The following is a 115,343-nucleotide window of genomic DNA, read 5'->3' on the forward strand; positions in this document are numbered from 1 at the left end:
AAAGATATTAACTATATAAAAGATATAATTTCTGAAGATAAAATTTCATTACTAGAAAAGATAGATAATTTGAAATCAGAAATTGATACTTTAAAAGAAGATGATGCTGTAAGTCAATTAAATTTAGATAAACAAGCTTTAGAAACTTCATTTAATTCTATAAAAAATGATTTTTCAAGATTAGGAGAATTAGAAAATCATTTATATGAATTGAAGAATAGCATGAATAATGTTGATTTAGATTTAAAAGATGAAGTTAAAAGTTTAGCTGACAAATTTAATTCTTTTGAAAATAGAATCAAAGAAAATGATGCTAATATAAGAGATATAGCTTCTAATGTTGATAATTTAAATGATAATATCGGAGATTTAAATTCTGATATTAATATAATTAGAAATGCTATAAATGATTCTATAAATAAATCATCTCAATTGGAAAATGCTATATTAAGAGATAAGGAAGCATTAGAAAATAGATTATTTTCTATAAAAGAAAATTTGATGTCAATATCATCTAATAATAAAGTTTCAGATACTTTATTTAATGATGAGATGAAAAAATTAGAAGATCTATTTAATAATTTCAAAAATGACAGTATAGAATTCAGAGATAGATTAGTTAAACGTATAGAGTATTTTGAGGATACTTGGGCAGATAATACAAAAATCAGAAGCTTATATGCTGCTGAAATGAGAAATGAATTAGAAGAAGTTAAAAAAGAAACAGAATTAAAATTCGAGAATTATCTAAATGATTTAGCTGGAAGAATAGAAACTATTGATGAAAATATATCTAGCTGGAAAGATGGAAAAATTAATGAACTTCTTTCAGAGTTAGAATTGGCTAAAAGTAATATAGCAAGTTATTTAGAAACAACAGAAGACAGAAAAGAAGAATTAATATCTGGTGTTTTATCTAAAATAGAAGAAAAAGAGAATGCTATATATGATAAAATAGATTCTAAAATATCTGATATAGAAAATAAATTATCTGTTTTAGATAATAAAGTATCTAATGACACAGCTAATAAATTAGAAGAAGTAAGAGAAATAGTAGATAATGCTATAACTAAATATAATGAAGATATACAAAATATAGAGCATTATAGAATTGAAGAAGGAAATAAACTTTTAGATGATATAAAATCAGGATATGATTATTATTCTAAATTGATAAATTCCGCTTATAAAGATTCTTTAGCTTCTTTGTCAGAATATACCAATAGAATAAAAGCTGAAATAGAAGATGCTAGAAAAGAAACATTGTATAACAATAATGTAGATAAAAATTATATAGATGAGTATTTAAAAGAATATTCTGATAAATTAGAAAGCCAAATTGCAGATAAAATCAATATATTAAATGAAAGCAAGAATCAATTAGATGATATGATGAGAGATTCTTTTGCTACATTAAATAGTAATTTGAATGATGCTATAGTTAAGATAAATGAAAATGCAGATAATAAAGTAAATGCAGTTATAAGAAAATTAGAAGCAGAAACATCAGACAGATTGCTTGATTATAAAGAATATATGAAAGAATTGGAAGATCATTTAGCTTCAATAAATAATAAAATAGATAATGAAATATATAATGTATCTTCTAAATCTGACAGCGAAATATCAGATCTAAAAAATAAATATGATGCTTTGAATATAGACTTTGAAGAAACATTAGATTTGATTAAAAGTTCTATTTTAGATAGAGATGAACTTATAGAACTTCATAATTCTGAAAAAGAACTTTTGGCAAATAGAATAGATGAACTCAAAGAAGAATTTGATAATTTCAAAGAAGAGCTTTTATCTGAAAGAATAGATGAGCTTAAAAATGAGTTTAAGAGTTTCAAAGATGAAGTATTAAATGCTAATAAAGATGATATACCTGCTCTATTTGAGGAAGAAAAACAAAGAATTGAAAATGCATTTGAAGAGTTTACAAATAATCTATTAGATAGAGTAAATATTTCAGAAAGTGATATCAATTATATAAAAGATGTTATTTCTGAAGATAAACTTACTCTATTGGAACAAATAGATAATTTGAAAGCTGATATAGATTCATTAAAAGAAGATGATGTATTCACTCAATTAAGTTTAGAAAAAGAAGCATTAGAACAGTCATTTAATTCTATAAAAAATGATTTTGCTAAGTTGGAAGATTTGGAAAAACATTTATATGAATTAAGAGATAATATGGAAGATGCTGATGTTACTTTAAAAGATGAAGTATCTAACTTATCTTCTAAATTTGAAGATTTAGAAAATGCTATAAAAGAAGATAGAGAAAATATAGAAAAAGAATTTACTTCAAGCTTAAATAATGTTAATGCTGATATAGATAATATTAAAAATGATATAATTAATTCTATAAATAAATCTTCAGAATTAGAAAATACTATATTGAAGAATAAAGAAGAATTAGAAAATAAATTGTCAGCAATAAAAGATAATTTACTTTCAATGACTGGAAGAAGTGAAACTATAGAAACATTATTTAATGAGGAAGTTTCTAAATTAGAAGAATTATTTGATAAAGTTCATAATGGAAATATAGAGTTCAGAGACAGATTAGAGAAACGTATAACTTATTTTGAAGATACTTGGTCAGATAGTACAAAGATAAGAAGTTTGTATGCTTCTGAAATGAGAAATGAGTTAGAAGAGATAAAGAAAGAAACTGAAATCAAATTTGAAAATTATCTAAATGATTTGAATAATAAAATAGATGCTATAAATGATGATATATCTATTTGGAAAGAAAATAATATTAATGATTTATTAGCTCAGTTAGAAAGTGCTAAAGAGGATATATCTGCTTATTTAGATACTACAGAAGATAAGAAGAATAAACTTGTCACTGAAGTTTTATCTAAAATTGAGGAAAGAGAAAATAATATATACAGCAAACTAGATGAAAAAATAGCAGATATAGAAAATAGATTATCAGAAACAAATTCAAAGCTTAATGATGATATAGCAGTAAATTTAGATAATCTTAATAATATGATTAATGATGCTATGGCTAAATATAATGAAGAGATAAAGAATATCGAAAATTATAGAGCTGTAGAATCTGATAAATTATTAGAGGATTCTAAAAAACTCATTGAGGATATAAAAAATGGTTATGAGCATTACTCTAATTTGATAAATGAGGCTTATAATAATTCTGTTAATTCTTTGACAGATTATTCTAATTCAGTTAAAGCTGAAATAGAAAAATCAAGAGAAGAATCAGAAGCTAAACATTTAAATAATGAAAAAAATTATATAGATGAGTATTTGAAAAATTATTCTGATAAATTAGATAGTAAAGTATCAGAAAAAATTGATAGTTTAAATACAGCTAAAGATAGTTTGGATAGATTGATAAAAAAATCATTCCATAAGTTAGAATCAAATGTTCAAGATGCTATAGCCAAATTTGAAAAAGAATCTAATAGTAAAGTGTTAGAAGTTATTAAAAAATTAGAAAATGATGCTAAAACAGTTATATTTGATAAAAATGAATACAGTGTTTATCTAACAGAGCAATTAGGTATTATATATAAAAAAATAGAAGATGAAATATCTAAGATCAATGAAAAAATAGATAGCAATTTATCAAATGTTACAGAAAAGCTAGATTCTAATATAGTTTCATTGAATAATACTATTTATGATGATATTAATACTATAGTTGAAAAATATGAATCTTTAAGTAAAGATTTTGATTCTTCATTAGAAGTATTAAAAGATTCTATATTAGACAGAAATGAATTATTAGAAATGCATTCTTCTGAGAAAGAGCTTTTGGTTTCAAAAGTGGATGAGCTTAAAAAAGAATTTGAAAGCTTCAAAGAAGATATAGTAAATAGTAATAAAGAGGCTATTCCTACTCTATTTGATGAAGAAAAACAAAAAATTGCCAATGCTTTTGAAGAGTTTAGTGAAGCATTATTAGACAGAGTAAATAATTCAGAAAGCGATATCAATTATATTAAAGATATAATATATGAAGATAAGTCTTATATCTTAGATAGAATAGACAATTTGAAGAAAGAGTTATATTCTTTAAGAGACGATGATACTATTAACAGATTGACTTTAGAAAAGAATACTTTAGAAGAATCATTCAATTCTATAAAAGATAATTTCTCTAAGTTAGAGGATCTTGAAAATAATTTATATCAATTAAGAGATGATATGGCAGATGTTGATATAAATTTAAAAGATGAAGTTAAAAATTTAGTTTCAAAAGTAGAAGAACTTGACTCTAAAATAAGAGAAGATGTTTCTAGAGATTTAGAAGATTATTCAAATGATTTAAGTATGCTTAATACTAATGTAAACACATTGAATGATTATATAGAATCTATAAAGTCTAATATGCAGGATTCTTTGAATAGAGCTTCTGAAATAGAAAATAATATATTAAAAGACAAAGAAGAATTAGAAAATAAATTATCTTCTATAAAAGATAATTTACTTTCTGTATCCGGCAAGAATGATAGTATAGAATCATTATTTAATGATGAGATTCAAAAGTTAGAAGGTCTTTTCGATAAAGTAAGAAACGATAATATAGAGTTTAGAGAAAGACTTGAAAAACGCATAGAATATTTTGAAGATTCTTGGTCTGACAGTGCTAGAATAAGAGGTTTATTCTCTTCCGATATAAGAGATGAAATAGAAAATGTTAAATCATACACAGAATTGAAATTTGAAAATTCTATAAATGAATTAAAAGAAAAAATGGATTCTATGAATGATGACATTGCTGTTTGGAAAGATGAGCATATTAATGATATGAATGCTAAGATGGCATCTATAAATGCTGATTTAGAATCATTTAAAGATGAATATTTAAATGAGCTTCAATCAAGAATAGATTCTATGGATAGTGATATATTAAGTTGGAAAGATGGAAGAATCAATGAATTATTAGCTCAGCTAGAAGAAGCTAAAAATAATATTGAAAGCTATATAGATAATTCAGATGTTAAAGCTGAAAAATTATTATCTGATATTTTATCAAAAATAGAAGAAAAAGAATCTCATATCTATAATAAGTTAGATGAAAAGATATCTGATATAGAAAGCAGATTATCTGATACAGATTCAATACTTAATAATGAAATAAGCAGTAATTTGAATAATCTATATAATATGCTTAATGAAGCTAAATCTAGATATGATGAAGAGATAAAAAATATAGAAAATTACAGAACAGGTGAAAACAATAAATTATTAGAAGATTATCAAAAACTTATTGATGAAATAAAATCAGGTTATGATCATTATTCTAATTTAATAAATGAAACTTATAATAATTCTTTGAATTCTTTGAAAGACTATTCTAATTTGGTAAAAGAAGAAATAGAAAAAGCAAGAGAAGAATCAGAATCTAAGCATTTAAGTAATGAGAAAAACTATATAGATAATTATCTAAAAGAATATTCTGATAAATTAAATAATGAAATATCAGAAAAAATGAATATGCTTACCGAAGCCAAAGAACAATTGGACAATATGGTAAAAGAATCTTTTGATAATTTGGAAAATAGCTTTAATGATGCTGTAGTAAGATTTGAAGAAGAAACAAGCAATAAAGTTTTAGAAGCTATTGATAAATTAGAGAAAGAAACAGAGTCTGTACTATTCAAGAAATATATGTCTGCTTTAGATGAGAAGATACATTATGTAAATGAAAAATTATATAATGAAACTTCTAATCTAAAAGAGAAATATGAAGGTTTAAGCTCTGACTTTGATGATGCTATTGATATTATAAAGAATTCTATAATAGACAGAGATGAATTGATATCATTACACAATGATGAAAGAAATGAAATTATTGAAAGATTTGAAAATCTTAAAAACGATTTTGAGTCATTCAAAGAATCATCATTGAAATTTGATAATGAAGATGTTCCTGCTCTATTTGAGAATAAGAAAAAAGAGATAGAGCATATATTTGAAGAGTTTACAAGTGCTGTTGTTGAAAGAGTTGATATAACTGATGATGAAGTTAATAAATTAAAAGATGCTATTGTTTCTGATAAATTAGATCTATTAGAAAAAATGGATAATTTAGAAGTTGAGATAGAATCTATTAAGAAAGATAATACAGTAGAACAGTTGGCTTTAGAAAAGAAAGCTTTGGAAGATTCTTTCAATGCTATAAAAGCTGATTTTGCTAAATTAGAAAATTTAGAAACTAATTTGTATCAATTGAAAGAAAATATGTCTGATGTTGATGTATTATTAAAAGATGAAGTTAAGGCTTTATCAAGCAAATTATCTGATTTTGAAGAAAGAATAAAAGATGATATAGTTAGAGATTTAGATGAATATTCTATAGAATTAAATAATCTTTCTGATAATGTAGGAAAATTAAATTCAAGAATAGATGATGTTAAATCTCAAATAGAAGACAGCATTAATAAATCTTCTGAATTAGAAACTCTTATTTCAAATGAGAAAGAAGAATTGGATAATAAATTATCTTCTATTAAAGATGAATTAGTATCAAGAGATGAAAATAATGATACTATAGAACAGTTATTTACTCAAGAAAAAGAAAAATTGAATGATCTTTTCAATCAAATAAAAGAAGATAATAAAGAGTTTAGATATAGATTAGAGAAACGCGTTGCTTATTTTGAGGATACTTGGGCAGACAGCAGTAGATTAAAAAATATTTTCTCAACTGATATAAGAGAACAGTTAGATAATATTAGAAATGATAATGAGATTAAATTCGAAAATTCTATAAATTATTTGAAGAACAAAGTAGAATCTATAGATAATGATATATCTAATTGGAAAGAAAATACTGTTGATGAATTAGTTAAACAATTAGGCGAAGCTAGAGAAAGCATATCTAATTATTTGAATGATTCAGAAATAAAAGGAAAAGAATTAGTAGATAATCTTTTATCTAGAATAGATGAAAAAGAAAATAGAATGTATCAGACTCTAGAAGATAAAGAAAAGAACATGTATCAAACTTTAGATGATAAAGAAAAGAGTATGTATCAAACTTTAGATGATAGAGCAAGAAACATGTATCAATCTTTAGAAGAAAAAGAAAAATCTATGTATGAAGTCTTGGATAATAAGGTACAAGATATAGAAAGCAGATTATCTATTATTGATTCTAAATTGAATGATGATATAAGCTCTAATGTAGAACATCTTTATAATATGCTAAATGAAGCAGTAGCTAAATATGATGAAGAGATAAAAAATATTGAGCATTATAGATTGGATGAAAATAATAAGATTTTAGATGATATTGATAATGTAGGAAAAGAGATAAGATCTTCTTATGAAAATTATTCTAAACTCATAGATGAAGTTTATAATAATTCTCTTAATTCATTAAAAGATTATTCTAATTCTATTAAAGATGAGATAGAAAAATCTAGAGAAGAAACAGAAGAAAGACACTTATCTAGTGAGAGAGAATATATTGATGAGTATTTGAAAGGATACGCAGAAAAATTAGAATCTCAAGTATCTGATAAGATAAACATATTGAATGATGCTAAAAATGATTTGGATAATATGTTAAAATCTTCTTTTGATGATTTAGAAGCAAGATTTAATGAATCTATGACTAAATTTGAAGAAGCTTCAGATAATAGAGTATTCAAAACTTTACAGGATATAGAGAAAAAAGCAGATGATGTAATTTATGGAAATAATTATATCTATAAGATTGAAGATAAAGTTAAAGACTTCTATGGTAAAATAGATACTAAACTTCTTCATTTTGCTGACAGATATGAAACTTTAGAGAAGAAAATATATGATTTAGAAAGCAATCAAAATTATATATACAGACTCGAAGATAAAATCAGAGATTTGAATGAAAAGCTAGATGATAGAATTACAAATTTTAATGAAAGATATGATAATTTGAGAAAATCTTTCGATGACAAGTTTGCTTATATAGAAAGTGCTGTATTGAATAATGAGCAGGTTCAAAAATTGAGAGATGATTTCATTATTTTCAAAGATGATGTATTGAAAGCTAATAGAAATGATATACCTGAATTGTTCAATAAAGAAAGAGAAAAGTTTGAAGAGTTATTTAATTCATTCACTAATGATATAGTATCTAAATTAGACGATTCTAATGCTAATATAGAAGAGTTCAAAAATACTATATATGAAGAGAAGAATTCTATATTAGAAAATATGGAAGCATTCAGATATGAATTAGATGAGTTAAAGAACAATGATTCTATTGAGGCTTTAGAGTCTGAGAAAGCTAGATTGGAAGATGCATTTAATTCTTTCAGAGAAGAATTTGAAAGACTTTATGATTTAGAAAGTGAAGTTTATAATTTGAAAAGTAATTTAGACGGCATAGATTCTAACTTAAGAAATGATGTTGATAAATTATTTGATGAAGTTTCCGAATTCAAATATGCTTTAGAAGAAAAAATAGATATATTAGAAGATAATACAGTTTCTAGAGATCTATTTGATGATGACAGAGAAAAATTATATTCTTTATATGATGAGCTTGAAGCAGGCAATAAAGACTTTAAAGATTTAATGGATAAGAGAATAAGTTATTTTGAAGATACTTGGTCTGATCCTAATAAGGCTTTAAAACTTTATGAAAATGCTTTAAGACCTGAAGTTGATGATTTGAAATCTGAAATACTTTCTAATGTACAAAATCAGGTAAATGAAATGGAAAGCAGCCTATCTGCTTGGAAAGATGGTAATTTATCTCTTCTTTTAGAGCAGTTGAAAGAAGCTAAAGAAAATATTGATAACTTTATAGAAAGTTCTAAGGATAAGAAAAACGGTATTATTGCCAAAATGATATCTTCTATCAAAGAAGAAATATTAGGCAAAGAAAGTGAAATAAATACTCGTCTTGAAGAAAAACTTTCTTCTGTTAATGAAAGAATTGCTGATTTTGAAAATAAATTAACTTCTGATGTAAGCAAATTCAATGAGATGATATCTGAAGCAGTAGATAAATATCAAGATGAATTGAAGAATATAGAATCTTATAGATTGGAAGAAAATGAATCTATAATGAGAAATTTGGAAGAGATTGGAAGAAATATAATTTCAAATTATGAAAATTATTCTAGAATGTTAGACTCTGTTTATGAGAATAATAAAAACGCTTTAGATGAGTATTCAAACAGCTTGAGAATAGAAATAGAAAAAGCTAGAGTTGATACTAATAAAGGCTATATAGATGAATATTTAAGTGAATATTCTTCTAAAGTAGAAGCTGATATAAAAGAAAGACTAGAAGAGCTTGAGAAAAATAAATATAATTTAGATATTATGGTAAATGATTCATTTAATAATTTGAATCAAAGCATCAATAACGCTGTATCTAAAATGATAGAAGATTCTGATTCTAAATTAAGAGATGTTATAGATAATTTAGAAGTTCAGATAAATGATCTTATAGCTAACAAAGAAGATGAAATAGCTAGCAGAATATCAGCTTATGAAGCAGAACTAAAAAATGATCAGACTTCTTCACTTGAAGATATTAAAAATGAGTTATTAGGTCTTTATAATGAGTTTAAAGAAAATGTTGATTATGATAATTTGAAAGATATATCTGAAAAATTAAATGTTTTAGAAACTTCATTATCAGAAGTTAATACTCAACTAGAAAATAAAGCTAAAGATATTTCTGATAGAATAGATTTAGAGAAAGAAGAATTATATACTTCTGTAAATAAATTATCTTCAGAATTTGAGGATTTCAAATCTAATATAGATGAAAGATTTAAAACTCAAGTAAGTGATTTTGTATCTAATAATGAACATATATTGTCACTATTCGGTGAGTACAGTGAAAAAATTTCTTCTGTTACTAACATATTAGAAGATATAGAAAATGTTAAAGTATCTCTTATTGCTGAAATAAATAAGGTAAAAGAAGAAATAGATAGTAAATATTCAAGTCTCACTAAAGACTTTGATAAGTCTATAGATGAGATAAAAGATGCTGTATTAGATAAAAATAATATACTTCAATATTATATAAACGAAAAAGAATTGTTATGGAAAGAGATTGATGCTTTGAAAGCCACTTTTGCTTCATTGAAAGATGGTGTATTGAATTCTAATGAAGTAGTTGTTCAAGAAGCTCCTTCTGTAATTGATAGTGAAAAAGCTCGTATACAGTCTGTTATAGATGATGTATTTGAAACTTTAAGTGCTAAAATAAGTAATAATGAAGATAGTATTGCTAATTTAGAATCTTCTTTCTCTGAGTATAAGTCACTTATAGCAGATGCTATAGACGGATTTAAAGATGAAATTTCTTCTATAAGAAATAGCAACAACTATGATGATTTAATTGAGGAGAGAAACAGATTAGAAGAATCATTTAATTCTATTAAAGATGATTTCTCAAAAATAGAAGATTTGGAAAAAGAGTTACATCTTGTTAAAGATCAATTAAAAGGTGATAATAGCAGTTTAATCGATGAAGTAATGAGACTTTCTGATGAACTTGAAGAATTGAAATCTAGCTTATCAGATATGAATAATTCTAATAATGTAAACAGTGATAATGATATTGATGCTGTTTATGAGGATTTCAAACAGTTACATGAAAGTTTAGAATCATTTAAAGAAAGTGTTATACCTCAATTATCTAGTTTCAGTAAATTAGAAGATAAGATATCAGAAAACAGGGAAGAAATTTATAAATACATAAATAGTATAATGTATTCTTTACCTGAAGCTTATATAAGCAGAGAAGAAATATCAAATTTAGAAACTCAATTGTATGATATCTTTAATAACTTCAATGACGGTATAGTATCTATAAAGAATGATTTAGTTTCTAATATAGAAAAAGATACTAAAGAGTTTAAAGACAGAATAGAAAAGAGAATAGAATTCTTTGAAGATACATGGTCCAGTGAAGAAAAACTTGTAGAATTGTATGGAAATATAATAGCGGATAATTTTGATGTATTAAAACAAGGCTTAGAAACACAATTCAGCGATTCATTTGCCGAGTTTAAAGATAAAATAGAAAATATGCAAAATGATTTGAATAATTGGAAGTCTTCTAATCTTGATGTTATAACTGATACATTAAATAATGCTAAAGATATAGCCGCTGATAATGCTGATTATTCTGAAATTAAGTCTATGATAGATACTTTAAAAGAAGATATCTATAATAAACAGTTAGAACTTCAAAATGACTTTGATTCTAAATTAGAAGAAGGTATTTCAAATATAGAATTACAAATAAATACATTTGATGATAGAATCAAAGATTTAGAGTATGGTCAAGGTAATTTAGAATCTGATTTATCTTTATACAAAGAAAAATTAGATTCTATATTAGATGATTATGAAGAGAAGGTACAATCTAAAGTTATTAATCTTAAGAATAGCTTAAAAGCAGAAGAGAAAGATACTTTGGATTATATAGAGAACAATATAAGTTCTATAAAAGATGATATTAACAGTTCTAGCAAAGGAGTAGATTTAAAAATAAAAGCTTTAGAGTCTTATATAAGCAAGATAAATAATGATATTAATACTAATACTTTGAAACTTTCTAATGAATTAGCTAAAGATAAAAAAGAACTTCTTGATACTATAGATGAGTTTAGAAAAGAGGTTTATGATAGAATAACTGAAGAAGTATCAAATAAAGATTCAGAGCTTTTAAATGATTTTGAAGAGTTTAAAAATAAGATAATAGATGCTGTTCCTAATATGGATGAACTTGCAGAACTTTTTGTATCTGAAAAAGAAGATATAACAAATGAATTTGAGGAGTTTAAAAACGAACTTCTTAGCACTCAGTCTGATAATAGAAATTTTGCTAAAATGTTTGAAGAAGAAAAGGCAAAATTAATAGATGAGCTTGATCATTTCAAATCAGCAGTAAGAGTTGAGTATATATCTGCGGAAGAAAGATTTGAAGCACTGAAGAAAGATTATATGAATAACTTGAATAATCTTTTGGATGTTGAAAGAGCAGATTTAGAATCTTCATTTGAAGAGATAAGAAAAGAGATTAATAATATAAAAGATAGCTCTGTATCAAAAGAGGAAATAGAGAAACTTATAGATAGTTATAAGAATGAAATAGGCTCCTCTATTGAGAATAAAAAAGTTGAAGTTTCTGAAAATGTTGAAGCAGGAAAAGTTGATACTTCCTATGTAGAGAAATTAATAGAAGAAGAAAGAGCTAGAATAAATGAGACATTAGAATCATTTAGAAAAAATATAGAAGAAAACTACTCTACTGTTGAAGCTGTTGCTGAAGTCCTTTCTAAAGAGCAGGATGAAGTTGAAGCTAAGTTATTAGGTATGAAAGAAGAGATACTTAGTGAGATGCCTACTTTAGAAAATGTAAGTCAGATATTTGTAGATGAGAAAGAGAATCTAAAAGAAGAACTTAGAGATGAATTTGTTTCTTTAAGAGATGAAATATTAGGTTCTGTACCTACTAATAATGATTTAGCTAATATGGCTCAGCAATATGGTGCTAAGATTAGAGATGATTTCCAAATATTAGAGCAGGATTTCTCTGAAAGTATAAAAAGATATAAAGAAAATTTATCTAATGAGATGCTTGGATTTAGAAATGAGTTTAATGATAGAATAGCTAATATTAGAGATCTAGCTGAGGCTTTACAGGCTGAAAGAGATAGATTGATGGCTGAAATAGATGATATTAAACTTAAATATGAGAGCGGAAGCATATATTCTAATGAGGCTATAAATAACATAGAAGGCGACAGAGACAGACTTCTAAATGAATTTATAAACTTCAGAAAATCCATAGTTGAGCTTATCAAAGAACAAGATGAAACTATGACTATGTTTAATCAGGAGAAAATTAATATCATTGATAGTATAGAAGCTTTGAAGAATCAGATTTCATTCGATACTATAAGCAGAGATGATGTAGTTTCTATGATTGAAGAAGAAAGAAGACAAGTTGCTGAAATGTTTGAAAGCATACAAAATGATTCTATAGATACTGATTTAAGATATCTTACAGATTCTTTCAGAGATGATATTATAAAAGTATTTGAAGAATCTAATGATGAATTTAGAAAGCGTGTAGAAGCGAGAATAGTTCATTTTGAAGATGCTTATGCTTCAGCTGATAGAATAAAAGAATTCTATAAAGATGCTATAGTTAAAGAGGTGGATAATTTAAGAGGAGAAGCTGAACAAATACTTGTAGATTTGAATGATAAAGTAGAAAATGCTAAAGAGCAAATAGAGCTATTGGAGAATGATAAAGTACAAGGCATAATCAGTAAAATAGATGAAGCTGAAAATGATATAAATTCTTTAATAAACACTATAAAAGCTAATATTAAAGAACAGGAAAATGAGCTTAGAATGTTAAGCCAGTCTCAAAAACATATATCTCAGGAAGTAGAAACCGTTCGCAGAGAGAGAGAGGCTCTTATGGATATGGTTAAAAACTCTGATATAAATATAAGAAACAAACTTGAGAGTTTAACAAGTGCTGTATCAGAGGCTGCCGAGCTTGCTTCATCTAAGATAGCTGAAAAAGAAGCTGCATTCAGCAGTAAGGTAAAAGAAGCTGAAGAGTATATTAATTCATTGTCTGATAGAATGACAGAAGAAAATAATAATGCTTTGACTAAGGCTAGAGAAGATGTTAATAATTTAGTTGTTTCATTTAATGAATCTGTAATTAAAGAAACTAATGACTTAACACCTCATATAACTAATACAGTTCAGAATTTCATTAATAATGAAATGAGAAAATTTGATAAATTCTCTGATGTTAGAAGTGCTATAGAGGGCATAGAGAATGATATTAATAATAAGATAACTGAAGCATTCAATAATATGAATAAAGAACTTGAGGATAATATTGTTGAATTTAGAAAGAAAATAGATACATATCAGGAAGAGTTTATCAGCGAATTGAAAATGTCTGTAAATGTTGAAGGTGAAAAAGCGGTTGATGAGATAAAATCTTTACATGATGATGAAGTAGCTAAATTAAAAGAGATGTATCTAACTACTGAAAAATTCTATACAGATAGACAAGAGAAAAATCATGAAGATTTCTCAAAATTATTTGAAGAAGCTTATAAAGAATACAATGAAAAAATAGAATCCTTATATGCTCAATTAGATGATACTAAACTTCAAATAAGTACTTCTGTTGAAGATGTTGTTGCTGATTTGAAACAAGCTTTAAGTATAAAAGATGAGTTTTTGACTTCAGTTGAAAACAACAAAGAAAAACTTGAAGCTGTTGAAGAGCAGATGAATAATTTACAAAATGAATTTGCACCTTCAGTAGAAAAATTAAAAGCTATAATAGAGGAGAAAGCATTAGAATTACAAGAGAAAATCGATGAGTATTCTCAAGATATAGAAGTTCAAGGAGATAAATTCAATTCTAGATTAGAGGAATTATCTAATAATGCTAAAGCTACTATAGAAAGTAGAGTGAGTGAAGCTGATTCTATAATAGAAAATATTTCTAACAGAATGGATACTTTATTAGAAGAGAAGAATTCAGAGTTTGATGCATTAAAAGCACATTATGAAGGACTTTCAGAATCATTGACAGCATTGAAAGATACTATATCAGAAGCAGTTAATGAAAGAATAGAAGAAGCTAACAGCATTATAGAAGAGAATGTTCAGACTATAGAAGAAGCTGCTAATGAAAAATATGAAAAATATATAGCAAGACTTAATTCTAATTTAGAACAAACATTATCTCTTTTAATGAATGATGCTAAAGAACATATACAGAAAGCTAAAGATGAAATAATTAAAGCTCATACTGATAATTTAGATGAATATGATCAGAGAATTACTAATATGAAAGATATTGTTTCAGCTTTAGAAGAAGATATCACTAAATATTCTTCTGAGATAGATGCAAGACTTGAAAATATTAATTTAAGCTATGATGAAAAAACAAATGTTATACTTAAAGATTTTGAAAATAGAACAGATGATTTGAAATTGAAATTGAATGATGCAGCTGAGGCTATTGACAAAATGCTTGATGTAAAAACTAATGATATTTCTTTAGAGTATGAAGCTATGAAATCAAAAATAGATGATATAGCTAGGGATATAGAAAAATATATGAATACTGTTAAAGTATTTGATAATGCTAAAGAAATGGCAAACTCTATAAAAGAGGATGTTTCTAAATTGAACACTTTAGTTGAAGATACTAAGGCTACAACAATTGAAATGAATAAGACTATGTCTGAGTTTGATAATTTGAAGAAAATGCATCAGGATATATTAGGTTATGCTGAAAGTCTTAGAAAAGAAAAAGACAGCTTGAAAGATACTCAGGAAAAAGTAAATCTATTAATGGAAATGTCTGGTGAGATCCAGGAGAGATTCGTTAATATAGCAGAAAATAATGCTATGATTGAGCACACTGAGGAAGGAATACAGGTTGTTATAGATATAGCATCTCAAATAGAAAATAAACTTTCATTCATTAAGGATAAGGAAGAATATGCTGATGATATATTACAACAAATAAGAAAAGCTGAGATAGAAACAGAAACTATTTTAGAAAGAGTAGACAGCATAAAAGAAGCTATGGTAGAAATAGAAGATACTAGAAAGAACTTCATGGATAAGATTTATTCTTTAGAAAGAGATATGGCTAAAATAGATAAGAATGATAAGAAAGTTCAGTTATTTATTTCTAAATTAGAAGAAGTTAATGACATAATAGATGCCATACAAGATCAGAGAGAAAATCTTGTTCGTATGAAGAATCAGTATGATGATTATGATAAAAACATAGTGAATAATTTGGGAAGAGCTGAATATTTAGTAAGATATTTAGAAACTTTACTTGATAATGCTGATAAATACATATCTGATAAAGGTGTTAAAACTACTTCTAAAAAAGGAACACCTAAAATAGATAGTAAGAAAGAAGAGTTTATAATTAGAATGTATAAAGAAGGTTGGAAACCAGATGAGATAGTTAAAAATAGTTCATATTCAAGAGATGAAGTTGAAAGAACTATAAAAGCATGGAAAGATAAGCAATCCAGAGGATAATTTTTGATGGTTTGATTGTTCTCCTTCTAAAAATTAGAGTCTATAAGAATAACTTATAGACTCTATTTTTATATTATAATTATCATATAAAGTTTTTAATATTTATTATTGTTATAACTATAACAAACTTTGAGTATATAAATATATAATTCTATGTAAAAATTAAGAAATAATGATATTTATATACCCCACCACTGAGAAGCATCAGATTGATATGCCCATTTATAAGAGTTTGCTGATTGAATCCAAATTTTAGCTAATTGATTTACATTTTTAAAGATATAAAGTCCATTAACAGAATATACACTTTCACTATCAAATGAATTATCTGTATTATTTGTAACTACTACTACAGCATTAAAATTAGTTTGATATCCAAAATATTGAACTTTCCATCCGCCTGATGCAATAACTTTTCCAGTATTTGGATCCATAGTTCCAACAGTTGCTGTATCAGCTGTTAATGTTGTTCCAGTTCCAGTTCCTTCAGGTCTTGGCATTACAGGCATTGATAATGTAATTTTAGTCTCTATATATTTAGTATCAACTAAATTATTCGTACCATATGCAGTAACAGCTACATAATATAATGTACCATTGTTAAATGCATAATTTGGAATTTCTATTACAAAATTTGTTCTTGTATGATTAGAACCTGCTACTGTTGGATATGCTCCTAAAGAATTTTTTATAGCATCATCTGGCTGAGTAAAAGTTGAAGAATTACCGGCATATATATTAAATCCTGCAAAATCTGAAGCTATTACTCCTGACCAGAAGCTTATACTTACTTTGCCATTACCAGGTATAGCACAAATACCATATGGGGAATTATATTCGTCAACTATTGTAATAAGTTCTTCATTGCAAGAAATAAATAAAAAAATTGCTATTATATTGAGTATAAATATTTTTTTCATAATTAGTAGCTTAGTATATTGGCGCTAGTTTGTCTGCAATAATCAACTGTAATACTGCTAGCACCATTTACACTCCTTACATATATTTTACCATAATAGGCATTATTTCCATCAGTTATTTTTATTAAATAAAGTCTGTTAGCTTTTACTTGCAAATCAATGTTTCCATATCCATTTTCAGGAGGAACAACAATATCATTTAAAGATGTGCCGGATACTACCATCATACTTGTATTGCCAACATTTTGAAAATATAGAACTCCCCCACTGTCTATTAATCTTGCTAAATCTCTACCATCCATATTTATATTATTATTTGGAGTTATAGTTTGATTTAATGCTTCAGGTCTAGGTGTACCCATTTTTACGAAATTATCATAGTAATAATAACTTTCCAATTGAGGAGTTATTTGATAAGCTGATACCCATACATATATTGGTATTCCATTATTCAAATCAGAATCTTTTAAAGTATATACATCAGTACTATTAGTAGAGAAATACGCTCCTGTTTCAATAGTAAATGAATATTTTTTTATAACTTGAGATTTTGTATCTGATATAGTAGGCAATGCTTTTTGCTGATTATATAATCTATATTTTCTAGGATTTGTACTATCTCCAAAATATATATTATATCCGCTAAATGATGGTTCATTATTCTGGGCTTCAAATTCAACCGTTAATTTATTGTTTCCAGGTATAATTTTTGTTATATACGGCTGATTTAATTCTAGAGTTACACCTGTAACATCTGGAAGTCCACATGAAATTATTGCTAATGATGATATTACAATATATGAAAACAATTTAAACATACGCATTTATATATTATAAACAAAAATATTAATTATAGCAATAGTTATTTATTGGTACTTCCAAATCCACCCTCACCTCTTTGAGTATCTGAAAGAGAATCTACCTCTTCAAAACTTGCCTTTTCAACTTTAGCAAAAACCATTTGTGCTATTCTATCTCCTTTATTTATAGTAAATGGAGTATCAGTTAAAGAAGCTAATATTATTTTTAATTCTCCTCTATAATCACTATCTATTGTTGCTGGAGAGTTTAAACAAAATATACCATTTTTTAGTGCTAAAGAACTCCTACTCCTTACTTGTGCTTCATAACCTTCAGGTATTTCAATAAAAAGACCGGTTGGAATTAGTACTATATCATTTTTATTTAAAGTAATAGGTTTATCTATATTAGCATGTAAATCAAGTCCTGAAGAACCAGGAGTTTGATATTTAGGTAAAGGATTATTTGATTTATTAATAATTTTTATTTTAAGCATTATTTTCTCCAAATATTTTATTGTTTATCTAAAAAGGAAAGCGAGTATCATTATAATAATTAGTGCTGTAGTACCCTGTACAAAAGTGGCTAAAGTTCTAGCTTTATATGCATCATTTATTTTTAAACCAGATAATTCTACAACTATCCAAAAATAACTATCATTAGCATGAGAAGCTATCATAGATCCAGCTCCTATTGACATCAATACTAATACTTGAGATATAGGCGTATTAAATCCTAATGTGCCAAGTAAAGGAGCAAAAAGAGTTGCTACAGTAACTACAGCTATTGTAGATGATCCTAACATTATTTTTAGTGCTGATGCCATAATAAATGGAAGTATTAATCCCATATTTAATGATCCGAATATATGACCTAATTCAGGTATAATTTTAGCTAATTCAGTAGATTTCAAAACTTCTGCAAAAGCGCCACTGGCCCCAACTATAGCTAATATGCTTCCAGAAGATCTTATACCATCACCTATCCACATAGATATTTCTTCTTTATTAAATTTATGAGTTAATAGAAGTGAGAATAAAAAACCAATGAACAATGCCATAGATGGTTCACCTAAGAATATGAATATATTTTTTACTATTCCGCCGCCTAATCTGAAAGAATCAAATCTTACTATACTTCCTATAGCCATTAATATTATAGGGACTACTATAGGTGCTAAAGCTTTCCAAGTAGGAGGAAGTCCTCCTATATCACTTATCAAAGTTTCATAAGTAGGAGATTTATCCGGATAATTAGGTTTTTTTATATATTTTGAAATAAATATTCCATATATTGCCCCTACTAAAGAAGTTGGTATAGCAACTATTAATCCTATAATTATAACAGTTAATAAATGTGCTTCAAGTCCAAATAGGTTTACAACTGCTGCAGGTCCTGGAGTTGGAGGAATTAAAGCATGAGAAGCATAAAGTCCTGTAGATAATGCAACTGATAAAGCAACAGGAGATGCACCGCTTTTTTTAGCCACAGCTTTTCTTAAAGGTGTTAATATCAAATATCCTGAATCACAAAATACAGGTATTGATACTATAAAACCTAGTATATTCATAGCCAATGCAGGATGAGATTTACCTACTACTCTTAAAACTATTTCTCCTAATTTTAGAGCAGCACCAGACATTTCTAATATATTACCTATTACACTACCCAAAACTATTATTATACCTACACTTGCTAAAGCATTGCCGAAGCCTTTTCCTATTAAAGCTGATATTTCTGTTATATAATTGGTATCATTATTAGATGGGACATGAAGTGTAAAAGCTAAGAATATTGCTACTAATAGCATAGCTATGAATGGATGAACCTTAAATTTAATCGTTAAAATCATAACGACAATAATAGATATTGCCAACATAGCTATTACAAAATAACTAATCATTAAATATCCTTATGTTTGTTATTTTTTTTATTATGTAAGAAAATATGTAAAATATTAGTCATCATCTTCTGGAACTTCAGCATGAATATAGCCTTCTTCAAAGAAATATACTAATTCTTTTTCTGCTTGTTTAGCTATTTCTTCCATTCCATCTTCATATTCTATTTCTAAGATTAGATTTGCACCTTGAAATGCTCCAAGTCCCATAATATTAAATACACTTTTAGCGTCTGCTCTTACACCATTATAAAGTAAAAATATTCCTATGTTAGAATATTCATTTTTACTTGATATTTGTGAAAGTACTCCTGCGGGTCTTAAATGCATTCCATTTTTGCTTTTGATTGTAACTACATTTGTTAATGTCATTAATATTCCTATTGAATTTATTTTTACTTATTTTTAGTATAATATATTTTTATTTCTTTTTCAATAGATTTCTTTTATAATAAACATATTTTGAAATAAATAACTTTATATATTTGATATAATAAATAATTAATGATAGTATATAAGTTTTATATTTGGTATTATTTATTGCATAATTCTAAACATTTTTCAAGCCATTTACAAGTATTTTCTTCTCTCATAATGGCCCCCATTAATACTAAATAATCACTGAAACTATTGGTATTTTTCTGAGGTATGCCGTCAAATTTTTTTTGATTATTTTTTAAATGTTCTAGTCTTTCTTTATGCTGATTTAGATGATTAGTTATAAGATTTATTCTCATTTCTTCTGATAAACAATCTGAGAAAAATAATTGCAATCTAAATTCATCTTTAAATGTAGGAGGAATATTTATTTCTGATTCAATCCATTTCATAAAATCTTTTTTTCCAAGTTCAGTAATAGAATATAATTTTTTTTCTAAAACAGTTCCTGATATTTCTATTTTATATTCTACCATACCTTGTTCATTGAGTGATTTTAATTCCGGATATATTTGACTATGTTTTGCACTCCAAAATTCACATAGTGTTTCTTCAAATTCTTTTGTTATGTCATATCCTGTCATATTTTTTTGATTTAAAAGTCCTAAAATGGCATATTTTAACACTCCCATAAAAATCGCTCCAATTATTTGTTCTATATGTTTATATTTTAGTATTATACCATTATTAATATATAAAATCTATAGTATAAAACATATAAAAACTAATATGTATATATTGACACGTTTATATCTATATGCTATTATTTGTATACATGAAAAATCTTTAACATTTAAATAAAGGATTAAAATATAACATTTTATAGATATTTACATATAATAAATCGTGGGAGTATATTATGAATTATACAAAAAAGAGATGGTTTATACTTTTTGTAGTATGTTTAGCCAATTTATGTTTAGGTTCAATTTATACTTGGAGTGTATTTGCTGCACCTATGGCTGAATATTTATCAGGAATATTTGGAAAGACATTAACTTCAGCAGATTTAGCTATAGTCTATACAATAGCTAATAGTGTTGGCCCTATAACAATGATAAGTGGAGGATGGGTTAATGATAAATTCGGGCCTAAAAAAGTTTTATTTGTAGGCGGTATGATGTGGGGATTTGGAATGCTTCTTTCTGGTTTTGCCACAAGTGTAGGATTTTTAATTGTGTCTTATGCTTTAATAGGAGGGCTTGGATTAGGCATGGCTTATGGTACGGCAATAAGCAGCTGCATAAAATTTTTCCCAGATAAAAGCGGATTAGTAGGAGGTATTATAACTGCTGTATATGGTTTTGGTTCTGTAGCACTTCCTCCTATAGTTACAATGATTGTTAATAAATTTGATGCCCCTACAGCATTTAAAATTGTTGGTGTAGTTTTTTGTATTATACTTGCATTTTGTTCTTTTACTATAGAAAAATGTCCTCCAAATTTTGTGCCAGATGGTTGGACTCCTCCAGAAAAGAAGAATTCAATTTCTGTAACTATTAATAAAGATTGGAAAGGAATGCTTAAAACTCCAGCATTTTATGTTATGATACTTCTTTTTACTTGCGGAGCTTTTACCGGAATGATGATTACTTCTCAAGCTTCAGCAGTTGCAAGAAATTTAGTAGGAATGAGTGCCATTGCTGCTAGTACTGCAGTATCTGTATTGGCATTATTTAATGTATTTGGAAGAATTGTAGCAGGTTATTCTTCAGATAAGATAGGAAGAATATTAACTTTAGCTTTTTCATGTGTTCTTGGTGCAATAGGATTAATATGTCTTTATAAATCAGGAGAAGGAACTGATGTTATATTTTATATCGGCATATCTATAGTAGGACTTTGTTTTGGTTCTTTTATGGGAGTTTTTCCGGGATTTACAGCTTCAAAATTTGGAACATTAAATAACAGTGTTAATTATGGAATAATGTTTATTGGTGTTGCTATAGCTGGATATTTCGGTCCTACTGTTATGGGAAGTATGTATCGTCAATATGGAAGTTATCAAAATGCATTTTTAGTGGCATGTGCTTTGAATATTTTTGGAATAGTATTAACAATAATATATTCAATTTTAGACAAAAGAGAAAAGAGAGCTAATTCTTAACAAGAAATATAGCTATTTTTAAACTAAATCAATGAGTATTTGCAGTATTGTTATTTTAGTATTTTTGAAATTATAATTGGGGCTTTGCCCCAACCCCCACTTCTTTTGGTGGCCCAAGGAAGCAAAAAGACTGTAATTCTATAGATTAAAGTTAGAACTTATACAACATGTACATATAATTATTAAAAATTTAAAATAGTAGATATAATCTTGTTAAATAGTTTTGAAAAATATTAAATAAAAATAAATATAAGGAGTATAAAATATGAAACATAAACATCCTAATCTATGTAAGCCTATAACAATAGCAGGTGTTACATTTCAAAATAGAATGTTTTCAGCTCCAATGGGCGGAACTGATATAACTAATGATGGATGTATAGGTCCAAAATCTACTGCATTCTATGAATTAAGGGCAAGAGGCGGTGCAGGTGCTGTTACAGTAAGTGAATGTATGGTACATCCTGAAACAGACGGTTCTCATGCTTATCATTTGGATACAAAAATATTAAACTCTCTTGCTGCTGCTACTTATACGGCAGATGCTATAAGAAGACATGGTTCAATAGCTAGTTTGGAATTATCACATTCTGGTATGTATGCAGGCACATATATGACAGATAAAACTAAAAAGCAAAGTATGGCTCAATGGGGACCTTCTGATACAGTACGCCCTGATGGTGTAGAAGTAAAATCATTAACGAAAGAAATGATAAAAGATATTGTTGATGCTTATGGTAATGTTGCTGCACTTGCTAAAAGAGCTGGTTTTGAAATGCTTTTAATACATGGAGGTCATGGCTGGCTTATTAATCAATTTTTCTCTCCTTATTTTAATAAAAGAAAAGATGAATATGGCGGAAGTTTAGAGAATAGATGCCGTTTAGCAATAGAAGTATTAACATCTGTTCGTAAATCTGTTGGTGAAAGATTTCCAATAGAGTTTAGATTCAGCGGTTCTGAATTATTTGATGGAGGTTATGATTTAGATGAAGGAATAGAGATTGCAAAACATATATCTCCTTATGTGGATTTACTTCATGTTTCTGCTGGAACTTATCAAAGAGGTTTCGGAGATACTCACCCTTCTATGTTTAAAGAGCATGGATGTAATGTATATTTGGCAGAGGCTATAAAAAAACATGTTTCTGTACCAGTATCAACCATAGGAGCTTTAAATAGTCCAGAACAAATGGAAGAGATTATTGCATCTGGGAAAGCTGATATTGTTTATATGGCACGTGCTTTGCTTGCTGATCATCAATTGCCTAGAAAGGTAATGGAAAATAGAGATGAAGAAATAGTGCATTGTTTGAGATGCTTTACTTGTATGGCTGAACGTGCTGCTACTGCTACTAGAAGATGTACTGTTAATCCTTTAATAGGAAGAGAGCTTGACGGAATTGAAGTTATGCCAACAAGAGAAAGTAAAAAAGTGTTAGTTGCAGGTGCTGGTCCCGGAGGTTTATATGCTGCTTATACTGCTGCTAGAAGAGGACATAAAGTTATATTATGTGAGAAAGAATCAGAAGTTGGAGGTATATTAAAAAGTGAGCAGGCAATACCTTTCAAAAAAGAAATGTATGATTTATCTAATACTTATGCATTGCTTGCTAGAAAAGCTGGCGTTGAAATACGTACAAATACAGAAGTAACAAAAGAATTAGTAGAAAAAGAAAATCCTTATGCATTAATAATTGCTGTTGGTTCAACTCCTTTAGTTCCTCCTATAAAAGGTTTAGATGGTGATAATGTTGTTATAGTAAATAACTACTATAAAGAAAAAGATAAAGTAACTGATAATGTAGTGGTATTTGGTGGCGGTTTAGCTGGATGTGAATGTGCTATACATTTAGGAATGGAAGGAAAAAAAGTACATCTTGTAGAAATGAGAGATGAGCTTGCACCTGATGCTAATGTAAGACATAGACCTTTACTTTTAAAAGAAGTTGATAAATATGTTACTGTTCATACTGGATATAAAGGAATAGAAGTAAGAAAAGACGGAATATTGTGTGTTGATAAAGATAATAAAGAAGTATTAGTTGAAGGAACTACAGTTATATGTGCTTTAGGACAAAGATCTTGTACTGATACTGTTGAAAAATTAAGAGATACTGCTCCGTTTGTAAGAGTAATTGGAGATGCTGCAAAAGTTGCTACAATAACAAATGCTGTATATTGGGGATATCATGCTGCTTTAGATATATAATAGTTAAACATATAGATTCATAATTTTCCATAGGCTTTATAGTATAGTGATATATTATAAAGCCTTTTTAAATTTAGAGTTTTATTTACATTGCCCGCCCTTTTATATTTACTATTCTATTATATATTTTTAATTTAATTATTTTTATTGCTGAATTAGAAAAAGCAATCCCACCCTAGTTTTTATTAAATTTATAATCCACTTAACGCACGGTTAACTTATTATTATATTTTATGAAATTTGAATTATAAAATAGCTTTATTTTTTAGCTCTATTCTGCGTGCGGTGAATAAATTTTTAAGTTTCATTTTCTAGTAAAAATTATAAGTTTAAAAATCGCTTGGGTGGGAATGCTTTTTCTTTTATAGCTTTTAAAGAATAATAAAATTTGATATTCAAATTTAAGCAGTAAATATTAGAGGGCGGGCATGTAATAAAATTTATTTATTAATATTTAATATCGATAAACTCTTTTTTTATATAGAATTTATGTTATAATATTTTAACTTTTTTATAAGGATTTTTTATGGCTAATAATTCTATAGAAATAAGAGGTGCTAAAGAGCATAACCTTAAAAACGTATCACTTTCAATACCTCATAAAACCCTAACCACTTTGACAGGAGTATCAGGAAGCGGAAAAAGCTCTCTTGCTTTCGATACTATTTTTAAAGAGGGACAGAGAAGATATTTAGAATCGTTGTCAGCTTATGCCAGACAGTTTTTAGGCGTTATGGCTAAGGCTGATGTTGAACATATAGAAGGATTATCCCCTACTATTTCTATAGACCAAAAAAGCGTAAATAAAAATCCTCGTTCTACTGTAGGCACTGTTACAGAAATCTATGACTTTTTTAGATTACTATTTGCAAGACTTGGAGTTCCTTACTGTTCTAAATGTGGACATAAAATTTCTAAACAAAGCGAAGACCAAATTGCACAAAGTGTTTTAAGAGAGTTTGCAGAAAAAAGAATTTTAGTACTTGCCCCTATTGTAAGAGATAGAAAGGGAGAGTATAGAAAAGAAATTGAAGAAGTTAAACTTGCAGGATACCCTAGAATAAGAATTGATAATATAGTTTATAAATTCGATGAAGATGAAATTCCAGAATTAAAGAGATATGAGAAACATACTTTAGAAATAGTTATTGATAGAATTAAGGTTGAAGATAAATATTTGTCAAGAATCACCGATGATATTGAAAGAGCTATAAGAATAACAAAAGGCTTAGTAGCATTCTATGAAGAACATGAAAAAAGCGAGGAAGTATTAGAAACAGAAACTCCAGAAAATGCTGAAGAAGATACAAAAACAAAAAAGAAAAAAATCAAAATGAGTAAGCAGTTTGAAATAGATAAATATTATAAATTGTACACAACTGAAAGATCTTGTGCAAATTGCGGACACTCTATTGCAGATATTGAGCCTAATTTATTTTCATTTAATAACCCTATGGGAGCATGTACAGTTTGCGGAGGACTTGGAGTTGAGCATGTATTCACAGAAAAACATATTGTAAAAGATGAAAATTTAAATATTTATGAAGGGGCTTTATCATGTTTTGTAGATGATCATATCGGTTTTGATATGGAATATGGTACTGATGAACTTGAAGTGATTGCTAAGACTTATAAAATAGATTTGAAAAAGCCTTGGAAAGATTTAACTAAAACAGAAAAGAAATATTTACTTTATGGTACTGATAAAGAGGTAAAATGGAGAAAAAGATTCTGGTATCATAGCAAACTTGTTGAAGAAAGAGTTCCTGGAATTTTAGACAGATTAAAATACGATTATGAAACTTATAAGAATAGTTATTATGCTAATTTTATGGACGAAGTTGAATGTCCTAAATGTAAGGGTAAAAGAATTAATGATGATGCTTTGTCTGTAAAATTTAATGGAAAAACTATAGCTGATTTTTCTTCAATGACTATAGAAGATTTATATGATTATTTCACTAAATTAAAATTAAAACCAAATGAAGAAGTGATCGGTGCCCCTATAGTAAAAGAAATTATTTATAGATTAACATTTTTGGTGAAAGTTGGATTAACTTATTTAACAATAGAGCGTTCCTCACCTACTCTTTCAGGAGGAGAATCTCAAAGGATAAGATTAGCGTCTCAAATAGGAAGCGGACTTGAAGGTGTATTATATGTACTTGATGAACCTTCAATAGGTTTGCATCAATCAGATAATAAAAAATTAATTGAATCATTAAAAACATTAAGAGATAAAAATAATACTGTCATAGTTGTAGAGCATGATAAAGAAACTATGGAGGAATCAGATTATTTAATCGATATAGGCCCTAATGCCGGTGTTAATGGCGGTGAGGTTGTAGGTATTGGTGATTATGAAGAGTTTATAAAATCTGATAGATCATATACTGCTAAATATTTACGCGGCGATGATGACATAGAAATTCCAAAACAAAGACGTGAAGGAAACGGAAAGTTTTTAAAAGTAATAGGGGCTAATCAATTTAATCTTAAGAATATAGATGTTGAATTTCCATTAGGTGTATTTATTGTAGTTACAGGACTTTCTGGAAGCGGTAAATCTACTCTAGTTGAAAATATTTTAATGCGTGCCTTACATAATCATTTTTATGGTAAGACTTTAACTCCGGGAAGCCATGAAAGAATAGAAGGACTTGAAAATATTGATAAGGTTATAGAAGTTGATCAATCACCTATAGGAAGAACGCCAAGAAGCAACCCAGCAACTTACACAAAAGTTTTATCACCTATAAGAGATTTATTTGCAGCTACTAAACTTGCCAAAATGAGAGGATATGATAAAGGAAGATTTTCATTTAATGTAAAAACAGGAAGATGTCCTACTTGTGAAGGAGCTGGGGTTATAGAACTTGAGATGCAATTTCTTTCTAATGTATTAGTGCCTTGTGAAGAATGCGGAGGAAAGAGATTTAATGCAGAAACTCTTGACGTTAAATATAAAGACAAAACTATTTACGATGTTCTTGAAATGAGTGTATCTGAAGCAATAGAATTTTTTGATGGTATAACTTCTATTACAAGGATATTAAAAATAATGGAAGATATAGGACTTGGATATATAAAATTAGGCCAGCCTTCAACTACTCTTTCAGGAGGAGAAGCTCAAAGAATAAAACTTGCAAGTGAACTTCATAAAATATCCACTGGAAACACTCTCTATATATTAGATGAACCGACTACAGGACTTCATTTTGAGGATATAAAGAAATTATTAAAAGCATTAGACGGACTTGTTGAGAAAGGAAATACTGTTTTAGTTGTAGAGCATAATTTGGACGTTATTAAATGTGCCGATCATATTATAGATATGGGGCCTTTAAGCGGTGATAAAGGAGGCAGAGTTGTTGCTGAGGGTAAGCCTGAAGATATAATAAAAGTAAAAGAATCTCTCACAGCAAAAGAACTCAAAGAAATATTAAAGCCTTCAAAAAAGAAAAAAGAATCTATTAAAACAGAAGAAACAAAAAAAGAAGAAAATACTTCATTAATAATAAAATGTGCCAATAAGCATAATCTTAAAAATATAAGCTTGACACTTCCTAAAAACAAAATAAATGTTATTACAGGAGTATCAGGAAGCGGAAAAACTTCTCTTGCATTCGATACCATATTTAAAGAAGGTCAAAGAAGATTCGTTGAATCGCTTTCTACTTATGCAAGAAGATTTTTAGGAAGATTTGAAGATGCTAATGTTGAAAAAATAGAAGGATTAGCTCCTGCAATTGCAATAGATCAGAAAAATGTAAGCAGGAATCCTCGTTCTACTGTGGCAACGGTTACAGAAATTTATGACTATTTTAGATTAATTTTTGCAAGACTTTCTAAGCCTCATTGTCCGCATTGTAATGATAAAAATACTTTAAAAGCTGAAACTCCTTCTATACTTGCAACTGAAATTGTTGATACTATGGATTTGCATAAACTTGTTATAATATCACCTTTGTATCATAGCTCATTCAATCATAGATTTACTTTTGATGATAATGATGCAAAAGATATTAAAAAGATTATAGAAAAAACCAGAGAAGCTGGATATGTAAGAATGCAAATCAACAATAATGATTATGTTATAGATGATATTACAGAAGATGATATTAAAGAATTATCTAAAGAAGAAATATATTCTGTAGGTATAGTAATTGATAGGATTGTTGTTGGAAAGGATAAAAGAGCTAGGATTGCAGATGCTATTGACAGAGCAATGGATTTATCAAACGGAGTAGCACATATAAAAGCTTCTCATGGAATAATAGTAAAAGAAAGTTTCCATACAAAATTCCCTGCCTGCTTGCTTCATGGAATTTTATTTGATTTTGAAGTTACACCAAGACATTTTTCATTTAATTCGCATTGGGGATATTGTGAGGAATGTAAAGGACTTGGAAGCAAACCTACATTCAGTATAGATTTAGCAATAAAGGACAGCACAAAACCTTTATTTGATGGGGCATTAGATACAGCCATTCATAATATGTTTTCTACTCCGGGAAAGCATTATACAGATTCTTTATTTAGATTTTTGAGAAGAAGCGGAATAACAAAGAAAGATTTATATGAAACTCCTTTCAATGAATTAGATAAAAAAGTTATAGACACAGTATTTTTTGGAGGCGATTATTGTATAGGTAATGTAATAACTGCATGGCACTCTAATAATGATGTTACAAGCGAAGATTATTCAGAATGGAAGGATCAATCCCTTGGAAAATTCTTTATTGATGAGGAATGCAGTTCTTGTCATGGAGAAAGATTAAATGAAATAATAAGATCTTATACTATACAAAATAAAAACATAAGCCAAGTATGTGCAATGACAGTTGAAGAAAATATTCATTTCTTTGATGAACTTCCAAATCTTTTAAGCGAGAGAGAAAATACTATATCGAAGGAAGCTATAAAAGAAATTAGAACAAGATTAAGTTTCTTAGATAAAGTAGGACTTGGATATTTATTCTTAAGCAGAAAATATGCAACACTTTCAGGCGGTGAGGCACAAAGAATAAGACTTGCTAGTCAATTAGGTTCTAAACTTACAGGAGTACTTTATGTATTAGATGAGCCTACTGTGGGACTTCACCCAAGAGATACAAATCATTTGCTTGATACATTAAAAGAATTGAGAGATTTAAAAAATACTCTTGTAATAGTAGAGCATGACAGAGATACTATGAAGGCTGCTGATAATATTGTAGATATGGGGCCTTATGCTGGTGCTTTTGGAGGTGAAGTAGTTTTCCAAGGTAAATACGATGATATATTAAAAGATGATAATTCACTTACAGGAAATTATTTAAGCGAGAGAAAAAAAGTATTTGAAAAAACTGCTGTAAGAAATGAAGAAACTGAATGCATAAAATTAAAAAATGTTTCAACAAATAATTTAAAAAATATTGATGTTGATATACCATTAAAAAAGATAGTAGTTGTTACAGGAGTATCTGGAAGCGGTAAGTCATCATTGATAATAGATACTCTCTACCCTGCCCTAAAAAAACGCAGACTAAATCAATATTCAAAATTTGAAAGCGTTGAAATACCTAGCATTGTTTCAGACACTATATTAGTTGATCAAATTTCAATAGTTGGTTCTATTAGAAGTACATTAGTAAGCTATAGTAAAGTGTTCGATAAAATAAGAAATATATTTGCAAAAACTCCTACAGCAAAAGCAAAAGCATTCGCACCGGGCAGATTCTCATATAACGGCAAAGAAGGAAGATGTAATATCTGTGAAGGTAAAGGTATAAGAAAAATTGCAATGCACTTCTTATCCGATATGGAAATTGTTTGCGAGGCTTGCGGAGGTAAAAGATATAACGATGAAACTTTATCCGTAAGATTCAAATCTTTAAACATAGCCGAAGTATTAGAGCTTACAGTTGATGAGGCAATAGAGTTTTTCGACTTCGACAAATCAATCGTAAAAACACTTTCTATAATGAGCGAGGTTGGACTTGGTTATATAAAACTTTCTCAAAGGCTTGATACTTTTTCAGGCGGTGAATTACAGCGTTTGAAACTTGCGACTGAGTTAGCTAAAAAACAAGGCGATGAGCATATAGTATACATATTAGATGAACCTACTACAGGGCTTCATTTTGATGATGTTAATAAACTTCTTATAGCTTTAAACAAATTAGTAGAGAAAGGACATAGCGTTATAATAATAGAGCATAATCCTGATGTTATAAAAGCTGCTGACTATATAATTGATTTAGGATTAGAAGGCGGTACTAATGGAGGAGAAATCATCGCGAAAGGTACTGTTGAAGAAATTTTGGAGATGAAAAAAGGATACACTTGGAAGTATATTTAATTATTATATATTTTCATTTTATAATAATAGGCGGTCATTACTTCTAATAATCACCGCCTAAAAACTAAAAACTAACGATAAATTGCTTTTATAATAAATTTTCCATATCTTCTCTTTTATCAAATCCTGAATAATTTTTCCTTGCATATTTCTTATATTCTTTCATATATTCTTCATCATAAAATTTGTCTGGGTCGCCTCGATATATATACCATTTATTATTTTCTTCATCTAAATAACCGCATGATACACTTGCTATTGAAGATTTTCCTTCTACAAAATTGTATAATTTATCTGTTATGGACACAAATTTTAATACAAACCTTTTGAAAAGTGTATTTCTATCTCTGTCTTTTTTCATAGAAATCCATTTAAATAATTCTGTAATATTTATAAGTATGAATGGTAAAGGTTTTAATAAAAATTTCATATAATACTCATATTATTGCTATATTAGCATTCTGTTTATTTTGTTAAATGATAAATACTCATAATTTCATCTGGATTTTTAGTTTTTTTCATCTGTATCCATTCTATTAATCTAAGAATCCATATAAAAGGTATTAATATTGGAATTGATAAATATCTTAATATAGGTTTGATTTTTTCCATATTATGCTTCATTTTATTTAATTATTATAATATAATTTTAGAACTAATTTTGTTTTTATCAAGTCATTTTTTATTGTTATAATGTTTTGAATTATAATTATTGTTTGTATAAATATTATTGAAGCATATTGAATTAATTTAAATAGTAAATTATATTATTTATATAAAAATAATAAAAGGTATGAAATATGTCAAATGATACCAGATTAAAACCATCATTAAATTTATCTTCTGATGAAATTAGTTTAATTAATAAAATAGCACAAGAGCAAGCTAGAACTAAAAATAGTCTAATTACCTACATAGTTAAAGAATATTTAAAAGAATATCAAGAAAAACAAGCTAAAGAGAAAGGAGAACTATAAATAATGAAAACTACCAAAGACTATAAAAATGTATCATTGAATTTAACAAAAAAAGAGATTGAGTTCATTGATTCCAAGAGAAAAATACCATATAATATTTCATTTGCTAGTTTTTGTCTTGCTTTGATTCGTGAAGTATTAGAAGCTAGATATAAAGATGAATATAAAAAATATATAGAAGATGATATTAAGTAAAAATAAGGTATGTAAAAATGAAAGAATTAACTAGTCAAATAAAGAATGGTCGTGAATATGGCATTGCTGTATATTTAAATTTATTTGATGATGAAAAAAAATATTTTCAGAACTTATGATAAAAGAAAATAGAAACAAATCCAATTTAGCAAGTTATATAATAAAAAAATATTTAAAAGAATACCAAAATGCTAATGATTTAGAAAACTCAGATAAGCAGTAAAAGGTATTTTGTTATTTATATATTATTAGATTATATGTAATAATCAAAGGATTACATAAATGGAAGAATCAAATAAAAAGAAATATGTATATAAAAGATTAAGTTCAACAATAAATTTAAATGATGATGAGTTTAATTTACTTGATGAGATTGTAGAAAAATCTGGAATGAATAAAAATCAAATTGTTACTTATGCTTTACGTGAATATTTCAAAAAATATACTGATGAAAATAAACAAGATGATGTAAATACTTTTAATAATAATGAAAATAATAATATAATAGTAGATAATCAAAATAATAATAATATTTCAATAGGTGATTTAAATAATTCTATTAATATATTAAATCAATCAATTAATAATCTAGCTGATTTAATAAAGAAAGATAATACTAATAATGACTAATGATATTTTTTGATTTCTTTGTAAGTATAATATTTTTTTAATTGTCTAATATTTTTATATAATTTAAGTTTTATAAAATTTCAATTACTAATTTAAACTTAAAAGAGGATAGTTAAATTAATAACTACCCTCTTATACACTTTATAAATAGATATTTTTATTATTCAAAGATTGTTTTGTATTTGTCTTTTAAATAAGGTGTTATTTCTTTTATAGGTATTAATACTCTAGTTTCACCTATTGCATAAGGTCCTATTTCATAAATGCCCCAAGTAAATACTAAACCTTTTGATGTCAAATAGAAATTATTATTTTCTAATGTAAGTTCATCTAAACCTATATAAGAATTAGCATCTCTGCCTTCAAGATTTACTAATTTATCTTTTACTAATTTTAATAATTCTGGATTTTTTAAGTCTGTTATTAAATCTTCTATTTTTAATTTACTTCCATCTTCTAATGAGTATACACTGTTTACTGTAGCATAATTTCCATGTGCTCCGCCAGTATATTCATAAACTAATTTATTTATAGATACAACTTTTTTACTTAAATAATCTATACCAAATTGAGAAGAATAATTTTCTATATGTGATATATAATCTGATTTTACCCACTCATCATAGATAGGAGTCATTTTATTGCTTACTATAGTTTGAGCTGTTAATAATTTACCCAAATCATTGAAAGTGCTTGCATCAGTTATTCCAAAATCTTTATTAATGTCTAAATTAATTTTATCAATACTTGCAGATTTGCTGTCATTATTTAAAGCAAATATTGCAGTTTTGAATTGAAAGAATCTTTGACCATTAGTTGATGATTCAGGAGAAACATTTGAATAAGCATATTCAATTATTCTAGCACCAGTTATAGATGTTTTTCCAGTTTTGAAAGTCATTTCTTTACCATCTATTGTAGCTACGAATGGATATGCTATGCTAGGGAAATTTCCTTCTAATGTTTTATTGTCATAAGAAGTTGCTGATATATTGCCTTCATCAAGCTCGCCTGCTCTTGTAACATTGAATGTGTTTAAATTTTGATTAATGTCTCTGTAATATACTACTCCGAAATTTCCGCTTTCATTCTGTGCTATTTCAGAGTTGATATATTCTCCAGTATCAGCTACTAAATATACAACTTCATAATTGTTAGCTTTTTCATTTTCGCTAAGCTGTAATGGTTTTACTTCTGCAGTATTATTTTCGGTTGCTGTTTCCTGTTTAGCATTGTTTGAATTACCGCATGAAACAAAAACAAATAAAGTACATAATGCTGTTAAAAAAATTGCTTTCATTTTTACCCTCTTTTTTATATATTACTCCCGAAAATATACTATAGATATAACAACGTATATTTTTTTATGTAAAATATTTTGTTTTAATAAATGAAATTTTTACAATAATAAAAAATTAATTATAAAAATTTAAAATATGATACCTCATTAACTATATTTTCTGTTTTTTCAAGTATATTATTACTTTCATTTGCACCTTGTTCAGCTATATTTGAATTTGTATAATTAATATTATTAAGTTCAGTAACAGCAGTATTTATTTTTGACATACTTTCTTCTTCGTCTTTTATAGATTGTAATATTGATACCAATATATCAGACATTTCATTTGCAAAACTTTCTATTTCTTCTAACGCCTTAGAAGATTCTCTTACTGTAGTTTCCCCTACCTCTATTTTTTTTGTAGTTTCGCTTACTATACTGCTTATATCTTTTGCTGCAGTGCTTACATTTGTAGATAAATTTCTTACTTCTGAAGCAACAACTGCAAATCCTTTACCTTGATCACCAGCACGTGCTGCCTCAACTGAAGCATTAAGAGCTAATATATTTGTTTGAAAAGCTATGGATTCTATTATAGAAGTTATATTTGCTATTTTTTTACTATATTCATATACTTCTATAACATTTTTGGATGTATCTTTTATAGCATTAACACCTCTTATTGTTGATTCCAACATATTATCACTTGTTTTTTTAGCATTGTCTGTATTAACTACAGTATCTTTTATAGATGAAAATACAATTTCTATTGAGTTTGTTAATTCTTCTAATGAGGAGGATTGTACAGAAACTCTTTGTGATAAATTTTTATTTCCATTATTTATTATTTCCATAGAACTATTAATGCCATTAATTTCATTTTTCAAGTTATGAATAATGCTACCTAATTTGTTTTGCATCATTCTCATTGCCCTAACTAGAGTTCCAGTTTCATTCTTTTTTTCTAATTCTTTTTTATTAAAGGAAGCATTAAAATTTCCATCAGACATAGACTCTACAATTTTTATTGTATTGTTTAAAGTGTTCGATATAGGTTTTGCTATTATTGTAAGCAGTATTGACTCCATTAATATTAACATTATAAATCCTACTATCATAACGATAATAAGTCTAATAACATTCCATTCTAAAATATCTATATTAGCTTCCACTATTAAATACCATGGAGTATTTTTTATATTTGTACTCATATATAATTTCTTATCTTTAATAAATGCAAATGAATCAGTTCCTAATATATCATTTTTATGGACTGAGAATATTGCATTATTAAAAATATTTTCTTTTAAAATAGCATTTTTATTTTTATGATAGAAATAAACTCCATCTCCGTTTATTAAACTTATATTATAATTGTATATCATTGCATTAGATAAAGTATCATTAGCAATTTGATTAAATATTATATCTACACCTAATATTCCACGTACTGTATTATCATCATTATAAATTGCTTTGCTGAATGCTATTGCTAATGATTCTGTAACAACATCAATATATGGATTTGATATAAATATATTAGTAGTTTCTAATGCTTTTATAAACCATTCTCTAGTGGTTTGATCATAATCTGATGGTAAAGGGGCACTATTGAACATTACTCCTCCATCTTTGTATGGAACAGTTGTAGCAAAATATATATTTGCTATATCATTATCTCGTCTAACTATATTTGACATTATAGTAGGAAAATTATTTGTATAATATTCTGCTTCCAAATATGATGAAAATATTTCTATTTGTTTCTTTATTGCATACATATTATTATCTAATACATTGGATAATAATTTAGCATTATCTTTAGACATAGTAATAAACTCATTTTTATATTTTGGTATATATAAAGACAAAACAGTTATAAATATAACCATTATACATATTGTATAAGGTATTATAAAGCTTAAAATAAGTTTATTCTTTTTGTATAAATTAATCATAAAAAATCCTTTTAGTAGTTATATTATTAATATTAAATAAAGAAACTGATGATAATAACTGAAAATAATGATAATAATATGTATTAATATTCATATTTTTAGTATACTATAATAACTTTATTTTTCAATGATAATAATAAAATTTTTTTTATTATTAATAATAATATTTTTGATATCCAATGGCTGTAAAAAACTTGTTATATTTATATTTTTATATTAGAATAAGTAAAATTCTGTTTTATAAAATAATTGGAGCTTGAATAATGAATAATATTAAAGAAAAATTAAAAGAACTTATAAAAGAACAGTATTTAATAATAGACGGTGCAACAGGTACAGAACTTCAAAAGAAAGAAATTAAAAAAGAATCTTGGATTATAAATGGAAATAATATAGAAGGTTGTAATGAAATACTGAATATAACTGCTCCAAATATAATGAAAGAAATACATATAGATTATTTGAATGCCAATGCCAATATAACGAAGACTAATAGTTTCGGAGCTATACCTTGGGTTTTAAGTGAATATGATATTGCAGATAAAGCCTATGATCTAGCAAAAACTGCTGCATTAATAGCTAATGAGGCAAGAGAAGAATATTTAAAAAATCCTAATTCTAAAGGAGATTTAAATAGAGATATATTTATTGCCGGCAGTTTAGGCCCCGGTGTAAAACTTCCTAGTTTGGGACAAATTAGTTTTGATGAAATGTATAATGGATATACAGAAGCTGCAAAAGGATTAATAGATGGAGGAGTTGATATAATACTTCTTGAAACTGCCCAAGATGTTTTGCAATTAAAAGCTGCAATACTAGCAGTTAACGATACAGCTAAAAAACTTAATAAAGAAATTCCAATAATGGTATCTGTAACTATAGAAAAAGAAGGTACTATGCTTTTAGGTACAGATATAGAAACAGCATATACTATACTTTCAAATTTAGATATTTTTTCTATAGGCATGAATTGCGGTACTGGGCCTGATATGGCAATGCGTCATATAAAAAAGCTTTCAGAAATATCATCTCTTCCAATATCAATACATAGTAATGCAGGACTTCCGGAAAACAGAGGAGGAAAAGCATATTATAGTATGACGCCGGAAGAGTTTGCTGATATTAATAGCAAGTTTTTTGAGTTAGACGGACTTGCATTTATAGGAGGATGCTGCGGTACTACCCCACTTCATATAAATGCATTGGCTGATAAAGTAAAAGGAATAAAGCCTAAAAAGCCGGCATTGGAAAAACAAAGACCATATATAGCTAGTTTATTTAATGTAGTAAGCATAAAACAAAATCCAGCTCCTTTAATGATAGGTGAAAGAAGCAATGCTACAGGAAGTAAAATATTTAGAGAACTTATGATTGCAGGCGATATGGACGGTATGCTTGATGTTGGTATAAAACAGGTAAAAGCTGGAAGCCATGCAATAGATGTTAATGCTGCTTGGGCTGGACGTGATGAAGTGGAAGATATTACAAAAATTATTTCTGCTTATGTTAAACAAATTTCTTTGCCTTTAGTTATTGATGCAATAAAACCTAATGTTATAGAGGCTGCTTTAAAAGTATATGGCGGAAAACCAATAATAAATTCTGCAAATATGGAGCAAGGCGAAGAAAAATTTGACTCCATATGTTCATTAGCTAAAAGATATGGTGCCTCTATTATGCTTCTTACTATAGATGAAAAATCAATGGCATTAACTTGTGAAGATAAATTGAGAATGGCTGAAAGAATGTATGATCGTGCAGTTAATGTTCATAAGATATTACCTCATGATATAATATTCGACCCTCTTACATTTACACTTGCTAGCGGTGATGAAAATAGTTTTATGGCAGGAGTTGAAACTTTAAATGCTATAAAAGAATTATCAAATAAATATCCTGAAAGTTCTATAAGTTTGGGAGTATCAAATATATCTTTTGGACTTAAAGAAGAAGCTAGAAAGATAATGAATTCAGTATTTTTATATGAAGCTATTAATCATGGACTTACTACTGCAATTGTTAATGTAGCTCAAATACTTCCGCTTTCAAAAATAGATGAAAAAGAAATAGAATTAGCAAAAGAACTTATATATAATAAAAATAATACTAAAGAACCTTTAATAAATTATATAAATCACTTCTCTGATAAAAAAGAAAAGAAAGAACTTAATAAAGAAGAAAATATTAAAAAGCCTATAAGGGAAGCTATAAGAGATGCTATGCTTGACGGTGAATGGAAAGATATGCAAAACTTACTTAATGAGGTGAAAGAAAATAGCGAAGAATTTGGCGGAGAAAAGAAATTTGCCCAGGCTATAATTGATGAAATACTTCTTCCTACTATGGCTGATATCGGGGTAAAATTTGGTGAAGGAACTATACAGCTTCCTTTTGTACTTGGTTCTGCTGAAGTAATGAAAAAGAGTGTTGATTTCTTATCCGAATTTTTAGAGAAAAAGAAACAGGAAAAAACTGCTAAAATAATACTTGGTACTGTGGCAGGAGATGTGCATGATGTTGGTAAGAATTTAGTTGAAATCATCATAAAAAATAATGGATTTGAAACTGTTAATATTGGTACTAAAGTTCCTATAGAAAAATTTTTAGAAGCATATCATGAACATAATGCAGACTGCATAGGAATGTCTGGTCTTTTGGTAAAATCTACCGAAGTGATGAAAGATAATCTTGCCTATATAAGAGAAAAAGGATTGAAAATACCTATTCTTCTTGGAGGAGCTGCACTTACAAAAGAGTTTGTAGAAAATGACTGTAAAAAAGTTTATGGAGATACTGGTAAAATATTTTATTGTAAAGATGGCTTTGATGATATATTAGCAATAAAAGAGATAATAGCTGATAGAGATAAAGAAAATAATAATTAAAAAGGATACTAACAGCAATGCCGGAAATAAATCATAAAAATCATGAACATTATATAAATAAACCTCCATTCTATGGAAGAAAAGTTTTTGAGTTTAATAAAGAAATAGAAAAAGAAGCTTTTGATATGATTAACAAAGTTAGACTTTTCAGAGCAGGTTTTGGATATTCTACAAAGAATCAAGATATGGAAAAATATAATGAGATGATTAAAACTAAGGTAGAACCTAAATACGAAGAAATGAAGAGCAATATTATAGAAAATAATTTAATTGAACCTGTAATGATTTACGGATTTTATAAAACTATTACAGAGAATGATAAATTATATATATATGATGTTAATTTTGAAACTAATGAACTAAAAGATGAAAAAATAGAAATACCTTTAGAGCGTATGGAAAATGAGCCTTACAATTCAATAGTAGATTTTTTTGATAAAGAAGAAGATACTATAGGTTTTACTCTAGTAAGCCTTGGAACGAAATTTGCTGGATTTTTAAAAGGTTTATATGATAATGATGATTATAAGGATTATTACTTTTATAATGCTATAGGAACTAATATCATAGAAAATTATGTGGATATACTTCAAAACCATATGGATAATTTACTTAATCTAAAAAACAATGGTAAAAGAAAACATGTAGGATGCAGATATTCTTTTGGTTATAAGGCGCTTTCAAATATGTACGGAAATAGAATCATTTTTGATAAATTAAAGCCGGAAGAATTCAATGTTACTCTTACCGAAAGCTATATGATGGATCCAGAGCTTAGTACTTGTGCAATAATATCATTTTGCGAAGATTCTTATTATTTTGCAAATTAAGTTATTTTATATTTTTTAATAAGCTAACAACAAAATCATAATTATTCATACTCATTATATGCATCTTTCTATGTTTTTTGAGCATACTATGAAATAAATCAGATGATAATTCTACTGCAACTTTTTTTTCTTCTTCAGGAGATTTATCACTAGCTTTTTTTAATTTATTAAGCCAAGTTTCTGGTATATAAGCACCAGGAAGTTTATAATATATAAAGTATGCAGTTTTATATGTAAGTATTGGAAAAAATCCAGGAACTAACATAGGTTTTTCTTTTAATGGAAGTTCGTCTATCCATTTTAACAATATTTCTAATCTTTCTGATTCATATATAGGCTGGGTGAATATTGCTTTAACACCTGAATTAGCTTTCTTAGCAAGTCGTACTTTTAATGTATCATTATTTTTTGCATAACTGTTAATAACGCAGAATGGATATATTGGTTTTAATGGTTCTTTAAAAATAAATTCCCCTAAACTTTTTCCTTTATTTAGATCTTTTATTATACTTATTAATAATTCTGAATTTCCTTCAAATACTGCTTTTGCTTGTTTTTGATTACCATTAGCTATAGCATCTCCAGTAACTGCAAGCACCATTCTTATATCAAAATAATTTGCCCCTATTAAATCATTTTGTAAAGCTATAGAATTTTTATCTCTCATAGTTTGAGTTGCTATGAAAGGTTTATTATTATTTAGTCTTTGCTGTAATTGCAATGCTGCAAGTATTGATGATATTTTTAAATTAGCAAATGGAGAATCAGTTAGAACAAAAGCATCTATATAATCTGAAATTTTAGAATCATCAATTTTATCTTTTATATAACCTAAATCAAATTTGGCTTGCGGAGATATTTCCAATGTAAATGTATATTCATCTTTATTTTCTAGTTTACCTATGAAATTTTCTACATTATTACTCATACTATAATCCTCTATATTATGTTAATATCCTACTAAAAAAATAAAAAAAGTCAAATAAAAAAAATCATATTGAAGTTATATAAAAAAGTTATATACTATGCATAATTAGATTTTTTAGGATATAATATGAACGTAAGTGATGATGCTACATTAAAAGAAACCGAAAGACAAAATAGAAAATTTAAAGAATTAACAGAATCAAGAGTTGAATTTTTAGTTATAAAGTTGGGCATACCTACAATAATTAGTATGCTTACAACATCTTTTTATAATATGGCTGATACATTTTTTGTAAGCAAGATAAATACTCAATCAACTGCTGCTGTTGGAATAGTATTTTCTATGATGGCAATAATACAGGCTGTAGGATTCTTTTTTGGGCATGGATCTGGTAATTATATATCTATAAAATTAGGAGCAAAGGAAACAGAAGAAGCTTCAAAAATGGCTGCTACTGGTTTTTTATCTGCTATGATTGCCGGATTTATAATATTAATATTAGGAATAATTTTTATTAAGCCATTAGCTTATATATTAGGCTCAACAGAAACTATACTTCCATACTCTATAAGCTATATGAAATATATTTTGATAGGTGCCCCTTATATGACAGCTTCATTAGTCTTGAATAATCAATTAAGACTTCAGGGTAATGCCTTATTTGCTATGATAGGTTTAATAACAGGGGCTATTTTGAATATAATACTTGATCCTATATTAATATTTCATTTTTCTATGGGTGTAAAAGGTGCTGCCATAGCAACTATAATAAGTCAATTTTGCGGTTTTTGTGTGCTTTTGGTCGGTACTAATGTTTGGGGATCTTTGCCTATAAAATTAAAAGATTTTTCACCTAGTTTACAAAAATACAAAGCTATCATTGTAGGAGGACTTCCTAGTCTTTGCAGACAGAGTATATCTAGTTTTGCAACAGCATTCTTGAATATAGCTGCTGGTCAATTTGGTGATGCTGCTATAGCTGCTATGTCTATAGTAAACAGAGTATCTATATTTGCTAATTCAGCAATTATAGGATTTGGTCAGGGATTTCAGCCTGTATGCGGATTCAATTATGGAGCAAAAAAGTATGATAGAGTTATAAATGCATTTTTTTTCTGCATCAAAATATCTACACTAGTGCTTTTCATTTTTGCTGTTATAATATTTATAAATTCATCTCAAATAGTTCATTTATTTAATGATAAAGATATTTCTCTGTTCGATATAGCTAAGAATGCTCTACACTATCAGGCATTAAGTTTACCATTATGGGGAGTTATAACATTATCTAGTATGATGCTTCAAACTACTAGAAAAACTATAAGAGCTTCTGTTTTAGCCTTAGCAAAACAAGGAATATTTTTCATACCAATTATATATATATTTCCTAGAGTATTTGGAATAACAGGTATAGAAATAGCACAGCCTTTTTCTGATTTTCTTACTTTTTTATTATCTATACCTCTTGCTTACAGTATAATAAAAGAAATGAAATTAGAATCATTAAAATTAAAAGATACAAACACAAATTAACATAAAATTAATGCTTGCAGTTTTCTATTATCAGTATATAATGTAGACTATGGAAATCAAAGATTCTACAAGAAGCGCTTTAGTTAGAAAAGGTAATGAACTTTTTAATCAAAAAGATATTGAAGGTGCTTACAGATGTTATCTCACAGCTTCCTATTATGGAGGCATAGAAAAAGTTGCAGATTATTATAATTTTGAAAAGAAAAATATAATAAAAGCTATGCAGCTTTATAAATTCATTATGAAGGAAGACTCTAATCTTGGAGGAAATGTAAGAGCTAAACAAAAACTAGATAAATTAGCAGAATCTGTAGTTAAAGTACTTAGAAAATGGCTTAAAGAAGATGAAACTTTCAATAAAGATGATAAAAATGATAAATTAGAATTAGATAGTAAAAATGCATTTCTTCCTAATAATTATAAAAAAAATAGTTTAGAAGATATTTTAAAAGCAAAAGGAAAAATAGATTCTAAGGACAATGATTTAAAAGTTAATGATAAAATTGTAAATTCCGATTTCTATTCTAAAAATACCAATATAAAAAAACCTGTATTTGAACAAATATATACAAATAAACAAAATAAAAAATAAACATTATAATTAGGAGTTACCTATGGAAAAAAATGTAGTTGAAATAGAGAATGCTCTTGCTTCATTATCGTCTAAGTTTTCAAAGAATGATACATTGGTGATAATATTAGCTGCTGGTCATGGTAAAAGAATTAGAAGTTCTACGTCTAAAATGCTTCATACTATATGGGGAGTTCCTAGTATAGAAAGGGTTAGACTTGCTGTAAAAAATGGTATGCCTAAAAGCAATATTACTATAGTTGTAGGAATAAAAGCACTAGATGTTGCTAATGCAGTTGGAAAGCAGGCTAACACTAACTTTGCTTATCAGGAAGAACAAAGAGGTACAGGACATGCTGTAAAAGTTGGACTTGATAAGAGTGATTTAAAGAATATAAAGTATTGTTATGTAATATATGCTGATATGGGACTTATTGATTCTGAAACTATGAAAGAGTTTCATGAGGAATTTTTAAAATCTAAAACTGATATGATAGTTATGACTGCTATGTATGATGGCCCTAAAGGAAGTAACTATTATGGAAGAATATTAAGAAGCAGAGGGCTTACTTGCGACGGCAAAAAAAGCAAATATAGACAAGGTTCTCAAGGTAATGTTATAGGAGTTATTGAGTATAAAGATATACTTGCTATGCAGGACGATAAGAAACTATTTAAAGTTTATAAAGATGAAAAATTCTCCTATGAAAAAGATGAGTTATTAGATAATTTCAATGAGTATGTTGCTGGAATATATGGTTTCAAAATGAAGCCTTTAGAAGAACTTATACAAAAATTAGAGTCTAATAATGCACAAAATGAACTGTATTTAACTGATTTAATAGAAATTTTTATTAATAATAATTTATCAATATCTACTTATATGCCTAAAGACAGCAGAGTTGTTTTGGGATTTAATGATAAAACAGTTCTTAAAGAGATGGAATCTATAGCTAGATCTAATGTTTATAATAAACTTAAGAATATAATCACTATATATGATGGAGAAGATTTCTTCATTGATGATTCTGTTGTTGAGCAGATATTAGAAATAGATAAAGATGAAAAACCTTTGGATATATATATAGGAAAAGGTGCTTATATAGGTAAAGGTGTTAAAGTTAATTATGGAGTTACAATATCACATGGTGCTAAGATAGAAGGTAATGTATATCTTGGCGATCATACATATATAGGAGATAATGTATTACTTTCTTGTTTAGAGAATCAGAAACTTATATTAGATGATAATGTTAAAATATATTCAGAAAACCAGATTAAAGGTAATGTATATATAGGAAAAAACACTACTTTAGAAAGAGGTGTTAATGTTACAGGAAGTGATAATCATCCTGTAAATATTGGATCTAATGTTCTTATCAAAGGGGTAAGCTATTTATACGGTTCTATCGTTGATGATAATGCCTATATAGAACATTGTATATTCTATTATTCTCATATAAAAGCATTGCTTGATGATAAAGGTAATGTTATAAAATGCAGATTTATAAGACCTAAAGAAGAAGGACTTGAAGCTGTAAGTAAGATAGAAGATGCTAAGAAATCTAAAAAGAAATAGTGTATTAATATTTGTTATAATAATATTATTATTTGCAAGCTTAAATGCACAATATCAAAAAGAAATAAAAAAAGATGCTCCCCCGCTTACAGAGCATTATGTGAGAATGAGTAGTTTTGAATCTCTTTCTACTTGGTCTATAGCCTCTTTAAGGGAAGAGCCATATATTAGCGAGTTGTTTGTAGACGGATATAATAATGTGCATTTTGCTTATTATGATAATCTTCTTAATACTGCGGTATATGTTAGCGGAAAAGATGGAAATTTTACTAGAACTATATTAGATAATAATAGAGATCTTGGTAATTTCGTAAGTATAGCATTAAATAATAGGAATGTACATGTATCCTATAATAAAGCAAATAAAATATTATATGTTAATAATAATTCCGGTACTTTTAATAATTATACTATGGATATAAGGCAAAATAGAAAGATTGTTGATTTGAAATTAGTAATGTCAGCATTCAATTATCCTACATTATTTTTTGTAGACAATAGAGGCATATTATCTGTATCAAGATTTTATAGAGATAATTTCTTTTCAGACTTTATTTATACAAATAAAATAGTAGACAGTGTTTATCCTGTCGCTGAAAAAGATGGCTATGCTCTATATATGCATGAATATCAAACAGGCAATATATTATATGGTTCTAGAAAAACTAATACTGCATTTACATTTTTTGATGACAGAGCAATAGTAACTAATTCTAGTATATATTCAGTTTCTTATGAGGAGCATAATAGATTTAATATAGTATATCTTACAGAAGATAATCCTCAAACTATTAATTATACCAGATTTTATGACGGAGTATTTACTAATGGTACAATAGTTGCTGAAGATGAAAATATCATTTCATTAGATTCAGCATTGGACTATGCAGCACAAATAATGGTTTTATACACTAAAGAAAATGGAAATAAGTACCTGTTTATGGATAATAGAGTTATAGATTTATCTGTTTTGGGAACAAGTATAGGAAATGTAAGATTAAAATCAGCACAATATCCTTATTTTTATATACTCTATTATAATAATGTATTTGATGAACTTAGAATTACAAAGCTTAATATAAGTGATATTGAAAAATTAAAATAAACCGATAATTGATTTAACATTTTTATATTATAAATGTTAATAAAATTAAGTATATAATAGGATTTTTTATGAGTGATGAGCAACCAAAAGTATCGTTTATAGAGAAAAACCCAAGAACATGTCCTGTATGTAAGAATGAATTTTATCATGAAATGCTTCTTACAGGCGGAGGAAGATTAATTGCTGGAAAATTAAGAAATGATTTAAGAAGAACTTATGAAAAAAGTAAAAAATATGGAACAGTTTATCCTTTAATATATGTAGTAGTAGTTTGCCCTCATTGTTTATATGCTGCTTTCCAAGAAGATTTTAACTTAATAGACCATAAAAAAGTAGATGAAGCTGCAGATACAGCAAGACAAAGAGCTTCATATATGAAAGAATTTTTTGGAAATGATATAGATTTCACAAGACATAGAACACTTTTAGAAGGTGCTGCTAGTTATTTTTTAGCTTTGGACGGATATCGTTATATTGGAAAAGACAGTGCCCCTACTTTAAAAAAGGCTTTATGTTCTTTGAGATTAAGCTGGACTTTGGAAGATTTAGCAAACGTTTATCCTAATGAAAATTATGACAGACTTATTCCTTTCTTCCAATATAAAGCAAGTGAATTGTATTCTGCTTCTATAGAATGTATGCAAAATGGAAAAGAAAATTTTGAAAAATTAAAATCATTTGGTCCTGATATAGATAATAATTTTGGTTATGAGGGTATGCTTTATATGGGAGCATTACTTGGAATGGATTCTTCTAAATTTATACCAGATCCTAAAGTTAAAGCAGAAACTCTTGTACAAGCTAAAAGAAAAATAAGTAAAATATTCGGATCTGGAAAAAGCAGTAAATCAAAACCTTCTGCTTTGCTTGAAAAAATAAAGGAACTTCATGTTGCTATTACAGAAGAATTAAATCAGCTTAATGAAGAATATGGTATAGATGTAAGTTAATGAAAAAATTAAATGCGTATCTATTAAAAGAATTTCTATCTTTCTTTTTAGGTTCTTTACTGCTATTTGTAGTATTAGTTACAATAGCAGATTTGAGCAGTAGATTATCTTTTTATACCGAACATCCTGAATTAATTAATTATTTTATTACATATCACCTAGCAAGAGCACCGCATAATACATATTATATATTTCCTGTTGCTTTGATGTTTTCATCTACTTATGTATTAGGTACATTTGTAAAAAATAAAGAAATGCTTGCTATTGAAAATTCAGGTATTAGCTTATTTAAATTTTCCATGCCTATGTTCATTATGGTAATTGGATTATGTTTATTTTTAGTATTTTTCTGGGAATTTGTAGCAGCACCATTAAATAAAGTATCTTTTGCAGCAAATGATGCTATGAGAGGCAATCAAAAAGCGTCTAGAAGTGGTCCTTGGGAATTGTTCGGCGGTAATAATTACTTATATTTTATAGAAACTTATTTTTATGAAGAACAATATATGCAAAATACTATAATAGTAAAATTAGATAATGACGGAAGAATTTTATTTAGGGTATCAAGCCCTCATATACAATGGAATGATGAAGATAAAAAATGGTATGTAACAGATGGAATATTAACAACATTTAGTGAAAGTAAAGAAATAAAAGTAGAAAAAATAAATAATTATCCATTAGATGTTTGGGAAAGACCTGAACATTTTTATGGAAGACCGCCTCTAGATTCTATGAGTTTAAGTGAAGAAGCCCATATAATAAAACTACAAAAAGAAGTTAATATGAATACTTCAAGATTAGAAACAGATCTTCATTATAGAATATCTTATTGTTTTTCAGGTTTTATTATTGTTTTACTTGCTTCATTATTTTCTAAATTTTCGACTCAAAGTGTTTTAGTTGTAAGTTTAGTAATGGTTATAATAGTGGCTTTGATGTATTATTCAGTACTTATGGTTTTCAGATCTATGGGCGAGGCTGGCAATATGAATCCTTTTATTGCAGCTTGGATGCCTAATATTATATTTGCTGTACTTTGTATATTAGCATTTAAGAAATTCCATTGATGTAAAAAATTAATATATTTTAATTTCCATAATGATAGCATCAAATTTATTATCATAGTATTTTTTTCTGACAGCTATTTCTTTAAATCCATTTCTTATATAAAATTTTTTAGCATTAATATTATTTTCATGTAAATCTAATTTTATACTATTTACATTATTATTTTTGGCATCATTAAATAAATATGATAATAATTTGTTTCCATAACCTTTATTATTTGGATATGAAGCTATAAATATTATATCTGCTTCTGGTTCTAATAAAAAATATATTAAAAATCCTGTTATTTGATTATCATATTTTATTATAATGACTTTATGATGTTTATCTTTTATATACTGTTTTATATAATCTTTGGATAAATGTATGTATTCACTTTTTGAAGATATTAAATAAATAGAATCTATTATATTATCATCAATATCATTTACAATTTCTATATTTTCCATTTTAGTATTTAAATAAATAAATAATTTAAAATAAAAATGAATAAGGAAATATAATTACTTCCCTATTCATTTATTTTATAACTATATTTTATTATAATTTGCTGTTTATTTCATTGAATAGTTCTTGTTTTTTTGTTTTTACATATTCAATTATTTCTTCAAGTTTTACCTCAACACTTTCCTGTGATTTTCTAAGTTTGAATTCAACAACTCCTCTTTGAAGTGATTTTTTACCAACTATTATTCTCATAGGAATACCAATCAAATCACAATCATTAAGTTTTACTCCAAGTCTTTCTTTTCTATCATCAAACATAGTTTCAATTCCAAGAGAGTTTAGAGCATTATATATTTCTTCTGCTTTTTTGAATGAGTCTTCAGTTTCTTTATCAATAGCAACCACTATGGCCTCATAAGGAGCAACACTTATAGGGAATATTATACCCTTATCATCATAATTTTGTTCTATAACAGAAGCTAAAGCTCTATTAACACCAATACCATAACAACCCATTATAGGAGTAATCTCTTTGTTGTTTTCATCTAATACTTTGAAATTGAAAGCCTCAGTATATTTATCGCCAAGTTTGAAAATATGTCCTAACTCCAATCCTTTTTTCTGATAAAGAACTTCTCCGCATTGAGGGCATCTGTCGCCTTCTTTAGCTGTTCTAAAATCACCCCACACATCAATATTAAAATCTCTTTCTATATTAACATTTTTTATATGAGTATCATCCTTGTTGCCGCCTACTATTGCATCAGATACTGATTTTATAGAGTTATCAGCAAATATTCTAATTTTCTTTTTTAATCCTATAGGAGAAGCAAAACCTACTCTAGCACCTGTAACTTCTTTTACAGTTTCTTCATCGGCAAGTTCTATATCTACTCCGCCTAATGCATTAGATAATTTAGTTTCATTAATTTCTAAATCGCCTCTTATAGCAACTAATATTACTTCATCTTCTTCAGTTTTATAAATTATACTTTTAATAAAATTCTTTGAAGATGTATTAAAGAATTTTTCTAAATCATTTATAGTTTTTATATCAGGAGTATAAACTTCTTCTAAAGCTTTATCAGTATAAGATGCAGCTGCTTCATCCTCTTTTACATTAGCTTTTTCAACATTAGCTCTATAATCACATTTAGAACAGAATATGATTGTTTCCTCACCTACTTCACTTAATACCATAAACTCTTCGCTTCCTTCTCCGCCCATTGCACCGCTGTCTGCTTTTACGCTTACAGTATCTAGTCCCATTCTTTTGAAAATTTTTGTATAGGCTCCGCTCATATCATTATAGGTTTTATCAAGACATTCTTTAGTTATATGAAATGAATAAGCATCTTTCATAGTAAATTCTTTTGATCTTATCACTCCAAATCTTGGACGTATTTCATCTCTGAATTTAGTATGTATTTGATATAAAGTTAGAGGAAAATCTTTATATGATTGTATTTCATTTTGTGCTGTTATAGTGAAAGCCTCTTCATGAGTAGGCCCCATAGCCATATCAACATCATTTCTATCTTTTAATCTGAATAATTCCTTTTTAAATCTTTCCCATCTTCCTGAAGGTGTTAATAATTCCTTTGAAACAAGTATGGGCATTATGCATTCATTAGAACCTATTGCATCCATTTCCTCTCTTATTATATTAGATATTTTATTCAATACTCTAACTCCAAGAGGTAAATACGAATAAAGACCATTTGATATTTTTCTTGCAAGTGCTGCCCTTAACATTAATTTATTTGAAGCTATTATTGCATCACTAGGTGCTTCTTTTAATGTAGGCATGAATAATTTTGATAAACGCATAATATTTCCCTTAAAAGATTAAAAATTTTTTATTAATGATATATTATAAAATTAAAATTATCAACTATAGTATATATTTTATTTAGACATTGAATTTATTATCCAAGCTGTTTCTTTTCTTATTTCACTGTCCATATTAATAATATTATCTACAGTTAATGGAACATTAATTTTTCTGTCGCATACTTTTGATACTATATTAAATATATCAGTGAAACCTATTTTCTTTTGTAAGAATGAGTATACGCATATTTCATTAGCTGCATTTAAAACACAAGGATAAAGTCCGCCTTTCTTTCCGCATTCATAAGCCAATCTAAGCATTATAAATTTATCAAAATCCATTTTATAAAAATTGATTTCTGGATGTTCATATAATTTTAATTTTTCAAAAGGCGTATTTCTAATTTCAGGATAAGTTAATGCATGCTGTATAGGAAGACGCATATCATTCTTTCCAATCTGTGCATATATCTCTCCGTCATTCATTTCTATCATAGAATGTATTAAACTTTGAGGGTGAATAATAGTTTCTATTTTATCATAATCCAAATTAAATAAATGATGCGCTTCTATAACTTCAAAGCCTTTATTCATCATAGTTGCACTGTCTATAGTTATTTTGCTTCCCATAGCCCAAGTAGGATGTTTTAAAGCCATTTCTACTGTAACATTTTTTAATTCTTCTTTTGGAGTTCTAAAGAAAGGACCTCCTGAAGCTGTTATTATAACTTTTGAAAGTGAAGTTTTTGGAAAATGCCTTAACATTTGAAATATTGCTGAATGTTCGCTGTCTATAGGTATTAAGCTTGCATTATGTTCTTTTAATAATTGATTTATTATATCTCCACCTACTACCAAGGTTTCTTTATTTGCTAGAGCAATAGTCTTTCCTTTTTTTATTGCTTCTACTGTAGGCAAAAATCCTGCATATCCAGTTAAAGCATTAACTAATATATCAAAGTCGGTATGTTTTACAAAATTAGCTATAGTTCCTTCATAAATATTTATATCTTTAGCACAGTCATAGTCTTTAAAAATATTTTCTGCATTTTTATCAGATATATTTACAGTTTTAGGCTTGAACTCTGTACATAAAGTATTTAATATATCTATCTTACTATTTGTTGACATTCCAACTATTTCAAAGTCATTATTAAACTCTCTTACAACAGAACAAGTGTTAGTACCAATAGAGCCTGTAGCTCCCAACAAAAGAATTCTTTTTTTCATAATACTGCTAAATGCTCCCAAACATTTTAATAATAGTGTAGTATTTTATATCAAAATTATAAATTAATAAATAGCTGTAATAATTAAAAAATATTGTTTTATGTATTTTTTTAAACAGCCGATAATATTTCAGAATAAGTGTAACTAAACATAACTATTGAAATTTATCGTTAATTATATATAATACTTATTCAAATTAATTGAAATTTTACAAATAATGGATTTTTACTAAATGTCAAATAAGAAATTTAATTTAAAAATAGCTACATTAGCATCTTGGGTATTATTATTTTTTGCTTGGATTTTCTTTTATGCCGTAACTCAAACACCTACTCCTGTTTTTTGGGCAGTGTTAGCATTGACTTCTATCATTACTATCATAACATTAATAGTAGATAGAAAACAGATAGTGTCTTTTTTGAAGATGCGATTTGTACATAAAGCTTTCTTTGGAATATTATCATTAATAATAATTCTTGCTATACTTGTAGGTTTATATATCATAAGTATAAACTTCCCTATAAGATTTGACTTAACACAAAATAAATCATACACAGTATCTCAGCAAACTATGGATGTTCTATCAAGAATAGATAGTCCTCTTTCTATAGTGGTATTGAGATCACCTAGTACAGATCCAACTTCAGCAGATTGGAGAGCTGATTTATTATTAGAACAATATAAAAGAATAAATAAACATATAAGTGTTGAATATATTAACCCTATAGAAAAACCTTCTGCTAAAAGTAAATATCAAATGACTCAGGTTGGAGAAATTGTATTTACTTACGGACAAGGAAAACAAGTAAGAGTATATAGAAAAGATTTAACAACTCAGTCTAAAGTAACTTCTGATCCTTTATTTGTTGGAGAAGAAAAATTCACTCAGTCTATATACACTTTGCTTGATACAGAGTCTTATACAGTTTACTTCACAGTAGGACATGGTGAAAGACAAATACAAGATAGAGGCGGAGAAGGTCTATCTTATGTAAAAACTTATTTAGAAAATGAAAATTATAAAGTTAAAGAATTAAATATAATACTTGAAAATATTCCTACAGATGCATCACTTATAGTAATAGCAGCACCTGTTGAAACATTCAGTGATTTTGAAATAGAAAAATTGAATAACTATGTAAAAACAGGTGGAAAACTTCTTGTATTATATGATAGTTTTATGGATAGAAGTAAATTTAATAGTAATTTAGGAAATTTTCTATCCGATTGGGGATTCAAAACTAAAAATGACTATATAATAGATCCTGCTTCAAGTGTTGTTATACCTGTTAATATAGTACCTCAATATACTTCTCATCCTATTACTCAAACATTAAAAGAAGGAAATGTATTTGCTTGTTTGGTTGTTGCTAGAAGTATATTAAGCGGTGAAAATAAATATAATGGCAGCTTTGAAAATATAATAACAACTACTCCTCAAGGTTATGGAAAAGAAGAAGCTACTTTTGATTTATCAAGAGCTAGATTCAATCCTAGAACAGATATACAAGGACCTGTACCTTTGGCTATAAGCGGTACTTATGAAATAGAAGGAAGAAAAGATCCTGCAAGAATAGTAGTATTTGGTGATGCTACATTTGCATTGAATGCATATATCAATCCTGAACAAGGTCAGTCTGTAGATATTGCTTTTGCTGGAAATAAAGACTTATTTATGAATACTGTTGCTTATCTATTAGAAGCAAGACAGAAAATTACTATAAGACCTAAAGAAGCAAGTATTAAAAACCTTACTCTTACAACAACTCAAACTAACTTTATTAGATATGTTGCTCAAATAGGTTTGCCTTGTTTGTTCGGTATACTTGGCATATTAATATGGTTCTTTAGAAGAAGATAAAATAATATATTACAATGAAGGCTATGCATAAGTTAATATAGTATGAATAATATAAAACTTTTATACAAAAAATATTCATATTATATTAACTATGCTTTATTAGTATTTATAAACGGCATTGCAAGCGTATTAAATTATGTATCTTCAATATATGTAAACAGAAGTTTATCAATATCTGATTTTGCACACTACAACGGTATCATCAATATATATTCAATAATAGTTCTAACAGTATCAAGCTTTAGTTATTATATTATGCATCATTATAAAGATGATGAAGATGCTAGAGTCTATTGGGCTTACGGCTACATTATAGCATTGATAATAACTATATTGTATTTATTATCAATACCATTAATAGATATACTATTTAATATAAAAAGCTACCCTTCTCTTTTTATAATATCAATTGGAATATTCGCAACAATTTTAGGTATAGTTTCTCAGTCAATATTAAAAATTAATAACTATATAGCCTATGACTATACAGCAAGTTTAATAGCAATATTAATATCCAAAATTTTATTATTAGCATATTTTATTATTACAGGATTAACATTATTCAAATCTATTATAACAGTTACTTTATTCTGCGTACTATATTTAATAATCAATTTAATAGAATTGAAAAAAGTTAATCTACCCTATTTTATACCATTAAATAAAATAAAAATGTATTTCTCTAAGCAAAATCTATCAGTATTTTTAAGCTATATAATACATATTGTAATAATAAATTTTATATTCAATTGGATATCATTAAGCGATGTACTTATGGCAAATAGATATTTAGATAAAACAAGTGCAGGCTACTACTCTACTATATCATTAATAATAAAAATGTTTTTCTATATAGGGACTCCTGTTGCATCAGTTATGTTTTCTTATATTTTAATAGCTAAAAAGGATAATAATAAAAATAAAGAAAGAAAGATAGTTTATTATTCTATTGCTCTTTTTGTATTCGCATCTATTTGTCTGTCAGCATTTTTGATTATATTTGCAAAACAAATAGTATTAATACAATTTACCAATAGATATGAAGCAATTATTCCATTGATTCCACAGGCTGTAATATTTGGATTTTCCTTAGGCTTTACAGTCATTGCCTTCAATTATGGACTTGCTTATAAACTATTTGCACCATTTTATGGATACTTGATTATATTTGCTTATGTATATTTCTCATTAAGAAACGGAGTTAGAACATTTGAAAATTTCATGTTCATAATGAAAATATTTTTTATAGCATTACTTATATATAATATCTTAATCATATTAATACATAGAATAATATTAAGAACTAATGAAAACTAAAATAGTAATTTAAAAATATTATAAAGCTAGTTATAAAAATTATTTTTAGAATCTACCGCCTTTGTCAGAAATCAACTTCGTTATTTTACTATTATTTTTAGTTATTGCATAATATAATGCTGTGTTTCCATCTTTATCTTTAGCATTAAGATCAGCTCCAGATTCTATAAATAACTCAGCTAATTCTGTATTATAATCAAAAATTACCCACATTAAAGGAGTAATATTTTCTAATTGTATATTTCTTGAATCATCTTTTATAGATAATCTAGTATTAACATTAGCCCCAGCTTTTATTAATAACTCAGCTAATTCTGTATCTACGTTAAATGTCAAAGGAGTAAAATCTTTTAAATATAATCCATCTGTCTTGAATGATACTTTTGTATTTACATCAGATTTTTTTTCTATAAGCATTTTTGATAAATCTGTTTTCTCACGCTGTATAGCATGTATTAAAGCTGTAAATCCGGAATTGTCTTTTATATTAACATTAGCACCTTTTTCTATTAGCAGCTCTGCTATTTCATATTGCTCATAAATAATAGATAAAATTAAAGGTGTAGCACCGCTTTCTTTCTCTTTTTTATTGAGATCAGCACCTTTTTCTATTAGTAGCTTTGCAATTTCATCTTGCTTATAAATAATAGATAACATCAAAGGTGTAGCGCCATCCATAATATCTAAATTTATATTGACTTTTTTATTATTTAAAAAATCTAAAACTTCTTCTTTATTACCATTAGCTATATATGATACAAATTCTTTTTCATCTTTACTAAGCTCTGGATACAAAGATTGGAAACTAAATAAAGTATATAATACTGCCATCAATACAATTTTTTTCATATAAACCTCTTTTTAAATATTTTATACAAAATATATATTAATTATATTATTTTATCAATATATACTTCATTAGTGCATATAATTTTACAATACTTACATTTAATTATTTAGGCTATTTTATGTATAGTAGTAATATTTGCATATTTAACTTTTTAATGATTTACAAATAAAAAATCTCTATCAGCTTTAACTAATAGAGATTTTAACACTACATATTCTTTATTATTTAGCACCTTTTGCTATAAGTAACTGCTCTATTTTAGCATTATTTTTCTCTTTCGCATAATCTAATGCTGTTTTTCTGCTTTTATCTTTAGCATTGATGTCAGCTCCGGATTCTATCAATAACTTAGCTATTTCAGAATTATCATTAAAAATAAACCACATTAAAGGTGTAATATTTTCTAATTTTATATTTTTTCCAACATGTTGAAAAGAGAATTTAATATTAATGTCTGCACCAGCATTTATTAATGATTGAGCTACTTCTTTATTTTCATTAAGTATTAAAGGAGTAACGTTTTTCATATATACCACATTTTCATTTAATGATACTTTTGTATTTACATCAGCTTTTTTTTCTATAAGTATTTTTGATATTTCTATTCTATTATACATTATAGAATATATTAAAGCTGTGAATCCTGACTTGTCTTTGATATTAAGATCTGCACCTTTTCCTATAAGCATTTTTGCAATTTCATCTTGATTAAAAATAATAGAAAATATTAATGGTGTAGCACTATTTTCTATCCTGGCATTTATATTAATTTTCTTATTATCTATAAAATTTGAAACTTCTTCAATATCACCGGATGCTATATACGATAAAAATAGTGCTTCATCTTCAAAGTTTGCTGGATACAGTGCATTAAAACTAAATAAAGTATACAATATTGCCATCAATACAATTTTTTTCATATAAACCTCTTTTTAAAAATATTGGAAAAATATATATTGTTATATTATTTTGTCAATATGATTATTTGAAATTGAATAATTTTAATATTTTAAAACAATAAAAAAGCTGACAACTTATTGTTATCAGCTTTAAAATAATTTTATTATTAATAATAAAAATTATGATTTCTTTCTCTTTAAATCGATTTGTCTTTGAATCTCTTTTAAGTTTTTTACATATATGGTATTAGTTCTTATATCTATTTTACCTGTTTTTACCAATGTATTTAAAACTTTCTGTACATCAACTACTTTTACACCGCACCAATTTGCTATATCATTTATAGTCGCATTTAATTCCTGAGGCTCATAATAATGATCTCTAGGTATGTTTTGAAGTTCTGCCAAAAGTAAAAGACAGTCATAAACTCTCAAATCAGTTTCATTTAATTGAAGTATTAAAAGTCTTCTTTTAGCATCGAATATTCTCTTAGCGAATGTTTTTGAAAGTTTTAATGCCATTATAGTGTTATTAGCTAATATGCTTTGGAAGTTTTCTTTTCTCAACTCTAAAAGTACTGTAGGTTCATTAGCTATAGCTGAAGCACTTCTTGTAGTATCTTCTAATATAGCCATTTCACCGAAAAATTCTCCGGCATAAACTATGTCTAATAATTTTTCAACATCTTTTATAACTTTGGTAATTTTTACAGAACCGCTTTGAACTAAATAGAATTTATCACCCTTTTCATATTCTAGAAATATGACATCATCAGTATTATATTTTTTAGTATGAGAACTTAAATTATTATCCATATTTGTTCCTTAATTTCTTTTTATATAAGATTATAGTCTTGAAATACTCGCATTTGCTTCTTTTGAAAAATTATCCATAGGAGGCATTGAAATAACTTTCTGATAATAAGCTTTTGCTTTTGTTTTATTTCCGCTTGCTTCACAGCTTTTAGCTAAAAATAGTATAGCCTCTTTAACATTTAAAGATTTAGGATATTTTTTTATTGCTGATAATAATACAGTTGAAGCATTATCGTATTTATTTATATTATAATAGCATTTACCCATATAAAATATAGAATTTTCAGCAACATCAGCATCTGAACTTTTAATCAAATTATTAAATGCTTTTAATGAATTAACATAATCATTATTATTATATAATTCAACAGCTTTATTATATGCTGGATCATTTATTACCGCTTTAGTCTGAGTTTTTTGAGTTGAAACAGGAGCATTTGAAACAGGAGGTGCTATATCACTGTCATCTGTAATATCTAATTCATCTTTACATTCTTCAATTTTTTCTTTTGCTGTATTGTAAAATGCTGAATCTTCATCTGCATACTGTATATATCTCTTATATGCATAAAGAGCATTTCTATATTTTTTATTTTTAAAATAGAACTCCCCTATTCCGTATAATCCTTCCAATGGATCTTGTCCTTCATCACTTATATCATTTTCAACAAGTTCTCTTACTCTTTTATTGATTCTTCTAAGCTGATTTGAAAATACCTTTAACATCTTTATGATGATAGGCTTATTTTTTTCAACCAAGCTTTCAAATTCTTCATAAGTAATAATAATAACAACACAATCTGTTAAGCACTGAACAGTATCTTCCTGTGGATAAGTACCAAGTATACTTTTTACCCCAAAAAACTCGCCTATATTAATAAGTTCCCTAGTTTCATAACCTGTTTCTTCTGATAAAAATATACTTTGAGCCTGACCTTGTTTCAAGATATAGACTCTATCTGAGGTATCGCCTGTAAAATATACTATAGAACCTGCTTTATATACTCTTGTTTGCATTAACTTTTTTCCTCAACTAATAATTTAATTATATCTAAAGTTTTTTAGAATAAAAAAAGATTATTTTATTTTTTTTATTCTATCACTTATAATACTTTTTTCAAGTTATTTTTTTCATTTTCTTAGTTTATTTATCATATCTACAGTTTCAATATCAATATCTTCTGATCTTCTATTTAGATCATCTATTATAATTTTTATCTCCTCATCCGGCATATTCTGACCAAATTTTGCTTTTGCTGTAATATTTTCTACTTTTATAACTCCTATAAGCATATTATTTTGAGCATAATCAAACATTTTATTATCAATAGATAGATTATCATTATTTGGTTCGTATTTTTTTACTATTTCATATAAAATTTCTTTTCTTCTTGATATATCATCTATAGTTTCAAATTTTCCTTCTATAAAAACTGAAAAGAAAAACTGTGTTGGTATCATTTTTTTATTTAAAAATTCAGATGGTATATATGAATATGGCTTTGAAGCACTAAAAGATACTTTAGGATTATTTTTTAAAATTTCATACTTTCTTCCTGCCATAGCACCATGAAAATATATTTCATTATTTTTATAGCAAAAACTTATAGGTACAGCATAAGGTATATTATCTGGTAAAGCCATAACACCAAATTCTATACTATTAAGCATGTTATATATTTCTTCTTTATCTTCAAATATAAAATCTTTTCTTCTCATATACCAATAAATAGTCTTTATAATTATCAATTATAATTGTAGACTAAATTAATAAATTTTATTATAATATATATAACGGTTTATTATGTTTTTTCTTTAAAAAATAAATTAATTATATAATTATATTTGGAGTTCATTTAGTATGAAAATAGCTATTTCACAATTAGAAATAATACCATCTATGCCTTGCGATAATACAGTAAGAATAATAAGTTTTATAAGCAAAGCTAAAAAAGAAAATGCTGATATAGTAATATTTCCAGAATTATGCATTTCAGGATATATGATTGGAGATATGTTTGAAAGTGAAGGATTCGTAAAAGAATGTGAGGAACTTGGAGAAGAAATAATAAAATCTTCAAATGGAATATATGTTATTTTCGGAAATATTGCTTCTGATAGAAATAAAAAGAATTTCGATGGAAGAATGAGAAAATATAATGCTATGTTTGTAGCTAAAGATGGTAAATTAATACATAATAATACTACTGAATATCCATTTATAATAAAATCATTACTTCCTAATTATAAAGAATTTGAAGATCCAAGGCATTTTTTCAGCTTAAAAGACTTAGCTTTTGAAAATAATACTGATGTAAAAGAATATTTAAAACCTTTAGAAATAGAATGTAATGGTGAAAAAATAAAATTGGGTTTAACAATATGTGAAGATGCATGGAGTAAGAATTATACATTTTCTCCTATGAATATTATAAATTCTAATAAAGATGTAGATTTATTCATTAATATATCAAGCTCTCCTTATACTTTGGTTAAAGATGCTAAAAGACATAGTATGTATGGAGAAATTGCAAGTAAACATAATACTCCTCTTGTATATATTAATAATGTAGGAATACAAAATAATGGTAAAACAGTATATACATTTGACGGCAGAAGTTCTGTTTATGATAATAATGGTAATTTATTATTAACAGGAAAAAGATATGAAGAAGATTTGTACTTTATTGATATAGATGTAAAAAATAAAGTATTTGGAAAAACTATAGAAATAAAAGAAGAAAATGAATACAAATTAATATATGATACTGTTATTTACGGAATAAGAAAATTTATGAAGTCTATCGGCATAAATAAGGTTGTTATAGGCGTATCAGGAGGTATTGATTCAGCATTATCATCTGCAATGTATGTAAATGCCATTGGAAAAGATAATGTATTACTTGTTAATATGCCTAGTAAATTCAATTCTGATACAACAAAAAACCTTGCCAAGACTTTATCTGATAATCTAGGCTGTGCTTATATGGTAGTTCCTATACAGGAATCAGTAGATTATACTGTAAAACAATTAGAAACCTCCCCTATTATAAAAGATGGCAAAGAAGATCATTTAAAATTATCATCTTTTGTTATAGAAAATATACAGGCAAGAGACAGATCTTCAAGAGTATTATCTGCTATAGCTGCTAGTTTTGGCGGCGTATTTACATGTAACGCCAATAAAACAGAAACAATGGTAGGATATTCAACTATGTATGGAGATGGTGCTGGATTTTTTGCTTGTTTAGCTGATTTATGGAAATATCAGATATACGGACTTGCTAATTATGTTAACAAAGAAGTATTTAAAAAGGAAATTATTCCTGAAGGTACTATAAATATTGTTCCAAGTGCTGAACTTTCAACTGCTCAGGCTGTAGATGAAGGTAAAGGAGATCCTATAAAATATGATTATCATGATTATTTATTTAAATATTTAATGGAATCTTGGAACAGAGCCATATTAGAAGATATACTAGAGCTATATATAGAAGGAAATTTGGAAGATAAAATAGGATGCCAAAAAGGAATATTAAAAAAATATTTTAAAAGCGGTGCTGAATTTGTAGATGATTTAGAGAGATGGTGGAAGCAATATATGGGAATGGCTATATCTAAAAGAATACAGGCTCCTCCAATACTTGCAGTAAGCAGAAGAAGTTTTGGATTTGGAAACAGAGAATCACAAAATAGAATTTATTATACAGCAAAATATTTGTATTTGAAAAATAAAATTTTTGAAATTAATTAAAAAACTTTAATTAAACATATTTTTACTGTAAAATTATAGTGTAATAAAAATTTTACTTGCAAAAAGCAATAATAAATGTTATATTTATATCGTAATATATAATTTTTTAGAATGTTGGGAAATTATAAAAAGTGGCAACAACTATTATAGATAATAACATAAGGCAGGATATCCTTGACTATTCTGCAATATTAGAAACAACTGTAAAAGATATTAACTCTTTTCTTGAAGAAGTTGGAAGAGTATATAGTTTTATAGGTGAAAAGTTTCCTATGATTGAACAGGAAATGAAAAATGAAAACGAAAAAGCCAATAAGCTGCTTTCATATTTTACCAACAAAGAAAAAGGTGAAAAAAACTTCTCAAATGATTTGGATGAAAACCAGGAAGACTTTTTTAGATCATTTGATAGAATGCAAAGTTTTATATCACAGGATAATGAACTTTCTGACTCCTTAGTTGAAGACGTTGGCAGAACAAGTAATATTATGGACTCCATAGAACAGATTAGGATGCTTGCTGACCAAATTAAGGTTTATTCATTAAATGCCATTATTATATCTTCTAAATATGGTGCAGGTGGTAAAGCTTTTGGAGAAATATCCAAAAACATAATCAAAATGTCTGAAACATCAAATGAACAGGCAGATCAAATGAATAGAATTGGTAAGGAATTATTTGTCAGATTTGAATCATTTAAAACTGAAATATTGAAAACAAATGAATTGCAAAGACAGAATTTTACAATCATGAGAGAACAGCTTGATAAAGAGCATAATAATATGGTTAATTCCTTTGCAGTATTTTCTAATATTATATCTGATATAATATCAAGAGTTGATAATACTTATGATTTCATATTTGAAGTAATGATGGTTCTTCCTCGTGAAGATATAGTAAGACAGCAGACAGAACACATAATAGAATCAATGAATTCTATAGTTTATGAAAATAGAAATTTTATTGAGTATTATGGAAAAGAAGTAGAAACTATGGATGCTGCAGATCTTGAAAAAGAGGAAAATCAGAGTTTGGAGCATAAACTTCTTGACTTGCTTACTTTTGATGATGTTGTTCTAACTTTGATAATAGAAAACTTCAAATCTATACATGAGGAAATAGATCTTACTAACTCAGATATTTATAAAAGCTTAAAAGGTTTAAAAGATGCATTAACAGATATTACATTAGATAGAACTACTATAGTTGAATATATGATTGGAGGGGAAAGCGGTAAATCAGAATTTCCTTTTACCGTTTCAGAATCATTATTTAATGAATATATGGGATTTATAAAACTTTATTTGGAAAACTTTAAGTTATTTTTAACTAATAAATATAGAATATCTGACAGCAATATAGCTATAATAGACTCGATAGAAGAATTGGAAAGTATGTTCTTAGAAACAAAAAACATTGCCAAAACTTTTAACTCTATTAACTTTTTAGCTAAGATAGAACTTGAGAAGAACAGTAATATATTCAATAATTCACAGACATTCTCTATAGAAAGTGTAGAATCAATAGCTACTAACATTACAGAAACAGTAGATGGATGTTTAGAGCAATTCCATAATATTAAATCTGCTATTTTCAGTTCCATTAATAAGTTTAAATCTAATATTAATCAGCAGTCAAGCGAGCATTCTTTTATAGAATCTATGACAGACAGTGTAAGTAAACGTTTGGATGAATCTAAATATATTATTAATAATAATATAAAAAGATTAGATAGTTATGCTGATGAGTTATTTGGACTTATAGATAAAACTCTAATAGATTTAAGCTCTTTAAGTACATTGCTTACAAAAATCAATGAAATAATAGAAATCTTTAATAGCATGAGAAATGTTATAAGAGATAAAAAGAATGAATATTATAACTTGTTGGGTATAGAAAATTGGAAAATAGAAAGTGATAAATATTTGGATATAGTTAATTCTTATACAATCAAAAAAGAAAGAGCTATTGCTAATAGTATTTTATCTGGAGAAGATGCGCCAAATGTCGATATAAGTATAGATGTAGGTGCTGATAGCGGTGACTTTACTATGTTTTAATAAAAGTAATGGAGGTATTTATTTATGTCAGTTATAGAGATAAATGATAATCTTAATATAAGAACTATGAGTAAATATTTTAAGAATGTCATAAAAAGTGCTAATTATAACGAAGATATGACTGTAAAGTTTAATTGTGAGGGCGAGGCTCATGTGGATTTAGCAGGACTTCAAATACTGTATGCTATGAAAAAAGAGCTTGCTAAAAATCAAAAAAACCTTATAGTAGAAGGTATGGATAATTTATTTGTAGAATATTTAAATATAATTAATGATAAAAATAATTAATGATTAAGAGGTTAAATCTATGGCTAAAACAATACTAATTGTAGACGATTCTAATACAGCTAGAGCATCTGTTGAATATACTTTGAAGAAAGGCAGCTATACTGTGGTGTCTGCAGATGATGGTACTACAGGATTGGAGGTTCTTGGTAAAACACCAAATGTTGATATGATAATAACAGACCTCAATATGCCAAAAATGGACGGTATAGAATTTATTAAGCATGTAAGAAAGGTGGATCAGCATAAATATACCCCTATTCTGATGCTTACAACAGAATCTCAAGATGAGAAAAAAATGGAAGGTAAAGCTGCAGGTGCTAGCGGATGGCTGGTAAAACCATTTAACCCAACTCAGCTTTTAGACGTAGTAAAACGTTTTTTAAATTGATTTCTAACCATCTTATTATATAATAAGGATTTTATAAAGGTAGAGGTGCTATATGTTTGATAGTGATGAATTTATTTCGATATTTCTAAGTGAAGCTAATGAAATTGTAGAAGGTCTTGAAAACGATCTTGTTTTGTTGGAAGACAATAAAAGTGATGAAGATCTTTTAAATAAAATATTTAGAAGTGCTCACACTCTTAAATCTTCAGCAGGTACAGTTGGTTTCACTACTATGAGTGAGTTAAACCACGTTGCTGAAAACTTATTAGAAAAAGTTAGAAGCGGTAAATTGGATGTTACTCCTCAAATGATTACAGTATTACTGGAGTTCTTAGATACTGTAAAATTAATGCTGCAAAATATTGTAGACGGCAAAAGTGAAACTGAAGGTGTTACTAATATAGATTCACTAAAAGCTAAAATAAAAGCTATAGCTGACGGTAATGATGTAAGTACCGCTGCAGCTGCACCAAAAGCATCTCCTGAACCTAAAAAAGAAGAGCCTAAAAAAGAAGAGGCTAAAGCAACAGAAGCTAAACCTGAAGAAAAAAAAGAAGAGGCAAAAACTGAATCATCTTCTGCTTCAGGCGGAGAAAATTCATTCCATATCGAAATGGGATTTAAAGCTACTATTTTTGATAATGGTATAGACCCTCTTATGTTCTTAAATGACCTTAGAGCTATAGGTACTATAAGTAACTTAAAAATAGAATGTAATAGCTTACCTACTATCTTAAATCTTGAAGATCCTTATGTTTGTTATACCCAGTTCTCTTTAGATTTTGAAACTAATGCTCCTGAAGAACAAGTTCAGAACATTTTCTTATTTGTAATAGATGATAACGATATTAATATCATCAATACAAAAGCTGATATAAAAGATGATGAAGAAGCAAACAAATCAGATGAAGCAAAAGAAGAACAACCAGCAAAAGAAGAAGCTAAAGAAAACACAGCTAAGGTAGAAGAAAAACCTGCAGAAACATCTGCAGCTGCTAGTAAGCCCGCAGCCGCTCCTAAAGCAGGTACAAAAGTTCAGGCTCCTTCAACAGTAAGAGTTGATACAAGAAAATTAGACAGCTTAATGAACTTAATTGGAGAGCTTGTTATAGCACAATCAAGAATAATGCAGCTTACTCAAAGTTTAGATATAGATAATGGACTTAAAGAGGCTGTAAGTTCAATGGATAGAACTTCTAGACAAATACAAGAAGAAGTTATGAATATCCGAATGATGCCTATCGGTCCTATATTTACTCAGTTCCATAGATATGTTAGAGATTTGAACTTAGAATTAAATAAAGAAGTAAAATTAGTTCTTAAAGGAGAAACTACAGAAATAGATAAAAATATGTTAGAGCAGTTATCTGACCCTCTTAAACATATTATAAGAAACTCTATGGACCATGGTATAGAAAAAACAAAAGAAGAAAGAATAGCCAGAGGCAAACCTGAATATGGTACAATAACAATGTCTGCTGCTCACCAAGAAGGACATGTTGTTATAGAAGTATCAGATGATGGTAATGGATTAAATAAAGAAAAAATCTTTAATAAAGCTGTGGAAAAAGGCTTGCTTTCAAGAGATGGAAAATATTCTGACATAGAAATATATAGAACTATTTTCTCTCCTGGTCTTTCTACTGCTGAAAAAATAACAGACATATCAGGAAGAGGTGTTGGTATGGACGTTGTTAGAGCTAATGTAGAGAAGATGAAAGGTAAAATAGAAATTAAGTCTGCTGAAGGTCAAGGCAGTACCTTCATAATTAAACTTCCTTTAACATTGGCTATTATTGAAGGTATCACTTTTGCTTTAGGTAAGCAAATATACATAATGCCTTTGATTTCAATTATAGAGCAAATAAAAGTAAAAAATGAACAGGTAAAACCTTTTGAAGGCAAAGGTGAAATGATAAAAATCAGAGATGAGTATTTGCCTTTGATTAGACTTCATAAAGTATTTGAAATAGATACCCAAGTTGAGAATATAGATGATGGTATAGTTGTAGTTGTTGAAGCTGGATATAGAAAATGTGCTATATTTGTTGATGAACTTTTGGATCAGCAACAAGTGGTTATAAAATCTTTAGATTCAGCATTTAGTAAACATGCAGGAATAGCCGGAGGTACTATACTTGGAGACGGAAGAATAGCTCTTATTATAGATATACAGGGGCTAGTGAATATGTCTTTACAAGGAAAAATAAATAACGGCGTAAAATAAAGGATTGTAATATGTTAGATAATCAAAAAATAAATGCAGCTAATATACCTCAGGTTGGAGGTACATCTTTGGAACATGATGAAAACATTTCTATTGAACCTAGTCAACAATTTTTAGTGTTTAAAATTGATAATGAGGAATATGCTCTTGATGTATTAAGTATTGAAGGTATTGTAGGTGTAACTAATATAACTCCTGTTCCTGGAAGTCCTAAATTTATGAGAGGTCTCATGAATTTAAGAGGTAATATTCTTCATATAGTTGATATAAGAATAAGATTTGGTTTGGATAGAAGAGATGATCATTCTATAGAAGATGATGTTATTATAGTTATATCCACTACTAATAGAAAATTTGGTATATTGGCAGATATGGTAAGTGATGTTATTACAGTTTATGAAAGCCAGATGACAGAAACTCCTATTGATAATATGAGAGGACTTCAAATTTCTAATGTTATTAGATTAGAAAATAAGATTATTATGGTTCTTCCTATAGAAGAAATCATAAAATCTAATGAAACAACCAATCAAACAGTATAATATCATTGAGGTATAAAAAATGGAAGATATGAATGAGCATATGCCGGCTTTGAGTGATGCTGAGTTTAATGAATTAGTTAAAATTATTTATGACAAGACTAGAATACAAATGACTAGCCATAAAAGGGCTTTAGTAACCTCTAGATTAAGTAAGAGGCTAAGAGCCTTAAAAATGGACTCTTTCAGGGAATATATAGACTTTGTCAAAAATGCAAAAGATGAAGAGTTAACTAATTTTGTTAATGCTGTTACCACAAATAAAACTGACTTTTTTAGAGAAAATAAGCATTTTGAGTATATGAAAAGCACATTTCTTCCAGATTGGGAAAAAAATTTTAAAGCTGGTAAAGTTAAAAATCTTAGAATATGGTCTGCAGCCTGCTCTACAGGAGAAGAACCATATACTATACAAATGACTTTGCATGAATATTTTGGCACAAATTATGATAAATATGATATAAAAGTTTTAGCTAGTGATATAGATACAAATGTATTAGCACATGGAAGAGCAGGTATTTATAAAGAAGAATCTGTAGAACCTATACAAGATAATATATTGAGAAAATACTTTTTAAAAGGTACTGGTGATAAAGAGGGATTATATAAAGTTAAAGATATATTAAAAAAGAATTTATTTTTTAGACAATTAAATTTTAAAGATGAAGATTTTGATATCCATACTCAATTTGATTTAATATTTTGTAGGAATGTTATTATTTATTTTGATAAAGAATTCCAAAAGGAATTATTTAATAAATTTCATAGATATTTGAAAGAAGACAGTTTAGTATTTATAGGGCATTCAGAAACATTATTTGGTGTGTCTGATAAATTTAAATATGTAGCAAGTAATATCTATAAAAAGATTTAACTAGGGGTGTGTAATAATGATTGATTTTCCAGCAGCGGCTAATAGCAATTTTAAAAGAATCACAATATATATAGGTGGTTATTATGCTTCAAAAGAACCTGCTGTAATAAAAACAGTTCTAGGCAGTTGTATATCTGTATGCCTGTTTGAGAATAAATTAAAATTTGGGGGTATGAATCACTTTATGCTTCCTGAAATGAGAGAATGGGAAAATCCGGCTGAAGATTATAATAATACTAGATATGGTGTTTTTGCTATGGAGGTTCTTATAAATGAAATTATAAAATTAGGTGGAAAAAAAGAAAATCTTACAGCTAAAATATTTGGAGGTGGACATGTACTTTCAGGTATGACTAGCAATATTCTTCAAGTGCCTGATAAGAATATACAGTTTGCTAAGAAATTTTTAGCAGATGAAAAAATACCTATAGTTAGTGAGGATATAGGAGGTTCTTGGCCTAGAAAAGTATTCTTTTTCAATACTGAAAACAGAGTTCTTATGAAAAAACTAGAAGGTAAAACTAAAGAATTCTCAGCTGAACAAGAAATTAAATATTCTAAAAATTTACAGCATAAACTTGAAGAAAAATCAGACATTACATTGTTTTAATATATTAATAATTAAGGATTTTATATGGCTACAAAAATTAAAGTATTAGCTATTGATGATAGCGCACTAATTAGACAATTACTTACTAAAATTGTAAACTCAGATCCTGCATTAGAAATGGTAGGAACTGCTGCAAATCCAATTTTAGCTGAAAATAAGGTTAAAAACCTTAAGCCTGACATTATTACTTTAGATATTGAAATGCCGGAAATGGATGGTATTACATATCTTAAAAAACTTATGCTTAACAACCCTATTCCTGTAATAATGTTTAGTTCGCTTTTGGATAAACATAGAGAGTTAGCTTTAGATGCTTTAAATATTGGAGCTTTTGATTATGTAATAAAACCTTCTGCTAATGTTAGAGACGGTGTAGAAGAATTAGCTACAGATTTAGTTGAAAAAATAAAAAATGCTTATGCAAACAGAGCTAAATTTTATAGAAAACATGGTGTTACAGTTCCAACAGAACCTGTTGCAACTACTGAAAGAAGTTCTATTAGTTTAGAAGCACCTAAAACAGCTGGTTTTAAAGTTTATCAGAAAAATACTGCTGATATCATACTTCCTCTTACACCTTCAAGAGAAACTCCTATGGATAAAATAATTCTCATAGGTTCTTCAACAGGCGGTACAGAGGCTTTAATAGAGTGTCTTAAAAATGTTACTCCTTCAGCTCCGCCTATCGTCATTGCTCAGCATATGCCTGAACACTTTACAACTTCATTTGCCAAGAGATTAAATAGTATTCTAAAAATAGATGTATTTGAATCTGAAGATGGTATGAGTGTAGGAAGAGGACAGGCTGTATTAGCCAGAGGTGCTAAACATACTATGATTAAAGTTAGAGGCGGTAAATACTATATAGAAGTAAGAGATGGAGAACCTGTTACTAGACATAAACCTTCTGTAGACGTACTTTTCAGAAGTGGTGCTGTTTATGCTAAAAACAAAGCTATCGGAATAATACTTACAGGTATGGGTGATGATGGTGCCAATGGTATGAAAGAAATGAAAGATGCAGGAGCTTACAACATAGCACAAAATGAAGAAACTTGTACTGTTTTTGGAATGCCTAGAGAAGCAATTGCAAGAGGTGGTGTTGATGAAGTTTTACCATTAGATAAAATACTTGCTGCAGCACTAAAAAGAGTATAAATATAAAATGGATAAAAATATAGATTTATATGAATATATAAATAGATGGGTAAGCGGTTTTACAGCTTACCCATATTATAAAATTGAAAAAAAATTGGATTTTATATCCAAATTGATATCATCTCATAAAGACTTCAATAATATTTCTATTATTCCTACTGGTTCAAAAAGAAATAGAACTGATGTAAATTATATGGAGTATCTTAATATATTTTTAATATTAGATCATAGTAATAATTCATCTGACTCTAGAAAATTTAAATCCTCTATACTAGAATTAATTAAAAATAATGATCTATACTCAAATAAAGTTAATGTTACATCATCAACTTTAATTTTAGAATATGAAACTGAAAAAATAGTATTAATACCATCATTTAAAAATCTAGATAATAATGTTGAAGGTGCTTTAGTAACAGACTCTAATGGAAAAAATGAAATATTTTATCCAAAATTAGATAATAAAAACTTTGATAAAAAAGAACATGACTGTGGGTCTAATTTTATTAATTTAATAAAATTATTTAAGAATTTATTTTTGACTTTTTCTTCAGAAATTAAATATATTAATGAATTAACTCCTGGTATAACAGAAGCACTTATATGGAATATGCCTGATGAATATTTTAAATTCAAAGACTATGATGATGCTATATTAAAATCTCTTGAATATATTTATCAAAGAATAGCTAGCGATGATTATATGTCTCTTTCTGAAATCAATGATATAAAAGTTTTATTTTCAGCTAGAAACAACATTGATAGAAAAGAATTATTGAAAGCATTATACAAATTAAAACAATTTATACATGAAAATATATAAAATTTTTATTTTTTTCTCATAACTTCTAATAGTAATATTGAATTAATTTAAACTAATGATATAATAATTGCATTTATATTATAATTTTTTTATAATAAATTTCTTAGGAGAAATACATAAAATGAAAAAAATCCCAGAAATTTTTGGTAGTATGGTTTTTAATGACAATGTGATGAAGGATAAACTTCCTAAAGACATTTATAAAAAACTTATAAAAACCATAAAAAATGGAGAGCGTTTAAATTTAGAAGTTGCCAATGTTGTAGCTCATGCTATGAAAGAATGGGCTATAGAAAAAGGTGCTACTCATTTTACTCATTGGTTTCAGCCTATGACAGGAATAACAGCTGAGAAACATACAAGTTTTATTACTCAAACTGATGACGGATCAATTCGTATGGAATTTACAGGTAAAGAATTGGTTCAGGGAGAACCAGATGCTTCCAGCTTCCCTTCAGGAGGACTCAGAGCTACATTTGAAGCTAGAGGATATACTGCTTGGGATCCTACTTCTTATGCATTTATAAAAGATGATACTTTATGCATACCTAGCGCCTTTTGTTCATATAGCGGAGAATCTTTGGATAAGAAAACTCCCCTACTTCGCTCTATGGAAGTAATAGAAAAAGAAGCTAAAAGAATATTAAAATTATTCGGTCATAATAATGTTAATAGAGTATTTACTACAGTAGGTGCTGAACAAGAATATTTTTTAATAGACAGAGATTTGTATTTACAAAGACCTGATTTGAGATATTGTAAAAGAACATTATTTGGTGCTTGCCCTCCTAAAGGACAGGAATTGGAAGATCATTATTTTGGCGCTATAAAACCTAGAGTACTTGCATTTATGAAAGAACTTGACAATGAACTTTGGAAACTTGGAATAGTTGCTAAAACAGAACATAATGAAGCTGCACCTGGACAATATGAATTAGCTCCTGAATTTACACTCACAAATATGGCTACAGATCAGAACCAGATTACTATGGAACTTATGAAAGTAATAGCCGAAAAGCATAATTTAGCATGCATACTTCATGAAAAACCTTTCACAGGTGTAAATGGAAGTGGTAAACATAATAACTGGTCTATTGCTACAGATACAGGACTAAATCTTCTAGATCCGGGAGATAATCCTTCTAAAAACAAACAATTCTTATTATTTTTAATTGCTATAATAAAGGCTGTTGATGAATATCAGGATCTTTTAAGAATAACTACTGCTAGTGCTAGTAATGATCATAGACTTGGTGCTGCTGAAGCTCCTCCTGCTATTATATCTATATTTCTTGGCGATGAGCTTACAGAGATACTTGAATCTATGGAAAGCTCTAAAAAATATAAAGGAAAAGAAAGAGTTGAAATGGAAATGGGTGTTAATTCTTTAGCAAGACTAACTAAAGATACAACAGATAGAAACAGAACTTCTCCTTTAGCATTTACAGGAAATAAATTCGAATTTAGAATGGTAGGTTCAAGCCTTTCTGTATCAGGACCTAATATCATTTTGAATACTATAGTAGCTGAAGCATTATCACAATTTGCAGATATCTTAGAAAAATCTAATAATTTAGAAAAAGATATTGATGAGTTAATAAGAGAAACTTTTAGAAAACATAAAAGAATAATATATAATGGCAACAATTATTCTAATGAATGGGTTAAAGAAGCTGAAAAAAGAGGTTTATTCAATTTAAAAACTACTCCTGAAGCATTACCTCATTTCATATCCAAAAAGAATATTGAAGTATTAACTAAACATAAAGTTTTAACAGAAATAGAAATACATTCAAGATACGAAATAAGTATGGAAGAGTATGTTAAAGAAATTAATATAGAAGCACTTACATTAATAGATATGGTGCATAAACAAATACTTCCATACTCAATAGAATATGTTGGTGAGCTTGCAAATACAGCTGATAAAAAAAGAAATTTAAAATTAAAATTTGATGTTGAAAAAAAGTTAATTAATAAACTCAATGATTTGATAAAAGACCTTGATTCTAAATTAGAAAAATTAGAAGGATATACTGCAGAATCTAAAAAAATTAATGATATAGCTAAATCAGCAAAATTCTCAAGAGATAAAATATTTGCTTGTTTAGAAGATATGAGAGTTACAATAGATGAATTAGAAAGAACAGTATCAAAAAAATATTGGAAACTTCCGACTTACGGCGATATGTTATACAGCTTATCATAAAGTAAAATTAACAAAGGGCATAGATTATATAATTTATGCCCTTTTCTTTTTTATATTTCATTTATTTTATTCATTCATAATATATAATGAATAGTTTAAATGCTCTATAAGTTCATCATTAAATTTTTTTGGTGATATTATTTTGAAAGAACCAAGCCAAGGACTTGCAAATATTCTAAACTCTGTAAAAGATGAAAAATCAAAATTAACTATTATAGAACTGTCTTCTAATTCTTTTTTTATTTTTTGATTGAATCCGTAATCTCTATTCTTAAAATAGTGAGAGACATCTGAATTAAAATGAATAGTAGTTTTTATTAATTCATTATCACTCCAATATATACTTCTTTTTTTCTCTATTAATTTTATTAATTTTTCTCTGTATTCAATTCTATTTTTATGTTCCTTGTCATATTCTTCTTTTTCTTTATTATTATTGAATTTTAATTTTTGTATTATTTCTATATTGGATATACTGCTAATAGAATAAGTTTTTATCTTATTATATTTTTTATCAAAAGCAACTAAATACCATATACCCTGAAAATAATAAATGAGATATGCTATAGCTTTAACTTTATAATTAATATTACCGCTTTGAATATAATAATCAAAGCTAATATCATGTAAATCTTTAACACAATAAAGTAATTTATCTATATTTTCACTATCGCCGGATATATTATTTATCTCATTATTTGAAATGACAATAACATCATAGTATTCATGATCTACGTTTTGAGGAAGTAATTTTGATATTGTAGAATGAGGTATAAGAGATAAATTTGAACTTACTTTTTTCATAAATACAGAAAACAATATATCTACATTTTTTTTAAGATCGTCATTATCAAGATTAATACCTCTTCTTAATTTTTTTAAATCTTCTTTTTTTACTACATATTTGTCATTTTCTAAAATCAAATCTATTTGTAAATATCTCTGTATTTCTTCTATATCTCTCTGTACAGTTCTTAAAGATGTATTATTATAATGCATGAGTTTATTTTTATCTACAAATCCATCTAATAATAAAGAAGTATACAGCTGAAATAATCTTTCAAATTTTTTCTTATCCGGCATATAATATCCCTCTTAAAATACACTATGTACAAATTCTTTAACGGCATTACCATTAATATTAAACTGTTCATTATTTATAGTGAAATATCCGTCTAATATACCTTTAGTAGTTTCCATATCTATTTTACTAAAGCTGCCAAAAGACTCATATAAATAATTTCCTGTAACTGTAAATACAAAACTAAAACCTTCTTCTTTAGAATAATAATCTATAACATCCTTATATTCATGAGATTCAAAATTTTTATATACATACCATTTATTATTGAATAAAAATTTAATCATTCTAGAATTTTGTGATTCAGGCTTAGAATCATATATAAATACAGGAATAGGTTCTGTAGTATAAGAAGTATAAACCAAAGCTGCTATTATATTATGAGTATATCTTGAAGGATTTTGCCCTACTGTATTAATGGCTATAACTGAACTTGTATCTGTTATAGCATTTTCACTTCCAGGAACCACTAAATATCCGCTTGGAAGACCATAATAAAATGCTGTATATAAAGCTTTATTATATTTCCAATTAACCATTGATGCTGTAAAATTAGTGAATTTAAACGAAAACTTTGCATTAATCAAATTGCTTATAGAAGATTTTATATTTATTTTGGTATTATAAAAATTAGGAATTTCAATATCCAATTCTCCAATATTTTTTCTAAATTGCGCCCTTACAAAATTATCATAAAAATCCAAAAAATCTTTTTCATTTTCTTTTATAATAAAAGACTGAGAATCTCCATCAAGTATATTAAAAGCGTAATATAAAAAATATCTTTTTAATCCATACTTGTATAACTTCCAAAATATTATATGATTATCATGGAACAAATACAGATATAAATTTTCAACCATATCATCATTTATATGTATAGATTTTGGAATATTGGTAAAATCTCCTGTATAATAAATACCATTATTATTAGTAATAGAAACTGCATTAGCATCAAGTATAGGAGTGTCATTTCTCATATATGACTTTGAAGGAACTATCCTATAATTAACATGCACAAATATAATTACAGATAATAAAATAAATAAAGCTGCAGCTATAAGAACAATATATTTTCTTATATAGCTTGAAGAATATTCATAATAATTATCGTTTGCTATAAGCCTTTTCTTTATACGCATAATTTTTCTTCTGTTGCATTATCCTTTATATTATCATTATTATTTTCTAAAACTTTTTTCATATCAGCCTGAACTTCTTCTTCTGTTCTTTGCTCTATTGAAGTATCTAATAACTTACTTAAAGCAAATAATGCTACTTCTATCTCATCATCTTGAGGTCTTCTAGTAGTAATTTTTTGAAGAGCCAAACCAGGAAGTATTGCAAGTCTCATAAGAGGGAAATTATAAAACTTAAATCCTAATTTTAATATTTCATATGATATACCTGAAACTATAGGAAGTAAAATTATATTTATACCTAACACAGTTAAATTTCCAACTATTTTAGGCGGAGTATATGAAGCATATATATAAGTATATACAAAATAGCTTGTAAACATATATAATAATATAGATACAGTCAATACTAAAAACATAAATGTAGTACCGCATCTAGGATGTATAGTTGTATAATCTCTTATGTTTCCTGTATCAGGATCTAGCCCATGTTCATAAGCATTAACAACCATATGCTCTGCTCCATGATATTCAAATACTCTTTTTATATCTTTAAAAAACGATATTATAAGAAGATATAAAACAAATATAGATAATTTTATACATCCTCTTACTAAATTAAATACAACAAAATTACTTTTCTCATCTATTCCAATAAGCGTAGTTATAAAATAAGGTAAAGCAATAAAAAGCCCTACAGCAAATCCTAAGGACACCAACATACTTAAAGTCATAGCTAGATTTTCGCTTTTTTCTGATTTAGGCTTACTATCTTTTTTATTATTTTCTTCTTCGATACCTGCAGTATTAGCAGAAAATACCAAAGTTTTATAACCCAATTTCATCATATCTACAAAATTTACAACACCTCTAATAAAAGGCATTTTACTTAAATTGTTTTTATTTTCAGGAATAGCCGCTTTAATAAAATCTATTTCCTTATCAGGCTTTCTAACAGCTACAACATAATGACTTTTATTTCTAAGCATTATACCTTCTATAACAGCCTGACCGCCTACTCCTTCTTTGATTCTATTTTCATCTAATTTTTTACTCAAATTATACACCTCATCTATTTTAAAGTTAAAGTAAGGTATATAATATACTAAATACAATATTCTTTCAAGCATAAAAAAAACTTGAATTTGTAAAAATAATTTATATATTATATAATATGAAGCCCTTACTAATATTAATTATTAATTTTATTATTCTTGCTTTTATTTCATGCAAAAGCACTAATATGCAAATGACAGAAGTGCGAGAATATCATAATAAAGAAATTAAACAAACAGAAGAAAAACCAAAAGCAACCATTTTAAAAGATAGAGCCGGATACTATAAAAGTAAAAGCCCATATTTTACATTTGATGCTGATTTAAAAGAAAATGGATATGCTTATGTAGTATTAAAGGGATGGATGGTTTATAGGGGCTATGTAAAAGTTGGAGATCCATCATCTGAAGCAACAAAATTTAGACTAGATATTGATAATGTTACTTATGTAATGTTAGAGTTTAAAGATTTAAACAATGCTAAGGCTTCTATAGTATTAGAAAATGTAGTTCAGCAAGTATTGCCAATGACAAAGATACAGCAATAATAATATTAAAAAAATCCTTCACTTTTAGCATCTTTGCTCATAAGTTCTGTTAGTGTATCTTGTATATTCGCATCATTAAAAAGTATATTGTATATTGCTTCAGTTATAGGCATATAAATATTGTTTTTCTGAGCATACTCATAAGCTGCAGTAGTAGCATATACTCCTTCGGCAACCTGACCATGATTTTCAGCTATTACATCTTGATATTTTTTACCTTTAGCAAGTTCTCGTCCTAATCTATTGTTCCTACTAAGTCCGCTTGAACATGTTACTATTAAATCGCCTATTCCAGAAAGTCCGTACATAGTATCTATTCTAGCACCTTTACTCAATGCAAATCTTACTATCTCATGCAAACCTCTTGTTATAAGAGCCGCTTTTGTATTATCACCGAGTTTAAGCCCATCTACTATACCGCCTGCAATAGCTATAATATTTTTTAAAGCCCCGCCTATTTCTACTCCTTTCTGATCTGTAGAGTTATAAATTCTTAATTTAGGAGGTACTGTCAATGTATCTCTTACATATTCAGAAACACCTTTCTCCCCTCCTACAACTACTGCAGTAGGTACCCCCTTAGCTGTTTCTTCAGCATGTGAAGGTCCTGAAAGAGTTAATATTGATAAATCTCCTGATATTATGCTTCTTGCAACCTCACTCATAGTTTTTCCTGTTTTTCTATCAAGCCCCTTAGTTGCAGATACTAATATTTGATCATTACTTATATAAGGCTCTATATTTATACAAGCATCAGCAAAAGCAAATGAAGGAGTTACTATTATAACGATTTCACTGTCATTTACAGCTTCTCCTACATCTGTTGTAAATTTTATACTCTTATTTAATTGTATATTTTCTAAATAATTATCATTTCTATATGAAGTGCTTAATAATTTGTAACTGCTCTCACTATGCACCCATACTTTAACATTATGCTTTTCTGAAAATATATTAGCAAGTGCAAGTCCCCATCCGCCGGCACCTATGATTCCAACATTTATCATAAAATACCCCATAATCCATTTTTATAATATAGTATATATAAAAAATAACTATTATCAATATATAATTGTAAAAATATTATGTAAACTATTTATTTAAATGATTTTTCAAGTAAAATGCATATATTATTTAGTAAATCTCCTTTATTTATCTTATTATTATCCTTAACCCAGCAGAATATAACGGAAACTAAAGCACCGGAAAAAAATTGAGAAGTTATTTTTGTATTTTCAATATTATCTTCTTTCATAGTTTCACCTAAATAGTCTATAAATATTTTATGTAATGATGAAACAAATAAAATGGTATTATTATGATCTATTAATGATACATTGAAATATTGTTTATTATCATCGAAGTAATTAAGAACTTTTTCTAATATTTTTCTATAATTTTTTTTGAAATCATATATTGAATTATCTTTCTTTAATTCTTTTATAATATCTTGTTTAATATCTTCTATAATAGAATTTAGTAATTCTTCTTTATTATTGAAATGATCATAAAATGTAACTCTATTTATCATAGCATTATCGCATATTTCTGTTACACTTATATCTTTTAATGAATTAGTTTTTAAAAGTTCAAGCAAGGATTCTTTTAATAATTTTTCAGTTTTTAATATTCTTAAATCTTTTTTATCATTTTTCATAAATAATGCAAAGTATTAGAAAATATATTTTGTTTAAATAATATTACAATAAAAATTAAGTTTGTCAAAGAAAAATTATTTCTTAATATTGATATATTGTGTATTACACAGTATAATATACTAAACAATATATAAAGGATTTAATATTGAACTATGATGATATAGTATCAAATTTGATGCAGGAACTAAGACGCGGAACATTGATAATAGTTGTACTTAGTCAATTAAAAAAAGAAGAATACGGATACAATTTGATAACGAAATTAAAAGAAAATGGCATCACTGTTGAAGCTAATACTTTATATCCTCTTTTAAGAAGATTAGAAAATCAAGGGCTTTTAAAAAGCGAATGGAATACCAAAGAAGATAAGCCAAGAAAATATTATTCCATAACAAAAGACGGAAAAGAAGTTTTAAAGAAAGCTGTTCATCATTGGAAAGAATTTTCATCTAATGTGAATAAAATAATAGATGAACAATTTTTTTAATTTTTTAATAATAGGAGTTTATATGATTAACAATAAAAAAGCAGAAGATATTATTGAAAGATATATTTATACCGTTACAAAATCAATGCCGGATAAAATTAAAGAAGATGTTTCAAATGAAATAAGAACTCTTATTGATGATATAATCAAAGAAAGATTTTCAAACTCAGAGTATAAAATAAATGATATAAAAAATATTTTAATGGAAATCGGAAATCCTTATGAACTTGCCTATAAATATGATAATGATTACAATAAATGTTTGATAGGATATCCTTATTATATATATTATAAACTTGTATTAAAAATTGTTTTATCTTCAACATTGCTTGGAATAATAGTTTCATCAATCATAAATATATTTCTAAATAATGAAGCTTTAAATCTGATTAATATAGCAAGTAATATTTTTACTGCATTGTTATTAGCATTTTCATTTGTAACATTAATATTTGTATTTATTTCAAATAATAATATAGATATTTCTAGTATCACAATAGATTTTGATAATCTTCCAAAACCTACTAATAAAAAAAGAAATTTATATAATTCAATTATTAAAATATCAGCAGCAATTATATTCTTATTGCTTTTATTTTTATCTCCAAATATATTTTCAATAAAAATCAATAATGAATATTTTGCATTCTTCAATATAGACATTATAAAGAATAGTTTTTTATTTCCTTTAATATTTATTTTAATGCTTATATCAAGAGAAATTATAAAAATGTTTACATACACTTATAATAAAAAAACAGTTACATTGTTTATTGGTATTGATATAGTATCAGCTATTGCATCATCATTATGGCTATTATCATACAATGTAATTAATATTAATTTTATAGATGCATTGACAAAATTAGAATCAGAAAATTCTGCTGCTTTTAATATATTTAATAATTTTCAGTTATTTTGTTTAATATGTATATTATTTGCTTTATTGCTTGATGGTATATATGTTTTATTAAAATTAAAAAATAACCTTGCATATAAAGGCTGATATATGCAAGGCTTTTAATAACGATAATAAAAATTTATATGAAGGATCAATCTGCAATTAATTATTATATAGTACTATAGATTCATAAGGTCTTAACTTTAATGTATTATCAAGTACTGCCTCATCATAATTTGAAAGAAGGTATTTCGATTTTTTTATGTCGAAATCAATATTGCTTAAATCTATAGTGCACTCATTACCATAAAAATTATTTATTACTAAAAGTTTTTCATTATTATATTCTCTTATGAAGGCAAATACATTTTTATCATCTTTTAGTATAGGTATAGTTTTACCTTCTGAAATAACTTTATAATCTTTTCTTAATTTTATTAATTTTTTATAATGATTAAATATAGAGTTTTCATCATTAATATTATTTTCAGCATTAATATCTTTATAATTATCAATAACTTCTATCCAAGGCTTAGCATTTGAAAATCCTGCATTCTCTTTGTCATTCCATTGCATAGGAGTTCTTGAATTATCTCTTGATCTACTTTGAAGTATTTTATATATTTCTTTTTCTTCTATGCCATTATTTTTAAGTATATTGAAATAGTTTATTGACTCAACATCTTTGTACTGATTAATATTATTAAAATAAGCATTAGTCATACCTATTTCTTCGCCTTGATAAATATAAGGAGTACCTCTCAAACAATGCATAACAGTAGCAAGCATTTTAGAAGATTCTTTATGATATTTTTTATCATCTCCGAATCTTGATACTATTCTAGGCTGATCATGATTGCACCAAAATAAAGCTGACCATGCATTATTATCCTGCATTCCTTCCTGCCAAGAGAATAAAATATTTTTCAACTCTTTAAAATCAAAATCCATTAACTGCCATTTATCATTATTTTTATAATCAACTTTCAAATGATGAAAGCTAAATACCATACTAAGTTCATTTTCTTTTTCACCTGAATATTTAATGCAGTTTTCTATGCTTGTTGATGACATTTCACCTACTGTGATAGCATTATCATATTTTCCAAAAGTATTTTTATTTAACTCTTTTAAATATTTATGTATATTGTGTCCGTCAGTATAGAAACGTCTTCCATCTCCTTCAAAATCATCTTCAAAAACTTCAGGCTTTGATATAAGGTTTATAACATCAAATCTGAATCCATAAACTCCTTTTTTTATCCAGAAGTTAACTATATTAAAAATTTCTTTTCTTACTTCTTCATTATCCCAATTCAAATCAGCCTGACTAACATCGAATAAATGCAAATAATACTCATCAAATTTTTCTACATACTGCCAAGCATTGCCTCCGAATTTAGATACCCAATTTGTAGGAGGTTCTTTTTTTCCGTTAACTACTCTGCCCTTTTTGAATATATAATAATTTTTATATTTTTCTTCTCCATTCATAGCCTTCTTAAACCATTCATGCTCTGTGGAAGTATGATTGAATACCATATCAAACATTATATCTATATTTCTTTTTTTAGCTTCTTTTATAAGTTCTTCAACATCTTCCATAGTTCCATAAGAAGGATCAACATTATAATAATCAGCAACATCGTATCCATTATCTTTTTGAGGAGAAACAAAGAAAGGAGTACTCCAAATAATATCTACACCTAAATTTTGTAAATAGTCTAATTTTGATATTATTCCTTTTATATCTCCAAATCCATCATTGTTGCTGTCCATAAAAGATTTTGGATATATTTGATAAACAACTTTATTTTTAAAATTCATAAATGATTCCTAATGAAATAATTTTATAATAATATTCATAAGTTTCATAACGGCAGCTAAGTAACATAATATTTAACTGCCGTGTATATAATAAAAACCTATAAATATTTACCCCGCTTTCTTATTTTATTTCTATAATTTTTCCTTCACCATTTTTTATGATAGTATTTTCCTTTAATAAATTAATTTTAGTTCCATCTGTAAATACAACAGGAGATACTAGAGATTTTCCATGATTTTTTACGTATTCTAAATCAACCTTAGCTATTTTATCTCCTTTTTTTATTTTGTCTCCCGCTTTTACAAAAGATTCAAAACCTTCACCTTTAAGTTCTACAGTATCCATACCTATATGAATAAGTATTTCATTTCCGTTTGCAGTTTCTATACCATAAGCATGTTTTGTAGGGAAAGCAGCTATTATTTCACCATCGCAAGGAGCAGTAACTATACTATCATCTAATTCTATTGCAAAACCTTCACCCATAGCACCGCTTGAAAATGCTTCATCTGCTATATCTGATAATTTATAAACTTTTCCATTCATAGGAGAAACAAAATTATCATCATCTAAAGTTATAGCTTCTGCAGTTGATGCATTATCTGAAACAGTTTCTGAAGCTTCTATATTATCAGTTAAATCTTCTGGTTTTAATTTTTTCTTTCCTACTATAAGAGTTAATACTAATGGTATAGCTATAGCAAAAATCATAGCAACAGCAAACATTAACATATGCTTTGGCTGTATTGAAAGTATTCCCGGTATTCCGCCAATACCAATAGATGTAGCCATAACCTTAGAACCAACTGATATAATTGCAGCTACACAAGAACCAACTAAACCGCATATAAATGGAAAACCATATTTTAAGTTTACACCGAATAATGCAGGCTCTGTAACTCCTAAATAACATGATATAAATGCCGGTATATTTATTTGTTTAGCCTTGTTATTTCTTTTCTGAAGTATAGACATAGCAACTACTGCAGAACCTTGAGCTATATTTGATAAAGCTATCATAGGCCATAACATAGTGCCGCCAAACTGACTCATAAGCTGTAAGTCAATAGCATTAGACATGTGATGAAGTCCTGTTATTACTAAAGGAGCATAGAAGAAACCAAATACACCAGCAAATAAAACTCCAAATTTTGATGTTAAGCCAGTATATACAACATAAGAAACTGCCTCACCTATTTTCCAACCTATAGGACCAACAACAGAGTGTGCTATAATAACTGTTGGTATTAATGAAGCAAAAGGTATTATAACCATAGAAACATATTCAGGTACAATCTTCCTCCAAAACTTCTCTAAATAAACTAAAATAAATCCTGCCATTATAGCCGGTATAACTTGTGCCTGATAACCAACCATAGGCATTTTAAATATTCCGAAGTCGTAAAATTTAGGATCAACAGTACCAACCAAATAAGCGTTAACAAGCTGAGGAGAAACCAATGTTATGCCTAAAACAATACCCAAGATTTGAGTAGTTCCCATTTTTCTAGTGATAGACCAAGTAATACCTACAGGAAGAAAATGGAAAATTGCCTCACCTATTAACCATAAAAAATCATTTGTACCAGCCCAGAACTGAGATATTTGAGTTAAACTCTTTGTACCCTCTTCAAAAAATTTTATATCTGATATTACGCTTCTAAAACCTAATATAAAACCTCCGCATATAATTGCAGGAATAAGTGGTGAAAATATTTCTGCTATGTTAGACATTAAACGCTGCAAGAATGTTTGATTGCCTTTTGCTGATTCTTTTACAGCATCTTTACTTACTCCCTCTATTCCTGAAATCTTAACAAATTCATTATAATATTCTGAAACTTCATTACCTATTATAACTTGAAATTGTCCTGATTGAGTAAAAGTACCCTTAGTAGATTTTAAATTTTCAATAGCTTTAATATCTGCTTTTTTAGGGTCTATTAAAACAAAACGCATTCTTGTAACACAATGAGTTATTGCCTTAACATTTTCTTTTCCGCCAACATATTTTAATAGAAGTGTGGCGTCTTCGGTGAATTTTCCCATAATATGCCTCCATAGCTTTATATATTTTTTATTATCATTAACTTGTACGTACATACTAACATATACGTACAAGTTTGTCAATTCCATTTTTATGATTTTTTATTAATTTTAATCATTGATAAATACTTATAGAAGATTATAATTATTTTATATTTACATCATAAGGTATGCTAATTATGGGATTATTAAATGATTTCACTAAAAAACTTATTCCTAATTTTTTATATACTGATTCACTTAGAGGAAAAGTAGGAGAATTTGAAGTAGATAATGCTTTAAATCCATTATTTTTTGGTAAAGCAGAACATAGGCAAATAAATAACTTAGTAATAATTGATGATAATGGAAAAAGTCATCAAATAGATCATATAGAAATAAGAGCAAATGGTATATTTTGCATAGAAACTAAAAATTACAGCGGACTTATATTTGGCAATGAAAATCAGGAAAAATGGACTCAATGTTTAAGACATGGTAAAAAGAACTATTTTTATAATCCTTTAAAACAAAATAAATCTCATATATTTCATTTAAAAAAATTATTGGATAATAAATATAATGTTTATTCATTAATTGTATTTACTCAAAATAATGCTGATAAAATAAATATAAATAATGTAATTAATTTATGCGATTTAAAAAATTATTTAAATAATTTTAATGAAGGAAACAATTATACTACTGATGAAATGAATGATATTTATAAGAAATTAATATCAAATCATAATAATATTTCAAATTCAAAACATATAAAAAATATAAATGATACTAAGCAAGAAATAAGTAATGGTATATGTCCGAGATGCAAAGGAAAATTAATTTTAAGAGAAGGAAAATACGGACAATTTTACGGATGCAGTAATTATCCAAATTGTAAATTCACAATAAAAAAATAATAACTATCTTCTTGCAAAATCTCTGAATTTAAATTTATCTGGTCTATGTCTTGCAGATGTGAGCTGAAAAACTCTAGTATCTGATAAAAAAGTCCTAGATTCTACATTTATAACCATATCATAATCTTTTAAATCTAAAAGCTTTTTATCATTATTATTTATTTTTTCACATGATATTTCTCTTTCAGCATAAGATATTTTTAACTGAAGATTTTTTTCTATATGTTCATATAAAGAGTCTTTTAAAATATTTTCATCTATAAACGGTATAATAGATGCATTGATAAAGTCTATATCAAGTATAATATTTTCTCCGTCTATATTTCTTATTCTCTCTATAGCCCATACTTTATCATCATCATTTAGTTTCAATGCTTTTTTTACTAATGCATCAGGTTTTATGCATTCACATCTATGCACTATAGTTTCTACTTTACCATACATTTTTGATGCAACTTCTTTAAAACTGAATATTCCCCCAAATTCAAAATTATATATATTTGAATTGATAACTATAGAACCTTTTCCTTTATGTTTTTGAATGCATCCATTATTAGATAAAAGCTGCAATGACTTTCTTATAGTGTCCCTTGAAGCATCATATTCCTTCATCAAATCATATTCGCTTGGAAGTATATCGCCTTTTTTATAGTATCCAAATCTTATTTTATCGAGCAAACTATTATAAATTTCTTCGTACTTTGATGCCATAACAACCTCTATTTTGAATTGAAATATTATAATATAAAAAGTTATGTTTGTAAATATATGTTTTTTATAGGCTTAATTTACAAAAAATAAAAAATGTAGTTTATCATACAATAGTAATTTTATTGTACTTGATAAAAAAAACAAAAATAATAAAATATATACAATATTTTTAATAGGTGTTAGAAAGTGTTTAGGAAATTGATATATATTATTGTTTTGCATTCTGTTCTTTTTAATTTTTTTATTTTCGCACAAACTAATGAAACTGCTATATTACCTTATACTCAATATATGGAAAGAATAAAAGCACTAATACCAGAGATGAAATTAACTGCATCTCAGGAAAGTAATGCAGCAAATAATTTAACAAAGGCTAAAAGTTCAGGAGATGTTAAATTTGATTTGCAGGCTGGTGCTATAGGAATGCAAAGTCATTTTGATGAATACAATTTTATTCCTACATCAGATTTTAATTATAATGGTTTTAGAATAGGTGCAGGATTCAGCGGACTTGTACCATACTCTGGAACTAGATGGTCTGTAGAAATAAAGCATGATAGTTTTTTTGGAGACTTTAATACGGGAGATATTTCTTTACCAGTTGATACTCCTTTTGGCACAATAAATGGAAAACTTCCAAATTTAAGTACTAATAATTTTAAATACTATTATCCAAGCATTAAAATACAAATAGCACAGCCTATATTAAGAGATTTTTTCGGTAAACTGGACAGATACCCTATAAAAGATGCAGAATATCAGCTTACTATAGCAAAATTAAAAAGAATAATAGACGACAACAGCGTATTAACATCTTATCAGAAAATTTATTATCAATGGATAATGGCAAGAAAATTAATAGCTTTGTATGATGAAATGATAAGAGAAGCTAGAACATTTGAAAATCAAGTTTATAAAAGATATACAAGCGGTGTTATAGATAATGACTCATATCAGAATGCAAAAAGACAAACTCTAAAATATATAGAGGCAAAAGACAAATCAGAATTAATGTTAAAAAAGATAATTAGAAATATTCAATTCTTTATACCGGAAGAAAATATTATACCAAATGAAGATGATTGGACTCAAACACTTGATACTTCAATAAATGCTAAAATAGATATAGTACCATTTTTAGAAAGTGCTCAAGGTCAAATGGCTTATCAATTAAAATTGAGAAGTGAATATGCTTTATCAATAATGAAAAATAATGCATTGCCTGATTTATCTATAGTAGGAAGCGTATCATTATCAAGTTTAGATGACAGCGGATATTTTAAATCTTTTTCTAGTATGACTAATGTTGATTATTTTGTAGGGCTTATGTTTTCCTACCCTATAGGCGGACGTGATGCTAAAGCTAAAATGGAAGATGCCTATGCTGCTTTGAATGCAGTTACTGCTGATTTTGACAGAGTTAATAGGGATTTTGATGTTCAAATAGGAACTTATTATGATGAGTTTGAGGCATACAAAAAAATGCTTGAGAATAAAAAATTAGAAGTAAATGCAATAGTATCAAGAATAAGAACACAGAATACAAAATTCAGACAGGGACGACTCCCTATAGATGAAATAATAAATGCAAGGCTTGATTTAGCACAGGCAAGAGCGGAACTCCTTAATTTGGAATATATGATAATAAGTACTGTTATGGATTATAATTCTCTAGTACTTCTAAGTAATTAATAATATTAAAATAAATTTATATATTTAATTGGATTTGAATATGGATAGAATAATAGAACTATTTGCAAAAAACAGATTATTAGTTAATGTTATTATTTTGGTTACTTTAGCTGTTGGAATATACTCTTATCTTAATATAAAGAAGGAAGCTTTTCCATCAACTAACTTTGATGTTATGATAGTTCAGGTTATATATCCGGGTGCTTCTCCAGAAGACGTTGAACAATATGCTATGATTCCAATAGAAGATGAGCTGCAAACTATAGCAGGCATTGATGAATTTTATTCTATAATAATAGAAAATGCTGGAATACTCACTATAAGAATAGACATGAACCTTAAAGACTCAAGACCTGTAAAAGATGAAATATTCAGACGTCTTCAGAATGCTCCTAATGTATCAAAAGATGTTTCAGAGATAAAAATTTTTGAAGCTAATGCTAACAGACTTCCTATATACAATCTTGGTTTAAGATTCAAAAAAGGAATGGAAGGCAGCGAAAAAGAACTTTATGATATATCCAAAAGATTTGAAAAAGAATTAAAATATGTAGACGGAGTTGCAAATATTGAAGTATATGGAAGAACTGATCCTGAAATTCAAATACTTGCAGATCCATATAAATTAAATGAATATTATACTTCATTAACAGAAATTATACAGGCATTATCTTTAAGAAATATACGTTCTACAAGCGGAAATATGAAGCCTGATGAAAATGCTGATTTAGAAGAAAAAAATAAACTTCTTGTAACTACAGGACAATTTCAAGATCCATTATCTATTACAAATGTTATTATACGTTCTATATTTAATGGTCAGCCGGTAAGAATTGGAGATGTAGCAAGAGTTGAAGAATTATTTGTTGATAAAAGTGTATATATGAGAGTTAATAGTCAGCATGGATATTCAATAAATATAATAAAAAAAGAAGATGCTGATATATTAAAAACTATAGACAATGTTAATAAATATTTTGAAAACAACAAAGCAACTATACCAAATAATATAGAAATAGTACCTATGGCTGATAACTCAAGAACTATTAATGATTTGCTTAATGCAGTTTCTTCAAATATTATTACAGGATTCATAATCATATTTGTAATACTTATAATATTTTTGGATTTCAAAAGTGCAATATTTACTTCGCTTGGAATGCTTATAGTTATTTCCGTTTCTCTTATTTATATGACATACTCTGGAATAACTTTCAATATAATTTCTTTAGGCGGTATTATAACGGTTTTAGGTATGATAGTAGACAACTCAATAGTAGTTTCAGAAAATATTTTTAATTATCATCAAAGAGGAATAAAAGGACTTGATGCCACCAAAAGTGCTGTAGGCGAAGTATTCATGCCTATGCTTGTTTCTACTCTCACAACCGTTGCATCTTTTGCACCTATAATATTTGTTACTGGAACTATGGGAAGATTAATCAATCAATATCCTAGAGTTGTAATAGTAGCTTTGATTGTAAGTATATTTCAGGCAGTACTTCTTTTGCCTAATAACTTGATAACAAAAGAAGAACTTACTGGAGAACATAAAAGAAAAAGATTTAATTTCAAAAATCCTCTTGATTTTGATAAAGATAAATTATTCGATAAATTAAAAATACCTTTTATTAAATTTTTAAGATTTACATTAAAATTCAGATATGCTGTATTAATATTTTTTGTAGTGACATTACTCATCACTTTAGCAATAGCAAAAGTAATATTTGCAAAATTTACTTTAGTTTATGATACTAGTGCTGATGTTATAGTTGTTAATATGGATACAGGAGTTGGAAGTTCTTTATATAAAACAGAAAAATATCTTCAGCAGGTAGAAAATATTATTTATGAAACTGTAAATACTAATGATATAATAGCTGTATACAGTTTATTAGGAAAGCAATTAGATAAAAACACTGTGGAAGTGTCCGAAGAAATGGATAATCTTGCCGGTATTATGATATATTTAGTTCCTGCCAATAACAGGAAAAAAATAGCTTATGATATAGTAGATGATTTAAATCTAGCTATAGAAAAAAGCGGTATAAAAAAAGAATTGGCATTAATAACAGTAAACACTAAACTTCCAATAAACCCTGGTAAAGCAGTTGATATAAAAATAATAGGAAATGATACTGCTATAGTTAAAGAAGTAAAAGATAAAATGAAAGAGCATCTTTTAAGTTTAAATGGAATAATAAACTATGATGATGATGATAAAATCGGACAGGAAGAATTAAGAGTAATATTTAATTATGACAGAATGGGAGAACTAGGTGTTAATGTTGCTTATGCTGCAAGAGAATTAAGGGCTGCCTATGCCGGAATAGTAGCTACTTCAATTCAGCAGTTTGAAAATAAATTAGACTTCAGAGTAAGATTAGATAAAAAATATACTTATGATACAAATGTACTTAATAATCTTTATATACCAAATACATATAACAGACTTATACAATTAAAAGATATAGCACACATATATATTACAAACAATCAATCAAGCATAAGACATTATAACGGTAAAAAATCTATAACGATGACAGCGGATATTGAACAGGGAAAAAATACTGCCATACAAGTAACTTATGCAATGCAGGATTATTTTAATTCTATATCAAAAGATTATCCTAATATAAGCGTAGAGTTTGCAGGAGAGGTAAAAGAAACTAGAGGTTCTATAATAGGTATTGCCTGGGGATATGTTGTTGCTATAATTGCAATATATGTAATACTTCTTCTTCAATTTAATAAATTTGTTCAGCCTTTCATGATTTTGGGTATAATACCATTTGGAATAATAGGAGTTATACTAGGATTTGCAGCACATAGAATGCCTATGTCTTTTGTAGGAGCTGTTGGTATAGTTGGACTTGCAGGTGTAGTTGTAAATAATGGTATTATAATGGTGGACTTAATAAACAGAATACTTGAACAAGGAAACATACATACAAAAGAAGATGTACTTAATGCGGTAGTAGAAGGTGCAGGCGACAGATTCAGAGCAATATTTCTAACAACAGTTACTACAATATTCGGACTTCTTCCAACTGTTTATGGTATAGGCGGAAGTGCTGATTTGATAGTACCTATGGTTATGGCTATGGCTTACGGGCTTTTATTCGCTGCCCTTTTGACATTGATACTGTTGCCTTCTCTATTCATGATATCAGCGGATTTGAAACTTATAAAAATAAATTATAAAAACTGATTGAATATTTATAGTTTTATAGTATATACCTAAACAATTATATTTTGTCAAAATAATTTTTTCTAATTTAAAATATTTGCAGGGCTTTGCCCTTACGAAGTACACAGAGTGCAGCCCCCCACTTCTTTTGTTGACACAAAGAAGCTTATATCCTCGACAAGCTCGGATACGTTTCGCGAACAACTGCATTTTTAACCTAAAATTATGGTATTACACCATATTTGATAGATATTCTTAAAATATAAAATTATAGCAATTGCGTTTTCGCGAAGCGTGCCTGTGGCAGCAACTTTGACGAAGTCTGCAGAGCGTGTGCGGCAAAAAAGTTGCAAAAAAATTGACAAAATATAGTTGTTTAGGCATATACAATTAAAAAATGAGTTCGCTCACATTAATATAAAATGTAATTAAAAAATTATTAATATTATTTAATACTCTAGTAAATTGCTATTAAGTATTGCACCAAGTTCATATCTGTTATTGTCGCTGCTGTAATTATATATATAAAATGTTAAATAATCATATTTATAATCAGCCATTTTTTGTCCTACATATAAAAGTCCATTAGCAGGTATGGAACTTAATATATGAACTTCTTCTAAATTTCTATATTTTACTATATCATCAAAAATTTCATCTATCTTTTTAGTAAATAAATAATAACATCTTTTATTTACCAAACTTTTATGTGAATGCTCTTCTAATATAACTTGATGTGTTATTGTGATGATATTGCTGTATGAATAATCGAATCCTTTATTAAGAATAAGATTTTTATCATCTTTATAAACTTGTTCTATATCATTAATATTTGATTGTCCTGATAATATTATCCCTATTGGGTGATTAATATTATCTATTCTCATAACATTTGATTTGCTTTCTACAAAACTTTTTAATTCAGGCTCATCTATTTCTATATCTTTAAATCCCCAAGATAATGAATCTTTTGGCTTTGGGAGAAAAACAAAATTATATCCGTATTTCTCTAATATATAAGCAATAGAAACAAGTATGCTGTTAGGAGCTATTGCATAAAGGACTATAGGATAATCTTTAGTTATATTTTTTTCTTTAAACTTTGATAATATGATATTTTTTAATTTCTTTATAACATTATCTATTTTATTTTCTTTTTCATTTTTGTATTCTTTATATTCTTTATCTAAATCTATTTCCAAATCAATAGGGGGCATTTCTCCGAAGTTCTGAGCATTTCCTCTTATAGAATGAAATATTTTCACTCTTTTAATATTATCATCTTCAGTCATATAATCAAAAATTTTATTATTATCTTTCATGCTTTACTCTCTATACATGTTTTATAAATTATCAAAATAAACTATTTACAAATAATATAAAAAAATATATATTATAGAAACATTTTCGTAATAATTTTAACATAAAATAGAATAAATTGATATTGGAGATAAAATGAAAATATTAGGTATAGACACTTCATGCGATGATACTTCTGCTGCTATAGTTGAGGACGGAAAAAATGTACTTTCTTCAGTATTAAGCTCATCAATAGATGCACATAAAGAATTTCAAGGAGTAGTTCCTGAAATTGCTGCAAGAAAACATTTGGAAGCAATACTCTATGTAATAGATAAAGCATTAAAAGATGCAAATACCACTTTAGATGATATAGATTTATTTGCAGTTACAAACAGACCAGGACTCTTAGGCTCTTTGCTTGTTGGAGTGGCAAGTGCAAAATCATTGGCATTTTCTTTAAACAAGCCGTTATTAGCTTTGGATCATATAGCTGCACATATTTACTCGCCTCATCTTACAAATGATATAGAGTTTCCTTATATAGCATTGGTTGTATCTGGAGGACATACTATAATAACCGAAGTGCATGATTACGGTGAATATAAAGTTGTGGGTACTACTTTAGATGATGCTGTGGGCGAAGCTTATGATAAAGTTTCAAAGTTTTTAAATCTAGGATATCCGGGCGGCCCTATAATAGACAGATTAGCTAAAGAAGGAAACAAAGAAGCAATAAAATATCCTATTGTATTATTAAACGGCATAGATGAATTTAACTTCTCATACAGCGGACTTAAAACAGCATGCGTTTATTCTACAAAAAAATATCTTAAAGAAGGATACGAAGCAACTAATGAAAATATAGCTGCCGCATTTCAAATAAGTGCAATAGAGCCTTTATATATCAAAACTTTGAAATATGTTGAAAAAAGCGGTATTAAAAGAGTTACATTATCCGGCGGAGTGGCATGCAATAGTTATTTAAGAGAGAGATTTGGAAACTCTAAAGACTTTGAATGTTATCTACCTGCTTTAAAATACACAACAGACAATGCTGCTATGGTTGCGGGACTTGCTTATCATATGAAAGATAAACAGGATTTTGCTGATTATAATTTAGATTGTTTCTCAAGAGTTTTAAATAAAAAATATAACAAAAATAAAAGTGCAAAATAAAATTATAATTGACTGGAAATTTATTTACTAGCTTAGATTATAAAATAGACTTGTTTCAAAACTTATTTATAAAATTAGTTATATAATTATTAGTATAATCAGTGTATAACTAAACAACTATATTTTGTAAATTTTTATATTTTGTAAATGTATTATCAACTTTTTTTGTCGCACAAAAAAGTTGCAAAAAATACAAGTGCTACAACCTTATATCATTACAATACGTATTAAATGTATTGTAATACCTAAAATTTAGGTTAAAAATGCAGTCTTTCGCGAAGCGTATCCGAGCCTGTCGAGGATATAGGTTCTTTGTGTCTACAAAAGAATTTGGGGTCGGAGCTAGCCACCGAAAATAATAGCAATATAAAAACTAATTTTGACAAAGTTAAAAAATTTTAGTATATATCATACATTTAATAAACATCATTAAAATATAAAGTTCTAGTAATTGCGTTTTCGCGAAGCGTACCGATGAAGTTCACCTCGCAGTAGGTGTCGGCAACAACTTTGGAAAAGCTCGGCAAAAAAGTTGATAATTCTACATAAAGTAAATCAGTTAACAAACTTTAAAAATTATTTATAAATAGTTTTGAAATAAGTCTAATAATTAAAATTGATGCAATAAAAAAGAATGATAACTAATTATTTTATAATCAATTATCATTCTTTTATTTTATTTAATTAAAATTATATTCCAAATCTTTTCATTATAACATCAATATTTCTTAGATAGTATGCATAGTCAAAACAGTCGTCAATTTCCTGAGAGCTTAAATATTTTGTAATGTCCTCATCTTTGTGAACATTCTCTCTAAAGTCTTCGTTATTGAGCCATCTTTTCATTGCATTTCTTTGTACCCATCTGTAAGCATTATCTCTGTCAATGCCTTTATTAACTAAGCTTATCAAAATTCTTTGGCTGAAAATTAAACCGCCTGTCTTTTCAATATTTGCTTTCATAGCTTCAGGATAAATTAAAAGCTTATCTACTATATCAATGAATTTATTAATAGCATAATCAACAGCAATAGTAGAATCTGGAAGTATAACTCTTTCTACTGATGAATGGCTTATATCTCTCTCATGCCAAAGCGTAATGTCTTCCATAGAAGCTAATGCATTACCCCTTACTATTCTTGCTAAACCTGATATTCTTTCGCAAGTGATAGGGTTTCTTTTATGAGGCATAGCAGATGAACCTTTTTGCTTTTCACTGAAATATTCTTCTGCTTCTCTTATATCTGTTCTTTGAAGGTTTCTTATTTCTGTAGAAAATTTTTCTAATGAACTAGCAACAATAGCTAAAGTTGTAAGATACTGTGCATGTCTGTCTCTTTGTATTATTTGAGTAGAAACTCTATCTGCTTCTATACCTAATTTTTTACAAACTATTTCTTCTATTCTAGGATCAATATTACTATAAGTACCAACAGCACCAGAAAGTTTCCCAACAGAAACCTGTTTTTTTGCTTCTTCAACACGCTTAATATTTCTTTCATTCTCATCATACCATAATATAAATTTTAATCCCAATGTCATAGGCTCAGCATGTATACCATGAGTACGTCCTATACAAGGAGTATATTTATGTTCCTTAGCTCTTCTTAATAAAACTTCTGATAATCTTTTTAAGTCATCTAATATAATTTCAGCAGATCTTTTCATCATAACAGCTAATGCAGTATCTTTTACATCGCTTGAAGTTAAGCCTTTATGTATATATTGTCCGCCCTCGCCTACATTCTCTTGAACAGCGGTTACAAATGATATAATATCATGATTAGTTTCTTTTTCTATTTCAGCAATTCTTTCTACTGTGAAAGTTGCTTTTTCTTTAATATTCTTCACTGCCTCTGCAGGAATCTCTCCTATTTCAGCCATAGCCTCACAAGCAGCAATTTCAACATCAAGCATAACCTGAAACTCATTTTGCAAGCTCCAAAGTTCACCCATCTCTTTTCTAGTATATCTCTTTATCATAGATTATTATCCTTAATATAAAATATTGAATTATTATAGACAGAATTATAAATTATTTCAATTATTTTTTAATAGTTGTAATTTATAAAAAAGAATTAAAATTATTGCATCAAAAATATGTTTTTAATATATGGAGTAATTAAAAATGGAAATTTATGATTTAAGAAGCGATACCATAACAAAACCAAGTGAAGAAATGCGTAAAGCAATATACAATGCTGAATGCGGCGATGATGTGTATATGGAAGATCCTACAGTAAATAAACTTCAGGAAATGGCAGCAGATATTACAGGAAAAGAAAAAGCAATATTTGTTTCTAGCGGTACTATGGGTAATTTAATACCTATGATGGTATTAGGAAGAAAAACAAAACAGATACTTTTAGAGGAACAATCTCATATAATACATTATGAAGTTGGAGGAGTTTCATCTTTGGCAGGTTTAATACCATTGCCTGTTAAAGCTGAAAGAGGAATATTAACTAAAGATATCATAAAAAATTATTTGAATAATCAAGCTACTTATGCAACAACAGTTAATATAGTAGAGATAGAAAATACTCATAACAGACATGGAGGAAGTGTTTATCCTATAGAAGTGTTAAAAGAATTACATGAGTTTACAAAATCAAAAAATGTTCATCTTCATATGGACGGTGCAAGAGTATTTAATGCCTCTATAGCAAGTAAAGTATCAGTAAAAGAAATATCTTCGCATACAGACTCAATTACTTTCTGTTTATCTAAAGGTTTGGGAGCTCCAATGGGTGCTATGATATGTGCGGATAAAGATTTTATTAATGAAGCATTTAGAATGAGAAAATTAATAGGCGGAGGAATGAGACAAATAGGACTTATGGCTGCTGCCGGAATATATGCATTAGAAAATAATATAGCTTCATTAGAAGAAGATCATCAAAAAGCAAAAAAAATAGCAAAAGCAATATTAGAATCTGGAATGGGAACATTAAATTTAGAAGATGTAGAAACTAATATAGTTATAACTAATACAAAAAAATTATCAACAGAAATATTATCAAAACTTTCAGAAAAAGGTATTAAGGCAAATTCTTTCGGTGATTATAAAATAAGATTTGTTACTCATAGAGACATAAGTATGCAAAAAATAGATGAAGTTTGCGAGATCATAAAAAATTTAAAAATATAATTAATAAAAAAAGAGTATGCTTAATATAAAAAGCATACTCTTATATTTTATTTATTTGAAATTACTATCTAATTTGAAATATTCCAATTCAGAAGATAAATTATTAGTTCCATTGACTACATCTTTTCCAAGCAATGAACTATCATTAACTAATTCAGCATTTTCCTGAGTAATTTTATTTAATTCATTCATAGCCATATTAATTTGTCTTACACTTTCTTCTTCTTCAGCTGTAGCTTCTGATATATTAATTAATATATCAGAAACTTCTTTGGCAGAATTTTCTATCGCTATAAGTATATCTAAAGATCTTTTTACAGACTCATCTCCAATTTCTATTTTAGATACAGTATTTTCTATTATGTTTGTAATGCTTCCTGCCGCTTCATTAACATTCTGGGCTAAACTTCTTATTTCTGAAGCTACAACAGCAAATCCTCTGCCCTGTTCTCCAGCCCTTGCTGCCTCTACAGCTGCATTGAGTGCTAATATATTAGTTTGAAAAGCTATAGATTGTATTAATTTAGTAATATTTGATATTTCCTTACTAGATTCTGAAATTTCAGTCATATTATTTGATATTTCATTAACTGCTGATACTCCGCTTTGTGTAGATTCAGTAACTTTAGAACTCATATTTTTAGCATCATAAGAATTTTTTGATGTATTTGAAATAGCTGTAAGCAAATTTTCTATAGAACTAGTTATTTCTTCAACAGCCGCAGCCTGAGAAGATGTTCTGTCAGATAAATTATCTATACCTCTTGATATTTTTTCAGATGAATTATTAATTAATGATATATTTTCCTTTAATTCAGAAACTATAGTGAACATAATATGCTGCATATCATTAATTGAATTAGCTAAAGTACCTGAAACATCTTTTCTTTTTAAATCTTTCTCTTCAAATTGACTGTCGAATCTTCCGTCCTGCATCAATGTCATTATTGTAATAGCATGATATAAATTATTTGATAATGGTATTACTATTCTGGCAACCAAAAGGAATTCTAATACTATAAGTAAAAATATACATAAAAAGAAACTTAACATTAAGAATCTAAATTGAGAATAAAATATTTCAGCGCTTCCTTTAAATACTAGTATCCAAGGAGCATTATCTGTTCTTTTAATAGAATACCATTCATTACCTATTATATCTAAATCGCCTATATGAGATGATAAATTATTTTTAAAATCAGCAAATATGGGATATGTAAATAAATTATTAGTTTCATCTAGGATATAATCTTTATTATCATGTGTCATAAAAATACCCTTATCAGAAACTATATAAATTTCATCTTCAAAATTTTTCTTTAAACTTTCAGTGATGGTGTTTATATTGGCAAAATCTATTGCACATACCCCTTTTAAACTACCATTAGTATAAACAGCCTTTCCAAATGTAACTGTAAGCTTATTAACAGCAAAATCTATATAAGGATCACTGATCATTATATTATTAGTGGCAACAGAATATTTATACCAATCTCTAGAAGTTTGATCATAAGTAATAGGATAAACTTCCAAAGTATTCATAAAAACCCCACCCTGAGGATATGGAGTGCTGTTTCCAAAATATACATTCAAATAACCTTCATTAAGTTTCTGAACATTAGTAATAAAATTACCAAATTCTACCCAATTAGGATTAGATGATAAATATGCCTCCATAACATAAATAGTATTTTTTAACTCTTCAACATACCCTTCTGTTCTAGTTTTAGCCTCTAATGCTTGAAGATTTTTTTCTCTTAAAAATCTAGATTTATATAAAGGCTTATAAAAAATATATATAACAACAAATAACAACAGAAGAAATATTATAAAAGGAGCTAAAAATTTGATCATTAATTTATTTTTCATAATGGCAACCTTTATAGAAATTTAGTGTCCATTTTAAATATATAAAATAATGTCCTTAAAGTCAAAAATAATGATAATTTTTTGTACAAAATTCTGCAATTTTAAAGATTTGATATTACTCTTATGTTTTCTCCATAAGACCATATGTTATTATTATCTTTATAATCAATAAATACAGATTTTGGAGAAATAAGCATATTTAAAGCAAAAAGAGAAAAAGAAAAAACATTATTTATATTAGGCAAACTACCTTCTAATATATTTGCTCTAAGCATTTCATTATTTACAGGGACTTTATAATTACTGTAATTAGATTCTATTATATTTAATCCTACTTTTTCTATAAATTTTATAAGATTATCCTTATTAAAATTCACAATATGCTCAGTAGATAAATATCTCATAAGCATATCATAGCTGCATTGATCTTTCATAGGTGAATTAGGCACTTCAATATATAAATATCCATTAGGTTTAATCATATTTTTAATTTTTAATAATATTTCAGATGGATTTTTAAAATGCTCTATTACATGTGAAAGCATTATTATATCATATTTATCTTCACTTTCTAAAAAATTAGGTTTTAAATCAATGTTGTATTTATTTTTTGCATAAAGCCTGGCATTATCATTGAGTTCATAACCGTAAACATCACAGCCATATTTTTTAAATATACTCAACAATAAACCATCAAAAGCACCTATTTCACATACTTTTTTATTTTTACAGTCAATATAATTATTTACAAAATTAAACTGAGATAAGCTTCTAGCATAACGCATTTTGCTTTTAGCTTTTTCAAATAATTTATTTTTTATATTATTATGATATTCATTCTTATACAGAAGATATATTTCTTCATCAGTGGGCTGATCTATAAAATAAAGCCCGCAATTACTGCATTGATAAACCTTTTTGTGATTCTTCCATATATTTTTTATAATGCCGATTTCAGTATAATTGTTACTTCCACAAACCTCACATATCATAAAAATATACTCTATTATTACTATTATTCAAAAGAAAGCTCAATTCCGCATTTAGGACATTTAGTCATATCTTCTGTAATGCTAGATCCGCAGTTAGGACATTCATAAACTTCTATCTCTTCAACAACCTCTTCAGAAGTAGTTTCATATTCATCATCAGAAGCCTCTACAACCTCAACAACATCTTTCATTACAAGCATTAAATTATCAACAACATCTTTTTCGAGATTAGTTTTTTCCATAACATCTTCTACAGACATATTATATAATTCTTCTATAGAATTGATATTATTATCTATAAGAGTTTTTATTATAGCTTCATCAATACCCTGTAATGAATATAAATTACTTTCAAATACTTCTGCTGTTTCTAACTCTTCATCAGCAGCCTGAACTTCTTCTGCAGTATCTGAGAATATTTGATTCAAAGGAACTATATCTTTTAACAATTCAGGATTTTCTTTAATATCTGTTTCTGTTTTTATATCAAAATAATATCCTGTAAGCTGAGAAGCTAATTTCACATTATAACCGCTTTTACCCAAAGCAAGAGAAAGCTGTTCATCTGGTATAATAATCATAGCTTCTTTTTTTTCCGGATCTGTAATAATAATTCTTATAGGTTTAGCTGGAGTGATAGCCTCAGCGATATATTCTCTTATATCTTTAGACCATTTTACAACGTCTATCTTTTCGCCTTCTATTTCTTTAATTATAGATTGTATACGAATACCTTTTTGCCCTATACAAGCACCTATAGGATCAACTTCAGGCTTATTAGATGCAACTGCAACTTTTATTTTTAATCCAGGCTGTCTTACTACATTTTTAATTTCTATAGTACCATCAGCAATTTCTGGTATTTCTAATTCAAAAAGCTTCTTTATAAAGTCAGATTTTGTTCTAGTAAGCAATATTTTTGTATGAACCTCTTTACCTTTTTCATCTTTACCCCCCTGAACTTTATATATATAAGCTCTTATTCTATCTCCAACAGTATAATGTTCTCTAGGAGATTGGTCTTTCTTCTGTAATTCCCCTTCTGTCTTTCCTAAATTTATATAGATAGTTCCTCTATGTTCTCTTTGGAAATATCCGTTTACAAGCTGATTTTCTCTTCTTTTAAATTCATTATATATAAGATTTTTTTCTAATTCAGAAATTTTTTGGAAAAATGCAGTTCTTGCTACTGTACTTTCTATTCTTCCGAATGCTTCTACCTGATCAACAAGTATTAAAACTTCATCACCCAAATTAATATCCTGATCTAATTTCTTAGCCTCTTCTAAAGATATTTCTTTATTCTTATTTCTAACTTCTTCTACAACACTAGCACCCTTATATACAGTAGGATTATTTTTATTGTCAAAATGAATATGAAATTTTATATCATCACCATATTTCTTCTTTAAAGCTAATTCCATAGTGGATGCTATTACTTCTTTTAAAAGCTCCACACTAATATCTTTTTCATCAGAAAGCTGCTGTAAATAAGTTCCAACATTTTCAAACATTTTGACTTCTCCATTTTTTATTTTTTATTAAACATATTTATAGTATATAAATATTAACAATTTAATCTTGCTTTTATGATATCTTTTTTTAATATTTTTATATTTTTTTCATTAATAACATTATCTTCATCTGTTACAGTTATTATAATGTAATCATCTTCAGACTTTTTCAACATTGCATAAGCAGTAATAAATTCTTCACCGTTTCTATATTTTATTTTTATAGGCATATCTTCAAATAATTCATATCTGTCATTAAATTTCCACCTAAATCCGGCAGAAGAAACTGTTATGGTATAATCTCCCTCATCATAACCATTAGCTTTTATGCAATCCTGAATCTTTCTAGTAGTTTCTATACAATGAGTATGAGATACACTTTCTTTTTTCTTAAAAATAACAGCATATACTTTTTTATTATCAGAAATAGCTCTCACTTTCAAATCAAGCAGATATATATTACTTTTCTCTAAAATATCTTTTATACCGTTATATAATATAATTTCATCTATTATATTATTATCTGCTTTCTTAGTAACTTTATCTTTTTTTAATTTCTTTTTTTTAGGCTCTCTGCCATATTCTTTTTGTTTCTGAGGTCTAGTTTTATTATTCATATAAATGCTGTTTTTTATTATTTTCCTAATATAAAAAAAGAGTGTCAGTTTTTGCTGCCAAAAACCAACGCCCTTCATTACAAATATTTTCGGAAGTATTTTTATTTTACCCTACTAATGATTTTTGTCAAGTACTTTAATAAAATTTATTATTATGTTAATATTATTTAATTGACTTTTATTATTTTCTATTTTATTATAAATAAACTATGAATAGTATTTATTAAATGATTGGTAAAAGATGATATTTTATATATTAACAATTATATTTTTCTTATATGTGGTATCTATAGCTATAAAAATGCTGCTTGAAAACAGACCTCCTTATTCATTTATAGCCTGGCTTACTGTTTTAGTATTTTTGCCTTATATTGGTGTAATATTTTATATATTCCTTGGAATGGATTGGAAAAAATCAAAAAAGAAAATTTCTGCTAAACTTCCAGAGGATATGATAAAAAATTATTTTTCTTCATTGCTTAAAGAACAAATAAAAATACTTGATAATATGCAGGGTAATTATGGGAAGCATATAAATTTGGTTAAGCTTGCAATAAAAAGCGGATACTCACCTATTACAGTTCAAAATGAAGTTTATGTATTTGATGATGGCGAAAAACTCTTTGATGCTATAATTCAAGATCTAAAACTAGCAGAAAAAACTATACATATGGAATATTTTATATGGAGAAGCGATAAACTTGGAAATAGAATAAAAGATGTTCTCATAAAAAAAGCAAAACAAGGAGTTGAAATAAGGCTTATATTTGATGGTGTAGGATCATTAAAGAGAATAAGCAGAAAATACAGAAGAGAATTGAAAAAAAATGGAATAAAATTTTTATATTATCATGACCCTTTTTCTATATTATGGACTAGATTTGTAAATTACAGAAATCACAGAAAAATAGTTGTAGTTGATGGTGTTGTAGCATATATGGGAGGAATGAATTTAGGACAGGAATATATAGACGGAGGAAAACGATTTAATTCTTGGAAAGATGTACATATGAGAATAGTTGGAGATTCATGCAATCTTATACAGAATGTTTTCGTTTGCGATTGGTATAATGCAGGCGGAAGAGATTTAGAAATTTTTAATGTTGAAGAAAATAAACATAAGCATTTAAGAAGAATAAAATATGCTAATAAGGAATTAAACGAAGAAAAAGTATCAATTATAAGAAAAGATTTATTTCCGCAGTCATTTACCGATAAATTTCTGCCTGTTCAGATAATAACTTCAGGTGCAGACTCTAAATGGGACAGCATACAAAAAGTATATTCTAAAATGATAGAAGAAGCTAAAGAAAGTATTTACATAGAAAGCCCATACTTTGTACCTGATGACGGATTTTTAAGAACTTTAGAGAATGCTGCATTATCCGAAGTAAATGTAAACCTTATGATAACAGGAAACCCTGATAAATTAGTTGCTTGGTGGGTGGCCCAGACATATTTTGAAACTTTACTAAATGCTGGTGTAAATATATATTTATATGAAAAAGGTTTCTTGCACAGTAAATTCTGTGTAATGGATGGAAGAATAGTATCATGCGGTACTTGCAACATGGATATAAGAAGCTTTTATTTACATTACGAAATGAATGCTGTTATATATGATATTGATATAGCTAAAAAATTTGAGGATATATTTAAAAAAGATATGCTTGATTCCCATAAAATAACTATAGAGGAATATTCTAAACAGCCTATGCTTGTAAGACTTAGAAATTCGGCTTGCAGAATTATAGCTCCTGTTTTATAATATGGCATATTTTTTTATATGGTAAATAATTATGATGAAGAAAATAAAAATATCAGAATTAGATAATCAAGCCCTTTTCGAATTGGGATTTTCAAAAGAGAGACATATTCTTTTTGTAGATGATATAGGTATAAAAAAGGATAATATACCAACTCTAAATGAACTTCTAAAAACTAGAGAAGATTTCTTTATTAACTTATCGTCAGAAAAGGATGAAAGCAATAAAAATTATATAAGCGGTAATGATCTGCTTACAGCTTTGCCTGAAATGAGAAATCTTATATATCATGCATCGTTAAAATATCCTTTAAAAAATATTTCTATATTTGCTAAACTTATCAATTTGAGAAGTTTGCATCTATACGGTGATTTGCCTAAAGATATGGAATTAAAGCCTCTTGATAATATAGAAAATTTAGAAAGTATTTATATAGAAAATGGGCTTACATTAAGACAAGATGTTTATTTATCTATGAAAAGTACAATAAGAGAAATAGGTGCTGGAACATTCAGAATGGAGTCTTTTGATAAGAATCCTAATCTTAAAAAAATAGCCGTTCTTACAGGAGTTTCTCATGAGGAAGAAATGCCTAAAAAACTTCCAGAACTAGAAGAACTCTATATTGAAAAAGGCAAGAATATAAGATCATTTAATTTTATATCAGAAATGAAAACTCTTAAAACTTTGGAATTGAATAATATACCTACATTAAAAGAAATTCCTGATTTAAGTAATTTAGAAGATTTAAAAAAGGTTATTTTAACTAATCTTAGAAATCTTGAAAATATGGATGCTATATTAAATCATCCTAGAATAAGAATTTTAATATTAGAAAATATAAAATGCTTTAATGTAGATATGCTTTCAAAGGAAACAGCTCCTAAATTAAAATATGTATCTGTTATAAGCGATGATAAAAATTGGGATAAAAGAACAAAGAAATTACTGGAAGAAAAAGGATATAAAGACTATAATGAAGATTAGTGCCTTTGAATTCTATATACAAAAAGATAAATATAAAAATCTAGAAATAATAAATAATCATTTAAAAAATATAAGTACCAAAGAAAAATCTGATTTAATAGTACTTCCTGAATTATCTTCTAATGGTTATTTATTTGAAAACAGAGAAGAATTAATACTTACTGCTGAAAATATAAAAGACGGCATATTTATAAATAGCCTATCTGAAATGTCAAAAAAATATGATACCTCTATAATTGCAGGATTCGCTGAAAAGTTTGAAGATAAAATTTATAATTCTGCTGCAATAATAGAAAAAGGAAATATAAAAGGCATATATAGGAAAATACATTTATCCGATTTTGAAAAGAAATTTTTTGATATTGGAGAAATAAATAATGCTGATTTAGTCTTCAATATAAACGGCATTAATATATCAGTACAAATATGCTTTGATTTATGGTTCAATGAAATATCAAGAAAGCAAATATTAAATGGAAGTAATTTAATATGCGTACTTGCTAATTTTGGCTCCAACACTACTTTTGAAATAGCTAGAATAAGAGCAATAGAAAATTTAACTCCTCTAGTATTATGTAATCGCATAGGTATAGAAAAAAATTCAATTATGGAAGCTTCTTTTATTGGCAAAAGTTTTATATGCGATGAAACAGGAAAATTACTCACAAATATAAACGAAAATCAAAACAATAAGATAATAACTGCTGAAATAGAAATAAAAAACAATAGACAAAATATAATATGTTCTGATTTTATAGAAGAAATAAAAAGACATTATTAATAAAATAGAATGAGCATGATTTTGTATAATCAAGCCCATTCCAAATATAATTTTTATATTATCAAGTTTTACAATTTGAAATAACTTACAACGTCTATTAATTTCTGAGCCTCGCTGCTTAAAGTTATACTAGCTTCTTTTGACTGCTCTACTAAGCTAGCATTTTCTTGTGTGCTTGCATCCATTTTCAATACTGCCTGATTAACCTGATCAACTCCGCTTTGCTGTTCTACTGCTGTTGTAGAAATATCTCTCATTATATTGGCTGTATTTTCTATTTTATCCTTAATATCAACAAATATTTCCTGAGATTTTCTTGCTGCTTCTGTTGCTACTCTTATTTTCTCATCTGAATCAGCTATTAAGGAAGTAATATCTTTTACAGATGTTTGAGTATTCTGTGCTAAAGTTCTAACTTCAGAGGCTACAACAGAGAAACCTCTGCCCTGCTCTCCTGCACGTGCTGCTTCAACTGATGCATTTAATGCTAATATATTAGTTTGAAAAGCAATATCTTCTATTAATTTTGTTATATTAGTTATTTTTCTGCTTGCTTCATAAACATCTTCCATACTTCTTGTTGTACTGTCTATTATAAGTCCTGCTTCTTCTACAGACTTTTTAGAATCATTCATCATATTATTTCCTATAACAGATTTTTCTGCAGAATTTTTTATTGTAGAAGCCATTTGCTCCATAGAACTAGCAGTTTGTTCCAATGATGATGATTGAGATTGAGTTCTTAAAGCTAAATCATTATTTCCGCTTGCTAATTCTTTTGATGTCAATTCTATATTATTAGAAGAATCAATTATATTGCTTACTATATTTTTTAACTTTTCTATAGTATTATTAAATCCATTAGCTATTATTCCAAATTCATGATTTTGATATTTATTAGTCAAAAATTTAGTTGGTGCTGATACAGTTAAATCTCCGTTTCCAAGTCTGTTCAAATCGCTTGCTATTCTTGATAATACTCTTGATATATTTTTATTAACATAAACTATAACTATAAATGATGTAATAATAAGAAGTAATAAACTCAACACTATAGTTATTTTTATTAAAGTATTTTTATTATCAAAAAATTCACTATCAAGCATAGTAACGCACATTATCCAATCTATATTTTCAAGTCTTGAAAAAGCCATTATTTTTTTACCTTCATCCTCATAATGTAAAGCACCTTTTCTCTGTGAGGCTGCAGCAGATAAAGCATTTTTAGAACCTATAGATATAGTATTAACTTTTTTAACTTCTTTATGAGCTACTCTCCTTCCTTCTTCATTAACAATATATATATTACCTGTTTTTCCTATAGTAATTTCAGAAAAATATTTTTGAACAAAAGAATCCCATCTCAATTCAGCATATAAAACTCCGGCAGGTCTTGCATTAGTATCAAATACTCCGGCCAAAACACCTATAACATAGTTTCCTGTAACTGATGACAAATAAATCTCATCTTCAATAGCATACTTATAATTATTGTTTTGAAGCTCTTTCCATATAGTTTTTTGACTTATAGTATTCAAATGTTCATTAGAAGCAGTATCTAAAACAACTTTTCCATTTAAATCTATTAAAGCAAAAGCTGAGAAATGAGATTCTAATTCTTTTAGAAGCTCTGTAAATTCACCGTTTGCTATAGATAATGTATATTGATTAGGATTTTCAAAATAATCTAAAAATTCAGATTCTTTTGATATAACAGAAGTCAAATCTGCCTGATCTTCAATCCATATAGAAACTAAATCTCTATATCCGTCAGCAGTTTCCATAAATCCGCTTATAGCAGTTCTCTCCATAAATATTGCCGAAGCAGATATTATTACTATAATAAGAACCAAAAGCATTACAGCTACAGATGATATAATAGTAAAAGGCATTTTAAATTTCAAAGTTTGCATAAATTTCATAAATAACCCCCATATATAACTCAATTATTACAATAATAGTATATGATATTTTTTTAAAAAAGTCTATATATTTGTAAATATTTTTTACTAAAATCTTTAAAAATCTTTTATTTTTTACATATAAAGTAAATATTCGGTAAATTTACAACTTAATTGTAAATATTTTTTATTTTTAATATTTTTCTTTGACAAAATTAATATAATTGTATATCATAATAGTATTATTAAAATTAAGGATTCAATATGTATAATATCAGCCAATTAAAAGACTATTTAAAAGAGAAAAAGATGGATGAAAAATTTTCTTCTATTTATGGAAATGATGCATACAGTATATCTGAAGCATATAACAGATTAAGTGATACTATAAAACATTTTGAAAGTATAGAAAAAACTCAGGAAATATATGTTTTTAGTGCTTCAGGAAGAACTGAACTTTCAGGTAATCATACAGATCATAATAATGGATGTGTATTAACTGCTTCTATAAATTTAGATAAGTTGGCAGTAGTTGCAAAAAGAGATGATAATAAAATAGTTGTTTATACTGACTATTCTAATAATCCTGACATCATAGATATTAATGACTTGAATATAAATAAAGATGAGTATGGAAAATCTAATGCTCTAACAAGAGGCGTTTGTGCCGGAATAAAAAATAAAGGATACAATATAGGCGGATGTACAGTAACTTTAAATAATAAAGTACTTATAGGAAGCGGATTAAGCAGTTCAGCGAGCTTTGAATCTTTGATTGGCGAAATACAGAATGCACTATACAATGAAGATAAAATAAGCAAAGTTGATATAGCAAAAATTGGGCAGTATGCTGAAAATGTTTATTTTGGAAAGCCTTGCGGACTTATGGATCAAATGGGATGTTCTGTAGGCGGTATTATGTCTATAGATTTCAAAGATAATGATAACCCTATAATAGAAAAAGTTGAATATGATTTTGAAAGCAAAGGTTATGCTCTTATGATAGTTGATGCTAAAGGAGATCATAGCGGACTTACAAATGAATATGCTGCTATAAGAGAAGAAATGAATGCTGTTGCAAATTATTTAGGAAAAAAAGTATGCAGAAGGATAACTAAAAAAGAATTGATTGATAATGCTTCTAAATTAAGAGCTGAAGTTGGAGATAGAGCTATAATGAGAGCTTATCACTTTTTAGAGGAAAATGAAAGAGTTATCAATCAAATAAATGCACTTAAAAAAGATGATATAAATACATATATAAAACTTATGAACGAATCAGGACTTTCAAGCTTTATGTATTTACAAAACTGCTATTCTGTTACAAGTTCAAAAAATATGGGAGTAGCTTTAGGACTTACTCTAACAAAAGACTTTTTAAAAGACGAAGGTGCTTGCCGTGTACATGGAGGCGGATTCGCTGGAACTATACAGGCTTTAATACCTGTAAATAAAGTTGAAGAATATAAAAAATATATGAATTCAATATTTGGCGAAGGAAGTGCTGTAAAAATAAGAGTGAGACAATCTCCTGTTTGTGCAATCTAAAAAATCATAACTGATAATTATAACTAACAATAAAAAATAAAAGACAAGTCTAATTTTATAGTCTTGTCTTTTTTATATAATTAATTTCTAATTCAAAATTAATTTTTCCAAGGTACTGTATTGTTTAACCAGCCTCTATCATTCCAATAATTAAAATCATTCTCAGTGAAATTTTTCTTCTTATGCAATGATTTTATTATTTTAAAAAATATCTTTGTTTTTATAGAAGGATTAACTTTACCATATTCCCTTTTTATTTTTTCTGCAGCTAAATCCATTTTTCTTGCAATAGAATCTTTTATTTCATCTTTAACATTATTCCAAGTAACTTCTCTTACTGCAAATCCATAACTATATGTTTTTGCTACTCCCCAAAAGAAAGTACTATCAGACATATCTTTACAAGTGTTTTTCATTCCTCCACCTGCAGCAGTAGAAATACATACAGCCTGTTTTTTGAACATTGATTCATTTGGTCTGTGGACTATCCATCTATAACCATAATGATCTAAAAAAGCCTTCATAGCACCTGTTACATGATACACATACACAGGACTTGCTAATATTATTATGTCAGCATTGTCCATAGCATCTGTAATAGGTTTTAATTTATCATAATGAGGACATAAAGTTTCAGATTTTATAAAACAATTATTACAGCCTACACAAAAAGAGCTAAAATCTCTAGGAAGAAAAAACTCTGTAACTTCTCCTCCCAATCTATCATAAAGCATTTTTGCTGCATGATATGTTGAACCTTTATGATTCTGTCCATGTATGACTGCTATTTTCATTGTTTAATTTACACCTTAAAAGATTAATCTCTCTTTATCTCTCTAGGGAAATCATACTCTTCTAAAGGAAGCAATTTAGGAGCTTTCTCTGAAATATCTCTAAGTTCTTTTGAATAGAAATATTCTGTTCCTGAAATCTTTTTAGATATATATTTTCTTAAACTTGAAATATATATTGTAACTCCAGGGAAAAATCCTTCCATAGAAGTGATGCTGCTATGTGATAATTTTTCAAATTCAGCACTCATTTCATCTCTTTTAGCCTCTAATTGAGCTGTTTCTCTTACAAGATTTGTAATTCTTCTAAGTATATCTTTTATTCCTTCTCTTTTATTAGGCGGTATTCTCTGTATAAATGCTTTTGGATTTTTAAAATACTCTGTACCTAAAAGAGATTTAATCTTACTCATCTCTTCTTTATTAGTTTTAACTGTAGCAACAATATTTTTAAACTCTGCATCAGCTTCAGCATCTCTACCAACTGTAATAGTAGTTTTTGATTCACTCATAGAACCAATACTTTTAGCCCAGACACCATTCAAAGCCTTAACATTTCCTCCAATAATAACACCTTTACCTTCAAGTACAATAACTCTGTCATTTCCAGCTATTTCAGCATTAACAAGCTGCTGAGATAATACATCCCCTTTACATATTATATTAGCATTTCTAATGAATTGAGAATACATCTTTCCATTAACATGTATTGTACTGTTAGGACCTCCTATTATACCGCCGGAAACTATTAAATTACCTGCACATTCTATATATGCATCCTCAATATTACCATGTACATATATATCGCCCTCTGTTTTTATAGAAAATCCAGGAGCAACATTATCTTTAATAATAAGAGAACCATTAACTTCTATATTACCTGTTGATAAATCTACTTTATCTATTTCTGCTACAGTACTTACTGATAAAGTATTATTGTGATTGCTTAATATACCTCTTATACCGCTTCTAATAGTAATACCATCAGGATCAACAACAACATTTTTTCCTAATTTATAGCAGGGATCATCATCATGATGAGCTTCCATTAACACATCATATATATCAAGTCCATCAATAGAAGGTTTTTCCTCCATGAAGTGAGCTATTTGAATTCCTGCTTCTATATTATGAATGAATCCTCTTTCTTTAAAGTCTATGGCACCTGTTTCTGATTCTTTTCCACTGTCCAAAGTAAAATCATAGTCAAGTATAACTTTTTGAACGTTACCATCTATAGGTTTTCTGCCTTCAACAAAGACACACATAACACCTTCATCATATTTCAAATTATACTCTACAAGTTCAGTTATTTTATCATAATTAACCATTAATTTTATAGGTATTTGGGATATAATAGTTTGTATTTCCTCAAGTACAAGCTGTTTTTTCTGACGCTTTTGAGGAGGAAGAACCATTACCCCTCTCCATTTATCAGCTACATTGATAACAGGAATAATAGAAACAGACTTAAGCTCATCATAAAATACATATCCATAAACAGTACTTTTATAAAGTCCTGTCATTTTATCAAATTTTACATTCTTACTAGCTTTTACACCTTCTCGTTTTGAAATTGATTTTAATACGGCATCTCCAGGACGAACATAATTTTTTAAAAGTTCCTCATATAAATTTTGATCATTGCTATCAACATCAACAATTTGATCGTAAATTTCTCTTGTATTTACAAGATTATCATAATAAAATTCATAATTATTAGGATCAATTGATAATGTTTGTGTTGTAACTTCTTTAGCCATATATTCTCCTTACAAAACGAATCAGTATATTCAAACTTTTTTACATAAGAAGAGCATAACATCTCCTCTATTAAATAATTTAACATATTTATCAAAAAAAGTTTTAATAAATTTATTGGGCTTCTTCTCTATAGGTATAGAACCCCAAGAAAAATCACTGATTATATTAAAACCTATACTTTTCATATATTTAGACAATGTTGTCTTTGAAAATAGCCATAAATGCTGTGGCATTACAGCTCTCCAAGCTCCTCCATATTTTTTAGCAAACATACCATCAGCATTTGGTGTTGTGATTGCTAAATACCCACCTTTTGCAAGTATTCTGTAAATTTCTTTAAGAGTGTCTGCAGGATTAGGAACATGCTCTATGACATGTGAAAAATGTATGAAAGAAAAATAATCACTTTCAAATCCTACATCAAGCAAAGGCTTTTCATGCACTGTTATACCATAATTTTTTCTAGCATACTCAGCAGATGATGAGCATATTTCAATACCTTGTGCATTATAACCTTTAGTCTTCAAATAATTTAACATCATACCTGTAGCACAGCCTATATCAAGAACATTTTTATTAGGAAGTTCGCTTTCTATTTTATCAAATCCTATATCTTTCATAGCAAGCTTCATAAGACCAAAAAAATTTTCCTGATTGGCTACCTCATATTCAAAATAATTATCACTATATATATCATTTATTTCTTCCTGAGTCAAAACAGGATATTGATATATAAGTCCGCAATTTAAACATTTATTGTAACTTACCAAATCTGTTTTTATATAAACTTTAGACTTAGTGCTACCACAAAATTCACATTCTTTGTTTTCCACTGTATAACTCTCCAATATTATATTCGGAAAAAAAGATTGTTTCTTTACATATTACACAAATATTATTGCATTTAAGATTATTTGTTATTAACTGTTAAAATTATCTCAGTATTAACACCTACTACTTCATCTGCAGCAGGAATTTGTGATAATACAACATCATTTTCATACATATCATCAGTTATGGTTACTTTAGGCAGAATATTAACATTTGTCATAGTATTTAAAACCTCATTACTAATTATACTAAGAGCTTTATCATACTTCATACCTGTAACATCCGGCATCTTCATAAGTGCTTGTTCAGCAACATTTACTACCAAATATACAGTTCTTCCTCTTTTAACCTTTACTCCACCTTTAGGCTCCTGACTTACAATAGTACCCAACGGATAATTATCAAAATAGTGTGTCTGCACATTGAGATTCATACCCTCTTTTTCCAATAAATTAAATGCTTCAAATATTTCTTTTCCTTGAACATCTGGAAGCTCAAAAGATTCACCACCAGATTTAACAACTATAAATACTATTAAAGTTACAACGATAGCTTGTAAAACAAAAAGCAAAACAGCGAAAAGTATCAATCTTCTAAATACCAAAAATGACTTAGGATCAGTTATTATTCCATCAGGCAAAATTTTATTTATGATTCTTTTTAAAAAGGATATTATTTTATTAAAAAAGTCTTTTATTTTAGCCATAATTTACAATCATACTCCACTTTTAATTAAAATATTCTCCAACAACTAGTTTATTTCCACATAAAAACTCTTTAACGGTCTGTCTTTTCTTTCCTTCTCTTTGAAGTTCCTTTATAACATATATTCCATTAAGAGCATTTATATAAATACCATTATTATTAACATCAACTATCTTACCAAAATCAGTATTATTCTCAAATTTACATACATATTCACTACTAAAAACTTTTATAGAAACATCTTTGTAAAAACAGTAAGCTGTAGGCCATCTAACAAAAGCTCTCGTCATATTATGCAAACTAAGTGCATCCTTTGAAAAATCAAGTTTTCCATCTTCTTTTTTTATCTTACTGCAATATGTAGCTAATGAATCATCTTGCTTTATCATATTAGATATATGCTTATCAGTATCTTTAAAAAACTCTTTAAGCAAATATACACCACTTTCTTTTATTTTATCATATAAATCATTAAACTTCCAATCTTTATCTATATTAACCTCATGCTGAAGTATAATATCGCCTTCATCTAATTTTATATCCATTTTTTGTAAAGTAGTTCCGCTTTTTTCAAATCCATAAAGCAAAGCATGCTCAACAGGGCTAGCACCTCTAAGTACAGGCAAAAGAGATCCATGAATATTAAGAGGCATAATCTTAGGCAATGATAATGTTCTTTTATTTAGAATCTTACCATAAGCTACCACTATTAAAAAATCAGGGGATAAATCTGATAAAATATTATAGAAATCATCTTTATTTATGCTTTCAGGCTGAAAAAGATTAAGATGCTTCTCTAATGCAATTTCTACTACAGGCGAATTGATAATATTACCCTTTCTATCTTTTTTAGTATCTATAGGAGCTATTACTCCATTAAGATTAACATTATCTAATTCCATTAATTGTAAGATACAATCTCTTGTAAAATCGGTTGAACCAGCTATTATAACATTATACATAATAGATTGATTATATATTTTTATTGTTAAAAGTCAAATATAATTACGAAATAAATTATAATGTTATTCCTCTATAATATCAACACCCTTTACATTTGATAAGAATTGTATAAACAAATCTAATACTATAGGATCTACAGCTATTTTATTTTCTGTGAACATCTTTTTCATAAAAAATACTACTTCTTCAGGATTTTTATTTCTGCTTCCTTCCATAAATGTTAATGTATCGTATATATCCACTACTTCTAACATTTTAGCTGGAAAATAAGCAAAACATTCAGCATTTATTATATCTTCAGGCTCAAAAGACATTAGAAAATCAACTTTATGTTTAGGATCATTTATCTTTTTATCAAAGAAATTCTTCAATATTCCGCTTCCATAACCATAACATTCATGATGAAGTCCAACTGATAAGCAGGATTCTTCTCTTTGATTTAGAACATATTTTAAAAAATAGTACGCTTTAGCAGTATGGAAATCTTTAAAATCTCCGTCTTTAATAAAATCATCTGTAGGAACAAAATCTATCATATTAAGCATAGCAACATCATGATAAAAAGCACCTATAGCATAACTTACTATTTCAGAACCTGTAAATTTTCTTATTCCAAGTCTATACACATTTTCTAGTTTCTCTATACTTTTTACAAGATTAAATCTGCTTAAAATAGTTTTATATTTTTCAAAATAAAGATTTTTATAATCCTGTCTTAATTTACTGCTCAATCCCTTATTAAATATATTATTATAATAGTATAAGAATTCTATCATAAGTATACAAACTCTATTACTATGACTTAATATATTAGGATCATCAAGCATATCTAAATTATCAAATATATCTCTATAAAAATATTCTTTTTCCAAATATGTTACTATACTATTCATTATACTAGAAATCATAATTTCAGTTTCTGTATTAACAGTATCATTACGATTTTTACTGGAACTTTTTATATATTTTAGATGTCTTATAAAATCTAATCTTCCAACAATACCCATACCAGTCAATAAACGCTCTATATTTGGTGCTATTTCAGGAGTTACTTTAGGTGTTTTAGCTTCTAACTTTAATTGATCTAAATATGGCTTTAATAAATAAAGTCTATTACTTGGTTTCTCTTTTACCATTCTGTTTAAAAGATTATCATTAGCTATTTTTAATTTCTCATTTTTTGATATACAATTTTTATATATATGATAAAAATATTCATATTCATTGAATTTACTATCATCTGATCCTTCAACTACATTATTTTTATTTGTTTGAGGGTTATTCAAATTAAAAAATTTATTAGAAAATGATGATATGTAATATTTAGAATCTTTTAATAAAACATTATCTTTTTCTTGTAAAAGAATATCTAAACAATTACCAGGCACAATAATACTTATACCTTTAGGATTAACACAGGTTAATTCTATATTTTCTTTAGATATCATTTCTTTTAGTTCTATGAGTTTATCAAGATTAATCTCATAGTATTTATTCATCGCCTTAAACATAATTTACTTCCAATTTTTAATTTTTTTATGATTAATCAATTTTCCATTTCTTGTAAAATTTCATCTATATGTTTAAGCTGCCTATCTGCTGTTTTATTATAGTCTATTTCTCCAAGTGCTATTTTATATGCTTTATCAATTAAATTGTCCATTTCTAATTTAGCTTTATTTTTCATAACTTTTTCTGCTAATTCTTTAGTAACTGCCCATCTTTCCTTAGCTAAATTATAGAAAAATACAGCATATTCAAAACTTTTCTTTATATCCTCATCGAATTGAGAATTATAGAAATAATAATTTTTTTTATCATAAAGTCCGGCAAGATAAATATAATTTTGAGTTATAAGATAATTAAACTGCATGTGCATGAGATCTTTATATCTTGTATATGCTTCCTCTGTTTCTATAATAGTTAAAGCTCTATTAACAAAATCAAAAGGTGCATCTAATGCTCTTTCAAGATAATCTACATTTCTAAGCAAGTCATATTCAGCATAATAGGATGGTAATGCATAAAGTCTATAATAATCCTCAGCATAAACTATATAACCATAGTCTTTTTTCTCTACTATAGTTGATTCTTTCATACCTATTTTAGGATATAGGCTTATACTAAATATAAAAACAAATAATAATATTATTTTCTTCATGATTCGCAGCTTATAATTTAAATTATCACTGCTTTCATTAACGGTATAAATAGTATAATACTTTATTAATTATTATTCTGTTTTTCTTCGGCTTCTTTTAATATCTCAAATATAGCACTGTTATTATTATCTCTGGCTATATCTATAGGATAGTTTCCTCTGTTATTTCTAACCATAACATCAGCACCAGATAATACTAATTCGCTTACTATATCAACACTTCCAGAATTAACAGCTTTATGTAAAGGAGTATCTCCATTTTGATCTTGTATATTAAGATTAGGCTTTTTTTCTAATAACATTCTTACAATAGGAAGCTTTGAATATTCAGAAGCTATATGTAAAGCTGTATCACCATATTTATCAACGGCATTAATATCTACTTTCTGAGTTAATAAGATTCTAGCTATATTTTCAGCTCCGCTTTTTGAAGCTATCATTAAAGGAGTATAGCTTGATATACCAGCATAGTTTATATCAGCCCCTGCCTCTACTAATATCTGAAGTAAATCAACATTATCATTATTAATAGCATATTCAATTAAACTCTCTCCATCTTTAGTTACAACTGAAAGATTAGCTTTATTAGCTATTAATAACTTTGTAAGCTCAACATCATTATTCATAACAGCAACAGTTAAAGGACTAAGCCCATTACTGTCTTCCACATTGATATTTGCCTTATTTTCTATTAAAAGATTTATCATATCATTTCTGCTTGATTCTATAGGGCTGTTCATAGCATATAAAAGAGGTGTTTTTTCTTCATAGCTTTTAGCATTAACATTGGCTTTATTTTCTATTAAAACTTTAGCAAGTTCAATATCACCGTTATTAGCAGCATACATTAAAGAAGTCCATCCGTCATTATCAGCTGAATTTACATCGGCTCCATTTGTAAGAAGCACTTTTACAGTATCTATGTATGAATTTCCAGAAGCTATTATTAATGCATTTTTTCCATTGATGAGTCTATTTAAAGTATTTTTATTTATATTTGTGATTATTTTACTCATAACTTTGGCACTGTCTGCTGATTTCTGCTGAACTAATACTAAATCAACAGGAGATGAACTTGTATTATTGAATTTAGAGCCGGCTGCAGCCATTATTATATTTCCATACATATCGCTTTCACCAGCATCCTCTATTTTAGCACCTTTAGATACAAAATAATCTACTAATGCAGGATTAAGCGATAAAACTGCATTATAAAGTACAGTAGTTCCATCAGCATTCTTATAATTGATATCTGCTCCATTATCTATTAAATAACGCACTATGCTTTCATCACTATTAGCAATTGCATAACTTAAAAGTGAAGGTTCTCTTTTTAAATCAAATGAATTTTTTAATAGAAGTTCTATCATAGTTTTATTAGTTTGAGAAACAGCATAATACATTGGATATTTTGCTATATCATTACCTGTATAAGAACCGTATACATTTGCCTTACCTTCTTTTATAAGAAGTTCAGCAATTTTTGTATTATTATTGCTTATAGCTAGTATTAGAGGAGTAATTCCTGAATCATTAGCTATTTCTGCATCAGCTTTATTTTCTATTAGAAATTCTACAGCTTTTATATTATTATTTTGTACGGCATAAAATAATGGGCTTTGATTATTATCACCTGTTTCATTAACATCAGCACCATTATTATTAACCATTTCTTTTACAATACTATCTCCATACTTTTTCTTATATATTTCTTCACTGTATATTTCATAGTTTATAACCATTTTCTCCATATCAGATTTGCTCTTTACAAATAAGAACAAACCTACAAGTATACCAGCACCTACAAGAAGTACAAATAC

82 protein-coding genes (2 of these 82 running past the window's edge) are annotated in these 115,343 nt (G+C 27.3%); 40 read left to right on the forward strand and 42 right to left on the reverse strand.

Annotated elements, in window-relative coordinates; genetic code table 11:
• A protein-coding gene (locus BRSU_RS05755; RefSeq protein ID WP_048594323.1) for a SpiroCoCo family coiled-coil protein crosses the window boundary here: on the forward strand, positions 1-16,071 show its 3' portion. It extends 7,512 nt beyond the left edge of the window; the window shows 16,071 of its 23,583 coding nt (coding positions 7,513-23,583); its start codon lies off the left edge, out of view; the stop codon is at positions 16,069-16,071.
• Positions 16,072-16,250: 179 nt separating this feature from the next.
• Here the strand turns inward: BRSU_RS05755 and BRSU_RS05760 are convergent, their stop codons facing one another.
• The 6 genes from BRSU_RS05760 to BRSU_RS05785 form a co-directional block, all read right to left on the reverse strand.
• Positions 16,251-16,991 (reverse strand): hypothetical protein, encoded by a 741-nt coding sequence (locus BRSU_RS05760; protein ID WP_048594324.1) that lies wholly within the window; start codon positions 16,989-16,991, stop codon positions 16,251-16,253.
• Between the two features lie 2 nt (positions 16,992-16,993).
• A complete protein-coding gene (locus BRSU_RS05765; protein ID WP_048594325.1) occupies positions 16,994-17,815 on the reverse strand; it encodes a hypothetical protein in 822 nt (273 codons plus the stop codon).
• Between the two features lie 38 nt (positions 17,816-17,853).
• Positions 17,854-18,288: a dUTP diphosphatase gene (gene dut / locus BRSU_RS05770; RefSeq protein WP_048594326.1), complete on the reverse strand. Its 435-nt coding sequence runs from the start codon at positions 18,286-18,288 to the stop codon at positions 17,854-17,856.
• Between the two features lie 24 nt (positions 18,289-18,312).
• The gene (locus tag BRSU_RS05775) at positions 18,313-19,695 is read right to left on the reverse strand and encodes a GntP family permease (protein ID WP_048594327.1); all 1,383 of its coding nucleotides are present in this window, start codon (positions 19,693-19,695) and stop codon (positions 18,313-18,315) included.
• A gap of 54 nt (positions 19,696-19,749) precedes the next feature.
• Positions 19,750-20,064 carry an HPr family phosphocarrier protein gene (locus BRSU_RS05780; RefSeq protein ID WP_048594328.1) on the reverse strand — a complete coding sequence of 105 codons (315 nt, stop codon included), beginning with the start codon at positions 20,062-20,064 and terminating at the stop codon, positions 19,750-19,752.
• Positions 20,065-20,225: 161 nt separating this feature from the next.
• Positions 20,226-20,762: a PadR family transcriptional regulator gene (locus BRSU_RS05785; RefSeq protein ID WP_048594329.1), complete on the reverse strand. Its 537-nt coding sequence runs from the start codon at positions 20,760-20,762 to the stop codon at positions 20,226-20,228.
• Between the two features lie 227 nt (positions 20,763-20,989).
• Here BRSU_RS05785 and BRSU_RS05790 point away from each other — a divergent pair, with 227 nt between their 5' ends.
• The 3 genes from BRSU_RS05790 to uvrA all read left to right on the forward strand — a co-directional run bounded on the left by BRSU_RS05790 (position 20,990) and on the right by uvrA (position 30,792).
• Entirely contained in the window at positions 20,990-22,237 is a 1,248-nt protein-coding gene (locus tag BRSU_RS05790) for an L-lactate MFS transporter (RefSeq protein ID WP_048594330.1), read from the forward strand.
• Between the two features lie 265 nt (positions 22,238-22,502).
• Positions 22,503-24,449: an NAD(P)/FAD-dependent oxidoreductase gene (locus tag BRSU_RS05795; RefSeq protein ID WP_048594331.1), complete on the forward strand. Its 1,947-nt coding sequence runs from the start codon at positions 22,503-22,505 to the stop codon at positions 24,447-24,449.
• A gap of 526 nt (positions 24,450-24,975) precedes the next feature.
• Positions 24,976-30,792: an excinuclease ABC subunit UvrA gene (gene uvrA, locus BRSU_RS05800; RefSeq protein ID WP_048594332.1), complete on the forward strand. Its 5,817-nt coding sequence runs from the start codon at positions 24,976-24,978 to the stop codon at positions 30,790-30,792.
• An 88-nt stretch (positions 30,793-30,880) separates the two neighbouring features.
• On the opposite strand, the gene BRSU_RS05805 is transcribed toward uvrA, so the two are convergent.
• Both BRSU_RS05805 and BRSU_RS14465 read right to left on the reverse strand, forming a co-directional pair.
• Entirely contained in the window at positions 30,881-31,222 is a 342-nt protein-coding gene (locus BRSU_RS05805) for a hypothetical protein (protein WP_048594333.1), read from the reverse strand.
• A 35-nt stretch (positions 31,223-31,257) separates the two neighbouring features.
• Entirely contained in the window at positions 31,258-31,404 is a 147-nt protein-coding gene (locus BRSU_RS14465) for a hypothetical protein (RefSeq protein WP_157031454.1), read from the reverse strand.
• A 188-nt stretch (positions 31,405-31,592) separates the two neighbouring features.
• On the opposite strand from BRSU_RS14465, the gene BRSU_RS14470 reads away from it, so the two are divergent.
• The 3 genes from BRSU_RS14470 to BRSU_RS05815 all read left to right on the forward strand — a co-directional run bounded on the left by BRSU_RS14470 (position 31,593) and on the right by BRSU_RS05815 (position 32,594).
• The gene (locus BRSU_RS14470) at positions 31,593-31,769 is read left to right on the forward strand and encodes a hypothetical protein (protein WP_157031457.1); all 177 of its coding nucleotides are present in this window, start codon (positions 31,593-31,595) and stop codon (positions 31,767-31,769) included.
• Positions 31,770-31,772: 3 nt separating this feature from the next.
• Positions 31,773-31,964, forward strand: coding sequence for a hypothetical protein (locus BRSU_RS05810; RefSeq protein ID WP_048594334.1), 192 nt, complete (start codon positions 31,773-31,775; stop codon positions 31,962-31,964).
• A gap of 282 nt (positions 31,965-32,246) precedes the next feature.
• A complete protein-coding gene (locus BRSU_RS05815) occupies positions 32,247-32,594 on the forward strand; it encodes a hypothetical protein (protein WP_048594335.1) in 348 nt (115 codons plus the stop codon).
• A gap of 160 nt (positions 32,595-32,754) precedes the next feature.
• Here the strand turns inward: BRSU_RS05815 and BRSU_RS05820 are convergent, their stop codons facing one another.
• Positions 32,755-33,894: an RsiV family protein gene (locus BRSU_RS05820; RefSeq protein WP_048594336.1), complete on the reverse strand. Its 1,140-nt coding sequence runs from the start codon at positions 33,892-33,894 to the stop codon at positions 32,755-32,757.
• A 119-nt stretch (positions 33,895-34,013) separates the two neighbouring features.
• Positions 34,014-35,834, reverse strand: a complete 1,821-nt coding sequence (locus BRSU_RS05825) for a methyl-accepting chemotaxis protein (RefSeq protein WP_048594337.1) — start codon at positions 35,832-35,834, stop codon at positions 34,014-34,016.
• Positions 35,835-36,097: 263 nt separating this feature from the next.
• On the opposite strand from BRSU_RS05825, the gene BRSU_RS05830 reads away from it, so the two are divergent.
• Both BRSU_RS05830 and BRSU_RS05835 read left to right on the forward strand, forming a co-directional pair.
• Entirely contained in the window at positions 36,098-38,719 is a 2,622-nt protein-coding gene (locus tag BRSU_RS05830; RefSeq protein ID WP_048594338.1) for a homocysteine S-methyltransferase family protein, read from the forward strand.
• Positions 38,720-38,736: 17 nt separating this feature from the next.
• On the forward strand, positions 38,737-39,549 hold the full coding sequence (locus tag BRSU_RS05835; protein ID WP_048594339.1) for a vitamin B12 dependent-methionine synthase activation domain-containing protein: 813 nt from the start codon (positions 38,737-38,739) through the stop codon (positions 39,547-39,549).
• 1 nt (position 39,550) lies between these two features.
• Here the strand turns inward: BRSU_RS05835 and BRSU_RS05840 are convergent, their stop codons facing one another.
• Complete coding sequence (locus BRSU_RS05840; protein WP_048594340.1) at positions 39,551-40,477, reverse strand: methylenetetrahydrofolate reductase; 927 nt, start codon at positions 40,475-40,477, stop codon at positions 39,551-39,553.
• A gap of 126 nt (positions 40,478-40,603) precedes the next feature.
• On the opposite strand from BRSU_RS05840, the gene BRSU_RS05845 reads away from it, so the two are divergent.
• From BRSU_RS05845 to BRSU_RS05870, 6 genes are all read left to right on the forward strand, one after another.
• The gene (locus BRSU_RS05845; RefSeq protein ID WP_048594341.1) at positions 40,604-42,010 is read left to right on the forward strand and encodes an MATE family efflux transporter; all 1,407 of its coding nucleotides are present in this window, start codon (positions 40,604-40,606) and stop codon (positions 42,008-42,010) included.
• A 49-nt stretch (positions 42,011-42,059) separates the two neighbouring features.
• Positions 42,060-42,602, forward strand: coding sequence for a hypothetical protein (locus BRSU_RS05850; RefSeq protein WP_048594342.1), 543 nt, complete (start codon positions 42,060-42,062; stop codon positions 42,600-42,602).
• Between the two features lie 22 nt (positions 42,603-42,624).
• The gene (locus BRSU_RS05855) at positions 42,625-44,160 is read left to right on the forward strand and encodes an NTP transferase domain-containing protein (RefSeq protein WP_048594343.1); all 1,536 of its coding nucleotides are present in this window, start codon (positions 42,625-42,627) and stop codon (positions 44,158-44,160) included.
• Positions 44,135-45,265 (forward strand): hypothetical protein, encoded by a 1,131-nt coding sequence (locus tag BRSU_RS05860; RefSeq protein ID WP_048594344.1) that lies wholly within the window; start codon positions 44,135-44,137, stop codon positions 45,263-45,265. The genes BRSU_RS05855 and BRSU_RS05860 overlap by 26 nt, the downstream gene beginning before the upstream one ends.
• Positions 45,266-45,333: 68 nt before the next feature.
• Positions 45,334-46,215 carry a DUF2225 domain-containing protein gene (locus tag BRSU_RS05865; protein ID WP_048594345.1) on the forward strand — a complete coding sequence of 294 codons (882 nt, stop codon included), beginning with the start codon at positions 45,334-45,336 and terminating at the stop codon, positions 46,213-46,215.
• Entirely contained in the window at positions 46,215-47,285 is a 1,071-nt protein-coding gene (locus BRSU_RS05870) for an LptF/LptG family permease (protein WP_048594346.1), read from the forward strand. The genes BRSU_RS05865 and BRSU_RS05870 overlap by 1 nt, the downstream gene beginning before the upstream one ends.
• Before the next feature lie 9 nt (positions 47,286-47,294).
• Here BRSU_RS05870 and BRSU_RS05875 read toward each other — a convergent pair whose 3' ends face one another.
• From BRSU_RS05875 to dxr, 3 genes are all read right to left on the reverse strand, one after another.
• Complete coding sequence (locus tag BRSU_RS05875; protein ID WP_048594347.1) at positions 47,295-47,735, reverse strand: GNAT family N-acetyltransferase; 441 nt, start codon at positions 47,733-47,735, stop codon at positions 47,295-47,297.
• A 91-nt stretch (positions 47,736-47,826) separates the two neighbouring features.
• The gene (locus tag BRSU_RS05880) at positions 47,827-49,563 is read right to left on the reverse strand and encodes a proline--tRNA ligase (protein WP_048594348.1); all 1,737 of its coding nucleotides are present in this window, start codon (positions 49,561-49,563) and stop codon (positions 47,827-47,829) included.
• A 78-nt stretch (positions 49,564-49,641) separates the two neighbouring features.
• The gene (gene dxr, locus BRSU_RS05885; protein WP_048594349.1) at positions 49,642-50,796 is read right to left on the reverse strand and encodes a 1-deoxy-D-xylulose-5-phosphate reductoisomerase; all 1,155 of its coding nucleotides are present in this window, start codon (positions 50,794-50,796) and stop codon (positions 49,642-49,644) included.
• Positions 50,797-51,028: 232 nt separating this feature from the next.
• Between dxr and BRSU_RS05890 the strand changes: the two genes are divergently transcribed.
• Together BRSU_RS05890 and BRSU_RS05895 are read left to right on the forward strand one after the other, a co-directional pair.
• On the forward strand, positions 51,029-52,657 hold the full coding sequence (locus BRSU_RS05890; protein ID WP_048594350.1) for a GldG family protein: 1,629 nt from the start codon (positions 51,029-51,031) through the stop codon (positions 52,655-52,657).
• A gap of 42 nt (positions 52,658-52,699) precedes the next feature.
• A complete protein-coding gene (locus BRSU_RS05895; protein WP_048594351.1) occupies positions 52,700-53,974 on the forward strand; it encodes a lipopolysaccharide biosynthesis protein in 1,275 nt (424 codons plus the stop codon).
• Positions 53,975-54,019: 45 nt separating this feature from the next.
• On the opposite strand, the gene BRSU_RS05900 is transcribed toward BRSU_RS05895, so the two are convergent.
• The 5 genes from BRSU_RS05900 to BRSU_RS05920 form a co-directional block, all read right to left on the reverse strand.
• Entirely contained in the window at positions 54,020-54,823 is an 804-nt protein-coding gene (locus BRSU_RS05900) for an ankyrin repeat domain-containing protein (RefSeq protein WP_048594352.1), read from the reverse strand.
• Positions 54,824-55,045: 222 nt separating this feature from the next.
• A complete protein-coding gene (locus BRSU_RS05905) occupies positions 55,046-55,744 on the reverse strand; it encodes an ankyrin repeat domain-containing protein (RefSeq protein WP_048594353.1) in 699 nt (232 codons plus the stop codon).
• A 159-nt stretch (positions 55,745-55,903) separates the two neighbouring features.
• Positions 55,904-56,539: a Crp/Fnr family transcriptional regulator gene (locus BRSU_RS05910; RefSeq protein WP_012670030.1), complete on the reverse strand. Its 636-nt coding sequence runs from the start codon at positions 56,537-56,539 to the stop codon at positions 55,904-55,906.
• Positions 56,540-56,569: 30 nt separating this feature from the next.
• Positions 56,570-57,556, reverse strand: coding sequence for a cyclic nucleotide-binding domain-containing protein (locus tag BRSU_RS05915; protein WP_048594354.1), 987 nt, complete (start codon positions 57,554-57,556; stop codon positions 56,570-56,572).
• Positions 57,557-57,670: 114 nt separating this feature from the next.
• Positions 57,671-58,258, reverse strand: coding sequence for a pyridoxamine 5'-phosphate oxidase family protein (locus tag BRSU_RS05920; protein WP_048594355.1), 588 nt, complete (start codon positions 58,256-58,258; stop codon positions 57,671-57,673).
• Positions 58,259-58,400: 142 nt separating this feature from the next.
• Here BRSU_RS05920 and nadE point away from each other — a divergent pair, with 142 nt between their 5' ends.
• The 11 genes from nadE (at position 58,401) to BRSU_RS05975 (ending at position 71,469) form a co-directional block, all read left to right on the forward strand.
• Positions 58,401-60,293 carry an NAD(+) synthase gene (gene nadE / locus BRSU_RS05925; protein WP_048594356.1) on the forward strand — a complete coding sequence of 631 codons (1,893 nt, stop codon included), beginning with the start codon at positions 58,401-58,403 and terminating at the stop codon, positions 60,291-60,293.
• Positions 60,294-60,424: 131 nt separating this feature from the next.
• Positions 60,425-62,353 carry a hypothetical protein gene (locus BRSU_RS05930; RefSeq protein ID WP_048594357.1) on the forward strand — a complete coding sequence of 643 codons (1,929 nt, stop codon included), beginning with the start codon at positions 60,425-60,427 and terminating at the stop codon, positions 62,351-62,353.
• A 24-nt stretch (positions 62,354-62,377) separates the two neighbouring features.
• Entirely contained in the window at positions 62,378-62,641 is a 264-nt protein-coding gene (locus BRSU_RS05935) for a hypothetical protein (protein WP_012670035.1), read from the forward strand.
• Positions 62,642-62,660: 19 nt separating this feature from the next.
• The gene (locus BRSU_RS05940) at positions 62,661-63,029 is read left to right on the forward strand and encodes a response regulator (protein ID WP_008725288.1); all 369 of its coding nucleotides are present in this window, start codon (positions 62,661-62,663) and stop codon (positions 63,027-63,029) included.
• A 52-nt stretch (positions 63,030-63,081) separates the two neighbouring features.
• Positions 63,082-65,256 carry a chemotaxis protein CheA gene (locus tag BRSU_RS05945; RefSeq protein WP_048594358.1) on the forward strand — a complete coding sequence of 725 codons (2,175 nt, stop codon included), beginning with the start codon at positions 63,082-63,084 and terminating at the stop codon, positions 65,254-65,256.
• Positions 65,257-65,267: 11 nt separating this feature from the next.
• A complete protein-coding gene (locus BRSU_RS05950) occupies positions 65,268-65,798 on the forward strand; it encodes a chemotaxis protein CheW (protein ID WP_014487936.1) in 531 nt (176 codons plus the stop codon).
• A 19-nt stretch (positions 65,799-65,817) separates the two neighbouring features.
• Positions 65,818-66,669 carry a CheR family methyltransferase gene (locus tag BRSU_RS05955; RefSeq protein ID WP_048594359.1) on the forward strand — a complete coding sequence of 284 codons (852 nt, stop codon included), beginning with the start codon at positions 65,818-65,820 and terminating at the stop codon, positions 66,667-66,669.
• Positions 66,670-66,685: 16 nt separating this feature from the next.
• On the forward strand, positions 66,686-67,279 hold the full coding sequence (locus tag BRSU_RS05960; RefSeq protein ID WP_012670039.1) for a chemotaxis protein CheD: 594 nt from the start codon (positions 66,686-66,688) through the stop codon (positions 67,277-67,279).
• A 24-nt stretch (positions 67,280-67,303) separates the two neighbouring features.
• Entirely contained in the window at positions 67,304-68,437 is a 1,134-nt protein-coding gene (locus tag BRSU_RS05965) for a protein-glutamate methylesterase/protein-glutamine glutaminase (RefSeq protein ID WP_048594360.1), read from the forward strand.
• A gap of 7 nt (positions 68,438-68,444) precedes the next feature.
• On the forward strand, positions 68,445-69,260 hold the full coding sequence (locus tag BRSU_RS05970; protein WP_048594361.1) for a nucleotidyltransferase-like protein: 816 nt from the start codon (positions 68,445-68,447) through the stop codon (positions 69,258-69,260).
• 121 nt (positions 69,261-69,381) lie between these two features.
• A complete protein-coding gene (locus BRSU_RS05975; protein ID WP_048594362.1) occupies positions 69,382-71,469 on the forward strand; it encodes a glutamine synthetase III family protein in 2,088 nt (695 codons plus the stop codon).
• 66 nt (positions 71,470-71,535) lie between these two features.
• On the opposite strand, the gene BRSU_RS05980 is transcribed toward BRSU_RS05975, so the two are convergent.
• Genes BRSU_RS05980 through BRSU_RS05990 form a run of 3 tightly spaced genes read right to left on the reverse strand, consistent with a single transcriptional unit; the run spans position 71,536 to position 74,747 of the window.
• Positions 71,536-72,552 (reverse strand): helix-turn-helix transcriptional regulator, encoded by a 1,017-nt coding sequence (locus BRSU_RS05980; protein WP_048594363.1) that lies wholly within the window; start codon positions 72,550-72,552, stop codon positions 71,536-71,538.
• A gap of 12 nt (positions 72,553-72,564) precedes the next feature.
• Positions 72,565-73,692, reverse strand: coding sequence for a hypothetical protein (locus BRSU_RS05985; protein ID WP_048594364.1), 1,128 nt, complete (start codon positions 73,690-73,692; stop codon positions 72,565-72,567).
• Complete coding sequence (locus tag BRSU_RS05990; protein WP_048595141.1) at positions 73,683-74,747, reverse strand: DUF1385 domain-containing protein; 1,065 nt, start codon at positions 74,745-74,747, stop codon at positions 73,683-73,685. The genes BRSU_RS05985 and BRSU_RS05990 overlap by 10 nt, the downstream gene beginning before the upstream one ends.
• Before the next feature lie 116 nt (positions 74,748-74,863).
• Here BRSU_RS05990 and BRSU_RS05995 point away from each other — a divergent pair, with 116 nt between their 5' ends.
• The gene (locus BRSU_RS05995) at positions 74,864-75,292 is read left to right on the forward strand and encodes a hypothetical protein (protein WP_048594365.1); all 429 of its coding nucleotides are present in this window, start codon (positions 74,864-74,866) and stop codon (positions 75,290-75,292) included.
• A 5-nt stretch (positions 75,293-75,297) separates the two neighbouring features.
• Here the strand turns inward: BRSU_RS05995 and BRSU_RS06000 are convergent, their stop codons facing one another.
• A complete protein-coding gene (locus tag BRSU_RS06000) occupies positions 75,298-76,299 on the reverse strand; it encodes an NAD(P)H-dependent glycerol-3-phosphate dehydrogenase (protein ID WP_048594366.1) in 1,002 nt (333 codons plus the stop codon).
• Positions 76,300-76,388: 89 nt separating this feature from the next.
• Entirely contained in the window at positions 76,389-76,949 is a 561-nt protein-coding gene (locus BRSU_RS06005; protein ID WP_048594367.1) for a TetR/AcrR family transcriptional regulator, read from the reverse strand.
• Between the two features lie 146 nt (positions 76,950-77,095).
• Between BRSU_RS06005 and BRSU_RS06010 the strand changes: the two genes are divergently transcribed.
• Both BRSU_RS06010 and BRSU_RS06015 read left to right on the forward strand, forming a co-directional pair.
• Positions 77,096-77,437, forward strand: coding sequence for a PadR family transcriptional regulator (locus BRSU_RS06010; RefSeq protein ID WP_048594368.1), 342 nt, complete (start codon positions 77,096-77,098; stop codon positions 77,435-77,437).
• 22 nt (positions 77,438-77,459) lie between these two features.
• Complete coding sequence (locus tag BRSU_RS06015; protein ID WP_157031459.1) at positions 77,460-78,443, forward strand: hypothetical protein; 984 nt, start codon at positions 77,460-77,462, stop codon at positions 78,441-78,443.
• Between the two features lie 57 nt (positions 78,444-78,500).
• Here the strand turns inward: BRSU_RS06015 and treC are convergent, their stop codons facing one another.
• Positions 78,501-80,165: an alpha,alpha-phosphotrehalase gene (gene treC, locus BRSU_RS06020; RefSeq protein ID WP_048594370.1), complete on the reverse strand. Its 1,665-nt coding sequence runs from the start codon at positions 80,163-80,165 to the stop codon at positions 78,501-78,503.
• A 121-nt stretch (positions 80,166-80,286) separates the two neighbouring features.
• Positions 80,287-82,215, reverse strand: a complete 1,929-nt coding sequence (gene treP, locus BRSU_RS06025) for a PTS system trehalose-specific EIIBC component (RefSeq protein ID WP_083997867.1) — start codon at positions 82,213-82,215, stop codon at positions 80,287-80,289.
• 176 nt (positions 82,216-82,391) lie between these two features.
• On the opposite strand from treP, the gene BRSU_RS06030 reads away from it, so the two are divergent.
• The gene (locus BRSU_RS06030; RefSeq protein ID WP_048594371.1) at positions 82,392-83,111 is read left to right on the forward strand and encodes a nuclease-related domain-containing protein; all 720 of its coding nucleotides are present in this window, start codon (positions 82,392-82,394) and stop codon (positions 83,109-83,111) included.
• A gap of 3 nt (positions 83,112-83,114) precedes the next feature.
• On the opposite strand, the gene treR is transcribed toward BRSU_RS06030, so the two are convergent.
• Entirely contained in the window at positions 83,115-83,822 is a 708-nt protein-coding gene (gene treR, locus BRSU_RS06035) for a trehalose operon repressor (protein WP_048594372.1), read from the reverse strand.
• Between the two features lie 186 nt (positions 83,823-84,008).
• On the opposite strand from treR, the gene BRSU_RS06040 reads away from it, so the two are divergent.
• Both BRSU_RS06040 and BRSU_RS06045 read left to right on the forward strand, forming a co-directional pair.
• Complete coding sequence (locus tag BRSU_RS06040) at positions 84,009-85,514, forward strand: TolC family protein (RefSeq protein WP_048594373.1); 1,506 nt, start codon at positions 84,009-84,011, stop codon at positions 85,512-85,514.
• 40 nt (positions 85,515-85,554) lie between these two features.
• Positions 85,555-88,725: an efflux RND transporter permease subunit gene (locus tag BRSU_RS06045; RefSeq protein WP_048594374.1), complete on the forward strand. Its 3,171-nt coding sequence runs from the start codon at positions 85,555-85,557 to the stop codon at positions 88,723-88,725.
• Between the two features lie 428 nt (positions 88,726-89,153).
• Here the strand turns inward: BRSU_RS06045 and BRSU_RS06050 are convergent, their stop codons facing one another.
• Positions 89,154-90,026, reverse strand: coding sequence for an SAVED domain-containing protein (locus BRSU_RS06050; RefSeq protein ID WP_048594375.1), 873 nt, complete (start codon positions 90,024-90,026; stop codon positions 89,154-89,156).
• A 133-nt stretch (positions 90,027-90,159) separates the two neighbouring features.
• On the opposite strand from BRSU_RS06050, the gene tsaD reads away from it, so the two are divergent.
• Complete coding sequence (gene tsaD, locus BRSU_RS06055) at positions 90,160-91,182, forward strand: tRNA (adenosine(37)-N6)-threonylcarbamoyltransferase complex transferase subunit TsaD (RefSeq protein ID WP_020063574.1); 1,023 nt, start codon at positions 90,160-90,162, stop codon at positions 91,180-91,182.
• Between the two features lie 690 nt (positions 91,183-91,872).
• On the opposite strand, the gene purB is transcribed toward tsaD, so the two are convergent.
• The gene (gene purB, locus BRSU_RS06060; protein ID WP_048594376.1) at positions 91,873-93,165 is read right to left on the reverse strand and encodes an adenylosuccinate lyase; all 1,293 of its coding nucleotides are present in this window, start codon (positions 93,163-93,165) and stop codon (positions 91,873-91,875) included.
• 145 nt (positions 93,166-93,310) lie between these two features.
• Here purB and BRSU_RS06065 point away from each other — a divergent pair, with 145 nt between their 5' ends.
• On the forward strand, positions 93,311-94,333 hold the full coding sequence (locus tag BRSU_RS06065; RefSeq protein ID WP_048594377.1) for a threonine aldolase family protein: 1,023 nt from the start codon (positions 93,311-93,313) through the stop codon (positions 94,331-94,333).
• A gap of 51 nt (positions 94,334-94,384) precedes the next feature.
• Here the strand turns inward: BRSU_RS06065 and BRSU_RS06070 are convergent, their stop codons facing one another.
• The 4 genes from BRSU_RS06070 to BRSU_RS06085 form a co-directional block, all read right to left on the reverse strand.
• The gene (locus BRSU_RS06070; RefSeq protein WP_048594378.1) at positions 94,385-96,202 is read right to left on the reverse strand and encodes a methyl-accepting chemotaxis protein; all 1,818 of its coding nucleotides are present in this window, start codon (positions 96,200-96,202) and stop codon (positions 94,385-94,387) included.
• Between the two features lie 101 nt (positions 96,203-96,303).
• Entirely contained in the window at positions 96,304-97,194 is an 891-nt protein-coding gene (locus BRSU_RS06075) for a class I SAM-dependent methyltransferase (RefSeq protein ID WP_048594379.1), read from the reverse strand.
• Positions 97,195-97,217: 23 nt separating this feature from the next.
• The gene (gene nusA, locus BRSU_RS06080) at positions 97,218-98,708 is read right to left on the reverse strand and encodes a transcription termination factor NusA (RefSeq protein ID WP_048594380.1); all 1,491 of its coding nucleotides are present in this window, start codon (positions 98,706-98,708) and stop codon (positions 97,218-97,220) included.
• Between the two features lie 53 nt (positions 98,709-98,761).
• Complete coding sequence (locus BRSU_RS06085) at positions 98,762-99,325, reverse strand: ribosome assembly cofactor RimP (RefSeq protein WP_048594381.1); 564 nt, start codon at positions 99,323-99,325, stop codon at positions 98,762-98,764.
• A gap of 241 nt (positions 99,326-99,566) precedes the next feature.
• Here BRSU_RS06085 and BRSU_RS06090 point away from each other — a divergent pair, with 241 nt between their 5' ends.
• Genes BRSU_RS06090 through BRSU_RS06100 form a run of 3 tightly spaced genes read left to right on the forward strand, consistent with a single transcriptional unit; the run spans position 99,567 to position 102,859 of the window.
• Positions 99,567-101,093, forward strand: coding sequence for a phospholipase D-like domain-containing protein (locus BRSU_RS06090; RefSeq protein ID WP_048594382.1), 1,527 nt, complete (start codon positions 99,567-99,569; stop codon positions 101,091-101,093).
• A 31-nt stretch (positions 101,094-101,124) separates the two neighbouring features.
• Positions 101,125-102,078: a leucine-rich repeat domain-containing protein gene (locus BRSU_RS06095; RefSeq protein ID WP_209435135.1), complete on the forward strand. Its 954-nt coding sequence runs from the start codon at positions 101,125-101,127 to the stop codon at positions 102,076-102,078.
• Positions 102,068-102,859, forward strand: coding sequence for a nitrilase-related carbon-nitrogen hydrolase (locus BRSU_RS06100; protein WP_048594383.1), 792 nt, complete (start codon positions 102,068-102,070; stop codon positions 102,857-102,859). Before BRSU_RS06095 ends, BRSU_RS06100 begins: the two co-directional genes overlap by 11 nt.
• Positions 102,860-102,927: 68 nt before the next feature.
• On the opposite strand, the gene BRSU_RS06105 is transcribed toward BRSU_RS06100, so the two are convergent.
• Positions 102,928-104,781, reverse strand: a complete 1,854-nt coding sequence (locus BRSU_RS06105; protein WP_048594384.1) for a methyl-accepting chemotaxis protein — start codon at positions 104,779-104,781, stop codon at positions 102,928-102,930.
• Positions 104,782-105,024: 243 nt separating this feature from the next.
• Here BRSU_RS06105 and BRSU_RS06110 point away from each other — a divergent pair, with 243 nt between their 5' ends.
• Positions 105,025-106,308 carry a galactokinase gene (locus tag BRSU_RS06110; RefSeq protein WP_048594385.1) on the forward strand — a complete coding sequence of 428 codons (1,284 nt, stop codon included), beginning with the start codon at positions 105,025-105,027 and terminating at the stop codon, positions 106,306-106,308.
• A 98-nt stretch (positions 106,309-106,406) separates the two neighbouring features.
• Here the strand turns inward: BRSU_RS06110 and BRSU_RS06115 are convergent, their stop codons facing one another.
• The 8 genes from BRSU_RS06115 to BRSU_RS06150 form a co-directional block, all read right to left on the reverse strand.
• Positions 106,407-107,102, reverse strand: coding sequence for a flavodoxin family protein (locus BRSU_RS06115; RefSeq protein WP_048594386.1), 696 nt, complete (start codon positions 107,100-107,102; stop codon positions 106,407-106,409).
• Positions 107,103-107,125: 23 nt separating this feature from the next.
• Positions 107,126-108,862, reverse strand: coding sequence for a flagellar assembly protein A (locus tag BRSU_RS06120; RefSeq protein ID WP_048594387.1), 1,737 nt, complete (start codon positions 108,860-108,862; stop codon positions 107,126-107,128).
• A 30-nt stretch (positions 108,863-108,892) separates the two neighbouring features.
• Positions 108,893-109,696 carry a class I SAM-dependent methyltransferase gene (locus BRSU_RS06125; protein ID WP_048594388.1) on the reverse strand — a complete coding sequence of 268 codons (804 nt, stop codon included), beginning with the start codon at positions 109,694-109,696 and terminating at the stop codon, positions 108,893-108,895.
• A gap of 77 nt (positions 109,697-109,773) precedes the next feature.
• Positions 109,774-110,400, reverse strand: coding sequence for a PASTA domain-containing protein (locus tag BRSU_RS06130; RefSeq protein WP_048594389.1), 627 nt, complete (start codon positions 110,398-110,400; stop codon positions 109,774-109,776).
• A gap of 22 nt (positions 110,401-110,422) precedes the next feature.
• Positions 110,423-111,361 carry a methionyl-tRNA formyltransferase gene (gene fmt / locus BRSU_RS06135; protein ID WP_048594390.1) on the reverse strand — a complete coding sequence of 313 codons (939 nt, stop codon included), beginning with the start codon at positions 111,359-111,361 and terminating at the stop codon, positions 110,423-110,425.
• 63 nt (positions 111,362-111,424) lie between these two features.
• Positions 111,425-112,873 carry a hypothetical protein gene (locus tag BRSU_RS06140; RefSeq protein ID WP_048594391.1) on the reverse strand — a complete coding sequence of 483 codons (1,449 nt, stop codon included), beginning with the start codon at positions 112,871-112,873 and terminating at the stop codon, positions 111,425-111,427.
• Positions 112,874-112,908: 35 nt separating this feature from the next.
• Entirely contained in the window at positions 112,909-113,523 is a 615-nt protein-coding gene (locus BRSU_RS06145) for a hypothetical protein (protein WP_014488022.1), read from the reverse strand.
• A gap of 65 nt (positions 113,524-113,588) precedes the next feature.
• On the reverse strand, positions 113,589-115,343 hold the 3' portion of the coding sequence (locus tag BRSU_RS06150) for an ankyrin repeat domain-containing protein (RefSeq protein ID WP_048594392.1). It continues 162 nt past the right edge of the window; the window shows 1,755 of its 1,917 coding nt (coding positions 163-1,917); its start codon lies beyond the right edge, outside the window — the gene reads right to left on this strand; its stop codon occupies positions 113,589-113,591.

It is taken from the genome of Brachyspira suanatina (genome assembly GCF_001049755.1).
GTDB lineage: Bacteria > Spirochaetota > Brachyspiria > Brachyspirales > Brachyspiraceae > Brachyspira > Brachyspira suanatina.

Excerpts from the sequence above, each read along its gene's own strand:
- BRSU_RS05760 (WP_048594324.1), bottom strand. The coding sequence starts at position 16,991 with ATGAAAAAAATATTTATACTCAATATAATAGCAATTTTTTTATTTATT.
- BRSU_RS05765 (WP_048594325.1), bottom strand. The coding sequence starts at position 17,815 with ATGCGTATGTTTAAATTGTTTTCATATATTGTAATATCATCATTAGCA.
- dut (WP_048594326.1), bottom strand. The coding sequence starts at position 18,288 with ATGCTTAAAATAAAAATTATTAATAAATCAAATAATCCTTTACCTAAA.
- BRSU_RS05775 (WP_048594327.1), bottom strand. The coding sequence starts at position 19,695 with ATGATTAGTTATTTTGTAATAGCTATGTTGGCAATATCTATTATTGTC.
- BRSU_RS05780 (WP_048594328.1), bottom strand. The coding sequence starts at position 20,064 with ATGACATTAACAAATGTAGTTACAATCAAAAGCAAAAATGGAATGCAT.
- BRSU_RS05785 (WP_048594329.1), bottom strand. The coding sequence starts at position 20,762 with ATGGGAGTGTTAAAATATGCCATTTTAGGACTTTTAAATCAAAAAAAT.
- BRSU_RS05790 (WP_048594330.1), top strand. The coding sequence starts at position 20,990 with ATGAATTATACAAAAAAGAGATGGTTTATACTTTTTGTAGTATGTTTA.
- BRSU_RS05795 (WP_048594331.1), top strand. The coding sequence starts at position 22,503 with ATGAAACATAAACATCCTAATCTATGTAAGCCTATAACAATAGCAGGT.
- uvrA (WP_048594332.1), top strand. The coding sequence starts at position 24,976 with ATGGCTAATAATTCTATAGAAATAAGAGGTGCTAAAGAGCATAACCTT.
- BRSU_RS05805 (WP_048594333.1), bottom strand. The coding sequence starts at position 31,222 with ATGAAATTTTTATTAAAACCTTTACCATTCATACTTATAAATATTACA.
- BRSU_RS14465 (WP_157031454.1), bottom strand. The coding sequence starts at position 31,404 with ATGGAAAAAATCAAACCTATATTAAGATATTTATCAATTCCAATATTA.
- BRSU_RS14470 (WP_157031457.1), top strand. The coding sequence starts at position 31,593 with ATGTCAAATGATACCAGATTAAAACCATCATTAAATTTATCTTCTGAT.
- BRSU_RS05810 (WP_048594334.1), top strand. The coding sequence starts at position 31,773 with ATGAAAACTACCAAAGACTATAAAAATGTATCATTGAATTTAACAAAA.
- BRSU_RS05815 (WP_048594335.1), top strand. The coding sequence starts at position 32,247 with ATGGAAGAATCAAATAAAAAGAAATATGTATATAAAAGATTAAGTTCA.
- BRSU_RS05820 (WP_048594336.1), bottom strand. The coding sequence starts at position 33,894 with ATGAAAGCAATTTTTTTAACAGCATTATGTACTTTATTTGTTTTTGTT.
- BRSU_RS05825 (WP_048594337.1), bottom strand. The coding sequence starts at position 35,834 with ATGATTAATTTATACAAAAAGAATAAACTTATTTTAAGCTTTATAATA.
- BRSU_RS05830 (WP_048594338.1), top strand. The coding sequence starts at position 36,098 with ATGAATAATATTAAAGAAAAATTAAAAGAACTTATAAAAGAACAGTAT.
- BRSU_RS05835 (WP_048594339.1), top strand. The coding sequence starts at position 38,737 with ATGCCGGAAATAAATCATAAAAATCATGAACATTATATAAATAAACCT.
- BRSU_RS05840 (WP_048594340.1), bottom strand. The coding sequence starts at position 40,477 with ATGAGTAATAATGTAGAAAATTTCATAGGTAAACTAGAAAATAAAGAT.
- BRSU_RS05845 (WP_048594341.1), top strand. The coding sequence starts at position 40,604 with ATGAACGTAAGTGATGATGCTACATTAAAAGAAACCGAAAGACAAAAT.
- BRSU_RS05850 (WP_048594342.1), top strand. The coding sequence starts at position 42,060 with ATGGAAATCAAAGATTCTACAAGAAGCGCTTTAGTTAGAAAAGGTAAT.
- BRSU_RS05855 (WP_048594343.1), top strand. The coding sequence starts at position 42,625 with ATGGAAAAAAATGTAGTTGAAATAGAGAATGCTCTTGCTTCATTATCG.
- BRSU_RS05860 (WP_048594344.1), top strand. The coding sequence starts at position 44,135 with ATGCTAAGAAATCTAAAAAGAAATAGTGTATTAATATTTGTTATAATA.
- BRSU_RS05865 (WP_048594345.1), top strand. The coding sequence starts at position 45,334 with ATGAGTGATGAGCAACCAAAAGTATCGTTTATAGAGAAAAACCCAAGA.
- BRSU_RS05870 (WP_048594346.1), top strand. The coding sequence starts at position 46,215 with ATGAAAAAATTAAATGCGTATCTATTAAAAGAATTTCTATCTTTCTTT.
- BRSU_RS05875 (WP_048594347.1), bottom strand. The coding sequence starts at position 47,735 with ATGGAAAATATAGAAATTGTAAATGATATTGATGATAATATAATAGAT.
- BRSU_RS05880 (WP_048594348.1), bottom strand. The coding sequence starts at position 49,563 with ATGCGTTTATCAAAATTATTCATGCCTACATTAAAAGAAGCACCTAGT.
- dxr (WP_048594349.1), bottom strand. The coding sequence starts at position 50,796 with ATGAAAAAAAGAATTCTTTTGTTGGGAGCTACAGGCTCTATTGGTACT.
- BRSU_RS05890 (WP_048594350.1), top strand. The coding sequence starts at position 51,029 with ATGTCAAATAAGAAATTTAATTTAAAAATAGCTACATTAGCATCTTGG.
- BRSU_RS05895 (WP_048594351.1), top strand. The coding sequence starts at position 52,700 with ATGAATAATATAAAACTTTTATACAAAAAATATTCATATTATATTAAC.
- BRSU_RS05900 (WP_048594352.1), bottom strand. The coding sequence starts at position 54,823 with ATGAAAAAAATTGTATTGATGGCAGTATTATATACTTTATTTAGTTTC.
- BRSU_RS05905 (WP_048594353.1), bottom strand. The coding sequence starts at position 55,744 with ATGAAAAAAATTGTATTGATGGCAATATTGTATACTTTATTTAGTTTT.
- BRSU_RS05910 (WP_012670030.1), bottom strand. The coding sequence starts at position 56,539 with ATGGATAATAATTTAAGTTCTCATACTAAAAAATATAATACTGATGAT.
- BRSU_RS05915 (WP_048594354.1), bottom strand. The coding sequence starts at position 57,556 with ATGCAAACAAGAGTATATAAAGCAGGTTCTATAGTATATTTTACAGGC.
- BRSU_RS05920 (WP_048594355.1), bottom strand. The coding sequence starts at position 58,258 with ATGAGAAGAAAAGATTTTATATTTGAAGATAAAGAAGAAATATATAAC.
- nadE (WP_048594356.1), top strand. The coding sequence starts at position 58,401 with ATGAAAATAGCTATTTCACAATTAGAAATAATACCATCTATGCCTTGC.
- BRSU_RS05935 (WP_012670035.1), top strand. The coding sequence starts at position 62,378 with ATGTCAGTTATAGAGATAAATGATAATCTTAATATAAGAACTATGAGT.
- BRSU_RS05940 (WP_008725288.1), top strand. The coding sequence starts at position 62,661 with ATGGCTAAAACAATACTAATTGTAGACGATTCTAATACAGCTAGAGCA.
- BRSU_RS05945 (WP_048594358.1), top strand. The coding sequence starts at position 63,082 with ATGTTTGATAGTGATGAATTTATTTCGATATTTCTAAGTGAAGCTAAT.
- BRSU_RS05950 (WP_014487936.1), top strand. The coding sequence starts at position 65,268 with ATGTTAGATAATCAAAAAATAAATGCAGCTAATATACCTCAGGTTGGA.
- BRSU_RS05955 (WP_048594359.1), top strand. The coding sequence starts at position 65,818 with ATGGAAGATATGAATGAGCATATGCCGGCTTTGAGTGATGCTGAGTTT.
- BRSU_RS05960 (WP_012670039.1), top strand. The coding sequence starts at position 66,686 with ATGATTGATTTTCCAGCAGCGGCTAATAGCAATTTTAAAAGAATCACA.
- BRSU_RS05965 (WP_048594360.1), top strand. The coding sequence starts at position 67,304 with ATGGCTACAAAAATTAAAGTATTAGCTATTGATGATAGCGCACTAATT.
- BRSU_RS05970 (WP_048594361.1), top strand. The coding sequence starts at position 68,445 with ATGGATAAAAATATAGATTTATATGAATATATAAATAGATGGGTAAGC.
- BRSU_RS05975 (WP_048594362.1), top strand. The coding sequence starts at position 69,382 with ATGAAAAAAATCCCAGAAATTTTTGGTAGTATGGTTTTTAATGACAAT.
- BRSU_RS05980 (WP_048594363.1), bottom strand. The coding sequence starts at position 72,552 with ATGCCGGATAAGAAAAAATTTGAAAGATTATTTCAGCTGTATACTTCT.
- BRSU_RS05985 (WP_048594364.1), bottom strand. The coding sequence starts at position 73,692 with ATGCGTATAAAGAAAAGGCTTATAGCAAACGATAATTATTATGAATAT.
- BRSU_RS05995 (WP_048594365.1), top strand. The coding sequence starts at position 74,864 with ATGAAGCCCTTACTAATATTAATTATTAATTTTATTATTCTTGCTTTT.
- BRSU_RS06000 (WP_048594366.1), bottom strand. The coding sequence starts at position 76,299 with ATGATAAATGTTGGAATCATAGGTGCCGGCGGATGGGGACTTGCACTT.
- BRSU_RS06005 (WP_048594367.1), bottom strand. The coding sequence starts at position 76,949 with ATGAAAAATGATAAAAAAGATTTAAGAATATTAAAAACTGAAAAATTA.
- BRSU_RS06015 (WP_157031459.1), top strand. The coding sequence starts at position 77,460 with ATGATTAACAATAAAAAAGCAGAAGATATTATTGAAAGATATATTTAT.
- treC (WP_048594370.1), bottom strand. The coding sequence starts at position 80,165 with ATGAATTTTAAAAATAAAGTTGTTTATCAAATATATCCAAAATCTTTT.
- treP (WP_083997867.1), bottom strand. The coding sequence starts at position 82,215 with ATGGGAAAATTCACCGAAGACGCCACACTTCTATTAAAATATGTTGGC.
- BRSU_RS06030 (WP_048594371.1), top strand. The coding sequence starts at position 82,392 with ATGGGATTATTAAATGATTTCACTAAAAAACTTATTCCTAATTTTTTA.
- treR (WP_048594372.1), bottom strand. The coding sequence starts at position 83,822 with ATGGCATCAAAGTACGAAGAAATTTATAATAGTTTGCTCGATAAAATA.
- BRSU_RS06045 (WP_048594374.1), top strand. The coding sequence starts at position 85,555 with ATGGATAGAATAATAGAACTATTTGCAAAAAACAGATTATTAGTTAAT.
- BRSU_RS06050 (WP_048594375.1), bottom strand. The coding sequence starts at position 90,026 with ATGAAAGATAATAATAAAATTTTTGATTATATGACTGAAGATGATAAT.
- tsaD (WP_020063574.1), top strand. The coding sequence starts at position 90,160 with ATGAAAATATTAGGTATAGACACTTCATGCGATGATACTTCTGCTGCT.
- purB (WP_048594376.1), bottom strand. The coding sequence starts at position 93,165 with ATGATAAAGAGATATACTAGAAAAGAGATGGGTGAACTTTGGAGCTTG.
- BRSU_RS06065 (WP_048594377.1), top strand. The coding sequence starts at position 93,311 with ATGGAAATTTATGATTTAAGAAGCGATACCATAACAAAACCAAGTGAA.
- BRSU_RS06070 (WP_048594378.1), bottom strand. The coding sequence starts at position 96,202 with ATGAAAAATAAATTAATGATCAAATTTTTAGCTCCTTTTATAATATTT.
- BRSU_RS06075 (WP_048594379.1), bottom strand. The coding sequence starts at position 97,194 with ATGATATGTGAGGTTTGTGGAAGTAACAATTATACTGAAATCGGCATT.
- nusA (WP_048594380.1), bottom strand. The coding sequence starts at position 98,708 with ATGTTTGAAAATGTTGGAACTTATTTACAGCAGCTTTCTGATGAAAAA.
- BRSU_RS06085 (WP_048594381.1), bottom strand. The coding sequence starts at position 99,325 with ATGAATAATAAAACTAGACCTCAGAAACAAAAAGAATATGGCAGAGAG.
- BRSU_RS06090 (WP_048594382.1), top strand. The coding sequence starts at position 99,567 with ATGATATTTTATATATTAACAATTATATTTTTCTTATATGTGGTATCT.
- BRSU_RS06095 (WP_209435135.1), top strand. The coding sequence starts at position 101,125 with ATGATGAAGAAAATAAAAATATCAGAATTAGATAATCAAGCCCTTTTC.
- BRSU_RS06100 (WP_048594383.1), top strand. The coding sequence starts at position 102,068 with ATGAAGATTAGTGCCTTTGAATTCTATATACAAAAAGATAAATATAAA.
- BRSU_RS06105 (WP_048594384.1), bottom strand. The coding sequence starts at position 104,781 with ATGAAATTTATGCAAACTTTGAAATTTAAAATGCCTTTTACTATTATA.
- BRSU_RS06110 (WP_048594385.1), top strand. The coding sequence starts at position 105,025 with ATGTATAATATCAGCCAATTAAAAGACTATTTAAAAGAGAAAAAGATG.
- BRSU_RS06115 (WP_048594386.1), bottom strand. The coding sequence starts at position 107,102 with ATGAAAATAGCAGTCATACATGGACAGAATCATAAAGGTTCAACATAT.
- BRSU_RS06120 (WP_048594387.1), bottom strand. The coding sequence starts at position 108,862 with ATGGCTAAAGAAGTTACAACACAAACATTATCAATTGATCCTAATAAT.
- BRSU_RS06130 (WP_048594389.1), bottom strand. The coding sequence starts at position 110,400 with ATGGCTAAAATAAAAGACTTTTTTAATAAAATAATATCCTTTTTAAAA.
- fmt (WP_048594390.1), bottom strand. The coding sequence starts at position 111,361 with ATGTATAATGTTATAATAGCTGGTTCAACCGATTTTACAAGAGATTGT.
- BRSU_RS06140 (WP_048594391.1), bottom strand. The coding sequence starts at position 112,873 with ATGTTTAAGGCGATGAATAAATACTATGAGATTAATCTTGATAAACTC.
- BRSU_RS06145 (WP_014488022.1), bottom strand. The coding sequence starts at position 113,523 with ATGAAGAAAATAATATTATTATTTGTTTTTATATTTAGTATAAGCCTA.